Source organism: Chitinimonas arctica (assembly GCF_007431345.1).
GTDB lineage: Bacteria > Pseudomonadota > Gammaproteobacteria > Burkholderiales > Chitinimonadaceae > Chitinimonas > Chitinimonas arctica.
The window spans coordinates 2744595-2857868 of the sequence record NZ_CP041730.1; the positions used below are offsets into that span (position 1 = coordinate 2744595).

A 113274-nucleotide genomic window follows, 5' to 3' on the forward strand; every position below is an offset into this window, starting at 1 on the left:
ACGGGCAAATCAATTCATCGCTGGGGAGCATATATGAAGCAAATAAAGCAACTCGTCATTGGCCTGGTTCTGGCTGCGGCGGCCGTGGGCGTACAGGCGTCGGCCAAGTTTTCCATCACGGGGGCCAGCAACGCCAAGCCCAGCACTTTCGAACAGGGTGCCTTCGGGATCGCCGGGCTGGACCTGGCCTCGCTGGGTATGAGCCTGAGCGATCTCAAGCTGGGCGGCACGCTGTCGGTAAAGGGCGGGAGGGACGATGTCAGCTACCAATTCCTCGGCAGTGAAGCTTCGTACAATAACTTCTTCGTGCGCGGCGCCAATGTATTCAAGAATGCCACCAGCCAGGTCGGCAGCAGCTTCACCAACCTGAATGTGACCGGCGCGCTGGACTTTGCTTTCCTGTCGCAAGGCAATGCCGCACAGAAGGCCGTCAACGGCGGCATCAATGCCGGACGTATCGGTACCATCCTCAGCGGCGACAAGCGCTCGGTGCTGATTACCTTCAACGACTTCGCCGCCGACAAGGACTTCGACGACATGGCCATCCTGGCTTCGTTCGTGCCCGCGCCGGTGCCGGAACCCGTCAGCTACGTCATGCTGATGGCCGGCATGCTGACCATGGGCTTTATTGCCCGTCGTCGAATGGGCGCCAATATCCGTTAAGCAGGACGCCGCCGTACCAGCGGGTGTTCAGGGACTTTGAGCAATCAAAGTCCCTTTTGTTTTATCCACGCCCCCTATTCCGGGGCGATAGCAAGCTACTTGCCGCCGTTCCCGCGCAAAAGCCCGTAAGTCAAAGCCGATCACAATAGCCACCCGCGCCTATTGCCGCTTCCTTGGTTCGTGCTCGCCGCCATTCAGGCCGAGCACGCTTGCTGGACCAAGCTCCCTTTCCAACGGGCACGTCGGTCCAGTTCATCTTGTAAATACCCAGAAGCAAGTGGAGACCTCAGCATGGATTTATCCAGGATCTGTCGAACTCATTCCCTCGAATTGGCGTCTGCCGGATTGGATTCCAAACATCCAAAGGAATGGACCGCAGAATTTCGCCATAGACATTCCGTCGATTCGGTGAATACCAAACGACCGTTGAAACTGCTCGCCGGTAGCAGGTTGCGCCAAGTACTAGCCGACCTGAAGGGCCGCGATCCATACCAGACGAGCCTTGATCTAAGTCAGGACAAAATAGGTGAGAAAGGCGCACAGGCGCTGGCCGACACCCTACGGCACAACGCCCATGTCGCCAGGCTCTTCCTGGCGTGTAACCAGCTCGGACCAAAGAGCGCACCAGCGCTCGCCGACATCCTGCAGCACACACCCAAGCTGATCGAACTCGAACTATGGCATAACGATCTTGGCGCCGACATGTGGGGAGCGGGCGTGGGCGGGGCGTTGAAGCAAGCGTCCAGCTTGACCAGGCTAGGCGTGGGCAGCAATGGACTAGGAAGGGCCGGCGCGGTGTCCTTGGCTCGCAACTTGCAGCACAGAACCAATCTGCAAATGCTCGACCTGGATAACAACCAGATCGACAGTTCCGGTATGCAGGCGCTCGTCCCGGTTTTGGAGCGCAATCCCAGCCTGAGCTACCTCAGCCTTAACTGTAACCAGCTCGGCGATACCGGCGCGCAGGCGCTGGCGCGCGCACTACGGCGGGAAGTCGGCCCGATCTCGCTTGAACTGGGCGAAAACCAGATCGGCAGCATCGGCGCAGAAGCGCTGGCCGCGTTCGTGCAGCAGTCCGAATGCGTGACCCGACTCGACTTGGCAGACAACCGAATCGATACCCGCGGCGCACTAGCCCTGGCTGATGCCCTGCGGTTCGACCCCAGTATGGAGTCGCTCAGTCTGGCCAGAAACCCCATCGGTGAAGACGGCGTAATCGCCTTGTTCGGGGCCCTGCAGCAAAAATCCAGCCTGACCTTGCTCAACCTGGGTGGAGTACCGATCAGTGCTGTAGGCTTGGCAGCGTTAGCCTCTGCACTGAAACGCAACAGCAAACTTGCCACGCTCTATCTGGGTCCCGTCAGCGACGCCAATATGCACGAAGTATTGGAAGCCTTGCGTGGCAATCATACGCTCACTTCCCTGGATGCTTCACGCAGGGGTGAGCGGGAGTTCAGCCCGGGTCTGGAAGAACCACCGACCTTGGCTGGCGATCCCGAAATGAAGGACGACTCGACATGGTTAGCTATCAGAAAATTATTAGAGCGCAATCTTGCCTTGGCCCGGAAACGCCATATCGGTGGCTATCGGTTGAAATAAACCATGATTTCATCCGACATCCCGGATGGGGTCGCTTGTGTTAGCGACTGCCAAACGAAGGCGGAGTGAGCGTGCATAAACGTACCTTGATTTCGTCAATCTCATGCATGCCGTGTAGCGCGGTTTCGTGGTCGGTACAAACTATCAGCGCTGCTTTGAAATACCACTCGGCCGCTTGAAAATATTGCTTCGCCATTTGCTTTTGGCCCTCTTTGACCAGCCCATCGGCCACCTTGATTTTCAGTCGGGCGTTTTCAATTTCCCGTCGCACAGTGCTAAGGAAGCGCGGCGCCCCGCATGTTCGCTCCGCGCGCTTGAATTGAACACATGCCGCCATCAGGAGGCGGGTATTGGCCAATTGCCTGCCCGCCTCGAGAAAAGCCTCTGCGCGCGCGTATGCCAGTGTTTCATTGCGCGAGAGTAATGTACCGATATCGTCCAGGATGTGCTTGGCGATACGCGCGGAGCTATCAAACGATGGCCTCAAATCGAGGGCAGGCATATCTATCAGGGTTGAATTTAGCTGTAGCCCCTCGGCAAGCGCATTTGCACCATCGTCACCGATTTTATTGCTCCAAAGCCCAAGGACGGCCAAGGAAGTATTGAGCGGGAGCGCTCGGGCCAGCTTCCGCGCACCGGCATCGCCGATGGCATTATGGCTCAGGTCGATCTGAGTTAAATGTAAATTGCTTTCCAGCGCAGTCGCCAGTGCTTCCGCGCCCTTATCGCCGATTTTGTTGTGGCAACAATAAAGCGAGGTTAGATTGGTATTGCGTGACAGCCCACGGGCAAATTCTTCCATGCCATCGCTTTCAAGGCTACATGCGATTAGCGCAAGTGATGTGAGCGGCGTTCTGTATGTAAGCACCCGGGCCAAGGCCCGCAGACCGATTTCGCCGCAAGTATTATGATTTAGCGTGAGATTGACGAGCGGGCACCCGCGGATAAGCGATTCAGCCAGCGAGCTGATGCCGCTGGGACCAAATTGGTTTACAGAAAGATCGAGAACGGTCAGGCCGCGACTGTGAGGTAAGGCATTTGCCAGCGCGTGTGCACCGCGTGCACCGATCTGGTTTTCACGTAGTTCGAGTACATGGAGGGTATTGTTTTGCTGGAGCCCTTTGGCAAGCGCTTCCGCACCTTGGTTGCCAACGTTCATCCGATAGAGCGAGAGCGCGGTGAGGCCAGTTTCGGCGAGCGCATTGGCCAGTATGTGTGCGGCTTGTTGACCGCAAGTGTTGTGCGCCAGTTCAAGCGTTTGGACTTGGCGATTTTTTTTGAGCAGATCGACAAGCTCCCCGATATCGCCGGGACTGAAGTCCGCGCCCTCCAGTCTAATCGCCTCGAGCGTTCGATCGCATTTACGCAGGCGATCGTAAAATTCGCGTATGCGTTCGCTTTGCCGATCTTCCGACGTAGATTGCGCGGCATATCCGGCGCTTACGGAAAGGGGTGTGCCTGAAATCATCATTGAGACGGTTCCTGTGCCAAACGCTCCGGCTCCCTGGGCGAGACGATATCCGGCAACGCCGCCCGCTAGGGGCTATTTCAAAGTGCAGCTTGTCCAATTTATTGCCACGGCTGCAGTGGCAGCGTATTGCGATTTCACCCAAATTTTTGCTTTAACGTAAAAGAGTGGATCCAGCGTTGGGCGGACTTCATACAACTTCACACTCGCCGCATCCTTAGCGCACACGACCTTTGCATACTTGCTGCCATCTCAACGAGGAGCGAGTGATGTCTAGATCTTTATTCCTGAAGGTATTGGCCATCGGGGTGCTGGCGCTGCTGCTGCTGATCCCGCTGTCCATGGTGAGCGGCATGGTGTCGGATAGGCAGATGTTCCGCGAGCAGGCCATCAAATCGATTTCGGATGGCACGGCCGGCAGCCAATTGCTGGCCGGACCGGTCTGGGTGCTGCCCTACCGGCAACAGGTGCAAGTCACGGCCAGCGACAATTCGGGCGCCACGCATACCGCCTGGCGCGATTTCCAGGTGCGCGTGCTGCCGGATAAACTGGCCGTGGGTGGCCGCCTGCGCACCGAGATGTTGCGGCGGGGGATCTACGAGACCCAGCGCTACACCGCCGACCTGACCGTCAAGGGCCACTTCGTGCTGCCGGCCAATGCGGGTCTGGCGGCGGATGCCACGCGGCAATGGGGTCAGCCTTATTTAAGCGTGGGTGTGCAGGATGTGCGCGGCATCAAGGCCAGTCCCACCACGGAATGGGGTAAGGAAAAGGTCGGTTTTGCACCGGGTGCCAAGCTGAAAGCCCTGGGCAGCGGTATCCACGCCATGTTGCCGAACTACGATGGCAACGCCGTCACCGTGCCCTTCAGCTTCAAGCTGACACTGGATGGGATGGATGATTTGAGTTTGCTGCCGCTGGGTCGCGATACCGAGGTTTCGCTGCAATCGGATTGGCAAACACCCAGCTTCTTCGGCCGCTTCCTGCCGGAAAACCGCGATTATGGTCCACAGGGCTTTACGGCACGCTGGCGTGCGTCCTGGTTCTCCAGCAATTTGAGCGAGCATTTCGAAAACTGCGTGCAGAGCAATGAATGCGACCCGTTCCGTGGCGCCAGCATGGGCGTGCGCCTGGTCGAGCCGGTAGATGTCTACTTGCAGAGTGAACGGGCGGTGAAGTATGGCTTTCTGTTTGTCTTTCTCACCTTCTGCACCTTCTTCCTGACGGAAGTACTCAAGCGCGTCAGCATCCATCCGGTGCAGTACGGCCTGGTCGGCATGTCGCTGGCGGTGTTCTTCCTCCTGCTATTGTCCTTTGCCGAGCAGTGGTCCTTTACGCCGGCCTATTTGTTGGCGGCGACAGCCTGCGTTGCACAGAATGGCTTCTATGCCGCCCATGCCCTGGGCAGCAGATTGCGGGGCCTGGCATTTGCCGCGCTGCTGGCGGGCCTCTATGCGATGTTATTCGTCCTGCTGCGCTCGGCCGATCATGCTCTGCTGCTGGGTTCCATCCTGTTGTTCGGCCTGTTGACGGCCGCGATGGTGCTGACCCGCAAGCTGGATTGGTATGGCTTGAACAATGTGGAGGAGAAATAAATGTCAATGTACGTCCCTTGCTTGTCGGGACGGGCGGCCACGCCCACCAGCCTGCGCCGCACGATACGGGCGGCGCAGTGGTGCGGGCTGCTGCCCATGCTGGGCGGCAGCCTGATCCTGGGGGGGTGGGTCTATAGCGCCGCCAATTTCCTGCCGCTGATCGGTCTGCTCAATGTGCTGTTGGGATTCGCCCTGTTCGGCGCGGGAGCGGGCTTGATCTACGCCGCCTACTTGCGCGCCGGCAGGCGCCGGGTACCCGGCGCGGGCCTGGCGATTGTCCTGCTGATGGCCAATTTCCCGCTGGCGCTGTTGTTTGGCGGGGTGGCCGCCCAGGTGGAGGAGCAGCGTCTGCAAGCGGCGGCCTGCGTGCCGGCCGCGACTTTGCAACACGCCGAGCCGACCGGCCTGGCCGACGCGCGGAGACGGCCATGCTGAGCACTTACAGGACGTAACGGGCCAGGTCTTCGGACTGGGCCAGTTCGCCCAGGCGCTTATCGACAAAACCGGCGTCGATGCTCACCTTGCCCGCCAGCGCGCTGAAGGCCACGTCTTCCAGCAGGCGTTCCATGACCGTGTACAAGCGGCGCGCACCGATGTTTTCGGTCTTCTCGTTGACCTGGAAGGCGATCTCGGCCAAGCGGCGGATGCCGTCGGGGGTGAATTCCAGCACGACTTCCTCGGTGGCGAGCAAGGCCTGGTATTGCTTGGTCAGGCAGGCGTCGGTACCGGTGAGGATCTGTTCGAAATCGGCCACCGACAGGGAGTCGAGTTCGACCCGGATGGGGAAGCGGCCCTGCAGTTCGGGAATCAGGTCGGATGGCTTGGCCAGATGGAAGGCGCCCGAGGCGATGAACAGGATATGGTCGGTTTTCACCATGCCGTACTTGGTGCTGACCGTGGTGCCTTCCACCAGCGGTAGCAGATCGCGCTGTACGCCCTGGCGCGAGACGTCGCCGCCGTGGCCTTCGCTACGGCTGGTGACCTTGTCGATCTCGTCCAGAAAGACAATACCGTTCTGTTCCACCGCCATCAGCGCTTCGGCTTTCAGTTCTTCCTGGTTGATCAGGCGGCCGGCTTCCTCCTCGATCAGCAGCTTCATGGCTTCGGGCACCTTGAGCTTGCGGGTGCTGCGCTTTTGCTGGGCAATGCCCTGGAACATGGTCTGGATCTGGTTGCTGAGATCCTCCATGCCCGGAGGCGCGAAGATCTCGGCGCTGATGCCGCCGTCGGATACTTCGATTTCGATCTCGCGGTCGTTCAGCTTTTCCTCGCGCAGCATCTTGCGGAATTTCTGGCGGGTCTCGCCGGACTCGCCGCCTGGGCTCGACTGGCTGCCGAATTGGCTGGGGTGCGGCGGCAGCAAGGCGTCCAGCACGCGTTCCTCGGCGGCTTCTTCGGCCAAGCCGCGCACCCGTTTGGTGGCGATATCGCGGGTTTGCTTCAGCGCCATCTCGACCAGGTCGCGAATGATGCTGTCTACATCGCGGCCGACATAGCCGACTTCGGTGAACTTGGTGGCCTCCACCTTGATAAACGGGGCGTTCGAAAGCCGCGCCAGGCGGCGGGCGATCTCGGTCTTGCCCACCCCGGTCGGTCCTATCATCAGGATGTTCTTGGGGGTGATCTCGCTGCGCAGCGGCTCGCCGACCTGCTGGCGCCGCCAGCGATTGCGCAGGGCGACCGCCACCGCGCGCTTGGCCTTGTGCTGGCCGACGATATGTTTGTCCAGCTCGTGGACGATTTCCTGAGGGGTCATCTGGCTCATGTTTTGCCTTTATCGATCGGATGAGGCCGACCTTTCTGCGGAAACCCGGCGGCTTTTGGCCAACCGGGGGCTACAGTGTTTCGATCAGATGGTTCTGATTGGTGTAGATGCAGATGTCACCGGCGATTTCGAGTGATTTTTTGACAATCAGTTCAGGCGCCAGCTCGGTATGTTCGAATAAAGCGCGGGCGGCGGCCTGGGCGAATGCCCCGCCCGAGCCGATGGCGGCAATACCTTGTTCGGGTTCAAGCACGTCGCCATTGCCGGTAATGACCAGGGTGGCGGTCTTGTCCGCCACGATCAGCATGGCTTCCAGGCGCCGCAGCATGCGGTCGGTACGCCAATCCTTGGCCAATTCCACGGCGGAACGCAGCAGGTGGCCCTGGTGCTTTTCCAGCTTGGCTTCGAAACGCTCGAATAGAGTGAAGGCATCGGCGGTACCGCCGGCGAAGCCGACGATCACCTTGTCGTGATAAAGCTTGCGCACCTTGCGGGCGGTGGATTTGATCACCACATTGCCTAGGGTGACCTGGCCGTCGCCGCCCAGGGCGACCTGGTCGCCTCGGCGGACTGAAAGAATGGTGGTGCCGTCAAATTGCTGCATGGGACTTGTCCGAGGGAGTGGGATACTTCCCTGAACATGGGGGGCTTACGCTTGGATTACAAGCTCACGACGAATCGGCGGACGGTACGCCGGGACGTGCTTATTTTTTCCGGACGATGGTGGCGACTTCGGCGATGCCCATGATGCGGAACAGGGCCACGATCAGTTCATTGGCACCGATCAGGGTGACATGCTTGGACTGCGCGGTGAGCGCCACCAAGGTATTCATCAGCATGCCGGCGCTGACGAAGTCCACTCGCGGTACGCGGGAAAAATCTATCCGTACCTCGCTATGCGTATTGGCGTACTCGTGCAGCGGGGCAAAGACGGCGTCGCTGGCCGAGATGATGGCGCCTTCGAACTTGAAGGCATCCTCGTCGGGTTCCGGCGGCGGCGCTTCGGCCCGCAGCTTGGCATCGTCGGCGGCGACCTCGGCCACGGTCTTGGTCTTGGCGGTGGCATCCCAGGAGGGCGGCGACATCTCGTAGGTGATGGCGTAATCCACCGCGGTGTTCTCGAAATCCTCCTGCAAGCCCAGCAGCTGGAAGATTTCCATCAGCAGCAGCCAGTAGGGCGCTTCTTCTTCCACCCGGCGCATGACTTCGATGCGGGTTTTGAGCTTTTCGGCGAAGGCGGGCCCTCCCGTAGGCTGGAACTTGGCTTTCTTCTTCTTGAATTTGACCCAGCGGGCCACGATGGCTGCCGCGGCGGCCGATTCGATCTGATCGATCCGGCCGAAATCGACGCGGACGGCCACCCCGGTCTGGGTGTGCTTTTCCAATTGGTCGAGCAAGCCTTCGATACCGTCGGCGATAACCTTATGGGGAAACAGGAAATACGGGCCGCCGGCCTTGGCCGCCTGGGGGGCCGCCGCCGGTTTGCTGCTCGCCCCGCCGCTTTGCCAGACCGGCGCGCTGCGTTCGAACTCCACCACGAATTTCAGGGCAAGCTCGTCGAACTCGGCGCGGCGATTGCGCATTTGATAAAGGTCGAACAGCATCAGCCAGGTGTCGAAGGCATGGTGGCCTTCGGCGGTGACGATATCGCCGGCCAGGATGGAAATGGCATCGTCGATCTGGTCGTTGGCGAAGCTGACCGCCGCCTGCTCCATGGCCGGCGACAGCATATCGCTTTCGGCCACATCGATCTTGGCGGCGGATATCGTTGCCGGACCGATGGTGGTGAAGTCGAGTACCGGCAACTCGCGTTGCGCCTCGGCTGCTTCCACCGATTCCACAGCCTGCCCGCCCGGCGGGACGGCAGCCTTGGGCTGGACCAGTCGCGGTGCCTTGGGCAGCGGTTCGTCCGGCGTTACGTCTTTTTTCTTGAAGAAGGAAAACACCACAATTTTGCCCCGATAGCCCGCGCTTCTCACGCGCGGTGCGCCGATTCTACTGCCTGAGGTGGAAAATGCGCACCCCTTGTCTGCAAGGTACACACGTCAGTCTACCGCTTGGACGGTGCTGGACAAGCCCCGCGTATGCTAATTCAGAGCTGGCCGCGTACCTGGAAGCTGACCAGGGCACGTTGCCCGCCGCCGCTATCGACCAGCGCCAAGCGATGCTTGCCGGCTACGGGCCGCCAGTACCGTGCCGTCCCGGCCGGTCCAAGCCGCTGTCCGTCCAGTTGCCAAAAAAGCCCGTCGGCATTGGCGGCACGCAATTGCAGCCGTTGCCGTTCGACCGGAATATCGGGGTCGAGTGCGACGATCAATTGCTCGGCGGGGTAGACGATGGTCGGCCCCAGCCGGCTGGAAGCCAGCTCCACGCTGTCCTGGCCGGTGCCGGCCAGGAAATATTCACGCCGCGCCGCTTCGACGGCCGGCTGGTAATGGATGCTGCGCGCTTCGATGCCGGCCAGCATGGGGGGCGCGATGGCACCGTCGCCCAGCCGGGCAACGATGGCTCGCCAGGCGGGGGCCGCACCGCTGACGCCGGAAACGTCCCACATGGCCTCGCCATCGGCATTCCCCACCCAGACGGCGATGGTGTGGCGGCGGGTAAACCCGACCGCCCAGTTGTCGCGCATATCCTTGCTGGTGCCGGTCTTGACCGCCGTCCAACTGGGTGTGGCCAGGGCATTGTCCAGGCCGAAGGCCGGTGCGCGGGCGGCCCGGTCGGACAGGATATCGCCCACCAGCCAGCTGGCCGCGCTGTCCAGTACCGCCGGTCCCGCGAGGGAGTGCCGGCCGGGCGGGCTGCTCAGACGCCAGGGCGACTGGCGGCCGCCGTTGGCCAGGGTGCGATAGGCATTCGCCAGGTCGATCAGCCTGACTTCGGCGGCGCCCAGGGCCAAGCCATAGCCGTAGTGCTCGGGCGGTTGCGGCAGATTCAGCCCCAGCTGCTTCAACCGCGCGTGGAAGTCGTCCAGGCCGACCAGCAGCAAGGTGCGAACCGCCGGGATATTCAAGGAAGACGCCAGCGAGGTGCGCACGCTGACCGGTCCCCGGAAGCTGTGGTCATAATTCTGCGGAATATACTGGCCGGCCGGGGTGTCCAGCGCAACCGGACTGTCGTCCAGCAGCGAGGCCGGTGTGAGTAGCTTGCGCTCGATGGCCAGCTGATACAGGAAGGGTTTAAGCGTGGAGCCGGCCTGGCGGGGTGCGAGCACGCCGTCGACAAAGCGGGCGCCTGCACCGGCGCCCGGCGTACCCACCCATGCCAGTACCTCGCCGCTCTGGTTGTCGATCACCACCGCGGCGGCATCGCGGACATTGCGCCCCTGCAATTGCGCCAGGTTCTCCCGCAGCTGCCGGCGCACCTCGGCTTGTAGATGACCGTCCAGGCTGGTGTGCAGACGCTGTCCGGCCGATGGCTTGAGCAGGGCCGCCAGCTCCGGCGCCTCATTCGCGCCGGGTAGGCGCTGCTGTGGCGCTATCAGTACCGCCAGGGCGTGGGCCCGCAGTACCGCGCAGTCGCCGGCTGGGGTGGCGGTCGATGCGGCCAGGGCGCAGGCACGCCGGGCGGCGGTTTCCGCCCCGGTATTGGGCGACCGCAACAGGCTGGCCAGCAGTAAGGCATCGTGTTGGTCCAGGCTGGCGGGCGCCTTGCCGAACAGCAGGCGGCTGGCGGCGTCGATGCCGACCAGTTCGCCGCGAAAGGGCGCCAGATTGAGATAGGCCTCCAGGATCTGGCGCTTGGACCATGCCGTTTCGATCCGGCTGGCCGCCCACATCTGGCCGGTTTTCTGCCAGAGGCTGCGGCGGCCGTTGCGTAGGCGCAATGCGGGATCGAGCAGGCCGGCCAACTGCATGGTGATGGTGCTGGCGCCACGGACGTCACCGCTGGCGCTATCGATCGCGGCGGCGCCCAAGGCGGTCCAATCGATACCGCCATGCTCGAAAAAGTGGCGATCCTCGGCAGCCAGGACAGCCTCCACCAGGCGCGGCGATACCGCATCCAATCCCACCCATTGCAGGCGCCGCTCCTGCGGGTCTATGCGCACTGCCTGCAAGGGTTGGCCTTGGCGATCCAGCAGCAAGGCTTCGGAGGAGCGCCAAGCATGGCGGACCTGCTCTGCCGATGGGGCCGGCGCGCAGGCGGACAGCAAGGGGAGAAAAAGAATAATTGCAGCCAGGCGGAACCTGGCGGCATACCGCCAGTCGGAGGCAGTGCTGCGTGATTGTTGAGTTGTGATCATGTTGCGTTGTTTCTCCTCGATCCTGTCCCCCTGCAGGATTAACTTCATGGCGCGGACTGCAATCCGCGCCAGTTTTTTTCCAAGTACGCCGAAAACGTCAATCGACGTTCAATAACGCGCCATCTCGGGATCCACCTGTTCTGCCCAGGCGGCCACGCCACCATGCAGATTGTAGATATCGTCGAAGCCGGCACGTTCCAGAAAGGCACCCACCTGGTAGCTGCGCATGCCGTGGTGACAGATCACCACGATAGCTTGCTCGGCATCCAGCTCGCCGTGCCTGGCCGGGACCGTGTTCATCGGCAGATGGGTCGCCCCGTCGAGATGGCAGAGGGCGAATTCCCAGTCTTCGCGCACATCCAGCAACAGTGGTTTGACGGTGGAGGGATCGGCCAGCCATTGCGCCAGTTCTACAGGAGAGAGTTGTTTCATGGTGGGGGAGCGTAGTAAGAAGGGATGGGAGAATGGCTCAACCGGCAGAACCGTCCAACTCGGCCGTATACATCTCGGCCTGGCCGTCGCGCAGCAGCACGGTGCGGTTGCGGCCGGCGTGCTTGGCCTGGTATAGCGCACGGTCGGCCGCCTGCAGCATTTCGGTCGCCGCCTGTTCCACGGCATGGACGGTGTGGCGGCCTTCCAGCCCGGCGCAGCCGAAGCTCATGGTAACCGGTACATGGGTGCCTTGCCATTCCACCTGGCGCGCCTCGATCAGGCCGCGCAGCCGGTCGGCCACTTCGGCGGCCTGGTCCGCGCTGGTTTCCGGCAGCAGGATGGCGAATTCCTCGCCACCCAGCCTGCCCACGGTATCGATGGCACGTTTATGTAGGTTGAGCAAACGGGCGACCTCGACCAGGACCGCGTCGCCGGCGGCATGGCCCAGGGTATCGTTGACCAGCTTGAAGTGGTCGATATCGGCCATGATGACCGCCAGCGGGCGTTGACTGCGCTGGCTGCGGCGCGTTTCGCTGGAGAGGGCGGTTAGGAATTGGCGGCGGTTGGGAATGCCGGTCAGGGCGTCGGTGGTGGCCAGCCGGCGCATCTCGGCTTCCACCTTGAGCAGGCGGGTATGTTGTTCGCCCAGCTTGGTATAGGCGCGGGCATTGGCAACCGCCACCGCCACATAGGCGCTGAGGGTGCGGAAGATCAGCTGCTCGCGCGGGCCATAGGCGTGCTCGATGGCGGATTGAATGGTCAGCACGCCCAGCAGCTCATCGCCCACCATCAGCGGGCCAAACCAGGAAGCCAGTACGACCTGGGTGCCTGGCACATGCGACGCGCTGACTTCGCCGGGTTTGTGTTCAACCAGGATCTCGCGTTGTTCGCGTGCGCAGCGGGCCGCTTGCGAGTTCGGGTGATCGAGGGCCAGCCGCCGGTCGGGTACCGACAGACCGTTTTCGACGCCGCGCCCTACCATTTCCTTGCCGTTCGGTTCCAATACCGAGATGCCGACATAGTTGACCTGGGTCAGCCGGCCAAGATTGCTGACCAAGGTCTGCAGCACATTGCCCACGTGCAGGTTGGCGGTGATCTCGCGGCCGATGCGGCCGAGGTTCTCCAGCACCTGCATGGAGGCTTCCAATTCGCGCGCACGGGCAATCTGGGCATCCGCCAAGGTGCGTTGATACTCCGCCTCTATCCTTTGCTGCTCGGTCTTATGGCGCAATGCCAGGGCGATCAATTGGTTGGCCACCCGGCGATTCTCGGCATTGCTGGCCTTGGCGCGAGCCTGCCGATTGCAATCCAGGGCACGCGCCAGGTTGCCGACCTGCTCGTAGGCGCGTGACAGCGCTTCCAGCAGGGCGACGTTTTCGGAATGTCCGCCCATTCCGGTCACGACCTCCAGGGCGTGTTCCAGGTGGGGTAGCGGGCTACTGTCCGGTGTGGGAAAGGCTTCATCGATCTCCGCCAAGGCGCGCAGGGCGCCGACCTGCCAGAACGGCAACTGATGTTGTTCGGTCAGCGTCAGCCCGGCCAATACTTCGCGGCGGGCGGTTTCGCCGTCGCCCAGGCCGGCATGGGCGCGGCCGGCCAGGATGCGCGCATCGGCCACGATCGCGTGGGTGCCCAGTTGGGCACCGATCCGTTCGGCCGCTCCGGCATGTTGCAAGGCACGCTGAAATTGTCCGGCGGCCAACTCGGTCTGGCTCAGGTAGCAGTTGGCCATGGCCATGCTGCGCGAGTTCGGTACCGGCTTGAGCCAGCCTACCGCTTCGGCCAGCAAGGCGATGCTGCGGTCGAGTTGGCCGGCTTCGCGGGCCAGGCTGCCCAGCAAGGCCAAGGTATCGCCCAATGCCACCGGCCAGCCGCTGCTACGCGCCAGGGCCAGTGTCTGTTCCACCCAATGCAGTGCGCTTTCGCGATCGTCCAGATTGGCCAGGGCAGCGCTCAGCGTATTACCGATACGTATACGCCACAGCATCATGCCCGCGCTGGCGGCGGGGGTAATCATCTGGGCGAAGTCGATGGCGGCTTGGGCATATTCGCCGCCGTTGAATAGTCTTACCCCTTCGGCCATCCCGCGTAGTACCTGGGCGGCTACCGGCGTATGAAGCGGGTCTGGCGGTCCTGCCTGCTTGTGGGCACTCGCGGTGGGGTCGGCATAGACTTCGGCCAGTTCGCACCAGGCCGCCGCGATCGCTTGTCTGATCTCATCGTCGGCCTGCCGGTAGCAGGCAAGCGCCTGGCCGGCCCTGGCAAGATGTGCCTGGCTGTCGCCGCCGGCGTTGGCCAGCAGGGAAGCGGTCAGGTGGCAGTCGCCCATGCCGACCAGGTCTCCGGCGGATTCGAATGCCGCCTGGGCGGTGTCGATCAAGCCGGCCGCTTCGTCGAAACGGGTAAATAGCAGGGCCGCCTCGCCGCGCAGGAGGTCCAGCCGGGCCAGCAGGCAGGTGTTGTCGGCCGCGGCCCAACCCAGCCGGGCGGCTACGTCATCGGCCAGCGTCAATGCCCGGCGGGTATCGCGCTGGCGCAAATGCCAAGCCAGCGCGACCTGGTCAGCGGGCGAATGGACGCCTTCAGCGGCAAGGCTGGCTTCCAGCGTTGCGAGCACGGCATCGTCGGCGAATAATTCCATGCGCATCCTCGGTGGACATACGATGGCGACCGGTCCGTGCCGCAATCTCGATGTCGATATGTGCTGACCCTATCAAGCGCCGCAGCACTTCTTGTATTTTTTTCCGCTGCCGCAAGGGCAGGGGTCATTGCGGCCGACCTTGGGCGCCTCGCGGACGGTGGGCGGACGCTTGGGCCGCCCGACGATTCGTCGTCGTCGCTGTCTTCATCGGGCTGGAAGCATGCCCAGCGCCCGATTTCGGCCAATATATCGCGAGGATAGCCCCAGCCGTGCGCCAATTCTTCCGTGCGGCAGGTCTGCCAATCGCGCTGTAGCCGTTTGCTGGTTTCGTCGAGCTTGTTGAAACTGCTCTCCACCAGGCCGTCGTCGAACCATTCGCTGACCGCCGGCAGCAATTCGCCGGCGCCGATCTCTTCCATGGTCACGACCAGCTCGGATAGATAGTCGCTATCCGTACCCTGCTCGGGCTGCAAACCTTCGTCAACCATGCGTTCGGCTTCTCCGCCGGCTTCCTGCTCCAGCCAGGCCAGCAACTCGCTGCGAGGGTAATCGCCTTCCAGTGTGCGCAAGGCCAAGGCACGCAAGGCGGCCGAGCGGCTCCAGAAATAGACCGAACGATCCGCCGCCAATGCTTGCAGGGCTGCTTCGTCGCCCGGACAGGTCGCGGCCAGGGCACGCGGCAGCCCTTCGGTCAGGTGGTCGCCCAGCAGCTCTTCCAGCGTCTCGCCATCCAGCCTGGCGATTTGCAGCAGTGGTTGGAAGCCACGGGCATCGCGCAGGGCGGCCAGCAGATGCATGGCATACAGGTGCAGCATCCGTGCTTCGTCGGCGTCGATGCGCTTGGCGGTGTCGCCCAGGCATTCTGTCAGTTCATCGACCAGGTACGGTGCGTAGGCTTCGGGCTGGCGCAGCACCGCCAACAGGGCGAGCAGGGGAAAGGATTCGGTAAAACAGGCCAGTTCGGTCTCGATGGCGGGCCAGTCCGCGGGTAGCAGGGCTTCCTGCGAGGCGTTCAGACTGGGAAGGGGATACGTCATAAACAGGCTTTCGATGGTATGGGGGGCCGCTGTGATAGCCGCGCTACCTTCTATTGTAGCGGTCCCGCCGACAACCATGCTTATGCCTGTGCAACCCTCCGCCGGCCGGCCGCCAGGATTGCATCGATCAGGATATGGATATCCTCTTCGCGGGTGCGGTGATTGACCAGGGCGATGCGAATGGCGCGTTGGCCATTGATCAGGGTGGTGGAGGGGACGGCCACGCCGGATTCCTGCAGGTCGGCGACGATATCGGCATTGAGGCTGTCCAGATCGCCGTCCGCTTCGATAAACCGGAAGCACACCACATTGAGTGCGACCGGTGCGAGCGCCTCCAGTGCCGATTCCGCCCGGACCCGCTCAAGTAGGCGTTGGGCCAGCGTACAGGCGCGGCTGACCACTTCGCCCAGTTTGTCTGCACCGTAGACCTTCAGCGTCATCCAGACCTTCAGGGCGCGGAAGCCGCGCGACAGGTCCGGGCCGAAATCCGCCGGCCAGGGGTGGCCGGCCGCCAAGCCACGCGCCTCCCGGCGCAGATAGGCCGGCTGGGTGGCGAAACTGGCCGCATGCAGATCGCCATCGCGCACCATGATGCAGCCGGCGTCGTAAGGGACCTGGGCCCATTTATGAAAATCGAAGGCGACCGAATCCGCCTCGCCCAGCCCATCCAGCAAGGGGCGTTGGGCTGGCGACAGCATGGCCAGTGCGCCGAAGGCGGCATCGACATGGAACCAGAGCGACTCGGCCCGGCACAGCGTGGCCAGGCCGCGTAAATCGTCCACCGCGCCGGTATCCACCGTGCCGGCACTGCCGACGACCAGAAAGGGTTGCAGGCCTGCTGCGCGATCCTGTGCCAGGCGCTCGGCCAATAGCGACAGATCCATGCGATGGTTGGCGTCGCAGGGGATCAGCCGCAGGGCGGCGGTACCGAAGCCCGCCATATCCATGGCGCGTGATACGCAGTTGTGCGCTTCGGTCGAGGTGTACGCCACCAGCGCACGGCCGTCCAGCCCGTCGCGGCGAACTTCGAGGCCCAGCGCGCGGGTACGGGCGACCAGTACGGCAATCAAGTTGGCCAGCGAGGTGCCGGTCACGAGGACGCCGCTGGCGGTGGCGGGAAAGCCCAGCATTTCCGCGGACCAACGGATGACCTGGCGCTCTACCTCGATGGGTGCGTGGTCGCGGCCACCGAGATTGGCATTCAGGCCGGCCGCCAGCATTTCCGCCAGCATACCGACCGGATTGCCGCCGCCCTGCACCCAGCCCATGAAGCGCGGATGCACATTGCCGACGCCATAGGGTTGCACCAATTGGCGGAAGTCCTGGTAGGCGTCATGCAGGTCGCCGGGCGCCCGTGGCAGCGGTTCGCCGAACGCACCACGTACCTCGGCCGGCATGGGCTGCCAGACCGGCTGCTCGCGCAAACCGGCCAGGAAGTCGACCATATCGTCCAGCATACGGTGGCCCTGCTCGCGAAAGGCCTGCCAGTCGGCAGGGTCCAGACTTTCCGGCGAGGACTGGAAGACGGAATCGGTATGCGCTTGATGGGTCATGATGGTGCGAAAAGAGTGGAGACCGGGTCGGCGAGTATAAGCCCAGTCGCGACCGACCCGGCGGCGGGTATCGCCGTCATTCCTTGTGGTACACCTGCGCCCCTTGCTTGACGAACTCGATGGATTTCACCTGCATGCCTTGCGCCAACGCCGCTTCGGCGGCGATCCCCTGGGCGGCCGCATAGTCACGTACGTCCTGGGTGATCTTCATCGAGCAGAAATGCGGTCCGCACATGGAGCAGAAGTGGGCAACCTTGGCGCCTTGCTGCGGCAGGGTCTCGTCGTGATATTCGCGGGCACGGTCCGGATCCAGGCCCAGGTTGAATTGGTCTTCCCAGCGAAATTCGAAGCGCGCCTTGGACAGGGCGTTGTCGCGGATCTGCGCGCCGGGATGGCCCTTGGCCAGGTCGGCGGCATGGGCGGCGATCTTGTAGGCCATGATGCCTTCCTTGACGTCGTCCTTGTCCGGCAGGCCAAGGTGCTCCTTGGGCGTGACGTAGCAAAGCATGGCGGTACCGTACCAACCGATCTGGGCCGCACCGATGGCGCTGGTGATATGGTCGTAGCCGGGGGCGATATCGGTGGTGAGCGGTCCCAGCGTGTAGAAAGGGGCTTCATCGCACCAATCCAGCTGGAGATCCATGTTTTCCTTGATCAACTGCATGGGCACATGGCCCGGGCCTTCGATCATGGTCTGTACGTCGTGCTTCCAGGCCAGCTGGGTCAGTTCGCCCAGCGTTTTCAACTCACCCAGCTGCGCGTCGTCATTGGCGTCCCAGCCGGAACCGGGGCGCAAGCCGTCGCCCAGGCTGAACGACACGTCGTAGGCCTGCATGATTTCGCAGATTTCCTCGAAGTGGGTGTAAAGGAAGTTTTCGCGGTGATGCGCCAGGCACCACTTGGCCATGATGGAGCCGCCACGGCTGACGATGCCGGTCATGCGCTTGGCGGTCATGGGGACATAGCGCAGCAGCACGCCGGCGTGGATGGTGAAGTAATCCACACCTTGTTCGGCCTGTTCGACCAGGGTGTCGCGGAACATTTCCCAGGTCAGTTCCTCGGCTTTGCCGTCCACTTTTTCCAGGGCCTGGTAGATCGGCACCGTGCCGATCGGCACCGGCGAATTGCGCAGGATCCATTCGCGGGTCTCATGGATATGCTTGCCGGTAGACAGATCCATGATGGTATCGGCGCCCCAGCGGGTACCCCAGGTCATCTTTTCGACTTCTTCCTCGATATTCGAGCTGATGGCCGAGTTGCCGATATTGCCGTTGATCTTCACCAGGAAATTGCGGCCGATGATCATCGGCTCCGATTCCGGATGGTTGATATTGGCCGGGATGATGGCGCGGCCGCGGGCGACTTCGGCGCGTACGAACTCGGGTGTGATCTCCTGCGGAATGGCGGCGCCAAAGCTCTGGCCGGGATGCTGGCGGGTCAGCAGTTCCACCATCCGGTCGCCCAGCTTGCCGCCGGCTTGCCGTAGCGATTCGATATATTGCTGGCGTTGCAGGCTTTCGCGGATGGCGATGTATTCCATCTCCGGGGTGACGATGCCGCGGCGGGCGTAATGCATCTGGCTGACATTGGCGCCGGCGCGGGCACGCAGCGGCTGGCGGGTCAATTCGAAGCGCAGCTTGTCCAGCGACTTGTCCGCTTCGCGTTCGCGGCCGAATTGGCTGGATAGTCCGGGGAGCGTTTCCACATCGCCCCGTTCGGCGATCCATTGGGCGCGCATCGGGCTCAGGCCCTTGCGTACGTCGATCTTTACCGTCGGGTCGGTATAGGGGCCGCTGGTGTCATAGACATAGATGGGGGGGTTTTTTTCGCCGCCAAAGCTGGTAGGCGTATCCGTTTGGCTGACCTGGCGCATGGGGACGCGAAGATCGGGTCGGCTGCCGGTGATATAGACTTTTTGCGAGCTGGGGAAAGGCTGGACCGACGCTTCGTCCACGTGGGCGGTTTGCGACAGAAACTGGTTGGGCGCGTTCATCTTCATCTTACTCCATGAACGGCGCAGGGACGGGCGGGGTACGGCAGAGTCAACCGTGCGACGCTTCCCTACGCCGGTGTTAACCGGATCAGGTGCAAAGGGTCTTTCTCATCCTCGCGGCGGGCGGTGATCGGGGCGCGGTACGCGCTCCTTTATCTCCATTTGGCCGGGGAACCCCTAGCGTCTCGAGCAAGCATGACTTGCCGAAGTGCTGTGAAGCTAAGGCAAGTATGAAATAATTACAAGGATTTGATTTCTGTTGACGCTGCCGCTCACGCGGCACTTTCGTCTGCAACCTCGTCTGCAAAATTAGGATGTCCGCGATGGATTGGGAACAAGCCCGTTTTAATATGGTTGAGCAACAGATACGCCCTTGGGATGTGCTCGATCTGACCGTACTGCAGCTTCTCTCCGAAGTGAAGCGCGAGAATTTCGTCCCGGCGGCGCGCCGCGAGATGGCTTTGGTGGATATGGAAATACCGCTGGGGCCGAACACCCGGATGTGGTCGCCCAAGCTGGAAGCCCGCGCGGTCCAGGAAGTGGCGCTGACCGGCAAGGAACGCGTGCTGGAAATCGGCAGCGGTTCCGGTTATGTGGCCGCCCTGCTGGGCAAGCTGGCCTTGCATGTCTACTCGGTCGAAATCGATCCGGCCCAGGCTGAGCAGGCCCGCGCCAATCTGGCGGCCGCCGAAATACACAATGTCACGGTGGAAACCGGCGATGCGGTCATGGGCTGGAGCAAGCACGCACCGTACGACGTGATCGTGGCCAGCGGCTCCTATCCGCTTGCGCCCGAGTTTCTGTTCGAGCAATTGAGCGAAGGTGGCCGCTTGTTCGCCATCGTGGGCGAAGCGCCGGCCATGACCGGCACGCTGTTCACCAAGACCGCCGGCAAGGTAGTGGCCCGTACCATGTTTGAGACCGTGGTGGACCCGCTGCTGAATGCGCCGCAACCCGAACGTTTCGTGTTCTGATTGAAGCAGCAAAGCGCTGCAGGTATTCATTCGAATCAGCAGCGCTTGCCCTGCTCATTGGCGTCGATCAATCGTAAAAGCGCGCTTCTCCCGGTGGCCGGGTCTTGAAGCGTTTGTGCAGCCAGAAATACTGCTCGGGCGCGTGCAGGATGCGGCCTTCCAGTTCCAGGTTCATGCGGGCCGCGTCGGCAACGGGATCGTCGCTGGGGAAGTCGGGTAGTGGTGCTTCGATACGCATCACATAGCCGTTTTCCTCGCGGTAGGGAAAGCAAGGCACGACGGCGGCGCCGGTGCTTTGCGCCAGCCGCGACAGGGCGGTGATGGTGGCGGCCTGGACACCGAAAAACGGTAGGAACACGCTTTCGCGCTCGCCCAGGTCCTGGTCGGGCAGGTAATACAGCCGCCATCCCTCTTTCAACGCCCGCAAGATCGGTCGTATGCCCTCCTGGCGCGCAACCAGGCGGCCCCCAAAGCGGCCGCGCTTGGCTCGCATCAGTTCGTCCAGGCCATCGTGTTTCTGGTGGGTGAAGATGTCGATCATGGGAACGTCCACCGACAGGCGCAGGCCGCAGATTTCGAGGCCGGTGAAATGTCCCGCGAACAAGATGACCGGGCGGTCCCGCAAGGCCTCCAGATGTTCCATACCCTCCACGCGTACCAGCCGGCGCAGCTCGTCGGCATTGGCGTGCCAGCTATAGGCGTATTCCAGGAAAGCGCGGGCCATCATGCGGAAATGCCGCCGCAGCAAAGCCGCGCGCTCGGCATCGGGCATGGCCGGGAAACACAGCTTCAGGTTGATTTCGCCCACCTGGCGGCGTTCGCCGGCGAAGCGATAGAGCAGCTCGCCCAGTATGCCACCCAGCCGGCTCATCAGCCGGAACGGAATCCAGTGCAGCAACCACAGCAAACCATTCAACAGGCCGGGCATCATGCGGGCACCTGCTGGGCCGGTGGTGCGCCGGCCGGTTGCTTATAGCGGTTGTAGCTCCACAGGTATTGCGCGGGGGCCAGTCTGATCAGTGCTTCGACATTGCGGTTCAGGGTTTCGGCGTCGCGCTGCCTGTCGCCGTCGAAACTGCCCTGCATGGGGAAGATATGGACCCGGTAGCCACGGCCCCAGCTGAGCCGCTCGGCGAAGAAAAACAGCACGGCCGCATGGGTGGCGTGGGCCAGTCGAGGTAGCAAGGTCATGGTATAGGCCGGTTTGCCAAAGAAGCTGGCCCATACGCCGTCGCCGGCTCCGGGCGCCTGGTCGGGCAGGATCACGGTGGCTTCCCGCGATTTGAGCGCTTTCATCAGGATGCGCACACCGGCGGCAGTGGCGGGGGCGGTACGGCCGTTGTCACGCTCGCGTCCGGCTTGCATAAGCGGTTCCAGCCATTTGAGTTTAGGAGGCCGGTACATGGCCGTAAGCGGGTAAGGCAGCCGACTGCTGACGTAGCGGCCGGCGATATCGAAGCCGCCTAGATGAGGCGTGACGAACAAAATGGACTGCTGTGCCGCGATGGCCGCCTCGACATGCTGCCAGCCCTCGCATTGCCGTACCAGTCGGCTGACGGCATCGGCCGGTCTTCCCCACGCTAGTAATAATTCCAGGGCACCCTTGCCATGCTGGCTGATGCTGTCGGCCAGCAAGTAGGTATAATCGGGAAGATTTGCCTGGCGCAGATTGTCCGCCAGCCGCCGCCGATAGTTGCCATCCAGCAGCCAGACCAATACACCGGCGAGGCTGCCTGCGGCATGCAGGAGGAACAAGGGGCAGCGTGCCAGGAGTTTCAATAGTAGGGTCAGCATCTACGTCACAAGTTCATTCGAATCCGCCCATTTTAGCGGGTTTGACCACCCTGCCGCCTAATCGGCGGTTCAGCGACAAGAGGAAAAATCCATGCGCGAGTTTCTGTTCTCTTCCGAGTCGGTTTCGGAAGGCCATCCAGACAAAGTTGCCGATCAAATTTCGGACGCTATCCTCGACGCCGTTCTGGCGCAGGACAAGCACGCCCGTGTGGCGGCCGAGACGTTGGTGAATACCGGGCTGTGTGTGCTGGCTGGCGAGATCACCACTCACGCCAATGTCGATTACATCCAGGTGGCCCGCGAGACCATCAAGAAGATCGGTTACGACAGTTCCGAACTGGGCTTCGACTACAAGGGCTGTGCCGTCCTGGTGGCGTACGACAAGCAGTCGCCCGATATCGCCCAAGGCGTCAATGAAGGCCAGGGCATCGATCTCGACCAGGGAGCCGGCGACCAGGGTTTGATGTTCGGATATGCCTGCGACGAAACCCCCACCCTGATGCCGGCGGCGATCTACCTATCGCATCGCTTGGTTCAGCGCCAGAGCGAATTGCGCAAGGATGGCCGTCTGCCATGGCTGCGACCCGATGCCAAGAGCCAGGTAACCCTGCGCTATGACGCCGATACCGGTCGTCCAATCGGCATCGACACCATTGTGCTGTCCACCCAGCATCATCCGGACATCGATTACAAGGTGCTGCAGGAAGCGGTGATCGAGGACATCATCAAGCCGGTGCTGCCTACCGAGCTGCTCAACGGCGAGATCAAGTATCTGATCAACCCTACCGGCCGCTTTGTGATTGGTGGTCCGCAAGGCGATTGCGGCCTGACCGGCCGCAAGATCATCGTCGATACCTACGGTGGAGCGGCACCGCACGGCGGCGGCGCTTTCAGCGGCAAGGATCCGAGCAAGGTAGACCGCTCGGCCGCCTATATGGGCCGGTACATCGCCAAGAACATCGTGGCAGCCGGCATTGCACGGCAATGCCAGGTTCAGGTGGCTTACGCCATCGGTATCGCCAAACCTGTGTCCATCATGGTCGATACCTGGGATACCGGTAAGATCTCGAATGACCAGATCGTCGAACTGATCCGCCGCCATTTCGATCTGCGCCCCAAGGGTATCGTGCAGACGCTGGACCTGCTGCGGCCGATCTATAGCAAAACAGCCGCCTATGGCCATTTCGGCCGGGAAGAGCCGGAGTTCAGCTGGGAAGCTACCGACAAGGCCGAAGCGCTGCGGGCCGATGCCGGCTTGTAGTCGCGGGATGGGTAGCGGCATCTGACCCAGGTTTTTGGATGCGCGTCGGCTTTCAAGCTGGCGCGCATTCTTTAATTGGCGCCCTGAAGCGTTGGCCGCTAGACCCATTTGTAGAAATCGTTGTACTGCCTGGGCGGCTCGGCATCCAGCTTGCCCTGCGCCAGTTGTTCCATATAGTGGCGCTCATCCCGCCAGGCGCGATAAGCGGTGTTGCAGGCGTAAGTCGATACGAACAGCACGAGCGCCTCGATCCCGGAACAGGTCACGAACAGGATCCGGGTCCAGTCTTCCCAAGGCACGGTGAATGAGAAGACGGCGCATACCAGGCCTGCCGCCAACATAAGCGCAAAACCGATGGTTCGGATGACCGAGCTGCGATAGGTCAGCCGGAGTGCATCCACCAACGGCTCCTTGGCCTTGGCTTGCAATCTGGCGAGATGCGCTTCGGCCTGATCCAGCGTCATGGCAGGCCCGGGCGGGTTATCTTCCAGTTCCTCCAGCCATGCGATGGAGGGGTCCGGCGTTGCGGGATCGCTGTCCGCATGCCACGCGGGGTGGGTCGACACTTCCGGGCTGGAATGGATGGGCGTGACACGCATGATGGGTAGCCCCCTGATAATAAGATATTAATTGCTCACCCTAATCGAACACTTGGCTGGGCGCTTTCGTTTTTTGTACGTTTCTATAAGTTAACGACAATCGAAGGCGTGGTCGGTCGCTGAGGAGCTTTAAAAGTGATATGAAGGGGTTTAGCTTCGTATGTATTTATATGAGGGAGGGGCCACTCCCGCTAGCCATTGTTGGCGAGCGTGATAAGCCTTATAGGCGGATATCGCGGCGGTAAACGCGAGAATGCCGATTGTAGCGATCTCGGCGCCCCGGGTAAGGAAAGGAGCATTATTGAAATGTATCACGGTGATGGCGGTGTCCAGTCCGCTCAGTACGGTGGATGCGACAAACAAGGAAGCAAAGGCGAAACATCTTTTCTTGCTATTGGAAACGATCTTGCTTCCCCGGTGCGGCTTTATGGCTAATATTAGCTGAGTGCCCTCGGTAGGGGGCGGAGCTGGTGGTGGGGGAGCGACCGGGAAGGAGAAGGTCGGTCTTTCCAGGCCTTTTCCAGGCAGATTGTCGTTGTTGAATAGTGGTTGCTGCTCCAAGTCGATGGTTGCGAGTTCCAAGCTATTGATCGAATATTTATCTGTCCGCATTTTATAACTTTCATTTCCAAGTAGGAGTAAATATCAATTTACCAGCGTGATATATTTTAGAATTGTTGTCTTATGGATATCTCTTCCGGAAATAATCAGAAGCTATGGCATTTACTTAAATTGGCGTATCGCTACGCGGGCCGCGCGATAAGGGGCGGAGAGTGGCGCAGTCCGCCGTTTTGCCCTTATAATCGCTCGCTATCGGGGAGCGCTGCGAGACGCATCATAGTCCTAGGCCCGGTATCCAAAACCGCGCTCACCTGACCAACCCGTGCCGGGCACGGGATGCAAAGCAGGTGAGTCCGCATCCCGCACTACCCGGCCACAATGTTCAAGGGATGAACACCGTGGCTGACTTCAAAGACTATGTAATCGCCGATCTCTCGCTGGCCGCTTGGGGCCGCAAGGAAATCCGCATCGCCGAGACCGAAATGCCGGGCCTGATGGCGATCCGCGAGGAATTCGCCGCCAGCCAGCCGCTCAAGGGCGCGCGCATCACCGGCTCGCTGCATATGACCATCCAGACCGCCGTGCTGATCGAAACGCTGCAGGCGCTGGGTGCGAAGGTGCGCTGGGCTTCGTGCAATATCTTCTCGACCCAGGATCACGCCGCGGCCGCCATTGCCGCCACCGATACGCCGGTATTCGCCGTCAAGGGCGAGTCGTTGGCCGACTACTGGGAATACACCCATCGTATTTTCGAATGGGCCGACGGCGGCTATTCCAACATGATCCTGGACGATGGCGGCGATGCCACCGTGCTGCTGCACCTGGGCGCCCGCGCCGAGCAGGATCTCGGCGTGCTGGAAAAGCCGGGCAGCGAGGAGGAGACCGTCCTGTTCGCCTCCATCCGCGCCAAGCTGGCCGTTGATCCGCGCTGGTATTCGGTGCGGCTGGAAAAGATCATGGGCGTGACCGAAGAAACCACCACCGGCGTGCATCGCCTGTACCAGATGCATCAGCGTGGCGAATTGCGTTTCCCGGCCATCAATGTCAATGACTCGGTAACCAAGTCCAAGTTCGATAATCTCTATGGTTGCCGCGAATCGCTGGTGGACGGTATCAAGCGCGCCACCGATGTGATGATCGCCGGCAAGGTGGCCGTGGTGGCGGGCTATGGCGACGTGGGCAAGGGTTCCGCCCAAGCCTTGCGGGCACTGTCGGCCCAGGTGTGGGTAACCGAAGTCGACCCGATCTGCGCGCTGCAGGCCGCCATGGAAGGCTACCGCGTGGTCACCATGGACTACGCCGCGGACAAGGCCGATATCTTCGTGACGGCTACCGGCAACTACCAGATCATCACCCATGCGCATATGGCGAAGATGAAGGACCAGGCCATCGTCTGCAATATCGGGCACTTCGATAACGAGATCGAAGTCGCGTCGCTGGAAAAGTACCAGTGGGAAGAGATCAAGCCGCAGGTCGATCATGTTATCTTTCCCGACGGCAAGCGCATCATCCTGCTGGCCAAGGGCCGCCTGGTCAACCTGGGTTGCGGTACCGGCCACCCCAGCTATGTGATGTCGTCCAGCTTTGCCAACCAGACCATTGCGCAGATCGAGCTGTATACCCGTACCGCCGACTACCCGGTGGGCGTGTACACGCTGCCCAAGCATCTGGATGAGAAGGTCGCCCGCCTGCAGCTGAAGAAGCTGAATGTGCAGCTGACCGAGCTGACCGAAGCGCAAGCCGCCTATATCGGGGTATCGAAGTCCGGTCCCTACAAGCCGGACCACTACCGCTACTAAGCGTCGCCCGGGGCTGACCACCCCGGCCCTTATGCCGGTTACAGACAGCCGGCATAAGGGCTTTTTTTCATTTGCATCAGGATACCCATGCGCATACCTACACTGGATACCCCCCGCCTGCAGTTGATCGGACCCGATGAAAGCCATCTGGACGGCTATGCGGCCATGTATGGCGATGCGGAATCGATGCAGCACATCCGTGGCGGCCAGACGTTCGACCGTAGCGGCAGCTGGCTGAAGATCGCGACGCATGTCGGGCACTGGCAGTTGCGCGGATATGGTTTCTGGTCGGTGCGGGAGAAGGCCAGCGGCGAGATAGTCGGCCAGGCCGGGCTGATGTATCCGGCCGATAATCCGGCGCTGGAGATAGGCTGGCTGGTCGAACGCCGGCACTGGGGCAAGGGTTACGCCAGCGAGGCTGCGCAAGCTGCCCTGGACCACGCCTTCCAGGTGGTACGGGCGGAGCGGGTCATGGCGCAGATCGCACCGGCCAATACGGCCTCGCGGGCACTGGCGAGGAAGCTGGGGATGCGGGAGGACGTTGAACGCGCTGCCGGGGGGGACTTTGTTTATTGGGCAGAGCGCTAGATCGTACTTGCGCACCTCAATATGCATATTTTTCATTAGCTGGCGCAAATTACCCTGCTAGCATTCATGTATACCTATGAGCCAGCCGAGTCCGCCGTGAGCCAGACCTTCAGTTTCGAATTTTTCCCGCCCAAGACCGAGGAGGGGATAGCCAAGCTGCGCAACACCCGCCGCCAACTGGCCCAGCTTCATCCGTCGTTCTTTTCGGTCACCTTCGGCGCCGGCGGCACCACCCAGGAGGGAACCCTGGCCACCGTGCTGGAAATCCAGTCAGAGGGTTTCGAGGCCGCGCCCCATCTATCCTGCATCGGCGCGACCCGTAGCAATGTGGCGGGTCTGCTCAATACCTATAAGTCGCATGGCATCGATCGCATCGTCGCACTGCGCGGCGATATTCCCAGCGGCATGGTCGAGTTCGGCGAGTTCCGCTATGCCAATGAATTGGTCGAATTTATCCGTGCCGAGCATGGCGATTGGTTTCATATCGAAGTGGCGGCCTATCCGGAATACCATCCGCAGGCACGCAATGCCCAGGACGACCTGAACAATTTCGTGCGCAAGGCCAAGGCCGGCGCCGATTCGGCCATGACGCAGTACTTCTTCAATCCGGACGCCTACTTCGCCTTCGTCGATGAGGTGCGTGCCCGTGGCGTCGACATCCCCATCGTGCCCGGCATCATGCCGATCAATAATTTCACCCAGTTGGCCCGTTTTTCCGACAGCTGCGGCGCCGAGATTCCACGCTGGCTGCGCTTGAAGCTGCAAAGCTACGGCGACGACAGCGCGTCGATCAAGGCCTTGGGCCTGGATGTGATCACCGACCTGTGCCGCAAATTGCTGGACGGCGGCGCGCCCGGCCTGCATTTCTACACCCTGAATGCGGCAGGCAATGTATCGACGATCTGGCAGCGGCTGGGACTGTAGGGACGCTCTCGCAAGGGGTAAACTCGCTTTTTTATGCTACCGCCAGTCCGATCCAAGCATGCGCTTGGCCGGTTGGCGTTTATAATCGCGCGCTTATCCCTGCCAGTCTGGATTCATGCTCAAGTATCTCGGCCTTGATAGGCCTTTTTTATTGCTCGCGCGCAAGCTGCTGTTCAGCCTGGTGCGTACCCATGTCCTCTCCGAAGGCCCGCAGGCGCTCGGCCTGGATCCGACCAAACCGGTCTGCTACGTGCTGCAGCGACGCTTTCTCAGCAACATCCTGGTGCTGGAGAAGGAAGTGTGCGCCGCCGGCCTGCCTTCGCCGCTGGACGGCCTGTCTGCCGAAGGCGTGCGGGAAGATCGTGCCTTTTTCTTTACCAGCCGGCGCGAAGCCTGGTTCGGCCGCAGCAGCGCGAGCGGCTATTCGCCGCGCCTGGTCCGCCTGACCCAGGCGGTGCGCAGCCGACCCGAATTCGATGTGCAGCTGGTGCCGGTGAATATCCTGTGGGGGCGCACGCCGGATAAGGAAAGCTCGATCTGGAAACTGCTGTTTTCCGAGAGTTGGGCGCCGCGCGGCTCCTTGCGGCAGCTGTTCACCATCATGCTGCATGGTCGCCAGACCCTGGTGCGCTTCGGCCAGCCGCTGTCCTTGCGTGAACTGACTGCGGACGCGGAAGACGAAGAACGCGCCTTGCGCAAGGTGGCGCGCGTCTGCCGCGTGCATTTCAGACAGCAGCGCGAAATGGCCATCGGCCCCGATCTGTCGCATCGACGCACCCAGGTCGAGGGCATACTCGAAACCGAGTCGGTCAAGGCCGCCATCGAGGCCTTGGCGGCGGAGCAGGGAGGCGGCGCCAGCGCCAGCGCCTTGCTCAAGGCACAGGAAAAGGCCCGGCACTACGCCTGGGAAATCGCCGCCGACTACAGTTATCCGGTGGTGCGGGTACTGCACCGCTTCCTGACCTGGGTGTGGACGCGTCTGTACGACGGCGTGGAGGTCGGCAACTTCGATACCGTCACCGGCGTTGCGCAGGATCACGAAATCGTCTACGTGCCCTGCCACCGCAGCCATATCGATTATCTGTTGCTCAGCTATATCGTGTTCCAACACGGCCTGATGATTCCGCATATCGCGGCCGGTGCGAACCTGAACCTGCCGGTGGTGGGCGGTATCCTGCGGCGCGGCGGCGCATTCTTCCTGCGTCGTTCCTTCAAGGGTAATCCACTCTACGGCGCGGTCTTCAACGAATACCTGCATATGGTGATTGCGCGTGGCAATCCCATCGAGTATTTCGTCGAAGGCGGCCGCAGCCGGACCGGTCGATTATTGCAGCCGCGCCCCGGCATGCTGGCCATGACCGTACAGAGTTATCTACGCGATTCCAGCCGTCCCATCGTGTTCCTGCCGGTCTACGTCGGCTACGAGAAATTGTTCGAAGGCCGCAGCTATGTCGGCGAGCTGATGGGTAAGCCCAAGCAGAAGGAATCGTTGTTCAACCTGATTCTCAGCTTGCGCGAGATGAAGAAGAATTTCGGCAAGGTGCACGTCAATTTCGGCGAACCGATCAAGCTTGCCGATGTGCTGGCCGAGGCGCATCCGGATTGGCGCGGCGAGCCGCCATTGGAAGAAAGCCGACCGGCCTGGTTCACCCAATCCATCCGTCGCCTGGGCCAGCATATCGCCGACGGTATCAATAGCGCGGCGGTGGCCAATCCGGTCAACCTGATCAGCCTGGCCTTGCTGGCCACGCCGCGCCATGCCATGGACGAGGAGCAGTTGAGCGCGCAGCTGGATGGTTACCGCAAATTATTGACGGCTGTGCCTTATGCCGACCGTGCCCAGCTGACGGCGATGGATGGCCGCGCCATCATCGAACATTGCGAGCGCCTCAAATTGGTGCAGCGTCATCCGCATGCCCTTGGCGACGTGTTGCACTTCTATCCCGACGATGCGGTGCTGTGCAGCTATATGCGCAATAACGTGCTGCATTGCGTGGCCTTGCCGGCGCTGATCGCCTGCCTGTTCTCGCGCAATGCCAGCCTGAGCCGCGAGCAGTTGAGCGGGCTGACCCGGACCGTCTATCCCTTCCTGCGCGCCGAATTGTTTCTGCGCTGGCAGCCGGAGGAATTGGATGAGGCGCTGGATGCCTATCTGGCGGCCTTGGTCGAGATGGGTTGGCTAGGGGCCAGTGCTGGGCGTGAAGGCATTTATAACGCCCCGAATATGAATAGCGACGAGTACGCCCAGCTGGCGCTGCTGGGCCAGGCGGTCAGACCTACCCTGGTGCGCTATTTCATTTCGCTGTCGGTATTGACCCAGCAAGGCAGCGGCGTGGTCGGCGCGGACGAGCTGGAGGCGCTCTGCCATCTGCTGGCCCAGCGCTTGAGCCTGTTGCGGGAATTCAATGCGCCGGAATTCTTCGACAGGGCGATTTTCCGTACCTTTATCGGCACGCTTAAACAAGCGGGCCTGGCGGTGGAGGACGAGGCCGGCAAGCTGGCCTTCAATGGCCCCTTGCGGGCCGCCGCATCGGAATCGCGCTATGTATTGCCGCCGGATGTGCGGCAAAGCGTGCTGCACCTGACCCGGCTGGACCGGGCCACGGTGGAGCAGGCGCTGGCCCGCCTGGCCAGCAAAGGGAGTGCCTAGCGCCAGGGGGCGAATGCCCCCGGCCTAGTGCCACCATTCCGTCGAATCGACGGAAACGCGTTTAGAACTTCTCGTCCGGCCGCAGGTAGCGCCACTGCCCCAGCGGCAGGTCGGAGAGGGGGATGCGGCCGATGCGGATGCGCTTGAGGCCCACCACCTTGAGGCCGACCAGTTCGCACATGCGGCGGATCTGGCGCTTCTTGCCCTCGCGCAGTACGAAGCGCAGCTGGTCTTCGTTTTGCCAGCTGACCTTGGCCGGTTTCAGTGCCTGCCCATCCAGGCTCAGGCCGTGGTTCAGCAAGGCCATGCCCTCGTTGGACAGCATGCCTTCCACCCGCACCAGGTATTCCTTTTCGATCTTGCTGTCGTCGCCGATCAGGGTCTTGGCGACGCGGCCATCCTGGGTCAGCACCAGCATGCCGGTGGAGTCGATATCCAGCCGGCCGGCGGGCGCCAGGCCGTTCAGGTGGCGGCGGGTGAACTCGATACCGGAGCGGTCGCCGGCATAGCGGTTCTCGGCGGTGAACAGATTGGCCGCCGGTTTGTAACCCCCTTCCGCCTGGCCCGAAACAAAGCCGATCGGCTTGTTCATCAGGATGGTGACCCGAAGGTTTTGCGTCATGGTGGCCATGCGGTCCAGCTCGATGTGCTGGTCGGGCGATACCCGGCTACCCAGCACATCCACCACCACGCCATCGACCTTGACCAAGCCTTGCTCGATATATTCGTCGGCCTCGCGACGCGAGCACAGGCCGAGTTCGGCCATGCGCTTGGAGAGGCGTAGGGTATCTTGGGGGGCGTCGCTCATTTTGGCGTTCCTGCACGAAAACGCCATTTTAACTCGCTACGCCCCGGACGGGATGACCGCGCTAAAATCGCGTCCATGACTACACCAGACGAACTTGATCATCAACGCCGCTTCGGCGGCATCGCCCGGCTCTATGGTGCGGCCGGGCTGGCCCGTTTCGAAGCCGCCCATGTCTGCATTATCGGCATAGGCGGCGTCGGTTCCTGGGCGGCCGAAGCCATCGCCCGCAGCGCGGTGGGGCGGATCACCCTGATCGATCTCGACCATATCGCGCCCTCCAACGTCAATCGGCAGCTACCGGCGCTGGACGGCAATTTCGGCAAGGCCAAGGTAGCGGCCATGCGTGAACGCATCCTTGCCATCAATCCGCGCGCGGAGGTCACGGAGATCGACGATTTCCTGACCGACGAGAACATGGCCAGCCTGATTGCGCCCAAGCGGTTCGATTACGTTATCGACTGTATCGACCAGATGCGGGTCAAGGTGGCATTGGTGGTGCACTGCAAGCGGAACAAGATTCCGCTGATGGTCTCCGGCGGCGCCGGCGGCCGTATCGATGCCAGCCGGGTAACCCTCGCCGATATTGCCCAGACCAGCGGTGATGCGCTATTGGCCAAGATCCGCGCGGAACTGCGGCGCAAGCATGGCTTTGCCCGTGAGGGGAAGAAATTCGGTGTCGAAGCGGTCTATTCGACGGAACCGATTACCCGTCCCGACAGTCTGTGCGAGACAGGCTCGGCAGGTGCGAGCGGCCTCAATTGCGCCGGTTACGGCTCGGCGGTAACGGTCACCGCCAGCTTCGGCATGGCGGCGGCGGGGCGGGTGCTGGCTAATCTGGCCAAGCGGGAACAGGTCTGATGAGGTGCGGCGCTTGACCGACGCCCGGCGCTCGACGCCCGGCGCATTTCCACCATCATGCTATGATCAGGGCAGTTCCCGCGCTAAGCCAACGTCATTAAAATCATCCCTTGTTCATCGAAGCAAAGCTAAAGTCTCGCGTATGAAGCCGTCCTCCCTTCTGTTGATCCTGTTCGCCTTGCCGGTCACGGCCGATATCTACAAGCACGTCGATGAGGAAGGCCGGATCACCTATTCCAATATCCCCAGCAAGGGCGCGAAGAAGCTCGATATGGGGCCGATTCCGCTGTCGGTGCCGGGCACGCGCGTCTATTCCGGTGGCCACGGCGGCGGCAAGTCCTCCAGCCAGCCGACGCCCGCCAGCTTTCCCCGCGTGGATACCGCCACCCAGCGTAACCGCGACCAGACCAAGTTGCAGATCCTCAACGACGAGCTGGGCAACGAACAGAAGCTGCTGGAAGAATCGCGCAAGCGCCTGGCCGCCGCGCCGACCGATGCCAAGCAGCGCGACAATGCGCTGATGCATGAGAAGAATATCGAGACGCTGCGGAAGGAAATTTCGCGGGTGCAGTGAGTTGCAACCCCGTGACGAAGGATTTGATTAATCTGCCGCAATGTTCACCTGCGAAGAGGGACAAGGATGGCCAGCAAGAGTAATGAGACTGAGGCAAGCCTATCGTTCGGGGAGCGTGGGGACCCACCCGCGAAACAGGATGTCCCGCATGAAGAGCAGGTCACCATGGCCCTTCCAAAGTTCGGGCTTGCGCCTTTGTCCGAAGCTGAACTTAATTCCCGCGTGCAGTCTGCAATCGCCCACCTGCGGATGAAGGGATTTCAGGCCGCAACGGATGCCGACTTTCAGCGGCTATTTCCAACATAAAATGCGCTTGAACGTTAGGCGCCAAGCGGCCTGAGGATATGGCTGCCAATGCTAAGGTAACAAAGCCCTCCAAGCCTCTCTCCTAGCCCGCTAGGGTGAAGCTCAAACTGGGGGGGCTACTTATTTGTGCAGTTCAGAATTGAAGTGTCTTGCTATTTGATTGCCGCCGTTGCCATCAGGGTGGGCCTTTCCTCCCGAAAGGTGCGACGGGGAATATAGCTTTTGTTGACATTCATGCAGTGTTGCTTCATTGCAGCGGCGTGACGATATTCACCGATGCGACTGAAGTGACGCTCTACTCGGCCAGAATTAGCTACTGCCGCTAGGTGCTAAGATGGATTCCCTTGGAATGCTGCCAATGGCATGTAAAAAACCGATAGTAAATTCGCTTTATCAGAAGCGCCTGATGATTTCATATTATTAATAAGCCCTGGTTTCATAAAAATAGAAAAATTCTGGGGTGGCTATGATTAAACTATTCGTTTGGACTTGTGATGCTTTCATAGGAGGTTCTCCTGCCGATCATGTCTGGATAACTAACTATGACGTTGCCCTTCATCGGTATCCTACCTTGGAAGATGTAGCAGAAGCTGGCCGTTTCAACTGGGTATGTTGGGGCGACTACCGAGTACAAGGTACGCAATTTGCGTCGGTCAATGCTTCGATCGCAATTGCAAGCTGCATTTGTCTGCCTAATGCTAGTTCTAGGCAGGATCCACGAGCCCGAGGAACAGTTTTTAGCTATGGGTTGCATGGGGTTTGCCACCAACTTGCCAATCAAATTCTATGGTCTAGCAACGGTAGGGTTGGTCCGTCGGTCACATCCCCGTTGACGGTGAAAGGTGTTCGTGGGTATGGTTTGACGGAGTTCGCTTACGGAACATATGGGTTCAATAGTAGGGCGTGGGTGCGACGCAGGGATCATTGTGCCTCCCTGGGTGCAGCTGGATCGGTGTGGCATGCGACATCAGGAGGGGCAGCGATAATGGGCTCGACAACGGAAGCCGACGGTTTTGAGCGTGAAGCTAGAGCATTTCTCGGCTCAACCAATCAGAACCAACTCGTGAGCCTGCTTCGGATACGAAGCCATTATCAGGCAGCCTTGCGGGCGTGTGCGCTTCAGGAGAGTGTGACGGCTGAAGTGATAAATGCAGTTCATATCAAGTATTGCGGCCAGGCGTTGCAACTGCTTGGTCCAGAGCTCTTCGAACAACTTTTCGACGTGCCCGCCGATGTTAAGGCTAAGTTGGTTGATCCTGAGATCTTTGCTCGCCAAAAGCTGGCGGCATGACCAATCAGGGTACTTTGCTTGGTACCGAGGCTCATGCTTTGGCAGGCTGAGTAAAACGAATTAAAGCGATTGATGGCTGTTACGAGGGCCCGCGACACCACATTGGCTCTTTGCCTTTCTCTCCTCCCACGCCATAGACCAAGACGGGTGCGCGACCCGCTACTACTCCCAAGGCAACGGGCAATGCGTCGCTCGTTGCCATAGCCGGATTCCTGCCCCTTTCGTTATGCACTATTATGGTGCGCTCATGCGCCAAAAGCAGGCTGGCTTTCTACTCTAGCCGGCTTTCCCCGGCACAAGTACTTGATTGCACAATCCTGGCCCGCTCCTTGCTATGGCATTTGCTAGCCCAGGCCCAGCAGCGTTGCGCCATATTTGAGCCAGGCCAGCCACCGTTCCTCGAACCTTTCATTGTGACCGCCATGTCTCTATCCGCCTTTGCCGGCCTAGATCTGTTGGAAACCGCGGTCATCGTGCTCGATACCGGGCAGGCTGTGCGGCATCTGAATACCGCGGCGGAAGCGCTGTTCGAGCTGTCGGCGCGCGAGACGGTGGGGCGGCCGCTGTCGGCGTGCTTTTCCGAACCGACCGAAATCCTGGCGGCCCTGGCGGCTGCCGAGAAGCAGAACGCCAGCGTGACCGAGCACGATGTAGCGTTGGCACTGCGTCTGGGCAATACCATCCATGTCGGTTTCACGGTCAGGGAAATCGAGGCGCCGGCATTGACCGTGCTGGAATTCCGCCAGACCGACCAGCAACGCAAGATCGCCAACGAAGAGCGGTTGGCTGCTCAGCAGCAGGCCAACCGCCAACTGATCCGCAATCTGGCGCACGAGATCAAGAACCCGCTGGGCGGCATACGCGGTGCGGCGCAATTGCTGAAAAAAGAGCTGCCGGACCCGGCACTGAAGGAATACACCCAGGTGATCGTCGATGAGGCGGACAGGCTGCAAAGCCTGCTGGACCGCCTGCTGACGCCGCATAGCCTGCCGCAGCTGGGCGAGCTGAATATCCATGAAGTGCTGGAACGGGTGCGCAGCGTCCTGCTGGCCGAGTATCCCAATGGCCTGGCGGTCCGGCGCGACTACGACACCAGCGCGCCGGACCTGTACGGCGACAAGGAGCAACTGATCCAGGCGGTACTGAATATCGTCCGCAATGCGGCTCAGGCCATGCATGGCGCCGGGCAGATCGTGCTGAAGACCAGGGTGGCCCGGCAGGTCACGCTCAATCGCCGGCGCTTTCCGCTGGGCTTGATGCTGGAAATCACCGATAACGGTCCCGGCATCCCCGACCATATCCGCGATACGGTGTTCTATCCCCTGGTCTCGGCCCGCCCTGGCGGTACCGGCATCGGCCTGCATCTGGCGCATACCTTTGTCCAGCAGCACAACGGCACGATAGATTTCATCAGCCAGGCTGGCCGGACCAGCTTCACCATCACGCTGCCGCTCAATGGCTGGACGCCGCTGGACGGCGGCAAATAAACGACAAGCGACCATGAAACCTGTCTGGATCATTGATGACGACCGTTCCATCCGCTGGGTATTCGAAAAGGCATTGGGCCGCGAGGACATAAATTTCCGAGCCTTTGCTTCCGCCGCCGAGGCGGTCGAGGCGCTGAAGCGCGAAACGCCCATCGTCGTGGTGAGCGATATCCGCATGCCGGGCGAATCGGGGCTGGACCTGCTGGCCTTGCTGAAGACGCGCTATCCGCGCCTGCCGGTCATCATCATGACCGCGCATTCCGACCTGGAAAGCGCGGTGGCGGCATTCCAGGGCGGGGCCTTCGAGTACCTGCCCAAGCCATTCGACGTGGATCACGCTGTCGACCTGATCAGGCGCGCCATGGAGGAGAGCCTGAAGCAGGAGGTGGTGGAAGCGCCGCAAGAGGCCGCACCGGAAATCCTCGGCCAGGCACCGGCCATGCAAGAGGTGTTCCGCGCCATCGGCCGGCTTAGCCAGAGTGCCGCCACGGTGTTGATTACCGGTGAATCGGGGTCCGGCAAGGAATTGGTCGCCCGGGCGCTGCACCGCCATAGCCCCCGTGCCGACAAGCCTTTCGTGGCCATCAATACCGCCGCCATTCCCAAGGATTTGCTCGAATCCGAGTTGTTCGGGCATGAGCGGGGCTCGTTCACCGGCGCACAGAGTCAACGCACCGGCCGCTTTGAGCAGGCCGAGGGCGGCACGCTGTTTCTCGATGAAATCGGCGATATGCCGCCCGAGCTGCAAACCCGGCTATTGCGGGTGCTGTCGGACGGATTTTTCTACCGGGTGGGGGGACACGCGCCCATCAAGGCCAATGTCCGGGTGATTGCCGCGACCCACCAGGCATTGGAAGCGCGGGTCAAGGCGAACCTGTTTCGCGAAGACCTGTTTCACCGGCTGAATGTAATCCGCTTACGCTTGCCTGCCTTGCAGGAGCGGCGCGAGGATATTCCCTTGCTGGCACGGCATTTTCTTGCCCGATCGGCACGCGAACTGGGCAGCGAGGTCAAACGGCTGAGCGAAGACGCGATGCGTTTGCTGGCGGGATTCGCGTTTCCCGGCAATGTCCGCCAGCTGGAGAATCTCTGCCACTGGATCACGGTGATGGCGCCCGGCCAGACCGTTGGACCAGCCGACCTGCCGCCGGAATTGAAGGAGCAGGACAGCGCGGGCGACAGCCGCGGCGATTGGGCCACCTTGCTGGCGCAGGAAGCCGATAGACGGCTGCGCAACGGCGAACGCGGCTTTATCGAGGCACTGACCCAGCAGTTCGAACGGACCCTGATCCTACGGGCCCTGGCCGCAACCGGGGGCAAGCGCATCGAGGCGGCCGAGCGATTGGGCCTGGGCCGCAATACCCTGACCCGCAAGATCCAGGAGTTGAACCTGGAGCGGGAGATCGGCGGGGAGTGAGTAAAACCGTCGTGCTCCGGTTTGCTTATCCCATCAGCCTGTCTTTTCCGAACTTCTGCTCCAGCAGTTGGCTATGTGCCAGCAACTGGTTCAAGTCGCCGGAAAATACCTCGGCTTGCAAGCCATCCATACCATCGGCCAACAAATGTAGTTGCTCCAGCAGCAGTTGGTGCGGGGTCTTGCCATTGGCGGTGGTGGCCACCCTGGCATAGACCGGCGGCAGGCGCAAATAGGTTTCGATCGTTTGGGGCAGGTGGCGCAGCAAGGTCTGCTTGAGTTGCACGCGGCTGGCCGGATCGACATCGCCGGCCTGTTCCAGGGCCTTGATACGCGGCAACAGTTCCGCCGCCTTGTCCAGGATGGTTTGCAGCGGTTTTTGCGCGTCCGGCGGCAGCTTGGCCAGTCGATTTTCGCGTAGCCAGATCAGCGCTTCGTCACTACTCAGCTGTGCCGGTAGACCGGTCAATTCGCCCGGCGACAGGGCGTAGCCGCCCAAGGCGCCGGCGGCATACGCGGCCAGCGTCACCAGCCCCAGCATCCAGCCGGGCAAGGCCAGCAGGCCCAGCAGATAAGCCACCAGCAGCGCCAGCGCCAGCAAGGCACCGCCGATATTGGCGTTCGACAGCAAATACTTCACGCGCGCGCTCCCCCGCTCACTGGTAGGTCCGGATCTTCTTCAGCACCTGGACCAAGGGGGTAGTGCGTGCATCGAAAGTCTGGCCGCCCGTCATCTTGGCAAGCTGCTGCATTTCCGCCGCATCCGCATCGCCGAAAATAATGGGAAAGATGGGTACGCGGGTATTGCTGCTGACTTGCACCTGGCCGGCGAAATCTTCGAAATCCCTGCCTTCGGTGTTCTTGCCGTCGGTCAGCAGGATGATGGCGACGTTGCGGCGTTCCTGCTTCTTTTCCGCCAGCGCTTGCGGATAAATGCCGGCTAGCGTGTCGTAGATGGCGGTGCCGCCATCGGCATCGATCTGCCCGACCGCCGCGGCAACTTGCTGCAGTAGCTGCGCATTGGCCTTGCTATCCTCGCCCAGCACGAATTCCTGCAGCGGGTCCGGTCCTGAAGAAAATGGCGCCAGGGTCAATTTCTCGCGTGCCCGCAGCGTGGCGAAGCGACCCGAGGCGGTACCGTCGCTGCCGGTCAGCGCGATAATCGCCTGGCGGGCGGCCTGGATGCGATCGCCGCGCATGGAGCCGGAGTGGTCGTAGATCAGGTAGGTACTGATCGGTTTGGCGTACTCGTCGAGAAAGCCGCGCAGAATGGCATCCACCACGGCTTGCGAGGCGGGGAAGGGCAGTTCGTTGACCACCTGGTCGTCGTCCGAGCCGGCAAGCGGCGCGCGGCGGGTCTGCTCGGCAATGCGCTTTTGCGTATCGGGCTGGCGCAGCCAGGCCACCAGCTTCTGGTATAGCGGCGCCTGCTGTGATTTTTTCAGCAGGATCAGCGGATAGTCGGCGGTGATCACCCCCTCGCGCGGCACGATGACGGTCAACGGCAGTCCGCGCGCCGCCATGCCGCGTATCACCGATTCATAGTTGACCATGCCGTCGGCTAGCTCGGGGCTGGCCAGCCAGCGGTCCGCCAGGTCGCCGCTGGAGCCGGAGCTGAGGCTCTGCCCCTTGAACAGGGCGGTCAGCTTCCGGGTGGGCACATCCTCGACCCGTAGCGCGTCACCCTTGCCGGACAGTTCGGCGGCCAGGCCCACCAGGGCGACGAAGCCGGTATTCGAGCCGGTGGGATTGGTCATGGCAAACCGGAATTTGCCGGCCTCGCTGGCGGCGATCACTTCGCGCCAGCCCACCTGGCCCGAGCTCCAGCCCAGCCGCGTGGCTGCCTCGGGCTTCAGACCCAGCACCACGCGCGAGTACATGGTCTTTTCCGACTGGACGATCTGCTGTTTCACGGCCGGCACCAATTGCAGGTATTTGCCGTGCGAAACCCAGGCTGCATCATGGTTCGTGCCGCCCTGCAGGGTATCCACCGCATCCAGTGTGCCGCTGTACTCCAGCTTGATATTGACCTGGTTGGCCTGGCCGAATTCCTTCAGCAAGGGCTCCATATCCTTCAGCTCCGAGCCCGCCAGGATGCGAAAGGTCGGCAAATCGTTCTGCTCGGCCGCTGGGTCGCGGCCGCAGGCACCAAGCAGGAGGGCCAAGCCCAGGGCGAGGAAGGGGACGATACGCATGGGTGCTTTCCGGATTACGCTCAAGGTTCGATGAAAGCGGCGTTTACAGCGCGATGCCTTTTTCCGGCGCTTGCTGTTGCTCGGCCTTCAGGCCCAGCCGCGCCTGGGCGTTCTCGATCTGGCTGCGCAGCATTTTGTTGTTTTCCGCCATGGTGCCCAGCGCCTGGCTGCGGTAGCTGTCCATCGCATCCATGGCCTTGAAGGTCTGATCGAACATATTCTGCAGGGTCTGGATACCCACGGCCGGGTCTTGCGAAAAGCGCGTCACCATTTCGACATGGCTGTTGAGCGCTACACCGGTCTGCGCGATCAGATTCTCGATGGTTTGCTTGCTGGCCTGGGCCATTTCCATCGCTTTCATCTGCTTGTCGGTGGCGCGGGCCAGGGTCACCGCCACGGTCAGGGCCGCCCGACCCAGGGTAGCCATGCGGTCGCAGGCATTCATCACCTCGCGGCCGGTCTTCTTCAACTCGCGCATCACGGCATAGCCATTGATGGAGAGCGCCTGGGTCGCTTGAATATCCTGCAGGTTCTGGCGCGTGTAGTAGAGCACTTCCTGCTCGAGGGACTTGGCCCGCTCCGGATCGGAGACGGCGATCTGAGCGATCTCGCTGACCAAGCGGCTATCGAGCGAGCGTATGAAATAGGCGGCCGCTTCCAGCTTCTCCATGGCGCCCCACAATTGCTGCATGGAGACGTTGAGCGAAGCGATATCGGACTGGATCTCGTCCTTGGCCTCGATCAATTGCTCGGTCAGCTTGTCGATCTGATCGCCGGCCGACTGGTATTTGCGCAGGTAGTTGCTCAGCTTGTTGCCGAACGGCAGGGGGATGCCGAGAAACTTGCGGGCGCTGAATAGCTCGCCCTGGCGGGCGGGATTGAGCTCGTCGAACAGATTGCGTAGTTCAAGCAAGGATTTCGCCGCCGGGTCGTTCTCGATGCCGACCAGGTTCTGCTGGGTAAACTTGTTCGATAGGGCGGTGGCATCGCTGATTTCCTTGCGGCCCACCGAAAAGGCCTTATCGATCTGCTGGTGGAATTCCTCCGACTTGGGATTGCCGGCCAGCAGCCTGCCCACGAAGTCTTCCAACTGTTCCTTCACCCGCCCTTCGACTTCCGGCGACAGGGGGACCGCACCGGCGGTCTGCTCGGGTGCGACCGGGCTGATCAGTTCGGGCGGTTCCAGCTTGATGGGCGTGACGGACTGGGTGGTTTGGGTCTGCGTGGTCATGGCCGCTGCGCTCTTAAAAGGAGAGGGACTGGAAAATCGTTTCGGTGCGACTGTTCAATATATTCAAACTTCGGCCGGGCCGCCCTACTGCAATTGATCGGTAATGGTCTTTTGCATGGCATCCAGCAGGTGGGTGGCGGGGATGTCGCCCAATTCCAGCAGTTCCGGCGCCGGCAGCTTGAGCTGGGCCATGGCCTGCTCGAACAGCTTGGCATCGTTGCTGCGGAAGCCATATTCCGCCGCGATCGTCTGCAGCACCGGGTTGGTGGATAGTTGTTCGCCCAGGCGTTTGCCCGCTGCGCTGCGTGCCACCAGCACATGCTTGAGCATCAGGCCCGGACGGGGTAGAGCATGACATGCTTGTCGCGCAGCTTGCCTTGGCGGGTGGCTTCGACAAACTGCGATTCATAGATCAGCACCAGTGGCGCCTTGCCCATGCCCTGGCCGATATAGTCTTCGAAGGGGCCGGCCAGGGTGCTTTCCTGGAAGCCCTGGCGCGTGATCAAGGGGCTCAGTTCGCTGGCCAGGCCGATGGCGGCTTCCTGCGTGGTAGGCACTTCGTGCTTGTGCTTCATCCAGGCCAGCAGGGCGATATACAACAGGCCGGTATTGGATTTGCGAATGTCGGGGGTGTTGACCAACAGGCCCTTGTTGACCGCATAGACGGTATTGTCCCGCAGCTCGTTCCAGCGGGTGCCGGCCAGCATCAGCGGCAAGGCCTTGTCCAACAGGAATTCACCGCTGGCTGCATCCAGCAGGCCGTTTTGCTGGAACACCGGCAGCAGCGGCTTCCAGCTGGCAATGGCCAGCGGGCTGGCGAACACCGGGTGGGTGCTGACCGCACCCTTGCCGTTCAGTGCCTGGACAAAATCATTGGCGGCATTGGCCCCGGCCGGCCAGACCGCGTCGAAGTCGCCGGCGCGGGCGGCGTCGTCCTTGAAATTGCCGCTCTTGCTCAATTCCGGGCAAAGCCCTTGCTTGGCCAATTCGGCGCTGACCCGGGGGTCTTGCAGGAAGGCGAACTTGGCCGAACCGGTCAACAGCTTGACCGGTTCGCAGGCCGGTGTGCCGAAGGCGATGGCATTGTCGCCGGCCGCCGTGGGCTGGCGTGATTTCCAGATGGCCCCGACCACGGCGGCGGCCAGGAGCAGCGACAGACCCAGCGCGAGCGACCTTCTTTGCATATATTGTTTCCCCTGCCTCGAACGCGGGCAATGATGTTCTTATTCGCTGCTTACGCGCCTCGATGGCGGCGCATAGGCAGTAGATCGTGTCGCGCTCGCTTTCGTCAAGGCTTGCCGCCATGTTGGTCCCCAAGTTGTTGCCTGGCGGTCGGACCGGCTTGGGAGGGACAATGCATAGTATGGTAGCAATATGAATTTTGTTCATGTTGTTGATGGCGCCGCGTGAGCGGGATTGCGTCCGGTGCATGCTAAAATCAGCCTCTTTCCCCCGTATATTCAAGCGCTTCCATGATATCTCGCCGCGACGCCCTGACCGCCCTCCTGCAGCAACGTATTCTTATCCTGGATGGGGGCATGGGAACCATGGTGCAAGAGCACCAATTGGGCGAGGCCGACTACCGTGGTGAGCGCTTCGCCGATTGGCCCAGCGACCTGAAGGGCAATAATGACCTGCTGGTGCTGACCCAGCCGGCCATCGTCGGCGGGATCCACCAGCAATATCTGGATGCCGGTGCCGATATCATCGAGACCAATAGCTTCAACGCCACCAGTATCGCCATGGCCGATTACGATATGGAGGCGCTGGTCTATGAGCTGAATTTCGAAGCGGCCAGGGTGGTCAAGGAATTGTGCCTGGCGCAGACCGCCCGGACGCCGGCCAAGCCGCGCTTCTGCGCCGGCGTGCTGGGGCCGACCAACCGGACCTGCTCGATCAGCCCCGACGTCAACGACCCGGGCTATCGCAACGTCTCTTTCGATACCCTGGTGGAAAGCTATACCGAGGCCATCGCCGGACTGGTGGCCGGCGGTGCCGATCTGCTCTTGATCGAGACCATCTTCGACACGCTGAACGCCAAGGCGGCCGTGTTCGCCGTACATCGTTACTTCGACGATCATCCGCAGCAGGAACGGCTGCCCATGATGATTTCCGGCACCATTACCGACCAATCCGGCCGCACGCTCACCGGCCAGACCACCGAGGCTTTCTACAACTCGCTGCGCCATGCCGATGCCATCAGCTACGGCCTCAACTGCGCGCTCGGCCCCGACCTGCTACGTCCCTATGTGGAGGAGATCGCCCGGGTGGCGGAAGGCTTTGTGTCGGTCCATGCCAATGCAGGGCTGCCCAACGCCTTTGGCGGTTACGATCTGTCGCCGGAAATGATGGCGGAGAATGTGCGCGAGTGGGGTGAGAGCGGCCTGGTCAATATTGTCGGCGGCTGCTGCGGCACCACCCCGGCGCATATCGCCGCCATGGCCGGCGCGCTGGCCGGGCTGGCGCCGCGCGCGCTGCCGAAAATCGAGGCCAAGACCCGCCTGGCCGGCCTGGAACCGTTCAATATCGGCGATGGCGATCTATTCGTGAACGTCGGCGAGCGCACCAATGTGACCGGCTCCAAGGCATTTGCCCGGCTGATTCTCAACGGCGACTATCCGGCCGCTCTGGAGGTGGCCCGCCAGCAGGTGGTGGCCGGCGCGCAGGTGATCGATATCAATATGGACGAAGGCATGCTGGATGCCGAGAAAGCCATGGTCACCTTTCTCAATCTGATCGCCTCCGAGCCCGATATCTCGCGGGTGCCGGTGATGATCGATTCGTCCAAGTGGAGCGTGATCGAAGCGGGCCTGAAATGCGTGCAGGGCAAGCCCATCGTCAATTCCATCTCGATGAAGGAAGGCGTGCCCGAGTTTGTCCGCCATGCACGCCTCTGCCGGCGCTATGGCGCGGCGGTGATCGTGATGGCCTTCGACGAGACCGGCCAGGCCGATACCTTTGCCCGCAAGATCGAGATCTGCGGCAAGAGCTATCGCATCCTGGTGGATGAAGTGGGCTTCGACCCGGCCGATATCATCTTCGATCCGAATATCTTCGCCGTCGCCACCGGTATCGAAGAGCACGCCCGCTACGGCCTCGACTTTATCGAGGCTACCGACTGGATCAAGCAGCAACTGCCCCACGCCAAGATCTCCGGCGGGGTGTCCAATGTCTCGTTCAGTTTCCGCGGCAACAACAAGGTGCGCGAAGCCATCCATGCGGTTTTCCTCTACCACGCGATCGGGCGGGGCATGAGCATGGGCATCGTCAATGCCGGCGCGCTGGAGATCTACGAGGAGGTCGATCCCCTGCTGCGCGATGCCATCGAGGATGTGGTGCTGGATCGGCCGCCTCGCGATGGCGGCGATGCCACCGAGAACCTGATCGCCCTGGCGGAGCGCTTCAAGGGCGATGCCAATGTGCAGAAGGGCGAGGACCTCAGCTGGCGGACCGCGCCGCTGCAGGAGCGGATCACCCATGCGCTGGTCAAGGGCATCACCAATTTCATCGTCGAGGATACCGAGGAAGCGCGGCTGAGCCTGCCCCGTCCCATCAATGTGATCGAGGGGCCGCTGATGAACGGCATGAACCATGTCGGCGATCTGTTCGGGTCCGGCAAGATGTTCCTGCCGCAAGTGGTGAAGTCGGCGCGGGTGATGAAGGCGGCGGTGGCTTATCTGGAGCCGTTTATCGAAGAAGAGAAGATCCGCCTGGGCACGGTGGATTCCTCCGCCAAGGGCCGCATTGTCATGGCGACGGTGAAGGGCGATGTACACGATATCGGCAAAAATATCGTCGGGGTGGTCTTGCGCTGCAATAACTACGAAGTGATCGACCTGGGGGTGATGGTGCCGTGCCAGAAGATCCTCGACAAGGCGCGTGAGGTGGAGGCCGATATGATCGGCCTGTCCGGCTTGATCACGCCTTCCCTGGAGGAAATGGCCCACGTCGCCAAGGAAATGCAGCGGCAGGGCTTCACCATGCCTTTGCTGATCGGCGGCGCGACCACTTCCAAGGTACATACGGCGGTCAAGATCGCCGTCAACTATCCGCAGCCGGTGGTCTACGTACCCGACGCCTCCCGTGCGGTCGGCGTCTGCTCCAATTTGCTGAGCGAGGAGCTGCGCGCCCCTTACGTGGCCAAACTGGCCGACGAATACGACAATATCCGCACCATTCACGCCAACAAGGGCAAGCAGGATCTGCTCAAACTGGCCGAAGCACGGGCCAACCGTTTTGTCTTCGACTGGGCCGGCTATACCCCGCCGGTGCCGAGACGTACCGGCCTGATCCGCTTCGAGAACTACCCCCTGGCCGAGATCGCCGACTATATCGACTGGAGCCCCTTCTTCAACGCCTGGGAGCTGGCGGGCAAATTCCCGCGCATCCTCGACGACGAGATCGTGGGCGAATCCGCGCGCGCCTTGTTCGCCGATGGCCAGCAGATGCTGGCACGCATGATCGAAGGCAACTGGGTGGCGGCCAATGGAGTGATCGGCTTGTTCCCGGCCAATGCCGTTGGCGACGATATCGAGCTGTACCAGCCGGACAGCGGCGAAAAGCTGATGAGCATGCATTGCCTGCGGCAGCAGAACCGCAAGGCGGCCGGCAAGACCAACTGGTGCCTGAGCGACTTCGTCGCACCGCGCGAAAGCGGCAAGAGCGATTATGTCGGCTTATTCGCGGTCACCGCCGGGCTGGATATCGATCCGCATGTGCAGCGCTTCGAAGCCGCCAATGACGATTACAGCGCCATCATGGTCAAGGCGCTGGCCGACCGCCTGGCCGAAGCCTTCGCCGAGTTGATGCATGCGCGGGTCCGGCGCGAGTTCTGGGGCTATGCGGCGGACGAGCAGCTCAGCGTGGACGACTTGACCGAGGAGCGCTACGCCGGTATTCGCCCCGCGCCCGGCTACCCCGCCTGCCCGGACCACACCACCAAGACCGATATGTTCCGCGTGCTGGATGCCGAGCGCATCGGCATGCAGCTGACCGAAGGCTATGCCATGCTGCCGACCGCCGCCGTCAGCGGCCTGTATTTCAGCCACCCGCAAGCGCAGTATTTCGCCCTGGGCAAGCTGGACAAGGATCAGCTGGAAGACTACGCCGCCCGGCGAGGCGTCACGGTGGAGCAGGCCGAGCGGGATCTGGCGCCGAACCTGGCCTACAACCCCTGAAAAGCGTGAGGGCGGGCGAGACGGAGCGGAGTTACTCCGGTTTCGCCAGGATCTCGACGCGCGAGCCGACCAGGCCGTCCAGCTTCAGGCGCTGGCCATACTTGAGGGTGGCGGTGAATGGGATGTCCCTGCTTTCTTCACCGATGACCGTACCCGTTTCTGGGATGGCCAACGTCCTGCTCATTTCCAGCGAACCCCCGAGGCCGCCTCGGTCTCGGTCTGCTCGCGCCCCATGGACGTATGCAGCACGCCGCTCAGCGTGATGCCATCCGCCAATACCTCGGTGATACGTACTTCCAGTCCTGTCTTTACCGCCGCGTGGCGGCAGCCGAAAGGCTGTTTTTCGCACAGCGTGGCATAGGTCAACGGGTAGCGAATCGACGCCGGTTTGGCCATGGGCTTGGAAACGGTGATGCTGCCCCTTTTTTGCAGCGACTGGCTGCCGCCGCCTTCGTTGCGGATGGGGCTGTAGAATTCGATTTCGGCCACGCTGCGGCTTGGCTTGGCGGAAACGGGCGAAGCAGCGGGAGCTGGCGGGGTGGCGCAGCCGGCCGACAGCAGCAATAAGGGAATGGCGAAGTACTTCAAGCGGAAACTCCCGACAGTGGATAGCGCGGGCAGTGTAAGGACTAACCGCCCGCCGCGTCTATTCCGCCTTGCCGCCTTATAACTTTGGAATCCTGATACGGCTGATCATCAGCGAGCCGGAGAGGGCGAACATCAATACCAGCGGGTGGAACTGGAATCCGCCGATATAGACCACGCCGAACCAGATCTGCATACCCAAGGCGCCTTGCCAGACGGCGATGGCCAACACCGCTACCAGCAGCAGGGAGGTCGGGATGGGGGTTCCTTCGAAGTATTTGACCTTGTCGCCACCTTCCGCGAGCTTTTCCGCGGTGACGTTATAGCGCGCCAGCCGCGACACGCCGCTGGCGACGAAGAACAGCAGCACGATGCGGTCGAACAATCCTTGCATGCCACAGCCGTAGGCGATCACTGCCGGTGCGACACCGAAGGAGATGACGTCCGCCAACGAGTCCAGCTCGCGGCCCATCGCCGAACTCTGTTGCCGCCAGCGGGCGATCCTGCCGTCCAGCACGTCGAACAACAAGGCAAAGGGGATCAGGCCGCAGGCGAAATAGAGATGCACGACTTCGGCGGTCTGCAGGTAGGTCATCACGGCGAACAGGGAGCCTACCCCGCAGAATGCATTCGACAGCGTGAACCAGTCTGCCAGATGGAATTCGCGAATCATCGAAAATGGTTTGGGTTTATTCATGGTGGCATCCGTTGGCGGTCTGCTGCGCATGGTAATGGAAAGCGCGCGAGGTGTGCCAGGCGGGGAGCAAGGCTTTACACGGGTTGGGTAGCTACTGCGGAATCATGAGCGCAGAAAAGCTTCGCCGCCGTCATGATGGCGGCGAACAAGTGGGGCGCCGCTTGCTAACCTTGCTTGAGCTTGGCCAGGATGGTGGCGGGGTCTTCGCTTTGGGCCAGGACCAGGCGAATACGATTGAATGCCGTGGCGGCCTGGTCAGGATATTTGCCGAAAGAGATCAGGCTGCTATGCGGCCAACCGGCGGCGGCCAGGACATTCCGGCGGAACTGGGCACTCTCTCCCTCGCCGCTCACCAGCTGCAGCAAGGCGCGCTCAATCAGTACGTGGGGAAAGGGATCGCGGGAGAGGGTGCTGAAATGCTGGGCTTGGACTTCGGCGAATTCCATGGCGGGCACTCTAACTTGGGTGAGTCACTTACCCATGTAAGCCCACGGACGGCAGTTTCGCCAACTCTGATTGGAATGGACGGAGAAAAGCCGATGGCGGAAATCCGGCATCGGCTTCTTTTCTTGCCGGCTTGCGCCGACGGTTAGGTAGTGCGCAAACGAGCGTCAGCGAGGCTCCCTCGCGGCGGCGAGGGCGGGGGGAGTAGGACTAAATCAAGCGAGGGACGGTTCATATGCCAATGACCGTGAACGCCCGGCTTCGCCGGGTGGTGAGCTGCGGGTTGATTGCGCGCAATATTTCAGTGTGTCCAGACGGAGAAAAGCCGATGGCGGAAATCCGGTATCGGCTTCTTTTCTTGCCGGCTTGCGCCGGCGATTAATGGGTCGTGGCCCGCGTACCTGGCAGGTAGGCATTGCCGTTATAACGGGCACTACCCTGGCCGAGGCGCGACTGGAACCAGACCTGGAACTGGCGACCTACTTGTTCGACCGCGAGAACCTCGAAGCGAATGGCTTCGCCGTGATTTTCCTGGACGAACTGATCGCCGACTTTGAGCTCTTGAACTTTCATTTGTGCTTCCTATTTTTTGTTTTTAGTAGCGGACCGGTGCGTTGCCGGGCTGCTGCAGCTGATTGGGCCAGTGAGGCCGGACGCCGATAGAGGGCGGGCCGGAGATTTGGTTCACTGGCGCGACAAGGCTGCGCGACGGCTGTATCGACCGGGGCAAGCCATGCTCGCCGAAGAAGGTGGATACCAACGCACAACAACAGGGCCAAGGGATAGCGTAACCAATACGCCGCCACATGGCCAAGTATTTGCGCCGCCGGCATGACGACCGTGGTCTGTCATGCGGTAAATAAAACCAGAACGAGGGTCAAATTGTGCCGCCTGTTTGTTACAGGCACGCTTCGTTTTGGTACGAAGCCAGCATTGCAGAAAAGCGAAGCGGGCACGTATGGGTGCCATTCGACAACAAGCTTCGGGCATCAGGATAGGCGGTTCCGCATAATGCGAAACGGCTGCCTAAGGGACGGTGCTTGAGAACTGCAAGGGAGGCAAATCAGGTAGGGAGAACCCAACCGAAGCCGCAATGTATCACAACCATTCCCTGTTTGACTAGCGTAAGTATTTGTTTCTTATTACCACATTGTCGGGAGCTGGCCAGGAGGAGGCTGCTTGGTCAAGGCCGGCTTCCCTTGGCAAGGCGGGAAAGCTGCCTCCTCAGGAGGGCAAACAGGCGGGCCGTGTCGGCGGGGACGGGAGTCGATCCGGCGTGGATGCACAGCGAAGATGGCACGCTGCGTGCAGGTGTTCCCCGGCAGGACGATTCGGCGGGGCAAGATGGGGCCCGGACGCACATCCGGCTCGGTCAACCATGGCCGATGCAAGTGTTCGATTGTTACCACAATGGGGTGGGTCGAAGCCTGGGAAAATGGTGCGCAATCCCTCGGAAAGCCTGATGTAGCAAAGCTACATCGGGGTGGGGCGGCCTTAAGGACGGCAGGGGCCGTCCGACTCGCCCGGCAGGATTTCCGGCTGGCAAAGCATTTGCAGATCGGCCAGCAAATCGTCGCCGGCAATGACCTTTTGAATAAGCTGGGCCATGCGCAAACCACTTTCCTGCTGGGTGGGCTGCACCACCGAGGTCATCTTGAGGGTAAGCAAGGTGTCGGGCGGAATGCCGTCATAGACGATTACCGATAGATCGCGACCGATGGCGATGCCACGGTCCAACATGGCGCGAACCGCGCCGACACCGGCCAGATTGTTGTCGATGATGACGGCGCTGGGGAGCGCGGGCTGGTCCAGCAGCCTGGACATGGCGGTATAACCGCTGCGGCGGGCCAGGCCGGCCGGTAGCAGCCATTGCGCTTCGGGCGCCAGGCCGGCCATACGCATACCCTGTAGAAAGCCGGCATGCCGTTGAAAGGCAAAATTGTAGTCCAGCGAGGCATGGATATAGGCGATGCGGCGGTGGCCGAGCGCCACCAGCCGCTCCACCGCCAAGACGCTGCCAGCCTCGTTGTCGAAGTCGAACCACGGATAATCGTTGCACTGGGCGCTGCGGCCATAGGCCAGGAAAGGCACGCCGGTCTGGCGCAGGTAGTCGATGCGCTCGTCGTGGCGCAGGGTGCGCGCCACGATGAAGCCATCCACCCGGCGGCCGTGTACCAGCCGATCATAGGTATCCAGTTCGCCCTTGTGCGTGGCCGAGGCCAGCAACAAATCGATCTTGGCCGGCGCCAGTCCTTCGGTAATACCCGACACCACCTCCAGGAAGCGCGGATCGGCGACATCGCCGGCCTCCAGAGGGTAGACGATACCGATGGCGTTGGCCTTGCCCCGCGCCAGGCTGCGGGCGACCGGGTTGGGTTGATAGCCGAGGGTTTGGGCCGCCTCGATGACCCGTTGCCGGGTTTTGAGGCTGACATCGGAATAGCCGTTGAGCGCGCGGCTGACCGTGGTCATCGAAAGATTCAGATGGAGGGAGAGCGCTTTCAGATCCATGGTAGGGCTCGCATAGGTTGCAACCCTCAATTTACTAGGGAATCTTCGGACAAGTCACTAACGAGCGTAGGGTGCGTGGTTGTTGCCCCTTTAGGGGCTTACAACCACGGCCTACTCCTTGCGGGTACGAGGGCGGGGCCGCCCGGGTAAGGGGGAGTCGGATTAAATCGAGCGAGGGGCGGTTGAAATGCTGCTGGCCGTGAACTCCCGGGTTCCCCGGGTGCTGAACCGATCGCTCCGCATGTCGCAATGGAAATAGTTGACCAACAAAAAAAGCGACGCGGAGTCTGCTGGTTTTAATCAGCCGACCTGCCGCGCCGGAGAGGAGTGATCATTGCAATGGCATCGCGCGCCATTGGGAAAACGGGGTTGCCGACTTGCGCAAGCTCGCTTGGAGCGCACAAGTCGCGTTTTGTTCTTGTCCGCTCCGGAAATTTTTTTGCCGTGAGCGGAATGGGTGTAGGGCCGGCGTTCGACTTTGCAGTGGACGGCACGGCCATAAACCAACCAGTTCTGATAGTAATCCAAAGCGGTTTGGTAGGTAAACTACAAATTATTCGAGCTGGCGGTTTCTTTATTGCCCTGGCTCGGCGCACCAGGCCGCTACCTGCTCCGCCAGCCACTGAGGCGCGTCCAGCGCCACATCGTGCCCCGCCGTCGGATGCCGGCGCAGCGGCCAATGGGCGGCTGCGGCCAGCGCCGTGGTGCAGGCGCAATCCACCAGGCGATCCTGCCGGCTGCACAGCAGTAAGGTCGGTTGGCGGGGCCAGTTTTCAGGGGGGCGATAGCGAGCGGCGGCCGTCAACTGGCGTAGCAGATTGGCGCCGGAGACAGGGCACTCGGACTGCCAGCGTTGCCAGTCGGCCAGCACGGCGGCGCGGCGTTCGGCGTGATTGCCGCACAGGCGCAGGATGGATTGCTCGCGCTGGGCGGGGCGCTGGCTCAGCAGGCCAAGCAAGGCAGGGTAATTTTGCCAGCGCAGCCGGCGCCAGAATGGGGCGATGCCGGCCAGGCTGGTATTGATCAGGACCAGGCGGGACACTTCGGCGGGGTGGCGCGCGGCCCAATCGAGCGCCACCATGCCGCCCAGCGAGAGCGCCAGGAGATTGACCGGACCTTGGGCCAGAATGGGATGCAATGCTTGGCGAACCCCATCGCATTGCCCTTGGATGGTGGTGGCACTGACCGACCGCCAATGGCGCCCGTTCCCCGCCAGGTCGGGACAATGGACGGGCGCGTTGCCCAACGCCTCCGCCAGGTAGGCGGGAAAGTCCCCCCAGTGCCGCGCTTCGCGGCCCAGCCCGCGCAGCAATACCCACGGAGTCGGATTGGGGACTTCAGGTGCCATTGCGGTACCACAGGTTCATGGCTTCCATCCGGTGGCGCGGCCCGCGTTGGCTGCCGGCCAGCCAGCGGTCGCCGCTCCCCGCCAGGCGGGTCAGAAAGTCCATGAAGGCCAGGTGGGTGCGCATGGCACGCTGCTGGCGGTGTGGCGCCAGCGGATTGAAGGCGCCCAGGCGCGACAGCAGCTGGCGAGGGTTCTTGCGCACCCAGTTCCACGATCCCATTTCCAGCGTCAGCGGCAGGAACAGCCCCTTGGCTTGCCGGCGCGACTGAAGATACAGATAGTCCCACAGGTCGCCATGGGTCAGATATTGATGGCTCTGTGGCTCGAATACGTAGCGGTGGTGGGGATAGGCTTGATCGAACAGGCACTTGAGCGTGTAGATCTCACCCACTACCTCGATGGGCCGCTGGCTGCCGGCGAGGGGGAACCAGATGCGGTCGCGCATTCCGAATCCCGAATGGCAATCCAGCGCCAAGGCCAGCGGGCGGCTGAGCATTTCTTCCGTCACCACCTGGCACAAGGCTGCGCTTTCGGCTTGCATGGGCTGGTCCACCGGCCCGCGATACCAGGGCAGAGCGGCGCTCAGGCGATGGCCGCCCAGTAGCCAAGCCACCGGATCGGTGGCGTCCAGCGGCGCATTTCGCATCAGATCGATGCCCGCAGGATTGGCCCGCCTATGCAGCAGCATGCCGCCTGGGTTGACCAGGGGCATGAAGAGCAAGCGCATATGATCCAGCTGGTATTCCAGCGTGCTATCCCAGCGTAGGCGCATCAGCAGATTGTGCATAAAGGCCAGCAATACCTGGGTGCCGATGCGCTCCAGGCCATGCACCCCGCCGAAAAAGCCGACAATGGGCGCGTCCGCATCCTGGCTGCCCAGGCTGAGTGCCAGCACCGGTAGCATGGTCTTGCCGACTCGGACTTCCGTCACCGTGCGGGCTTGCAGCCGGCCTTCGCCCAGCTTGACCAGACGTTCAAGCGCGATCAGTTCGGCGAGAGGCGGGCGAGGCATGGCGACGGAGTGTGAGATGAGTGTGCAGGCAGCATAGTCAGCGCAGGGGGGCGCCGGCGTGACCGTTTCATGACAAGGAGCGGCGGCTGCCGCGATATGCGCAAAAAATGTCAAATGCCAGTCAATAGACTGCAGGCCATGGAGGATGGAAATGAAGCACAGCACCTTGAATCGGTACGCGGAACAGATCGGTAAGGTGCTCGATTACCTCGGTCGGCACCGGGATATGGAACCCGATCTCTACCAGCTGGCGGATATCGCCAATCTTTCGCCCTATCATTTCCACCGCGTCTACCGCGGCTTGATGGGCGAGACGGTGGCCGAGACCTTGCGTACCTTTCGACTGCATTTGGCGGCCGACAATCTGCGCCGAACCGGTAAAACCCTGCCGCAAGTCGCCACGCAGGCCGGCTACGGCTCGGTGCCGGCTTTCAGCCGGGCCTTCCAGCTGCGCTACGGGCTGCCGCCCGGCCAGTATCGTCTCCATCGCTCCGCCCCTCCACTCACCCAGCAGGAGATTGCGATGTACCCCATCACCCTTGAAAACATTGCCGCCATTCCTACCGTGGCGCTTGCTCACCGCGGGCCTTACCTGGAAATCGGCCTGGCCTTCGACAAACTGATGCTGCAGGCGCAAGCCCAGGGCTGGTTCTCGCCGGAAGCGCGTTTTATCGGGATCTACCATGACGATCCCGAGCAGGTGGCCGCGCCGGAGTTGCGCTCGCAAGCCGCGCTGTCGGTCGGGACCGAGCAGAACGTCAAGGCGCCCTTCGAGAAAATCACCATCCCCGCCGGTCCTTGCGCGGTGCTGGATTACACCGGCCCCTACGCCGAGATGCATACCGCCTACCAGTGGCTGTTTGCCGTCTGGCTACCGCAAAGTGGCCGGCAGCCGGCTGATTTCCCGGTGTTCGAAGAGTATCTGAACGATCCCAAGACTACGCCGCCGACCGAGTTGAAGACCCTGATCTACCTACCCTTGGCGGCATAGGGGTAGGTTGGGGGCGGGCCGGAGCTGCTTCCGGCCCGCTTCGTATAATGACTCGCACTGATTTTCCGTACTTCTTCTCAGCTAGTGCGCAGCTTGGCCCTTCTGCGGCCAACCCCTATTGACGCGATTTTCCTCGATATTTTCGAAGCGGATCACACCTTGCCGACGTTGCATCGCAGCAGCGCAAACGGTCGTGATCCGCGCTCGCTTTGGTCTGCGCTTTACCTTATCCCATCTTGCTTCGCCGAATGAACGCCACGGCTGCCATGGCCGGAAATGGCTATGCCATTGTGCATTGCAGCAGCTATTTTCGGCATGCGTGCGGCATATATACCGATATATCCCTTTAGCTTCAGCCGGTTGCGGATATGCCACAGGAGCAGAGTAATAACTCTAAAAATTTCCAACTTGTTCTATGCTGACGGCTCGCTCAAGCGCTCGCTCGACCTTTTGGGTTGGCAGCAGTCTTAAGCGAAGGAGATGGAAGCACCCAAAAGAAGTGCCCATGCGCCAATGCCCAACCTACTGCTTTCCATAATTCATCCAGATTTTTTGTGTTTGGAACGAACGCCGGAACGGTATTCGGGCGGGCTCATCTGATCCGCCGTCACCGCCGATTGCGCTGCGTGTACCAATCGGTTGGTCGACAAAACCGCCAATGCCCAAGAAGGAAGAAAAAACGCATGTCCCAATACCTTTTGATAGGCGCAACCGCCCTATGCGCTTCACTGGCCTACGCTGCAGATGTCGGAGATAAGCCAGATCCCAAGCTGGGCCATTATCTTTCGCCATATGGCCCGGCTTCGGCGACCGAGGTCCGCAAGATGGCGGCCAGGAAGCCGCTGAATCGCCCGCAGGCCATGGCACTTGGCAGCAGCAATACCTACACCTATTTGCGTTGCTACTACGGCACCGGTACGCCGACCAAGCCCACCGGCAACTATGTGTGGGGGCTGGAGCCCACCTCGGGCGACTACTACCGGATCAATGGTTCGTGGTGGTCGGGCGGCGTGTTCGACTGGAAGAATATGTTTTACAGCGATGTCAGCCAGGACGCGCTCAAGGCAGCCTGCCAGGACACCTTGGCCAAGAAGGGCATCAACAAGCCGGTGGTGATGTACGCGGCTGCCGACAATGCGCTGTCGTTCAACTACACAGTCTGGAGCAACGACGGCGCCATGCAGGGCAACCGTATCAATCGCATCGTGGCCTTCGGCGATAGCCTGTCCGATACCCACAATATGTACAACGCCTCGCAATGGCTGCTGCCCAACCGCAATAGCTGGATGCTGGGTCGTTTCAGCAACGGCTACAACTGGGTCGAATACCTGTCGGACAAGCTGCATCTGCCGCTCTACAACTGGGCAGTGGGCGGCGCCGGGGTCAATACCGAGAAGTTCGTCATCTCCGGGGTAACCGACCAGGTCCAGTCGTGGAAGCAATATATGCAGCGCGCGGCCAATTATCGGCCGGAAAACACCTTGTTCACGGTGATGGTAGGCGGCAACGATTTCGTCAATTACAACCGCTCGGTTGACCAGGTGATCGCTGGGGAAAAGGTCGCCCTGCAAAATATGCTCAATGCCGGCGCCCGCAATATCCTGTTGCTGAAGTTGCCCGACGTGTCGCGCGCCCCGGTATTCAAGTACCGCACCGAGGCGGACCGCAACGCCACGCACGGACGGGTGCTCGACTTCAATAACCGCTTGGCCGAACTGGCCTCCAGCCTGGAAGCGCAATATGGCGGCAGTGCGAAGATTCGCGTGTTCGATACCTACGGGCTGTTCAATAGCGTGATCAGCAATCCTTCGCAGTATGGCGTCACCAATACCGCGGATTCCTGTCTCAATATCGGGTCGGATTCCAGTCTCGCCTACCTGAGCGCGCAAACACCGCGTTCCGGCTGCACGAACCCGGATACCTATCTATTCTGGGACGCCCTGCATCCGACTACCCACACCCACAAGGTGTTGGCCGAAAAGGTGGGTGCATTCGTCAATAGCAATTTCACCTTGATCCCGTAAGTTAGCCCGCCCCGCCATCCCGGTAAGTGCCGGGATGGCAGGTGCGCTTGCCGGAAACTAGTCAGCTGCCGTCAGCCGCCAGAGCGAAGTGATTTCGGCGGCCCTGGCGAGATGGAGCGGGTCCTTCTCGTCGCTGGCGCGCGGGTGGCGTGGGCGTATATCGAGGCGGTCCTTCACCCGCAGCCCAGCCGCTTCGATCGCGGACAGCAGTTCGGCACGCGTGCGCAGACCCAGATGTTCGGCCAGGTCGGACAGGATCAGCCAGCCTTCCCCGCCGGGCGTAAGGTGAGCTGCCAGGCCATTCAGGAAGCCGAGCAGCATGCGGCTGTCGGGGTCGTACACGGCATATTCGATCGGTGAACTGGGCCGGGCCGGCACCCAGGGCGGATTGCATACCACCAAGGGTGCGCGTCCCGCCGGAAAAAGATCGGCATTCAACAGGTCCACCCGAGAGATCAAACCCAATCGTGTCAGATTGTCTCGTGCGCATGCCAGGGCACGCTCATCCTGGTCGGTCGCGACGATGCGTTTGACGCCGCGCTTTGCCAAGACCCCAGCCAGTACCCCGCTGCCGGTGCCGATATCGAAAGCCAACTCCAGCGAGGGGAGGGGGGCTTGCGCCACCAGGCCGATGTACTCGCCTCGATTCGGCGAGAACACACCGTGGTGAGGATGGATGCGACCGCCCAGTTCCGGAATATCCACACCCTTCTTGCGCCATTCATGCGCGCCGATCAGGCCCTGCAGTTCGCGCAGCGAGACGACCGAGTCCGCTTCGGCCGGTCCGTAGGCCTCCAGGCAAGCCTGTTTCGCATCCGGCGCACGGCGCAGCGGGATGCTGTAGTCGGCGGCCAGCGGCACCAGCAGCATGGCCAAGGTGCGGGCGCGATGCGCCTGTGCTTGCCGGTGCAGATGGAATGCCTCGGCCGGCAGGTCGGACGTTTTGCGCGGTTTGCGGTCGATACGCCGGGCCATCGCTTGCAGCAACTGGCGGGCATTGTGGAAATCGCCTTGCCACAGCAAGGCAGTCCCTTCGCAGGCTAGCCGGAATGCCTGGTCGGCCGTCAGGCGATCATCGGCCAGCCAAACCTTGCCGGGCGGCGCCATGCCATTCTCGGCGCGCCAACGGGCGCTATGGGCTTCGTCGGCCTGGGTCCAGAACAAAAGAGGGTGGTCGCTCATGCCTGCTTTCGGCAAGAAGGAAGGGCGAGGGGAAGGGCCATGGCAAGCGTGCATCCTGAACGTATAAGCCGCGATTATATCCGCGGCATACCGATCTCCGGCGCAAACCTACGGGCTAATGCGGTCTTTCAGGGCGGGGCGCCGCGGCCCGCACCAAAGAATTCCCGCAGCAAAAACGCTTCCAATCCTTCGTTGTCTTCCAGGCGTGCGGATAGGACCACGGTCCGGCCCAGCCTTTGCGATTCCCAATTGAAATCGCCCTTATAGTATTTGCGGATCAGCGCGATCATTCTTTGCACGATAGCGCGTTCCACATCGCCACCCGGGCCGGCATCCACGTCGATCAATTCGCGCTGGGTATTGCTGTAGTTGCCGCTCCAGCCACGGAAGGAGAACTGGGCGGTTCGATATCCCTTGCTCAAGATCTGGAATACGCCATTCGTGCCCGGTGGCTGTAGATTGCGACGTATATTGGCCATGCGGATCTCGTCCGCGCTGGGCCGGGCTTCGTCGGCCGGGTCGGCGCCAATGCGCTCCGTGGCGCGACGACGCTCCCGATTGGCGTTGACCTGGGCCATCATATCGCCGCTTGCCGTTTCGACCGGTGGCTTGGCTTGTTCCGGCTGCAATAGCGCGCTGATGTCCTCGATGGGGACGATGGTGTCAGTTGGTTTGAGCGGTTTGGTGATGGCGGGACGAGGCGTAGGTGTTCGTGCGGCCTGCTTGCTCACCGGAGTTGTTGGCGCCGGTGTCTCTGCTGGTTCCGCCGCTTTTTCCCCTTCCTGGGGCAGTGGATTCAATTGCAGGTAGATGGGATGCGGTTCGGTCTGGGCGGCTTGTTCGCCGGTCGGCATCTTGTGTTTGACCAGCAACAGAAACAACAAGCTGTGCAGCAAGAGCGTTACGCCCAATGCCCAAGCGGTTCGGCGTTGGATGGACAGTGTCGGCCCGCTGTCCCGCCACTGCGGTGCTCGCCAGGCGGGTAGGCGTGACGCGGCCTTGGCGCCAGCCAGGACCTGCATATTTGCCATGACCGCAGCTGTTTCCCGTTTCACTGACTTTTCCGTATGGGTTGAATGGGCGAACGAGCGATACGCGATTTCGCCCGGCCTGGTTGACCGGTAACGGACCGCTGAAGTGGGAAGAGGTTTCATGCGGTAACAGATTGTTACCCGGTGTATTTCCGGCCTGCGCGTCTTTTCGTCAGCGGGCGCAACTGGCATTCCATAAATCGATGGCACCCTTGCGACTATCGGCCTGGCGGCTGATCTCCGTGCAATTGCCGTTCTCGCCCATGTGCGAGCATTCCACCCAAAAGCGATTCGAGCCGGCCTTCATCAATTTGCCGGGCGCGCCACAGCGTTTGCAGGGCTTGGGTCGAAGAGCGGGTGGCGCTGAGTTCATCTGCGGTGTTTCCGGGCAAAAAAGTAAGACCCGCAATATTACGCCACTGGAGCCCGGCGTGAAGACGTTTCAGGCATGGCTATGTTCCAGCAGCAAACGCTCCACCTGTGCCAGACGGGCTCGATCCAATGGCTCATCGGCTCCGCGCGCGCCTTGGCGTTCATCGTTTTCGGAACGTACGCTGAGGCGTATCAGGCTGCCTTCCTCGTAGAAGGCCAGGGTAGGGTTGTCTATCGACGCCGATTCAACCCGGTAGTCGATGCCCAGATTCAGGCAGCGGATTTCCAGGGCCTTGGCATCGTCGGTATACACCACCAGGTTGATATCCGAATGCGGACCGGCCAGTCCGCTCAATACCGAACCGATCAGGTAGGGCTTGAATTCGATAAACAGACGCATGACCACCGTGGCTTTACGCCGCAACTCGGACAACACGTCCGCATGCTGGGGGTTGAAAAGCTGGCGATACTCGCGCAAGGCACTCTCGATCTCATCGTTGCCCGGCAGGTTCTTGCCTTCCGGCAAGCCCAAGCGCTTGGCGGCCTTGCGTTTGGCGGTGGCGAAGTCGTCGATATGCTCTTCCGCCATCAGCCGAGCGGCCAGATGAATGATCTGTTCCCGTGCGCCACGCGGGGAGCGGTCCCTATCCTTGTTATGCATACATCTCTCCTTGGATGGCACTTGCCCGACCAAGCTTGCTTCTACTCCAGGGAAGCATTGAATAGCGGATTGTGGTTGGCTGGCAAATACTGGGGGGTGAACTTGGCTCTGCCCCTCATCAGCCTATCGTATAGGTAGTTGCAATTTCATAACAAGCGCCAGTTCATTTGCACGGGAATCGAACCGATTTGGAAGCGCTGGTGTATTTGTCGTACACCAGCCGCCCTAAACAAAATAATAGGTCTTGCGCTGCCTTCTCGCCGAATACCCGATCCGGGCAGCGACCGTTACACTGGCTGATATGACTGCCCCGCCCGATACCCAGGCCGATCTGCATTGGCTACTGACCTCGCCCTCGCTACTGGCGCCGGCGGCGCTACCGCCCGGTGTGCTGGATGGTGACGCCGCCGTCGGGCAGGACTGGTGGCGGCAACTGTCCGCGGATTTGCCGGCGGCCTTGGCATCGAATCACCCGTTTCGGCTGGGGCGGCATGCCGAAGCGCTGATGCGGACCGCGTTCGAAAGGCTGCCCGGACATCGCCTGATCGCCAGCCAGTTGCCGGTGCGGGATCACGGCATCAGCCTGGGCGAGTATGATTTTCTGCTGGCGCAAGCCGCAGGCATGCCGGCGTTGCATATCGAGCTGGCGGTGAAGTTCTATATCGCACTACCCGTGGGCGAGCGGATGGTTTACGTGGGGCCGGGGCTGCGCGATGGGCTGGATTTGAAGTTGGCGCGCTTGTTCGATCACCAGCTGAAACTATCCAATTCTCCCGCCGGCCGGGCTGCCTTGCCGGTGGGGCTGGTCGTGCAGCCCATGAGCTGGTTGCGCGGCCGTATGCTTTATCGCGATGACTTGCATCCGCCTTGGGAGGGGCTGGCGCCTGACCATCTGCGCGGCTGGTGGCGCTGCTTCGGCGAGGCGGTGCCGCAGACCAGGGCGGATAGCCGCTGGCGCAGTCTACCGAAGCCGCATTGGCTGGCCGCCGCACAGGGCGGTGAGCACGCGCTGCCGCTGGCGGCATGGTTGGATCAGGCCGCCCGCCATTTCGCGGAAAGCAATTGGCCGCTGATGGTGGCTGAATACGCGCCACCCGAGGCGGGCGGACAGGAATTGGCGCGCGGCATGCTTTTGCATGCCGACTGGCCGGACCAAGCCATGCTGAAGACGCTGATGGCCCGCATCGATGCCTTGGCGCTCGATCGTTTGGCGGAGCCTCAGACAATGTTAGGCCCTTAGTTGCATCTAGCCTAAAATCGCGCCCTTCGCAAAACAGGCATCCCATGAATACTGGTACGCAACCACCTGCTTTCGTCGCCATTATCGGCGCCGGTCCCGCCGGTTTGATGGCGGCGGAAGTGCTCGCCCAGGCTGGCGCAAGGGTCGCGGTATATGACGCCATGCCCTCGGTCGGGCGCAAGTTTCTATTGGCCGGTGTGGGCGGAATGAACATCACCCATTCCGAAGCGCTGGAACCCTTTTTGAGCCGCTACGGCGAACGGCGGGATGCCATCGCCCCCTTGCTGGCGGCATTTTCCCCCACCGAATTGCGCGAGTGGATCCACGGCCTGGGCATCGCCACCTTTGTAGGGAGTTCCGGCCGGGTCTTTCCCACCGATATGAAGGCGGCCCCCTTATTGCGCGCCTGGCTACAGCGCTTGCGCGGGGCGGGTGTGCAATTGCATGTACGCCACCGCTGGCTGGGCTGGGATGCGGATGGTGCCTTGCGTTTTGCCAGCGAAGCGGGGGAGCAGGCGGTGAAAGCCGACGCCGTGGTATTGGCGCTGGGCGGCGCCAGCTGGCCCCGGCTAGGGTCGGACGGCAGCTGGCTGCCCCTGCTGGCGGAGCGGGGTGTATCCATTGCACCCTTGCAGGCGGCCAATTGCGGCTTTGAAGTGAATTGGAGCGCGCATCTCTGCGAGAAATTCGCCGGCTCGCCATTGAAGAACGTGGTGCTGTCCTTTACTGATGCGGCGGGCGAATTGCATCGCAAACAAGGCGAGTTCGTGGTGAGCGAGGCCGGGGTGGAGGGCAGCCTGATCTATGCTTTTTCCGCCCGCTTGCGCCAAGCCATCGCTCAGGCAGGATCGGCCACCATCCACGTCGATCTGACACCGGGCAAGGACACGGCCCGCCTGATCGGGGAACTGGACCATCCGCGCGGCTCGCGCTCGATGTCCAGCCATCTGCAGAGCCGGGTGGGCCTGGGCGGCGTCAAGGCCGCGTTGTTGTGGGAATGCGTAAGCAAGGACGATTTCGCCGACCCGGCCAGACTGGCGGCGGCCATCAAGGCCCTGCCCATTCAACTGCAGGCGGCGCGTCCGGTGGCCGAAGCGATCAGTACCGCCGGCGGGGTACGTTTCGAAGCGTTGACCGACGGGTTGATGCTGTCCGCCCTGCCCGGCGTATTCTGCGCCGGAGAAATGCTGGACTGGGAAGCGCCCACGGGCGGCTATCTGCTGACCGCCTGTTTCGCCAGCGGGCGCAAGGCCGGCCAGGGTGTGCTGGCCTGGTTGGGCAACGACAATACTTAAGCTGAACGAGCATACATGCGCCAAGCAGTCGATCTGAAGAAAGCCTATCGCCTTCTGAACCACGGTCCCACCGTGTTGGTTTCCAGTGCTCATGGCGAGCGCCGCAATGTGATGGCGGCTGCCTGGTCCATGCCCCTGGATTTTGACCCGCCCAAGATCACGGTGGTCATCGATAAGCACACCTTGACCCGCGAATTGGTGGATGCGTCGGGCGAGTTCGCGCTGAATATTCCGGGGCGCGGGCTGGCGGCTGCCACGGTGGAGGTAGGCAGCCGTTCCGGCCGAGACGGCGACAAGTTCGCCCAGCTGGGCCTGGCAACCTTCGCGGCGGAGCGGATTGCCGCGCCGCTGTTGGAAGGCTGCCTGGCTTGGCTGGAATGCAAAGTCATCGTCGAGCCGGACAACCAGCAGCGCTACGATCTATTTATCGCCGAGGTGGTGGCCGCCTGGGCCGACCCGCTCGACTTCGACGCAGGCCATTGGCAGCAGCACCCCGGCCGCGAACGCTCGATCCATTACATCGCCGGCGGCGCGTTTTTCGAAACGGGCGATGCGTTTCAGGTTGGCGACGAGATTCCCGCGCGGACATAGTCCAGCATGGCTTGGTCGATTCCGGTGCCGTGCAGCAGTTCAGGCGCTTCCTGCATGGCTAGTCGTAGCTTTTGCCTTGTCGCGGCATCGTCGCCGGCAAAAGGCCGGCTGAGCTGGTTCCAGCGATCGGCCAATTCGCGGGCCGAAGGACTGTCCGCCGCTGCCCCGCTGGCCATCAGACCGCGAACCTGGCTGATCAGCGGCGGCCATTCGACGGCGTTCTGGCCGTAATGCTGGCGCATCCTGGCCATCTCGGTTTCGTCCAGATAGCGGGCATAGATGGATAGGCGGAATTGACTGGCCGCCCGGCCGATATAGGCCATCATGTCCGGATCGATGCCGGTCTGCTGGTGTACCGAAGGCTCCTGCCGATACATGGCATCGAGTTTGGGGCCAAGGCGGGATTGCCGCCTATGAATTGCTGCAGCATTTCCATCCAGCGTTTGGCCAGCACCTGTACCGCCGGGTCGTCCGGCGTTACGCCGACGTTCATCAGCTGCCTTGCCCGCGCCACCAGCGCCGGCCACTCCTGCTCGGCCTGGCGGGCGTCCTCGTCATAGCGATCGCGAAGTTCGCGCTGCTCTTGCGGGGTGAAGTATTTGTCGTGCATGGTCATCTGCTCCAAGGTCGTTAACCACTCGGAGAGATCGGGTCCGCTTTGACCGGTTGCAGCCTGGTGCTGCAATGCATCCCGCAGGCGTGCCAGCCGTTCGCGCAGGATGGCGTTTTCCGCCATCTGCCGGTCCAAGGCCTGCATTTGCCGCTCGATCAGCAGCGGTAAGGCGGCGCCCTCGCTCTCGATGAAGTTTCCGATTTCGGCCAGGCTCAAACCCAGCTGGCGCAAAGCCTGGATCTGATGCAGGCGCGCCACGTCAGCATGGCTGTAGAGCCGGTAGCCGGCATCGGAACGGACAGAGGGAGTGAGCAGGCCGACCGCGTCGTAGTGATGCAGAGCGCGTACCGTGATACCGGTACGCCGCGCCAGTTCGCCTATTTTCAGTCGCATCCGCTTTCCTCCTTCCTGACCACACCTTGAGCCCTTACCTTACGTCAGGGTCAAGCGCGAGGGAAGAAAGGGGCCCATTACACCCGCAGCAATACCATCTTCAAGGGATGCTTACCGTCATGGCTGGGGAAGTCGGCGTCCGGGACGATCCATTCCACCGACTGGACCGGGCGGCCCGCCTTGGCGGCACTTCGTTGCAACTGGTCCAGCCAGGCTTCGCCATCCACTTCCGCCACATTGTTGCAGCAGATCAGGGCGCCACCCGGCGCGGTGGCCAGCAGCGCCGGCTTGAACAGGGCGGAATAGTCGTTGACCAGGTCCACCACGCCGAACAGGCTCTTGGCATAGCGGGGCGGGTCGAGGAAGACCAGGTCGAACTGCTGCGCTTCCAGCTTGGGGAAGGGAGGCATACGTTTGCCACGGACCATCTGCGCCTGGCCGATGCCGGACAACTGTCGCACGGCCGGGAAGACGTCGCTATGGACAAAGCGCGGACGGGTGGCGAGCGTGTTGAGGCGGGCGCTTTCCTTGCCCACCGCCAGCGCCGTTTCGGCGAAGTCCACATTGATGACGTGACGGGCGCCGGCCTTGGCGGCCGCAATGCCGACACCGCAGGTATAGGCGAACAGATTGAGCACCGACTTGCCGGCGGCTTCCTGCATCACCCGGCGGCGACCGGCCCGCAGATCGAGAAACAGCCAAGGGTCCTGGCCGGCGTGGCGGGCCTGGATGCGATAGTTCACCCCCAGTTCCTGCATTTCGCGCGGCAGCATGGCGGCTTCCAGCTTGGCCTCGTCCAGCGGATTGCAGATGCGCGAATTGCCGGCGCTGCGATCGTTGTAGACCACGGTCAGGCCGGGCTGCACGCCGGCGTAAAAGGATTCGATGGCATCGAGTTCGGCCGGCGACAGCGCGGTATGAAAGCTTTGCACCAGCAGCAGGTCGCCGTAGCGATCGATGGTCAGGCCCGAGGCGCCTTCGACGCTACCATGGAACAGGCGATAGGCATTGGTTTGTTCGGCCTGCAGTTGCGCCAGCAAAGCGCTACGCGCCTCGAAGGCCTGTTGCAGCAAAGGAATAAGGGTAGCGGACATCAAGGCTCCAGAAAGCGGGGAATAGCGATCACCCCTTCGGGGCCACTAGGTTTATAGGTGAAGGCGACATTTTACCCTAGAGGACGATACAGCGCGTTCTAGTCGCCTTCGGCCTGACGACCCGTGAGGACGCTGCTCAATAATGCGGAGGAATCTCCTGCTCCGCCCCTTGTTTACCGCCATCCTGCGACCGGTTCTGCTCTTGCAGGCGGCGCACCTCCTGCACCAGCCACGCCATTTGCTGCTGCTGAAGCGCAACTACCCGATTCAGCTCGTCGAGCAGGTCGTCCTGCAGCGCGAACTTGATTTCCAGTTCGGTGATACGGTCTTCCATCTCATTTCTCCTAAGAAGGCGCTGCCATGGTACGTATGTTCAGAAAATCTCGAAGTTTAGGGGGCGGAGCTTAACCATTTCCCTCCAGCCGCGTAGCATTCCAGGTCTTATTGCTGCAAAGATCCCGCCATGACCGAGAAGTACGACATCCGCCCCGGCCAGTCCGTCGAGCTGCTGAAAGCGTTGCATATCCTGACCCGCGACGGCCAGCTCAACCAGGACAGCCGCCGCAAGCTCAAGCAGGTCTACCATCTGTTCAATTTTATCGAGCCTTTGCTGGAGACCGCCTTGGGCCAGCATGCCGATATCCGATTGGTCGATCACGGCGCGGGCAAGTCCTACCTGGGCTTTATCCTCTATGATTTGTTTTTCAAGAATCGGGCACCGGCCGGCCATATCTACGGCATCGAGACCCGAGACGAGCTGGTCCGTCGTTCGCGTGACCTGGCCGAACAGGCAGGGTTCCCCGGCATGTCGTTTCTTAATTTGTCCGTTGCGGATTCGATAACTTCGGACGAATTGCCAGAGCGGATCGATATCGTAACTGCGCTGCACGCCTGCAATACCGCCACCGACGATGCCATCCGTTTCGCCCTGGGCCGGCAGGCGCGCGCCATCGTGCTGGTGCCCTGTTGCCAGGCGGAGGTGGCTGCCGTATTGCGCAAGAACAAGGGGCGCATGCTGAGCAATCCCTTGACCGAGATCTGGCGCCACCCCATCCATACCCGCGAATTCGGCAGTCAGCTGACCAATGTGCTGCGCTGCCTGCAACTGGAGGCGCATGGCTACCAGCTGACCGTGACGGAGCTGGTGGGGTGGGAGCACTCGATGAAGAACGAGTTGATCATCGCCCAGTACAAGGACCTGCCGCGCCGCAAGCCGGCCGAGCGTTTGCGGTCCTTGCTGGCGGAGCTGGGCTTGGAAGAGATGGAGGAGCGTTTTTTTTGCGCGGCGTGAGTCTTTTGCCCCGAGCTTGAACAACTTGTCGCATCCGCTCGGCAGGGCAGGGGCCGGCGCATTAGAATGACGACCTCTCGTCCCGAACGGAAATCGTCATGCCCGCCTTCCCAGCTTCCCTTTCCGGCAATCCGCTGTTGCAAGACTGGCAGACGCCCTACGGCCTGCCTCCGTTCGCGCAAGTGCGCGCCGAGCATTTCGAGCCCGCTTTCGAGATCGCCCTGGCGGCCCACCTGGCCGAAATCGATACCATCGCCGACCAGGCCGAACCCCCTTCGTTCGACAACACGCTGGTGGCCTTCGATAAGTCAGGCAGGCTGCGCAAGCGGATCGACCTGTTGTTCGACAATCTCTGCTTGAGCGAGACCTCGCCGGCCTTGCAAGCCGTCGAACTACTCATGGCGCCCCGTCTTGCTGCCCATGGCAATGCCATTCGTATGCATGCCGGCATGTTCGGACGAATCGATGCGCTATATCGCGATCGGGCTGGTCTGGGTTTAGAGAAAGATCAGTTGCGCCTATTGGAGCGAGTGCACCTGGACTTCGTCCGGGCCGGCGCCAAATTGCCGGCCGAAGCGAAGGCGCGCTATGGCGAATTGATGGAACAGCTGGCCGGTCTCTCCACCAGCTTCCACCAGAATGTATTGGCCGACGAGGCGGCCTTCGTGCTGCCCTTGCACGGCGAAGCCGACCTGGCCGGCTTGCCCGATTTCGTGCTGGCGGCGGCGCAAGGCGCGGCCGCCGAGCGTGGCTTGCCGGCCGGCAGCCATGTCATCACCCTGTCGCCTTCCCTGGCCGAACCTTTCCTGACGTTCTCCAGCCGGCGCGATCTGCGCGAGCTGGTCTGGCGGGCGCGGCAAGCGCGCGGCGCGCAAGCCGGCGAGCACGACAATCGCCCGCTGGTGGCGCGTATCGTTGCGCTACGGCAGGAGCAGGCGCAGCTGCATGGCTATGCCAGCTATGCCGACTATGAACTGGTGGACCGCATGGCCGGGACGCCGGCGGCGGTGCAAGCCTTGCTGAGCCAGGCCTGGGAGCCGGCCAAGGCGCGTGCCGAGGTGGATCGTACCGCGCTGACCGAAATGGCCCGGTCGCTGGGACAGCCAACCCCTATCGCAGCTTGGGACTGGCGCTACCTGGCCGAGCAGGTGCGTATTCAACGCTATGACCTGGACGATGCCGAGCTCAAGCCCTACTTCGCGCTGGAGAATATGATCGCCGCAATGTTCGATTGTGCCCAGCGGCTCTTCGGTGTCCACTTCGTTGAACAGCAAGGCATCGCCCTTCACCATCCGGACGCCCGGCTATGGGAAGTGCGCGACCGCGACGAACAGTTGGTCGGCCTGTTTATCGGCGATAACTTCGCCCGCGCCAGCAAACGCAGCGGCGCATGGATGCATGTATTCCGTAGCCAGTCCGGCATCGATGGCGGCACCTTGCCCATCGTGATCAACAACAATAATTTCGCCAAGGCCGATACCCCGCTATTGAGCTTTGACGATGTGCGCACCTTGTTCCACGAATTCGGCCATGGCCTGCATGGCTTGCTGTCGCAAGTCCGCTACGAGCACCTGGCCGGTACCGAAGTGCTGCGCGACTATGTCGAACTGCCTTCGCAGATTTTCGAAAACTGGGCGGAAGAAGAGCAGGTATTGCAGCGCCATGCCCGCCACTTCCGCGCCGGCGAGCCGATATCGACAGCCACCTTGGCCAAGTTGAAGCAGGCCAGCCAATTCAACCAGGCCTGGGCGACTGTCCAGTACACCGGTCCGGCCTTGATCGATATGGCTTTGCATTCCTTGCCCAACGGTACGCCGGTCGATATCGCCGCCTTCGAGGCGGAGCAGTGCGAAAAACTGGGCGTGCCGGCCGATATCGGCCAGCGCCACTATCTTTCCCACTTCGGCCATCTGTTCGCCAGCGCACATTATGCCGCCGGTTATTACGTCTATATGTGGGCCGAGGTGCTGGATGCGGATGGCTACGACGCCTTTATCGAAGCCGGCGACCCTTTCGACCCGGCCACGGCCCAGCGCCTGCTGCGCCATGTCTACAGCGCCGGCAACACCGAGGACCCGGCAGCGGCCTACCGTGCATTCCGCGGCCGCGATCCCAAGGTGGAGCCGATGCTGGCCAAACGTGGATTGATTAGCCGATGACCCCCGAGCAATATGCCCAGGCGCAGCTGGAACGCTATAACGCGCACGATTTGACGGGTTTTCTCGCGCTGTATGGCGAGGATATCGAGGTCTATGACTTCCCGAGCGAGCTGCGTATGCGCGGCAAGGCTGCAATCCGCGAACGCTACGAACGCATCCTGTTCCCCGGTTCGACCGTGCATGCACGGGTGGACCAGCGCATCGTGGTGGGCAATCGGGTTATCGACCACGAGATCGTCACGGGCCATCCGCTGGTAGGCGATTGCGCGCTGGTGGTGATCTATGAGGTCGGTGCGACGGGTATCGAAAAGATGTGGACCATGCGCGAAGGATAGGGCACCGTGCCTCGGTGATCCGTTCACCGGGGCACGGCCGTTCCGATTCTATTCTCCGACCACTTTCAGCTTTTCGCCTTCAACCAATACGGTATCCGTGCCGTTCGACAGCCATAGCTGTCCGTCCTGCACGGTGGCCTGCAGCTGCATGCCTCGACTATTGAGGGCTGCCAGCTTGGCCAGCGTGTCGGCATCGATGCCGATCACATTGAGGTTATCCAGGCGGCCCAGCTTGGATTCGATCCCTTTCCACCAGACATTGCCGGCGCGGCCGTTGTAGGTATAGACCCAGACCTGGTCGGCCCGGCCGCAGGCCTGGCGCATACGCCGCTCATCGGGCTCGCCCAGATCTATCCATAGCTCGATTTCGTCGGAATAATTCTTTTGCCACAAGGCCGGCTCGTCGTCCCCGGCGATATCGCGGGTAAAGGCCAGCCGCTCGCTGGCGTGCAGCACGAAGACGGCCAGGCGCAGCATCAGCCGCTCTATCGTTTCCGAGGGATGCTGGGCCAGGGTGAGGCTATGGTTTGCGTAGTAGCCGCGGTCCATGTCGCTGATCGACAGGTCGGCCTTATGAATGGTGGCTTTGAGTGCCATGGTGTGGATATGCCTGAAAAAGTCAGGCGCGAGTTTAGCCGCTGCCTGAGGTGGCGGGTGGTGAAACCCAGGGATTTTTTGCCGGACAAGCTACTCGAAGGCTTGCCCGGACGAGGCCCATCAACGCCCGCGTGCTTTGCCACGCAGTATCGGTTGCTTGGCCGGCTTCGGCGGACGCGGTGCCGCTGTGCCGGGGCCGCCACCGCCACGGGCATTGCCGCGCGGCGCCTGCTGGGCCCGCTCGGCTGCGGTGGGATGGGGCACCAGGCAGTGGGCTGCGCCGCCGATCAGGTCGGGGCGCCCCATCTGGACCAGGGCCTCGCGCAGGATCGGCCAGTGCTTGGGGTCGTGATAGCGCAGGAAGGCTTTGTGCAGCTTGCGCCGGTAGGCATCGCGCACATTGTCGACGATCTCCGAGTTGCGTCCTACCTTACGCAGCGGGTTGCGGCGGGTGTGCCACATGGTGGTGGCCATCGCCATGGGCGTCGGGGTAAAGGCCTGCACCTGGTCGGGGCGGAAGTTGTTTTTCTTCAGCCAGATCGCCAGGTTCAGCATGTCCTCGTCGGCGGTGCCGGGGTGGGCCGCGATGAAATAGGGGATCAGATACTGTTGCTTGCCGGCCTGTTTGCTAAAGCGGTCGAATAGTTCGCGGAAGCGTTCGAAAGCATCCACGCCCGGCTTCATCATCTTGCTGAGCACGTTTTCCTCGGTGTGCTCGGGCGCGATCTTCAGGTAGCCGCTGACATGGTGGGTGACCAGTTCCTTGATGTATTCCGGCGAACGCACCGCAATATCGTAGCGCAGGCCGGAGCCGATCGAGATCTTCTTGACCCCGGGAATGGCGCGGGCCTTGCGGTAGAGCTGAACCAGCGGCGTATGGTCGGTATTGAGGTTTTCGCAGATGCCCGGGTAGACGCAGCTCAGCCGGCGGCACGACGATTCGATCTTGGGATCCTTGCAGGCCAGCCGGTACATATTGGCGGTCGGGCCGCCCAGGTCGGTGATATGGCCCTTGAAACCCTTGGTCTTGTCGCGGATCTCTTCGATCTCGTTAAGGATGGAGGCTTCCGAACGGCTCTGGATGATGCGGCCTTCGTGCTCGGTGATGGAGCAGAAGGTACAGCCGCCGAAGCAGCCGCGCATGATATTGATGGAAAAGCGGATCATCTCCCAGGCCGGAATATGCACACTGCCATAGCTGGGATGGGGGTTGCGGGCATAGCGCAAGCCATAGATATGGTCCATTTCCGCCGTGCTCAGCGGAATGGGCGGCGGATTGATCCAGACTTCGCGTTCGCCGTGGCGCTGCACCAGGGCGCGCGCATTGCCGGGATTGGACTCCAGGTGCAGGACGCGGCTGGCGTGGGCATACAGGACCGGATCATTGGCGACCTGCTCATAGGCAGGCAGGCGCACCACCGTCTTCATGCGCGCCTCCAGCCGGGCAGCCAGGCGCTCGGCCTTGCTGACCAGGCGGATGGGCTTGGGCGCATCGGCCGGCGCAGTTGCGCAAGCCGATCCACTGGACGCGGCGCCGCTCTTCTCCGCTTCCATGGCGTAGGGGTCGCCATGTGGCTCGACCCGGCCGGGTGTATCGACGCTGGACGAATCCTCCAGCTGCCAGCCCGGGTCGGGTAGCCAGCCGGCCGGCGCCAGAAAGGCGGTGCCGCGGATATCATGCATGTCGCGCAGCCGCTCGCCCATCGAGGCGCGCTGGGCCACTTCCACCAAGGCCCGCTCGGCATTGCCGAACAGCAGGATATCGGCCTTGGCGTAGACCAGGGCCGATTGCCTGACCTTGTCGCTCCAGTAGTCGTACTGGGCGATCCGGCGCAGGCTGGCTTCGATGCCGCCTATCATGATCTGCACGCCGGGATAGGCTTCGCGGCAACGCTGCGAGTAGATGGTGACGGCCCGGTCCGGTCGCTTGCCGGCCAGGCCGCCTGCGGTGTAGGCATCATCCGAACGCGGCTTCTTGTCTGCCGTGTAATGGTTGATCATGGAATCCATATTGCCGGCGGTCACCCCGAAGAACAGGCGGGGGCGGCCCAGGGCGGCGAAGTCCACGGCCGAATCGGGCCGAGGCTGGGCGATGATGCCGACCCGAAAACCCTGTGCTTCCAACAGTCGCCCGACCAGGGCCATGCCGAAACTGGGATGGTCCAGGTAGGCGTCGCCCGTCACCAGGATGATGTCGCACTCGTCCCACTCCAGCTCCAGCATTTCTTGCCGGTTCATCGGCAGGAAGGGGGCGATCTGGCCCCGCGTGCCCCAATGAGGCTTGTACTGGTTCAGCGGCGTGAGGGTAGCGAGTGCGGACATGGCGAAATCGAGGTGTGGCGCAATCGACCATTGTCGCAGATTTGCCCCTTGCTGGATGAAATATCTTTGTTTTCATCGACATAGCCACCATTTCCGATTTCGGATGGCTGTCGAGTCCGCTTCCCTATGCTAATGTTGCGCGCCGCCATTTAGAAGTCGACGCCACATGACCATGCTTTACCACAACCCGCGCTGCAGTAAATCGCGCGAGACCCTTGCCCTGCTGGAACAACGGGGCGTGCAAGCCACCGTTGTCCATTACCTCGAAACGCCGCCCGATGCTTCGACCCTGCGACGCCTGCTGGAGCTGCTGGGTTTCGACGATCCACGCCAATTGATGCGCCGCCAGGAAGCCGAATATGCCGCACTGGGCCTGGACGATCCCGGCTTGACGCATTCCCGGTTGGTGGCGGCCATGGTGGCCCATCCCCACTTGATCGAGCGCCCCATCGTGGTGCGGGGCGAGCGAGCCGTGCTGGGGCGCCCGCCGGAAAACATCCATGCCTTATTCCCTACGCCAAGCTGAAATGCCTATCGAGAACACCTCGCCATGACCAATCCCGCCCTTTCGCTGGCCGCGGCCCGCTCCCTCCACTTGGCCGCGCAGGGCTTGCTGGCGCCCTCCCGCCGCAAGGCCGGCAAGGCCGATGTGCTGGCGTGCATACGCCGCATGGCTTTGTTGCAGATCGATACCATCCACGTGGTGGCGCGCAGCCCCTACCTGGTGCTGTGGAGCCGCTTGGGCCAATACGATCCGGCTTGGCTGGAAGCGCTGTTGGCCGAAGGCAAGCTGTTCGAATATTGGGCGCACGAGGCCTGCTTCGTGCCGACCGAGGACTACGGCTTGTTACGCCATCGCATGCTGGATTTGACCGGCATGGGCTGGAAGTTTTCGCTGCAATGGTTGCAAAAGCATGGCGCCGAGATCGAAGCGCTGGTGCAGCGGATTCGCGAGCAGGGACCGGTCCGCTCGGCCGATTTCGAGCGCGCGGGCGGTGGCAAGGGTAGCGGCTGGTGGGATTGGAAGCCGGAAAAGCGCCACCTCGAAGTGCTGTTTACCAGTGGTCGCCTGATGGTGGCCGAGCGACGCAATTTTCAGCGTGTCTATGATCTGGCGGAACGGGTACTCGCGCGGGGTTTCGCCGATGGCTGGCGCGATGAGCGTGATCTGCCCACGCCAGAAGCCGCTCGGCTGGAAATGATACGGCGCAGTTGCCAGGCGCTGGGCGTGGTCAAGGCGGGTTGGATCGCCGATTACTACCGCCTCAAGGGCGGCAAGTACGAGCAGCCGCTGCATGCCCTGGCGGATAGCGGCGAACTGATCCCGGTCCGGCTGGAATCGGCAAGCCATGATGCCTTTGTCCACCGCGATCTGGCGCCACTGCTGGATAAGGCCGTTGCCGGCGAGCTGCAATCGACCGTGACCACGCTGCTGTCGCCTTTCGATCCGGTGGTATGGGACCGCAAGCGGGCCGCCGAGCTGTTCGATTTCGACTACCGCATCGAATGCTATACCCCGGCCGAAAAGCGAAAGTATGGTTACTTTGTATTACCCATACTTTCTCGCGGTAAATTGGTTGGCCGCGTCGATGCCAAGGCCCATCGCAAGCTGGGGGTGTTCGAGTTGAAGGCGCTCTACCTGGAACCGGGCATACGTGCCAGCCAGCGCCTGATAGGCGATATCGGCGCCGCCGTGCAGCGCTGTGCCGACTGGCATGGCACCCCGCATATCGAAGTGCGCAACGCCCCTTTTGTCCTGCCGACGCGGGATGCCCCTTGATAAGATTTCAGCGAGCTTTGCATGGCAAATGACAATATCGACCTGGCCCAGGCCGGCCAGTGGTTGGCCGAGCATAAGGTGAACTATCTGCTGGCCCAGTTCGTGGATATCCACGGTGCGGCCAAGACCAAGATCGTACCGGCCCGCCACCTGGAGTTGATTACCACCACGGGCGCGGGATTTTCCGGCTATGCCATCTGGGGTACCGGTATCGCCCGTAATGGCGGCGACTATTATGCCCGCGCCGACCTGAGCACCCTGGCGCCGGTTCCCTGGCTGCCCGGCTATGCCAGGGTGGTGGGCGATGGCCATGTGCACGGCCGGCCGCATCCGCTTTGTTCGCGGGTTTTGCTGAAAACCCAATTGCAGCGTTTGGCCGAACGGGGCTGGCGCTTGAATACCGGGCTTGAGCCGGAATTCACCCTGCTCAAGCGCGACGGCAGCGGCGACTACCGGCCGGCGGACGAGTTGGATGTGCTGGACAAGGCCAGTTACGACTACAAGGGTATGTCGCGACCGGCCAACCGGCAGTTCCTGGAGCAGGTCACGGAAGCCATGGCGGCGGTGGGCGCCGATGTCTACCAGATCGACCATGAGGATGCGACCGGCCAGTATGAAATCAACTATGTCTACGCCGATGCGCTGACCAGCGCCGACCGTTATATCTATTTCAAGATGGCGGCCAGCCATGCCGCCGAGCAATTGGGCATGCTGTGCAGCTTTATGCCCAAGCCTTTTGCCGACCGCGCCGGCAGCGGCCTGCATTTCCACCTGTCGCTGGCCGATGCCGAGGGCCGCAATCTATTCGAGGATGCGGCGGATCCGAACGGCTATGCGCTGAGCGAAATGGGCTACCACTTCCTGGCCGGCATCCTGCACCACGCACCCGCCTTGACCGCCATCTGCGCGCCGACGGTCAATAGCTACAAACGGCTGGTGGTGGGGAATTCACTATCCGGTGCGACCTGGGCGCCGGCCTATATCGCTTATGGCGATAACCGCACGGTGCTGGCCCGTTGTCCCGGCGGCCGTATCGAATGGCGATTGGCCGATGCCGGCGCCAATCCCTATCTGGTATCGGCCGCCCTGGTCGCGGCGGGCCTGGATGGCATCGAGCGCAAGTTGCATCCCGGCAACAAGGTCGATGACGACCTCTATGAGTATCAGCCGGCCCAGCTGACCGCCGCCGGCATCGAGCATGTGCCGCAGCATCTGGGCGAGGCGGTCGATGCGCTGCTGGCCGACCCGGTCCTGGGCGAAGCGCTGGGGAAAGACTTCGTGGCCGAGTTCGCCCGGCTCAAACGTTTGGAATGGGTCGAGTATCTACGCCATGTCTCGGATTGGGAACGCAAGCGCTATGCTGATTTCTTCTGAGGAGGCGCGAACCGGTCTATCGCTTGGATTCATCTAGCCGTCATCGCGGCTCCGCAGAATTGGCACGCCCTGGCAGGCGAGAACCATTCAAAAAAAAGGAGCAGCATCGATGAAGTACCAGGTTTCCATGGCGATGGCCTTTACGCTGGCCGGCAGTCTTGCCGTCCAGGCCGCCTGTCCCGATTACCAGACGCCGCAGCAGGCACCGGCCGCACCGCAACCGGCCAAGAAGTCCTTCCGCCATTTCGGCAGCAAGCTCCTGTCCGGGCTGTATGCGCCCTGGCATATGGTGCACGACAGTATGGTGGCGGCCGGCCAGTCCGCCACCCTGGTCGGCAAGTTCGACTACGACGCGCTTCTGCACAAGGACCTGGAAGACGAACGTGTCCACGTCTATCTATTCGGCAGCAATATGCGCGAGTGGGAATACCTGGGCAGCCAATTGACCGATTCGGACGGCAAGATCTCCCTACCGTTGGGGCCGCGTCCGATCGGTGAATACCGGGTCCGCATGGTGGTGGAGGGCGACGGATCGGCGGTCGAAGGCTTTCTCAGCGTGGTCGAGCGTGGCCGCGACACTATCCTGTTCGATATAGACGGGACGCTGACCATCAATGACTTCGAAGCCTATGCCGATTACGCCGGTCTCAAGACCGCCGCGGCTTTCTACTATGCGCCGCAGATGGTGCAAGCCTATCAACAGAAGGGTTACCAGATCATCTATCTGACCGCCCGGCCATACTGGGTCACGCGCGATGCACGCGAGTGGTTCGGCAAGCAGCACCTGCTGGCCTGGCACTATCGCAGCAATCCCTATGCGGACGGCCCTATCCCTCCCAATACCGAACAGCACAAGACCGACTACGTGCGGTACCTGCGCGATACGGTGGGATTGAACATCGTCAGGGCCTACGGCAACGCCCTTACCGATATCGCCGCCTATGGCAACGGCGGCATCGCCAAGGCGGATACCTGGATCATCGGCCAGCATGCCGGCAAGAGCGGCACCCAGGCGATAGGCAGCGATTACGCCTGGCATTTCAGCAGTGTGGTGGCATCTACGCCACCGGCCGCCTGCCAGCGCTAGTCCAGGGAACGAGGACGGTCCGGCGCAGCGGGCCGTTCTTTTTCGCCGGTACTGCCCAACAATTTGTCTAGCAACTGCCGCAACTGCTCGATCTCCGGCAAGGAAAGCCCCAAGGCTGCGACCAAGGCCGGCGGGATGGCGGTGGCGCGTTCGCGCAATTGTTGGCCTGCCTCGCTGAGGCAAACCCGCAGTTCGCGTTCGTTCTCGGCGCGGCGTTCGCGCCGCAACAGCCCATTCTGTTCCAGCCGCTTCAGTAGTGGCGTCAGCGTGCCGGAATCCAGCCGCAGGCGCTCGCCTATATTCTTGACGGTCACCGCGTCATGTTCCCATAGCACCAGCATCACCAGGTATTGCGGATAAGTCAGGCCCAATTCGGCCAGCAAGGGCTGGTAGCAGCGGGTGACATTGCGCGAGGCGGCGTAGAGACGGAAGCAGAGCTGCGCATCGAGCTTCAGCCAGTCCATTTCCTGCGGGTCATTGTTCATGGGTGAGACGTTCATAAAAAGCCGGCGGGTTGCTTGCGATGCTTATTCTACGCGGCATGCCCTGGCATGCGATTGAAAATACCGTCCCGCCGGCATGCCGGGCGGAACGGTATTTCCGGACGATCAGGCTTCTGCGACCGATACTTTTACGTCCACATTGCCGCGGGTGGCATGCGAGTACGGGCAGATATCGCGGTGGGCGACTTCGGCCAATTGCTCGGCGACGGCACGGTCGATGCCAGGCAGGGACAGGACCAGTTCGGCGGTAATGCCGAAACCGCCTGCCGCACGGGGACCCACGCCGACCTTGGCGGTGACCGAGGCATGCTCGATCTTGACACCTTGTTGACGGGCCACGAAACGCACGGCGCCTTCGAAACAGGCGGCATAGCCAGCGGCAAACAGCTGTTCCGGATTGGTGGCCGCGCCGCCGGGGCCGCCCATTTCACGGGGCAGGGCCAGCTTGGCTTGCAGTACGCCATCGGAGGATTCGATCTGGCCTTCACGTCCGCCGGTGGCGGTGGCTTGAGCGGTGTAGAGAACTTGTACGGACATGGTTGCTTCCTTTAGCGGGGGAGAGAGAGTGAGTCGGGTGAAACGAAATATAGCCAACAAACAGATTGTGTGCAAACTATTTGTTAAAAATTGTTCGCCGCCAGGCAGAGAAGGGTCAGGATTCAGTCCGGATTCAGCCAGGTTTTTGCACACTGCTTTCCACGGCAGCAAACGCTGCGCCCGAACGGAGTCAGAATCATGCGTAAGTCCATTTCCCTTTTCCTGCTGGCGGCCGCCTTGGGCAGTAGCGCGGCCTTGGCCGATTCTTCCCGCATCATCGTGGGTGGCGCACTGGGTGGCGCGGCCGGTTCCGCCATCGGCTACCATATCGATGGCCGCGATGGCGCGATCGTGGGCGCTGCCTTGGGCGGGGCGCTGGGCGCCGCGGCAAGCAGCCGTCATGAATACCGCCGCGATGTGGTGGTCGAAAGCCGGCCGGTCTATTACCGTGAGCGATATCGTGAGCCGGTCTACTATCAACCGGTGCAGGAGCGTTATGTCTATGTGCAGCCCCGCTCGGTCGACCGGGTGATCTATGTCGAGCCGCGCCATCACGGCTGGCAGCATCGCCACCACCGGCATCATGGCCACCATGGCCATCGCGGCCGCTGAAACGAATTCCCGCGCGACTTGCTTTATCATGCGAAACGGCCCCATCCGGGGCCGTTTCCTTTGATATCGCATGAGCCGCTATGCCACCTTCGATCAAAACCCTGCCATTGGAACGTCTGCTGCAATCGCAAGGATTCGGCAGCCGCAAGGAGGCGCGCGGGCTGATCGAGGCGGGCAGGGTGCGGGTGGATGGTTTGCCCTGTCGCCGGCCCGAGCAAGCTTTCGATGCCGCTGGCTTGGTGCTGGAAGTGGATGGCACAGCCTGGCCGTGGCGGGAGCAGCTCTATCTGGCGCTGCACAAGCCGGCCGGTTTTGAATGTTCGCGCACCCCACAGCACCACGCCTCGGTGTTCAGCCTGCTGCCGGCACACTTCGTGGCCCGTGGCGTACAAGCGGTAGGGCGGCTGGATGCGGATACCACCGGTCTGTTGCTATTGACCGACGACGGCGCCTTCAACCATGGGCTGGCCTCGCCCAAGCGGCATATACCGAAAACCTACCGGGTGACGGCCAAGCATGCGCTGACGGATGAGTTACTGGCCAGATTGCTGGCCGGCGTGCAACTGCATGACGAACCGGCGCCGTTGGCCGCCCTCGCTTGCCGCCGCTTGGACGAAACCGTGTTGGAGATCACCATCGACCAGGGTAAGTACCATCAAGTGAAACGCATGGTGGCGGCGGCCGGCAACCGGGTCGAGGCTTTGCATCGGACCGGCATGGGGGAAGTGCAGCTGGGAGCAGGCTGCCTGGCCGGCTTGGCCGAGGGGCAGTGGTGCGAGTTGGATCAGACGGCCTTGGCGCTGTTGCGGCCGGTGCGCTGATCCGCCACTTAGCGGCTGTTCTTCAAGCGGCAGCCGCCACGACCATGATTTCTTCATCCAATACCCGGACCACGCTGCCGGCGTAGACCTTGCGGGTCTTGCGGCTCTCGGGCTCGCCATCCACTTCGACCAGGCCGTCGGCCACCATCATCTTGGCGGCGCCGCCGGAATGGGCGATGGCGAGGAATTTCAGTAGATTATGCAGCTCGATGTACTCGCCGCGCAGTTCGAAGGTGTGCTGATTCATGCTGTCTTGCCCTTGTTGTCGAGTACGGCCGCGAGGCGCTTGGCGAACACGCCCATCATGCGCGCGGCTTGGATATCGCCGCGTGCTTGTGCGACCGCGATGCCCTGTTGATAGATGTCCCATGCTTGCGCCGGCTGGCCTGCTTCGGCCAACGCTTTGCCCAGCCCCTGCCAGGCGGCCGAATAGTCCGGATCGCGCGCCAGCGCATCGCGATAGAAGTCGGCGGCCCGCTCGGCCTGGCCCGCCTTGAGATAGGCATTGCCCAATGAAAACCGGAGCAAGGGGCCGTCGCGCGGGCCATCCAGCAGCTTTTCCAGTTGTTCTATCATGGATGGCTTGCTTGCCACTTGATGATGGCTTCACGGATGGCCGGCAGGGCGGCCTGGGTGGCTTTTTCGCCTTCCAGGATGGATAAGTGCTTCTGGTCGAAATCGGTCGCGCCGATTTTGCCGATTCTCGGCCGAATGACCACTTCCGCCCGCGCCAACTCCTGTTCTCCCAGCTTCTGCCCCATGATGACCACCGTCTGGTTGAGGATGCCGAACATACCCGCAGCCGGCTTGCCGTTTTGCGCCTTGCTGGAGATATCGACGGCGATCACGATGTCGGCACCCAGTTCACGCGCGGCATCGACCGGTACCGGGCTGACCACGCCGCCATCCACATAACGCTTGGCCGAGATCAGCACCGGTTGGAAAACGCCGGGGATGCTGCACGAGGCACGTACCGCCTGGCCGGTATTGCCGCGCCGGAACACGATGCGCTGGCCGGTATCCAGCTCGGTGGCGACGGCGGCAAAGGGCTTGGGCATTCTCTCGATAGGTCGATTCTTGACCTGCTCGTTGACGTAGTCCTGCAGTTTTTCCCCCTTCACCAGGCCGGTGCCGCCAAAGCTGAAGTCGCGCATCTGCGCCTCGTCCAGCCCGAACGAGCGCTCTTGCAGGGCGAAGCCATCCATGCCGCTGGCGTAAAGGGCGCCGACCAGGCTACCGGCGCTGGTGCCGGCTACCGCCACCGGCGCCAGACCCTGGGCCTCCAGTGCCTTGAGCACCCCGATATGGGCAAAGCCCTTGGCGGCTCCGCCACCCAGGGCAATGCCGATGCGGGGAACGCGTAGCGGCTTGGGTGGCGTGAACTCGCCGGCATGTGGCGAGGCCTCGGCGAGCGGGGGCGATGCCGGCGGCTTGGCGCAGGCGACCAGCAATAGGGGGAGAGCCAGCAGCAGGGAACGACGTTGCATAGAGATCAATCAAGAAAAGAGGCACCGGCGAGGGTGCGAGGTTCGGGTCATTCGATTCCGGATGGAACCACTTTCAGTACTTCTTCCAGCGTGGTCTGCCCGGCGGCGATCTTCTGGGCGCCGGCCAGTTTGAGCGGCTTGAGGCCATCCTTGATGGCCTGGTCCTTCAGCGCGCCCGGATGGGCCTCGGTGGCGATCAGGCGGCGCAGCTCCTGGCTCATGGATAGCATCTCGTACAGACCGATCCGGCCCAGGTAGCCGGTGTTGCGGCATTCCAGGCAACCGACCGCCTTGCAGGCGGTTTTCGGCACGGGGGCCTTCCATGGCGCGACCAGTGCGTTCCATTCCGCCTCCATGGGCGCGCCCGGCTGTTTGCAGTGCGGGCAGAGGGTGCGCACCAGCCGCTGGGCCATGACGCCCACCAGGGTGGAACTGACCAGATAGGGCGGTACGCCCAGCTCCATCAAGCGTGTCACCGCGCTGGGCGCATCGTTGGTGTGCAGGGTGGACAACACCAGGTGACCGGTCAGGGCGGCCTGGATAGCCATATCGGCGGTTTCGCGGTCGCGGATTTCACCGATCATGATGATGTCCGGGTCCTGCCGCAACAGGGTGCGCACGCATTCGGCAAAAGTCAGGTCGATCTGCGGTTGCACCTGCAATTGGTTGAACGAAGTTTCTATCATCTCGATCGGGTCTTCGACGGTACAGACGTTGACCTCCTCGGTGGCCAGCTGTTTGAGCGTGGTGTACAGCGTGGTGGTCTTGCCGGAACCGGTGGGTCCCGTTACCAGCACGATACCGTGCGGCTGGCGCACATAGCCCTGCCAGTTGGCCTGGTCTTCCGGGCCGAAGCCCAGCGAGGCGAAATCCTTGACCAGGATGGCCGGGTCGAAGATACGCATCACCAGCTTTTCGCCAAAGGCGGTAGGCATGGTCGAAAGCCGCAGCTCGATTTCGCGGCCATCCGGCGACTTGGTCTTGACCCGTCCGTCCTGGGGCCGGCGTTTCTCCGCCAGGTCCATGCGGCCAAGTACCTTGATGCGCGATATCAGCGCATTCATCACCGAGGGCGGCACCTGGTAAACGGCGTGCAACAGCCCATCGATGCGGAAGCGCACATGGCCCGCATCGCGGCGCGGCTCCAGGTGGATATCGGAAGCGCGCTGCGCGAAGGCGTACTGGAACAGCCAGTCGACCAGGGCGACGATATGGTGATCATTGGCATCGACATTGCCGGTGCGTCCAAGTTGCACCAGCTGCTCGAAACTGGCCAGGCTGGACTGCGGACCGCTTTGCGCCACCGCCTGCTTGACGAAGCGCGACAGATTGTAGAATTCGGGCAGGTAACGGTTGATCTCTTCCGGATTGGCCAGCACGCGTTTGATGCTGCGCTTGAGAATCCGGGCCAACTCGTCCTCCCATTCGCGGACGAAGGGTTCCGCGGTGGCCAGGGTGACCGAGCCCATATCGACCGACACCGGCAGGATGGCGTAGCGGCTGGCGTAGCCATGGCTGACCACGCCGGCAACACTGGCGACGTCGATCTTCAGGGGGTCGATATGCAGCCAGGGCAGGTCGATTTTGTTGCCCAGCCAGTTTCCCAGCCATTCCACGTCCATGCGCTCGCCGGTCTTCAGGCTCTGCCAACCCTGCGGCGCGATCGAGACAAAAGGATGGGTCTTGCCGTGCGCGGATGTCCGGGCCGGTATCAGGAAGGCGCTGGCGGTGTCGGACGGGACGTGGCCCTCCTCCGCCAAGGCTTCTACGATGGCCTTGATGGACAGGCGGTGATCGCCATGGCCGCGTATGGGGAGAAATTTTTTCATTTTTTTTAAAGCGATTTTCGCGGAATGGCGGTATTTAAGCCGTTTTCCGGCAAATTGTCGCGAACACCCGCCCTGCGGTGCCCGTAAACCCCGTTGCTACGGTGGCACGGCCGTCGGAAAACCACCTGCGCGGTACGAATGACATAAAATTACGTCATGACCAATATGATCCGTGCCGATATGCTCCTCACCGAGCGTGGCCTTGCCTCCTCCCGTACCGCCGCCCAGCAGCAGATTGCCGCCGGTCGGGTTTTTCAACTCGACGCCGGCCGCCGTAGCCCCGTCAGCAAGGCCAGCCAGAAACTGCTGGCCGATACACCCCTGGAAGTGGAGCCCGACCCCGCCGACCGTTACGTCTCGCGCGGCGGCCTCAAGCTGGCCGGTGCGCTGGCGCACTGTGGCCTCGCCGTCGAGGGCTGGCGCTGCCTGGACGTGGGCATTTCCACCGGTGGGTTTACCGACTGCCTGTTGCAGGCCGGGGCTGCCTCGGTGGTGGGCGTGGATGTCGGTCATGGCCAATTGCATCCGCGTCTGGCGGCCGATACGAGGGTCACCCAGTTCGAGCGGGCCAATGCCCGTGCGCTGGATGCCGACACCATGCTGGCAGCCAATGGCAAGGAGGGCTATGACCTGCTGGTGGCGGACCTGTCCTTTATTTCGCTCACCCTGGTGCTGCCCACGGTGGTACCCCTGATTCGGCCGGGCGGTCGCTTGCTTTGCCTGGTGAAGCCGCAATTCGAAGTGGGCCGGGACCATATCGGCCGGGGCGGCATTGTGCGCGATCCCGTCTTGTATGCGGCGGTGCGCGAGAAGCTGGAGACGGCGGTAGGCGAACTGGGGCTGACGGTTTTGGACTGGCTCGACAGCCCGATCACCGGCGGCGACGGCAATCGCGAGTTTTTCCTGCTGGCCAGCGCACCGGCCACCGTAGTCATTGAAAAATAAGCAGAACTAATAATCTGGATGGACAGTCACATCAGTAGTATCCTCTAATTAACTGGCAAGTTTGCCAGGCTGAGATTCGAACCGGCTTATTCGCCGGGCAGGCTATGCTTGTAGTAGCGCGTCGTTGCCGAAGGAACGGGTAGAGGTCGGCGGCGAAAAGCGTGGGAATGCCAAAACAGTTCGTGCCAACGAGCACGGGCAAGGGATTCACGGGCGTAGCCAAGCCCCGCGTCACTGCAGGCGCGAGATCGGAGGACTGTGTCATGACGGCCAGGAAAGTGCTCTACCTCGAGGACAATCCCCTCGATATCACCTTGACCCAGAATGCCTTGCAGCGGGTGGGTGTCGAGCTGGAGATCCATATCGCCAACAATGGCGAGGATTACCGGGCCGCCCTGGGTCGGGAGGGCTACGACCTGGTGATCTCCGATAGCAGCGTGCCAGGTTGCGAGGGACACGAAGCTCTCTGGCTGGCGCAACGTATCCAGCCCGGTGTCCCCTTCCTGTATTTCAGCGGCCATGCCGACGAACTCCACGCCGAAGCCAGCCTGGAAGCAGGGGCGGTGGATTACATCGACAAGCACGATCTCTGGCGGCTCAAGCACACGGTACGCAAGCTGTTCGACCGTCCGCCGGCAGACGCCGGCGCCGACGGGCTTTATCTGCATAGCCGTCGCCAGATGCGCCTGGTGCAGGCGGTGCAGGCGCTATCGACCGCACGCCGGCTGGAAGACGTGATGGCCGTAGTGAGCACCGTCGCGCGCGAACTGGTGCTGGCCGATGGCGCGACCTTTGTCTTACGCGAAGGCGATCAATGCCTGTATGCCGACGAGGATGCGCTGGGCCCGCTATGGAAAGGCCAACGTTTCCCCATGGGCAACTGCATCAGCGGCTGGGTCATGCTCAATGGCCGGCAGGCCGTGATACCCGATATCTATGCCGATGATCGGATTCCTCGCGAACTCTACCGCGCCACCTTCGTAAAAAGCCTGGTCATGACGCCGGTCAGCCATGGCGAGACGGTTGCCGCGATCGGCACCTACTGGGCGCAAGCCCATTTGCCGGATGCCGAGGAAACCGCCTTGCTGCAAACCCTGGCGGATACGGTGGCGATGGCGTTGGAAAATGTCCGCTACCTGCGCGAGCTGGAGCAGAAGGCGCAGGACCGGACCACCGGCCTTTCCGCCATCCAGCAAGAGTTGGAAGCGTATAGCTATGCGGTCTCGCACGATCTGCGGGCACCCTTGCGGACGATCAACGGTTTCAGCAATATCTTGTTGGAAGAGCATCTGGCCAAGCTGCCAGAAGAGGGACGCCATTACCTGCTGCGCATCTGCGCCGAGGCGGCCCGCATGAACGAGCAGATCGATGACCTGCTCAAGCTATTCAAGTTGTCCGGCCATCTGGTGCGGCGGGAACGTACCGATCTGGCCCTGCTGGCCAGCCAGGTGGTGGTCCGGCTGCGTAGCCGCGACCCCAAACGCAAGGCCGCCGTCAACATTGCCAGCACGCTGCCGATCAATGCCGACAAGGCGCTGGTGTTCAGCTTGCTGGAGCAATTGATAGGCAATGCCTGGAAATTCTCCGGCCGGCAGGTGCATGGGCAGATCGAGATCGGCATGCAACCCGCAGCGGACGGTGGGGAAGTATTCTTTGTCCGTGACAACGGCATCGGCTTCGATGCGACGCGTGTCGACAAGCTGTTCGTCCCCTTCCAGCGCTTCCATCGGGAATCCGATTTCCCCGGTACCGGCATCGGCCTGGCGATCGCCCAGCGTATCGTGCACCGCCATGGCGGGCGGATCTGGGCCGAATCGGAACCGAACCGGGGCAGCTGTTTTTATTTCACCCTGCCGGAAACTAACTGAGCGAAGCGCGGTCAGCGCTAAAGCGGCTCAGGCGCTCCGCTCACTATGTCCTAGCGCCTTGTCCGGCGCGATCACGTCGCGCACCCGCTGTTTGAGTTCGGCGGCGTCCGGGAAGCCTTGGTCGGCTTTGCGCTCCCAGACCGTCACGCCGTTCGCCAGTACCTCGAAAACGCCGCCCGTTCCAGGTTGCAAGGCGACTTCGCCAATATCCTGCTCGAAGGTGGACAGCAATTCCTGCGCCAGCCAGGCGGCACGCAGTAGCCAGCGGCATTGCGTGCAATAGCGGATTTCGATACGGGCTTTGCCCATGTTGCTTTCTCCATAGATGCAAGGAATCGATCATGCCGGTGCCCAAGCGCGCGATCGGTTCCGCGACTGCTTGACGACTTTTCATGTTAAAACCCAAGGACCCGCACAGAATAGCTCGCCTATGACCCAGACTGCTTCGCTCGAAACAGCCCTGCAGCTTATCGTTGCAGCCGGCAAGACCGCTACGGCGGGACCATTGGCCGGCTTGGTGGCCGCCATTCGCCCTCGTCGTGCCGACGACCACGATCATCCCGTCAATACCCTGCGGTCACTGGCATTTCTGCTCAATCAACGGCAGGACTACCGGCGCAGCCTGCGCGAATATCTATTGGAGCTGATCGGCACCCGCCGGCAGCTGCACCTGTACACCGATACCGGCATTCTTTCCAACGAAGGCTTGTGGAGCGCCTTTGTGCGCAGGCTGGGCGAAAAGCTGCTGCCGGCCGAGTATCGCGACGATTATCTCAAGGATGTGCTGGGCAAGATATTTTCCCGCCATGATGATTATCTGTGGGTGCAGGCCGTCCCGGATACGGTCTGGCTGGAAGTTTGGCGCGCCATGCGCTTCGACGAGGGCAGCCACGGCGGCGACGCACGCAATACCCGGCTGGAACTGATCGAAGCCGCCCAGGTGTTGTCCTTCCGGATATCGGCCATCGGGCTGGAGCCGGAGCTGGTTCGCAACCATCCTGCCATCGAGCAGTTCGAATCGCCTTTCCTGACCCAGAATGTCGCCTTGCGCGACTATCTGGAATGCTACAAGGCACGCTTGATCGACGCGTCCGCGCTGCACGAGGACGACAGCCATGTGCGTATCCTGCTGGGCCAGTGCGAAGTGATCATCACCAAGCTGCGCAAGACCGCCGCGCAGGAAGGCGTGAGCATCAGCCTGACCTATCTGATGGTAAGGCTGCAGCAGCATATCGCCCGCCTCTGGCTGGTACTCGATCTATTGGCGCCCGAGCAGGGCAGCCGGGTGCCTATTCTGGCCGTGCAGTTCTGCAAGCAATTGGTGGAGGCCGACAACCGCAAGACCAGCCTGCGCGATCTGTTCTCCAACAATACCGATCTGCTGGCCTTGCAGATCACCGAGCACGCGGGCCGTACCGGCGAGCATTACATTGCCGGCAACCGCGCCGAATGGAAGTCCATGGCACGCTCGGCCATGGGGGCCGGCCTGATCGTCGGTTTCATGGCCATCCTCAAGATTCTCACCGCCAAGCTCAAGCTGGCGCCGCTGATCGAGGCTTTTGCCTTCAGCATGAATTATTCGCTGGGCTTTATGCTGGTGCATATCCTGCACTTCACCATCGCCACCAAGCAGCCCGCCATGACGGCGGCCCGGATCGCCGCCAGCATCGAACAGCATGGCATTAAAGGCGAGGACCGGCTGGATACCTTGGCCGGCCTGATCGAAGCGGTGGCGCGTACCCAGTTCATCGCCATTCTCGGCAATGTCGCCTTGGCCATTCCCACCTCCTTCGCCATCGCGCTGGCGGTAAAGTATGGTCTGGGCGAAGTCTGGGTCACGCCGGAAAAAGCCCACCATCTGCTGCACGATATCGATCCTTTCCACAGCCTGGCCCTGCCGCATGCGGCCATCGCCGGCTGCTGCCTGTTCCTGGCGGGACTGATCTCCGGCTATTACGACAACAAGGCGGTCTACAACCGCATCCCTGAACGGCTGATGCAACTGGGCTGGCCACGCCGGCTGTTTGGCGAAGCGCGCTGGCAGCGGGCCTGCCGCTATATCGAAAACAATCTGGGCGCCCTGGCCGGTAATTTCTTCTTCGGCATCATGCTGGGCTCGATGGGCACGGTGGGCTATCTGCTGGGCTTGCCGCTGGATATCCGCCATATCACCTTCTCGTCGGCCTTCCTGGCCTACTCGGCGGTAGCGCTGGACTTCCAGTTGGGCTGGGAGGTGTGGACCCTGTCCATCGTCGGGATCGTATTGATCGGCCTGACCAACCTGGCCGTCAGCTTCGGCCTGGCCCTGTTCGTGGCCATGCGCTCGCGGCGGATTCGCTTTGTGGATGGCTGGGCGTTGACGCGGCGGTTGCTGAGGCGCTTTGTCCGTGCGCCGCAGCGGTTCTTTATTCCGCCGAAGGATCAGGCGGCAAACGGGGGGACATAGGCGAGCCGGACAACACGGATACGCAGCGTGTACGATGTGGTTCGCTTAGTGAGTTAAGCCGGGTGCGGAATGGTGTAGGTCTTTAGTTTGACGGCGCCATCTTCGGCTTCGCTTACCTCAAGTGCGGTATTGATCAAGTCATTCAAACCCGCCAGCTCACTCAGCACGATTCCAAATAGGTCGTGTTGACGAGCCAAATCCATCACTTGCGCCGAGTTCAAGCAGATCAAGCCCGCGTGGATCGGCTGCTTGGCATGGAGCCCGCCGGGGTGTCCTGAACTGCCTCGGAAATCGATCGAGTTATTAGTAACAAAGGTGAAGTCATTCGCCACTACATGTTCGATCAATCTCCAGTCCTTCGTTCCAGCCAAGCCGCGATAACGGATACAGGTTGACTCAAGATAGCCAGCGTCAATAGCACGCTGCACCAGCTCGGGCGAGAGGCACTCGTCTATAAGTAGCTTGAATGTCACGCCCGAGCAGTCCTTACGATTCGCTCGGTACGTAGTTGTAGCTCAGGATAGGCCTCGGCAAGATTCCTAGGCCGCCCTCGGCGAGGGTGAACTTGCATATAGGTGCGTGCTGCTGCTAGATGAGCTTTCGTAAGAAATGGATACGAGGTGCACAAGCGATCCAGAGCAATGCCCTTGTCGAGAGATGCCAGCACAATGTCGACTGGAACGCGAGAGCCTGCAAAGACGGGGACGCCGCCCAAGATTTCAGGGTCTGTAACTACCAGTGCATCTGCCTGGTCGACTTCTTTCATGCGTGCAAGTGTTTTGGCGATGAATGGGGCCACATCAATCTCCACGGAAGATTGCGTTACTTTCCAGCTCATTTCGGCAGGCAAAAAAATCAGCGTGTAGACATCGTTCTTGCAACATAGACGTTCGACACGGTCGGTCAGTTCCGCGAGTACTAGCCGCCGGGCTGCGGGCAAAAGCGTATCCTCGGTGCCAAAGTAGAACCTGGCAAAAGCAGCCGATAGTCTAGTGAACAGGCGACGACCACGCTCGTGTTGCTCGAAAAGTTTGGCTGGCACGATCTGGTCATCGACCATGCGATTGACCTGCCGATCTGAAAGTTCAGCGAGGTACGCGGCTTCTGCAGTGGGAACGAAAACTGGCCGATTTGACATGATGATATCCATCCGAGTGTTCGGAAGAATAGTATGCCGAAAAGCCTATTAAACGTACAGCGTGTGGAAAACCAACTGGAAGCAGCCAGCCTACTACCCACTCCTATCGCAGGTAGAGCATCATGCTCCCTAAACGGAAAGCCCCCTCGCGTGTGGAGGGGGCTTCGGAAAGTGGGCTACCTGGAGTTGGCGTATTTGAGAATACGCTTACGATCATGATGGCATTATCGCAACTACTACCCAGGTGGTGATGAGCGCTTAGGCCTCTGCCATCACTGCACGAAAAGCATAGCAAGAGTGTTATTTGTGCACAATTCGTAAACCGCGCTTGTTGAACAGGTGTGCTCCCCCCGACCTCACCGATGCGACCGTATAAGGAGCGCGCCCCTACCCCGCAAACGCCGGATCATCCCGTCGCAACTGCGCTTCGATCAGCGCATAGACCTTATCCCGCAGAGCCGGCAAATCGGCCTCGGTAAGCCCCGTGGTGGGGATGGGCGGCAGCCAGCGGAAGATCACCCGGCCTGGCCGCAGCATCAGCGTATTGGGCGATTGCACGCCGCGCATATTGAGCTGGACGAAGGGCTGGATGGGCGCCTGGGCGGCGATGGCGAAGCGGAACGGGCCGTCGCGGAAGGGTTGCAGCGGGGTGGCGCCGCGATTGCGGGTGCCTTCCGGGAAGATGAACACCGGCCAGCCGCGGCCCAGTGCGGCGCTCAGGATGGCGATACTGCGTTGGCGGCTTTCCGGCGAATCGCGCGTGACCAGCACGGCAAAGCTCTTGATGATAAAACCCAGCAGCGGAATGCGGGCGAACTCCTGCTTGGCCAGGACCTTGACGGGCTGGGCACAGGCGATGGCGCAGACCGGCATATCCAGCACATTGCAGTGATTGCCGATGATGACCGGTGCCGGTTGCCAGGCTGCCTGGCCCTCGATGCGTACCCGGATGCCGGTCAGCAGCGACCAGACGCGCATGGAGACGCGGTTGACCGCATACATCACGGTCAGGCGGCGACGTTCATCGAGCAGGAAGGCCGGGAGGTAGAAGGGGACAACGGCGGCGAGGCCGAGCGTGAACATCAGCCCGACATAAATGCTGTAAATCGCCTGGATAATGCGCATGGCGGGTAACTCAATCTGGGTGAAAACGCCCATTCAACCTCACCGACGAGGCGCCCTCGCAAAGAAGAGGGTGGGGGGAGGAAGCAAAATCGCGGTGGGCATTCTGGGGCATTTGGACGTGCGTATCAAACCTTGCCGTCCAGACCCAGCTGCAAGTGCAGTTCGCACACGCCGGCCGGGACCGGCTCGCAGAAGTGGAAGCCCTGCATTTTTTCCACGCCCAGCCCTTGCAGAAAACGGGCGGCCTCCAGGGTTTCCACGCCCTCCACCACCACGTCCAGGCCAAGCGCGTGCGACATCTGCACGATGGCCTGCATGATGCGGCGGCCCGACTCATTGTTGAGCCGTGCGGTGAAACTGAGGTCGACCTTGAGGATGTCGATGGGCATATCGTGCAGCTGCGACAAGGACGAGTAGCCGGTGCCGAAGTCATCGATGGCGATCCGGAAACCCGATTCATGCAGCTGCTTCAAATGGCGCGACTGCCTGGCGTGGTCGGTCAGGGCCAGGCTTTCGGTAATCTCCACCACCACATCGTGCGGACGCAGGCCGTATTCCTCGACCATGCTGATCAGATTGCGGACGAAGCGAGGAGAAAACAGCAGGTTGCGCGAGACATTGAGAGCCAGCGGTTGCTTGAAACCCCGGGCGCGCCAACCACGCAACTTGGTGAGCGCCTGCACGATGATCTGTTCGGACAGCTCGCTGATCAGGCCGAGTTTTTCCGCCATGGGGATAAACAGCTGTGGCGTGATCCAGCCGGCCGTATCGTCGTGCCAGCGGGCCAGGGCCTCGATGGACGTCACTTCACCGCTGCGGGCATTGACGATGGGTTGGTAGAACACCTGCAGTTCGTTGTTGAGGATGGCGTGGTTGAGGCGGGTCTGCACCGCCATATGTTCGCGGCCTATGCTCTTGAGATGGACGATGTCGCCGTAGAACTGCACATTGTTCCGGCCCATCGCCTTGGCGTGGTACATGGTGCTGTCGGCGGCGCGCAGCAGGGCTTCGGCATTGTCGGCATTGTCGGGGAAGACCGCCATGCCGATGGAAATGGTCGGGCGGGTTTCTATCCCTTCCAGGACCACGCCTTGGCGGGCGATTTCACGCAGCCGTTCGGCCACCTGGCTGAGCGTGACCAGATCGGGCAGGTCAGGCAGCATCACGATGAACTCATCGCCGCCCCAGCGGGCAAGCACGTCTTCTTCGCGCAGGACCGAACGGATCTGCCGCGCCAGCGTCGCCAGGACCTGGTCGCCGGCCTGGTGGCCGAAGGCGTCATTGATCTGCTTGAAATGGTCCAGGTCGATAAAGCCCAGCGCAACCCGCGTGCTATGGCGCTTGGCGCGCGACAGGGCCTGGTTGAGCAGATCGTCCAGCAAGACCCGGTTGGGCAAGCCGGTGAGGCTATCGTAGAGCGCTAGCTGGCGGATATGCGCTTCGCTCAGGTGGGCCGTGGTGACATCGCGCAGCACGCCGCGCAGGCCGTGCGGCTGGCCATCGGCGCCCCAGTTCGGCAGCAGCCGGGCTTCCAGCCAGAGCGGCTCGGCGCCTTGGCGCAGCAGCCGAAAGCGGGCCGAGACCGGTTCGCCCGCGCGCAGTACTTCGGCGAAGGCGCGCAGCAGGACGTCGTGGTCTTCCTCGTGGACAAAATTGGTCAGCGGCTGGGCCAGATCGAGCCGGCCGGCGTTCGGCCAGACCCGCAGGGTGGCCCAGGCTGCCGATAGCCGGGTGAGGTGGCCGGTCGGAGTCAGCTCGATCACGGCTTCTTCCAGCTGGTCCAGGGTTTCTACCATGGCCCGCCGGCGGGCTTCTTCGCGCATCAGTTCGGAAACGTCGCGGATCAGCGCCACGGCATTGCGGCGGCGGCCATCTTCGCTGGGCACTGCTTGCAACCGGCCGATGCAGTAGATCGCGCCTTCCAGGCGGGGCAGGGTGAATTCGAACTGTTCCCGCGCTTCGCTGGCCAGGGCCTGCGGCAACGCCTGCCCCAGGGCCCAGGCCATATCCTGCGGAAACGCCAGGTCCAGCGGCAGGCCGACCAGGCTGGCGCTCGGCAGGGCGGGATGGTGCGACCAGACGTTCACCACGATACCGGCGGAGTCCAGCTCGAACACCATATCCTCGGTGGCGCCCACCAGCGTGGACAGCCGTAGCGCGTTGACGCCCATGCGCTGTTCGGCTTGTTGGCGTACCAAGGCCAAGGCCAGGTAATTGGCCAGGGTGGCCAGGAATCGCGGTTCGCCGGAGATTCGCCGCCGCGGCGCATCCAGATAGGCCAGGGCGAGGAAGCCGATCAACTCGCCGGCATCCAGCAGGGGGACGCACAGCAGATGCTGCACGCCGACCGGGCCGAGCATGACCTGGGTGGCGGGCAACAATTCGCTGACGCGCCGTTCCAGCATCAGGCCGGCGGACAGGGTCTCGTGCAGGTCGCGGTAAAGGCGGTAATCGAGGCGGGCCAGCGATTCGGCGGCATGGCCGGGTAGTTTGATCGAGCCGCGCCAGGCACCGATATAGTCGGCGCGCAGGCTGCCGGCACCATGCCGGTAGAGCGCGGCCGCATCGGCCTCGGCGGCGCAGCCGATGGCGGCAAGCGCGCGTTCGAGGGCGTCGCGGCTGGCGTCCGTGATCAGTTGGCCAGCCGCATCCAGCGCTTCAAGATAGTCGCGGGTGGTGTTGCCTAGTGGTGCGGTGGTGTCGTCGAGGTCGCGACGGGCATTCATGATTGGGCTCTCCTGCCCGGTGCGGGGCAAGCGAACATCTTACTCTCGAAATGACGACAACATGTGATGGGCAAAATGCCAAAACGGCTGGATCAAGCGGTAACAAGGGCTCGGCGCCATGGCGCGAGCCCCTTGCCGCTTACTCGGCCGCTTCCGCCGCCTCGGCTTGCGCGGCCAGTTGGTCCGGCGTCATCACCACCTCGGCATGGCCGCATTCCTTCTGCGGACAAACTTTTTCCAGTCCGCGACGCTTGGTGGTCTTGAGTGTCATGACCGGCCATTTGCACTTGGGGCAGCTTTCCGCGATGGGCGGGTTCCAGGTGGCGTAGGTGCATTTCGGATAAGTATTGCAACTGTAGAACAGTTTGCCGTAGCGCGACTTGCGTTCGATCAGCATGCCGGCATTGCAGCTGGGGCAGCTGACGCCCGTGTCCTTCGGCTTCTCCAGCGGCTCGATATGCTTGCACTTCGGGTAGTTGGCGCAGCCGATGAACTTACCGTAGCGGCCGGTCTTGACGATCAATTGGCCACCGTCGTTCGGACAGACGCGGTCATCGATGACCTGCACCACTTCTTCCGCCTTTTGCTCGGCGGTTTCATTCATATCGCGGGTGTAATCGCACTCGGGATAGCCGGTGCAGCCGACAAAGCGGCCGCGCTTGCCCAGCCGCACGGTGAGTTGCTTGCTGCACTTGGGACAGGCTTCGTCCAGCGCCTCGTGGGTGACTTCGCTGCGCTTGAGCGACTTCTTTTCTTCCACCTGGGCCGAAAAACCGGTCCAGAACTCTTCCATCACCGGGATCCAGTCACGCTCGCCGTTCGAGATCTCGTCCAGCTTGTCTTCCAGCTTGGAGGTGAACTGGTAATCGACGTATTGGGCAAAATGGTCGGTCAGGAACTTGTTGACCACCTCGCCGGTATCGGTCGGCAGGAAGCGTTTTTTATCGAGATTGACGTACTCGCGGTCCTTCAGCGTCTTGATGATGGAGGCGTAGGTGGAAGGGCGGCCGATCCCGAATTCTTCCAGGGCCTTGACCAGCGAGGCTTCCGAGAAGCGCGGCGGCGGCTGGGTGAAATGCTGCTCGCCGAACAGCTTGTCCACCGGTACCGATTCGCCCGCTTCCAGCACGGGCAGCTTGGCGCTGTCTTCATCCTCGGCGTCGTCCACGTCTTCTTCGTAGACGGCCAGGAAGCCCGCGAAGACCAGCACTTGGCCGCTGGCGCGGAACACCGCTTCGCCGACCGTGATATCGATGCCGGTGGTATCGAAGCGGGCCGGCGCCATCTGCGAGGCCAGGGTGCGCTTCCAGATCATTTCGTACAGCTTGAACTGCTCGGCGCTCAGGTAGGACTTGACCGAGGCGGGCGTGCGCAGGATGGAAGTGGGGCGGATCGCCTCGTGCGCTTCCTGGGCGTTCTTGGATTTGTTCTTGTAAGTCACCGGGTTGGCCGGCAGCGATTCGGCATCGAAATTCGCGCCGATATAGTCGCGGATCTCGGCTACGGCCTCCGCGGCCAGCGCTACCGAGTCGGTACGCATATAGGTGATCAAGCCGGCGGTGCCGTCGCTCAGGGCGATACCTTCGTACAGCTGCTGCGCGGTACGCATGGTGCGGTCGGTGGTCATGCCCAGCTTGCGCACGGCTTCCTGCTGCATGGTCGACGTGGTGAAGGGGGCTGTCGGGTTGCGTGTCTTGCGCTTCTTTTCGACATTGGCCACGGTCGCCGGCTTGCCTTCCAGGGCAGCCAGGATCTCGGCTTGGGTGGCCTCGTCGGGCACATCGAATTGTTCCAGCCTCTTGCCGCGCCACTCATTGAGCTTGGCGCCGAACTTGGTCTTGCCCTTATGGCTGTCCAGATGGACGGACCAGTATTCCTGGCTGACAAAGGCCCGGATCTCAAGCTCGCGCTCGCAGATCAAGCGTAAGGCCGGGCTCTGTACCCGGCCCGCGGACAGGCCGGACCGGACCTTGCGCCACAACAGCGGCGAAAGATTGAAGCCGACCAGATAGTCAAGCGCGCTGCGCGCCTGCTGGGCATTGACCAGGTGGTTGTCCACATCGCGCGGATTGGCCACGGCGGCCAGCACCGCCGACTCGGTGATTTCGTGGAATACCACCCGCTTGACCAGCTTGTTGGTCAAGGCCTTCTTGCCGTGGAGGATTTCCAGCAAGTGCCAGGAGATCGCTTCGCCTTCGCGGTCCGGGTCGGTTGCCAGGAAGACGTTCTTGGCCGCCTTGGCCGCGCTGACGATGGCGTCCACATGCTTGGCGTTCTTGGCGATCACTTGGTACTTCATGGCAAAGCCATTGTCGACCTCGACCGAGCCATCCTTGCGAATCAGACCCCGCACATGACCGTAGGAGGCCAGGATTTCGAAATCGCTGCCCAGGTATTTTTTCAGTGTTTTCGCCTTGGAGGGCGATTCTACGATCAACAGATTGTCTGCCATGCGGGCTCCGCTAGCGGCGATGATTGGAGTGCGCGCAGCCCGACTTGCGAGGCGGGCTGCGTTGCGATGTTAGGGGTAATTTAGGTGTGCGGACAGGATTTTCCAATGCCGTCCGCAGCAAGCAGCGCGGGCAGCTTAGTGCATTTGCCCGTCGGATTCCGCGAACAGAAGCTCTTCGATCAGCAGATTCGCCAGATCGTCGCCCTGCCGCCACAACACCATCAGCGCAACGCGCTTGACGGCTTCCTCGTCGATGGATTGAGCGTTGCTCTGCATCAGGCGGTCTATCAGCATTTCGCGCTGGCCCGTGCCGAGTGCCCCCGAACTCGACAAGTAATGAAAGAAAGCCTGTGCCTCGGGTTGCAGGCGGTTGGCTTCCCTGGGGTGCAGCAAACGCGGCAATACCGCCTCGCGCGCATCCAGCAAGGCGTAGGGCGCATTGTCCAATTCGTCGAACTCGTTCAGCCAGGCGAGCGCCTCGCCGATCTCGTCCTCGTCGAAGCCTGCCGCCGAAAGTTGCTTGGCCAGCGTGCCGCGATCAGGACAGTTCTCAAGCGAGAAATACTGTTCGAAGAGAAAGGCGAGGACATCGAACATCGAGCGGGAAACCTTTGGTGTAGCGGTGAACGATAAGTAATCAAACCAGGCGCTGATAGCGACCGCCGGGCAATTTGGCGACCTGTCCCATCATCTCTAGCGACAACAGCATCGCGTAGACCTGCTCGGGCGTCAAGCCGGCCCGCGCGGTCAGGGTGTCGATATCGAGCGGGTCGTGCCCCAAGGCCGCCAGCAGGCTGGCTTGCGCGGTATCGGGCAAGTTTGCCTGCGCGGCGCATCGGGCAGGGCTTGTGACTGTCGGCGACTCGCCCAGTTCCTCCAGAATGTCGACGGCCTGCTCCACCAGCTTGGCGCCCTGCTTGAGCAATTGGTGGCAGCCCTTGGCCAGCGGAGAGTGGATGGAGCCCGGTATCGCGAACACTTCACGGCCCTGTTCGGCCGCTTCTCGGGCAGTGATGAGGGAGCCGCTCTGCAAGGCCGCTTCCACCACCAGCACGCCGCGTGCCAGGCCGGAAATCAGGCGGTTGCGGCGGGGGAAGTTGCCGGGGCGGCCGGGGGTGCCCAGCGGAAATTCCGAGAGCATCAGTCCTTCCGCCGCGATACGGTGCGCCAGCGCATGGTTGCTGGCCGGGTAGACGATATCCAGGCCGGTGCCCACCACTGCGATGGTGGCCCCGCGACCGGCCAGGCCGCCGCGATGGGCGGCCGTGTCGATGCCCAGGGCCAGGCCGGAAACGATGCACCAGCCGCGTTGCGACAGGTCGCGGGCGAAGGCCTCGGCATTGCGCAGGCCTTGCGGCGTTGCGTTGCGGCTACCCACCACGGCGAGGATCGACCTGTTCAATAGCGCCGTATGGCCCTTTGCGTATAGCAAGGGTGGTGGGTCGGCAATCTGCAGCAGCTGCGCGGGATAGTCGGTATCGGCCAAGGTAAGCAGGTGGTTGCCCGGCTGTGCCAGCCAAGCGTGTGCGTGCGCCAGCATGGAAGCCGGAGGGCCTTGCTCGAGGGCGTGGGTAAGCTTGGGCGGGAGATGCCGCGCGAGGGCGGCGGTACTGGCGGACAAGATCCGGTCGGGCGAGCCGAAGGCGGTCAGCAGGCGAATCGCGTGGCTGGGACCTATCCCCGGAGTCAGGACGAGTCTCAGCCAGGCTTCGCTGTCGGAGTCGGGCAAGGCGGCCTCCTTTGGACGGGGCGTGGCAAATTCCACCACCCCCGCACGGATACTTACGGCCTGCCTTGCCTTGTTGCTCCCTGCTTACGGTTTGCGGACGATGTCCAGCAGGTTGATAGGTACGGTGCTGTCCAGCAACAGGCCATAGGACAGCTTGGGGAAGACGCGATAGATGTAAACATTGCCGGATTTTTCCGGCAGGGTCATCTTGCCCTTGTCCGCGCTGGTCTCCACGCGGATCTGGCGTGGCGCCTTGTAGGACAGCAATACATGTCCCGGGTGCAGCCCATCGCGCTCGCCCTTGTTGATGGCGACGGTGGTATAGGGGCCTGCATCGTTCACGCCACCGTAGATCGAGATGACCTTGCCGCTGACATCGGCATCCGGCACATGCGGGATATAATTGGCGTATTCACGGCGCGGGCGCTGGATCAGCCGATCGCCGATGGCGACTTCCTGAACCACGCGGCTCACCTGCAGGGTGCTGACGTCGGCAACCTGCTTGACGATGGCATCGCCGACATACTGCACTTCGTAGCCCAGCAGTTCCTTGGTATCCGGATCGCGCAATTCCTTGCCGCCGTGGAAAATCTGCCATTGATCGCCTGAATTGCCGGTAATGCCGGTGGCGTAAGCCTTGTCGCCGGTGGACATGGTGACATGGTCGTCCGGACCGAGGGCGATGCGCGGGGCCAGTTTGAAGGCTTGCTCATCGATGATCAGCGGCTTGGCCAGATAGGGCTCGATGGCGCTGGCAGGGATGGCTGGCGCGGCTTGCGGATCGAACTGGGTGATGCGGATGCGTGGATCCAGCTTCATCTTGCTGCGGCGACCGTCGTTCTTTTCATTGCCCAGTAGCCGCAGGCGGGGATTGCCGTTGACCATGTCGAGCACGATCACGTCACCGGGATAGATCCAGTGGGGGTTCTTGATTTCGTCCTTGTTCATATTCCAGATCTGTGGCCATTTCCACGGATCTTTCAGGAACTTCCCGGAAATGTCCCACAACGTATCGCCTTTGACGACGACGTAGCGGTCCGGGGCGTTCTCCTGCATGCGGAGTTCGTCTGCCGAAGCTGGCAAAAGCGCCGCCAGCGTTATAATGGCGGCAGGAACGAGACGGGAAATGAGTTTGGCGCGTAAAGGTGAAACAGACTGGCGCATGGTTTGGCTTCCTTGTTTGGCCGGGCCTTGGCTAAGTGTTTTATGCTGGAGGCATGTAAACCAATTACTCAAATTCTGCATCTAAATACTTAGGCTAGCAAGAAAATATGGCGATTCTGAATATCCTGCATTATCCCGACGAGCGCTTGCATAAAGTTGCGCGGCCGGTTGAAAAAGTCGGCGACGATATCCGCAAGCTGATCGACGATATGGCCGAGACCATGTACCAAGCGCCCGGCATCGGCTTGGCGGCCACCCAGGTGGACGTGCATAAGCGCGTTATCGTGGTCGATATCAGCGAGGACAAGACCGGTTTATTGGGCCTGGTCAATCCGCGTATTGTTGCATCGGACGGCAAGGCGATGTTCGAAGAGGGCTGCCTGTCGGTGCCCGGCATCTACGAGGAAGTCGAACGCGCCGAACATATCGTGCTCGAAGCGCTTGATCGCGACGGCAAGGCGGTGCGCATCGAAGCGACCGGGCTACTGGCGATCTGCATACAGCATGAGATGGACCATCTCGACGGCAAGGTCTTCGTCGAAAAGCTGTCGCGCTTGAAGCAGACGCGCATTCTGTCGCGGCTGAAGAAAAACCAGCGCAAGACCTTGTGACGGGTTTGGGGGCGCCGATAGGCGCCCCGCTCGTTTAGCCCTCCCCAACGCCGGATAGGCAGACCCGATGAAACTGATTTACGCAGGCACGCCCGATTTTTCGGCCGCAGCCCTTCAAGCCCTGATCGATGCCGGCCATGAGATCGTACTGGTATTGACCCAGCCGGACCGTCCGGCCGGGCGCGGCATGAAGTTGTTGGCCTCGCCGGTCAAGCAGCTGGCCGAGCGTCACGGCATCCCCGTCTACCAGCCGGAAAAATTGCGCAGCGCCGAACAGCAGGCGCCGCTGGCGGCGCTGGCGGCCGACGTGATGGTGGTCGCCGCCTATGGCCTGATCCTGCCCCAGGCGGTGCTGGATATGCCGCGCCTCGGCTGCCTCAATATCCACGCCTCGCTATTGCCGCGCTGGCGCGGCGCGGCGCCGATCCAGCGGGCGATCCAGCTGGGCGACGAGGAGACCGGCATCACCATCATGCAGATGGACGCCGGCCTCGATACCGGCGCGATGCTGAGCCGCCATATCGTGCCGATCGCAGCGGACGATACCAGCCGCAGTCTGCACGACAAGCTGGCCTTGGCCGGTGCCGGCGCCATCGTGGCGGCGTTGGCCGATTTGCCTACCCTGCAGGCAGGCGCAACACCGCAGCCCGCCGAAGGCGTGAACTATGCTGAGAAGATCCGCAAGGATGAGGCCGCCATTGACTGGAGCATGCCGGCGCGGGATATCGCCAGGCGTATACGGGCATTCGATCCTTTCCCCGGTTGTACCGCGCGGCATGGCGATGAGCTGATCAAGTGCTGGGCCGGCGTGGCGGTTGACGGACAGGCCGGCGCCAAGCCGGGCAGCGTGCTGGCCGTCGACGACGGCGTGCTGGTGGCGACCGGGCAAGGTGCGGTCCGTTTGAGCGAGCTGCAGCGACCGGGCGGCAAGCGCCTGGCTGCGCGGGAGTTCCTGGCCGGCGGCAAACTGGCGGTGGGCGACGTATTGAAATGAAACAGATCGGCCGGCGCGGCGTATCGTGCCGGCGGTCCGCCCGGTAGTCGGGGCGGCCTGGAAATTCCACTTCGGCAGGGCAAGCCGCCCTGTCTCACCGCAAGACCTCATAATATGTTCCTGACTCAAAGCTTGGCCGGCGAGGCCGTCGCCGCAGTGCTGGCCGGCCGCAATCTCACCGATACCATGGGCCGCCAGCGGCATGCCCACCCCGAACTGGAGCCGCGCCAGCGCGCAGCCATCCAGGATGTGACCTACAGCACCCTGCGGCGCTATGGCGAAATCGATTTCATCCTGACCAAGCTGCTGAACCGGCCGGATACCGATCCGGCCGTGCGTGCCCTGTTGGCGGTCGCTATCTACCAATTGGCCTGGGACCGTGCCGCGCCCTATGCGGTGGTCGATCACGCCGTGAATGTCGCCAGCCAATTGAACGGCGGCTTCGCCAAGGGCATGGTGAACGGCCTGCTCCGTAATTTCCTGCGCCACAAGGATGCCTTGCTGGCCGAGGCAGCGCAGGACGGCAAGGCACGCTGGAATCATCCGACCTGGTGGGTGACCGCCATGCGCGAAGCCTATCCGGCCGCCTGGAAGGCAGTGTTGCACGCCAATAACCAGCATCCGCCGATGAGCTTGCGGGTCAATGTCCGCAAAACCGGGCGCGACGACTATCTGGCGCAGTTGCAAGCGGCCGGTATGTCGGGCGAGGCGTTTGGCACGGTGGGTATCCGCTTGCAGCAGCCGGTGCCGGTAGACAAATTGCCGGGCTTCTTCGACGGCTACTGTTCGGTGCAGGATATCGGCGCGCAATGGGCCGCGCCCTTGCTCGACGTCGCCGACGGCATGCGGGTATTGGATGCTTGCTGCGCCCCCGGCGGCAAGACCGGCCATCTGCTGGAACTGGCCGAGCTTGAACTGACGGCCCTGGACCTGGACAGGGGTCGGCTCAAGCGCGTCGGCGACAATCTGGCGCGCTTGGGTCTGCAAGCCGATCTGCGGGTGGGCGACGCCAGCCAGCCGGCCGGCTGGTGGGACGGCCAAGCATTCGACCGCATCCTCGCCGATGTCCCTTGCTCCGCCAGCGGCGTGGCGCGTCGCCATCCCGACATCAAATGGTTGCGCCGACCCGACGATTTCGCGCAATTTGCCACGCAACAGAGTGCAATGCTGGCCGCGCTGTGGGGCTGCCTCAAAGCGGGTGGTAGACTGCTTTACGTTACCTGTTCGGTGTTCCCGCAGGAAAACCAACAACATGTTGCCGAGTTTCTACGGCGTCATCCCGATGCTCGGCAACTTCCCTTACCGGCGGCCTTGCCTGTAAACGGTCAATTGCTGCCAAACGATCAACACGATGGCTTTTTTTACGCGCTGCTTGCCAAGGATTGAACCACGCTGCCTGCTTGTCTGGCTGTGCGCGGCGATCTGCTGCCTACCGCTCTGGGCGGGTGGCGGCATCCAGCTGGAGTCGGCCGCCGGGGTGGAGCATGAGGGTAAGTTCAGCCTGGATGCGCGTTTTTTGGTGACACTCGATGCCATCCAGGAAAACGCCTTGCTGGCCGGCGTGCCACTGACTTTCTCGGTCGAGTTCACCTTGACCCGGCCGCGCTGGTACTGGGCCTGGCGGCGGGTGGCCGATTGGTTCGACCCCACCGCGCGGATCGAGTACAAACTTTCCTATCACGCGCTGACCCGCAGCTACCGCGTGAGCGTGGGCACCCTTTATCAGAGCTTCGATACCCTGGATGGCGCCCTGCACAGCCTGGGCGTGATTCGCGATTGGTCCGTGGCTGAACGCGGGGCCGTCTCGCGGCGGCTGGACAGCCGCTTTGCCGGTGAGCTGCAGATGCGGCTGGACACCAGCAAACTGCCCAAGCCCCTGCAGCTGAGCCTGTTGGGCGAAGCCGACTGGAAGCTGGAATCCGACCCCCTGCTGGTCGAGTTCGTCGAAGCGAAATAAGAGCCTGGCCATGCCATTGCGCAATACCCTGATCCTGATCGGCTCGCTGGCCGTCATCCTGTTGTTCATGTTGGCGACCTCGATCGGCAATTCCACCGTGTTCGGCCGTTATTACCATCCCTTGCTGGCGCTGAACGTGCTGGTGGTGGCGGGGCTGGTCGTGCTGGTGGGAGCCCGTCTGATGCGTTTGCGCAAACAGGTGCGGGCCAGGCAGTTCGGCTCCCGGCTGGCCTGGCGGCTCACCCTGATGTTCGGCATGGTGGCCATCCTGCCGGGCGCGCTGGTCTACACCCTGTCGGTGCAGTTCCTGACCAAGTCCATCGAAACCTGGTTCGACGTGAAGGTGGATACCGCCCTGGACAGCGGTTTGAACCTGGGCAACCAGATGCTCAATTACTCGCTGGACGACCTGATGCGCAAGGCGCAGTTGATGGCCGGCGAGCTGTCCAGCGGCGAAATGGACGAAGCGCACCGTACCCTGACCCGGCTGCGCGAAGCCACCGGGGTGCAGGAGGCCAGCCTGTTCGACGGGCGCGGCCGCGTGCTGGACCACGTGGGCGACACCTATGCCAACCTGGTGCCGCTGGTGCCGGAGCGCGCGGTGCTGAAGCGGGCGCTGGAGCAAAAGCCGTATCGGCAACTGGAGACCACCCCCAATTACGGCCTCAGCCTGCGCGTCATCGTGCCGGTCAACCCCAATTACGCCAGCCAGTCCGGTTTTGGCGGCGAGATACGCATCCTGCAGCTGATCCAGCCGGTGCCCAAGCAATTGGCCAGCGATGCCGAAAAAGTGGAGGAGATGCGCAATGCCTACAAGCTGCTGTCGCTGTCGCGCGCCGGGCTCAAGCAGAGCTACAGCCTGACGCTGACGCTGGCGCTGCTGCTGGCGCTGTTGACCGCGGTGGTGCTGGGTATGTACCTGTCCGAGAAGCTGGCGGCCCCGCTGACCGTGCTGGCGGCCGGTACGCGGGCCGTGGCGCAAGGCGACTTTTCACAGGTGCAGCCGGTGGTCAGCCAGGATGAGTTGGGCACCCTGACCCATAGCTTCAACCGCATGACGCGGCAGTTGTCCGATGCACGCGACCAGGTCGAGCTGAAGCAGCAGGAAACCGCGGCGGCCAAAGCCTATCTGGAGACGGTGCTGGGCAGCCTGACGGCGGGGGTGCTGACCTTCGACGAGCAATGGCGCCTGCGCGCCGGCAACCTGAGCGCCGGCAATATCCTGCATGCCGATATCGATAAGCTGGACGAGCGGCGGCTGGATGACTGCCTGCTCGAGTACCCGCACCTGAGCGGCTTCGCCATCGGCGTGCAGCAAGCCTTCGAGGCCGGCACCGAGGACTGGCAGCGCCAGCTCGAGGTGGGCTTCGATGGCAGTACCCGCATGTTGCTGGTACATGGCGCGCGCCTGCGTGGCGAGGTCGATCAGGCTTCGGGCGCCGTGGTGGTGTTCGATGACGTGACCGACCTGCTGCGTGCCCAGCGCGATGCCGCCTGGGGCGAAGTGGCCAAGCGCCTGGCCCACGAGATACGCAATCCGCTTACCCCCATCCAGTTGGCGGCCGAGCGCTTGGCCCACAAGCTGGCCGACAAGCTTGACGATGCCAGCCGCGAGATCCTGACCCGTTCGACCAATACCATCGTGGCGCAGGTCGGTGCGCTCAAGCGGATGGTCGACGAGTTCCGCGAGTATGCCCGCCAACCCTCGGCCGAACTGGCGCCGGTGAACCTCGCCAAGCTGCTGGACGAGATCATGGTGCTCTACGAAACCGCGCCGATCGAGCGCGAACACGTGGGCGACGGAGAGCTGGTGGTGATGGCGGACATCACGCAATTGCGCCAGGTTGTACACAATTTGTTGAAAAATGCACAGGAGGCAGTCAGTGGCGATATATTCGGCCGCATCAGGCTGCGCACCGAAAGACGCGAGAAAGCGGTACGATTGTCGGTTGAAGACAACGGAACCGGTTTCAGTGAGGCGATTTTGCAACGGGTTTTCGAGCCTTATGCAACGACCAAGCAGAAGGGCACGGGCTTGGGATTGGCGGTGGTGAAGAAAATCATCGACGAACACCATGGCCAGATCGTCGCTTTCAATGTCGAACCGCACGGTGGTTGCGTGCGGATCGACTTGCCGGCTGTAGTAACAATCAATGCTGATAACAGCCTGAACTCAGGGGAGAACGCGCGTGGGGAGTAACGATATCCTGATCGTCGACGACGAGATTGGTATCCGCGAATTACTGTCGGAGATCCTGCAAGACGAAGGCTACCGCGTGGTGGTAGCCGAAAATGCCGCCCAGGCGCGCCAATTCCGCAACAAGGGGCGCCCGTCGCTGGTCCTGCTGGATATCTGGATGCCGGATACCGATGGCGTGACGCTGCTGAAGGAATGGGGCAGCAATGGTCAGCTGACCATGCCGGTGGTAATGATGTCGGGCCATGCCACCATCGATACCGCGGTCGAAGCGACCCGCATCGGGGCCTTCGATTTTCTGGAAAAGCCCATCGGGCTGCAGAAGCTGCTGGCTACGGTCAAGCGGGCGCTCAAGCACGGCGAGGTGCAACCCAAGGTGGCCGAGAATTCGCTGGCCGGCCTGGGCAAGAGTCCGCTGATCCTGATACTGAAGAAGCAGCTGGACCAATCGCAGAACCTGGCCTTTCCGCTGCTGCTGACCGGCGAGCCGGGCAGCGGCTTTGTGGCCTGCGCCCGCTACCTGAGCCCCTCCACGGCGCCGTTCGTGGCGCCGGACAGCCAGGATGCCCTGATCGACTCGGGTGCGGACCTGGTGGCCCGGGCCGCCAACGGTTCGCTGTTCCTGCGCGATATCGGCCATTACGAGCGCAAGGCGCAGAGCGCCCTGGTCTCGCTGTTGCCGAAGCTGGATAAGCACAATGTGCGGCTTATCTGTGCCACCAGCCGCAGCCTGCCGGAACTGATCGACCGCTTCGATCCGGCGCTGTTCACCTATCTGTCGCAGATCGTGGTGCCCTTGCCGGCCCTGCGCGAGCACCGCGACGATATCCCCGAGCTGGCGGAGCACATCCTCGCCAGCGTGGTGGAATCGAGCAAGACCAGCCCGCGGCGGTTCGCCTCCTCCGCGCTGAACGCCTTGCGCCAGCATGATTGGCCGGGTAATCACGAGCAGCTGCACAATATCGTCAAGAGCCTGGCGCTGACTTCGACCGAGGTCGAGATCGATGCCGCGCCGGTCAATCGCGTCTTGTCGCAGTTTTCGCCCCCCAGGGCGCAAGCCGTGACGGTCAGTGGACCGCAGTTCAATTTCGACCAACCCCTGCGCGATGCCCGCGACGAATTCGAACGGGCGTATTTCGATCACCATATCGGCCTGGAAGGCGGCAATATGAGCCGCGTGGCCGATAAGGTGGGCTTGGAGCGCACCCACTTGTACCGCAAGCTCAAGCAACTGGGTGTGCAGGTAATCAAGCGGCCCAGGGTGTAGCGAAAGCCCCACCCAGCGCGGTACGCGAAATGTGGTTCAACGCCCGGCCCTGCCGGGCGTTTTTGCGTGTGCCATGCGCCATCCCGGACTGGCGCGGCTAGCCGGAAGGAGGGTGGAATTTTTTGGCGCCTGCCAAGATGCCATGATTTAACCAGTATCTCATATATGCCGTTGGCATTGTTGCCTGAGTGGGCAATCTTTTTCCGAAAGCACTGTTCCTGCCGTCCTGGCACATGCCCCACCTTCCCGTCCCCATGCGATTTCCAGCCATTCCGACCTTAGCGAACTGGTCCGCAACCTACCCTGGCATTTCTGGCAACTTGTATGGCGGTAACAGTTGTGTTGCATGGACAACCCATTCACCTACCGTTCGTCGGCTGATGACATGCGCATTTTGACCTACCCCATTTCCTTGTCTACTACCCAGTAGGTCTATTACACGAAAGGCACTCGAACGGTCGTGCACCGATTCGGGGTCGTGCAGCTGGTGTTTTCTCGCCCGGCAGCTCAGTTTTCCCAGCAAATTTGCTATGCCGCACCGTAATTTGAACGTTATTCACTGACGCGACGATTCTGGAGCGGTCGCTTGCTCAAGCAGGCAAGTCAAATCGAATGTCATAAAGCCACGGCTTCGGCTTGGATCGGACAAGTCCGCATCGCGGTGTCGGCGAGGTGTTCCCGCCAGCACCCGCTGCGGTGGAACTGAACGCTGGTTCCTCTACTTTTCGGCACTTTCCGGTAGTGGCGACACGCAACGTAACGTCACATCTATCAGTGTGGCGTGCGGGGAGGCAACTTGCCGGCTATCGACGGCAAGCATTGCCAGATTGGGGAAATGGGTCCCCTTGGTAGTCACTTGGAACAGAGGAAAAACAACAATGAAGCACGCATTTCACGCAGCAGCACGTCCAGCCCTTCTGTCCGTTCTGGTAATGGGCGCTATCAGCGCCATGGCGGCGGAGCGGGTGAACCTGGAGGGGTTTTCGGCCAAAGCTGCGACGGTAAGCGGTGGTACGCTACAAAATATGCTGGGCCTGGCAAACGATGAACTGAAGCCTTTGCGTAGCCAGTCGTACGCCAACGGCAAGGTCGTTACCCGGTATCGGCAATACCATCAAGGCGTACCAGTTTGGGGAGTAGGGGTCGTCGAGCAGCGTAATCCAGGCGAGGCACAGCCGCTGCTGTCGGGTGCCATGTTGAGGGGCGTGAGCATCGATATGCCTAGCGCCAAGCCAGCCTTCTCGTCTTCGGTCGTGTTGGCCCAAGCCAAATCCCTGGCCAAGGCAGGCGCAACCGAGAACGACACAGCCTCGCTGTTCGTCAAGCTCGACAACGGTGTCGCCCGACTGGTCTATGTCGTCTCGTTCATGGTCAATGATGCGAAGGCACCGTCCAGGCCGCATTTCCTGATCGATGCCAACACCGGTGTCGTGATCAAGCGCTGGGAAGGCCTGGCGCACCGCGATGCCACCGGCCCTGGCGGCAACACCAAGACCGGCCAGTATGAATATGGCACCACCTATGGTCCGCTGGTGGTGAACGACAATTGCCAGATGAACAGCGGCAACGTCATCACCGTCAATCTCAACCACGGCACCAGTGGTTCTTCCGCCTATCAGTTCACTTGCCCACGTAATACGGTCAAGGCCATCAACGGTGCGTTCTCGCCCCTGAACGATGCGCATTACTTCGGTAATGTCGTGTTCAATATGTACAAGGACTGGTTCAACCTGCGTCCTATCTCCCAGACCCTGTACATGAAGGTGCACTACAGCAGCGGTTATGAAAACGCCTTCTGGGACGGTAGCGCCATGAGCTTCGGTGACGGCGCCAGCACCTTCTATCCGCTGGTATCGCTCGACGTGTCGGCTCACGAGGTCAGCCACGGCTTTACCGAGCAAAACTCCGGACTGGAATATTCCGGCATGTCCGGCGGGATGAACGAAGCCTTCTCCGATATGGCCGGTGAGGCCGCCGAGTACTACATGAAGAACGGCACCAACGACTTCCAGGTCGGCGCCGAAATCTTCAAGTCCTCCGGCGCACTGCGCTATATGGACAATCCACCGCGCGATGGCCGTTCGATCGGCAACGCTTCGGACTACTACGATGGATTGGACGTGCACTATTCCAGCGGCGTCTTCAATAAGGCGTTCTACACCCTGGCCAAGAAGACCGGCTGGAACACCCGCAAGGCATTCGAGGTGATGGTGGATGCCAACCGTCTGCACTGGCAAGAGAACAGCACCTTCGACGAAGGTGCCTGTGGTGTGGAAAAGGCCGCGGTGGCACGCGGCTACACCAAGGCTGACGTGACTTCGGCGTTCAGCGCGGTGGGCGTGCATTGCGAAGACCAGCCGCCACTTCCAACCAATGAACTGAAGAAGGGTGTGCCGGTCACGGGCTTGGCTGCCGCCAAGAACGCGAAGCTGAACTACACCATGGCGGTGCCGGCCGGCGCCCGGAACCTGACCTTCACCATGTCCGGCGGTACGGGCGATGCCGATATCTACATCAAGTTCGGTTCGGCACCGACCCTCACTTCCTACGACTACCGTCCTTACAAGTACGGCAATAACGAAAAGGTCACCATCTCGACCGGACGTACCGGTACTTACTACGTGATGATCAACGGCTACTCCGCGTTCAGCGGCGTGACCCTGGTCGGCAACTATCAGCAGTAAGCCTCCCGCTGTCTGCCCCGCTCCATTCGGAGCGGGGCTTTTCCTTGCCCAGTCGATTGCCACGCCGCGTCGCTGTACGTGGCCTAAGGAGTATTTCATGCAACGCAGAATCATCCCTCTGCTGCTGGCCGGACTTTGTCTCGGCAGCCAGGCCGATCCGCTCAATGGCTCAAAAAAGGTCTGGATCACGGTCGGCGACGCCGCTTTTACCCAATTACAGAAGCTGGCTCCCAAAACTGTCGCTAAAGACAGCCGCGCCATGACCGCCAGCGCCGGGATCGGCAGGCAGGCAGGTCTGGAGCGTGTCCACCTGGTCCAAGTGGACGAGTCGCAATTGCACGATCTGTCGCATGCGGTCCACCATGAACTCAACCGCTGCGGCGGCTTTGCCTTCCATACGAGCGAAGCGGCGGGCCGCAAGGCGCTGTTGCAGCAGGTGGTGCCCGCCCCGCTGGCCAGCCGCCCCAGCTACACCATCGATAATCAAAGCGTCGTCAATCCCTTGCTGCCGCAGCTGCAGGACAGCCAGATCGCCAGCACCATCATCGATCTGTCTGCCTTCACCAACCGGTATTACACCAGCGCCCATGGCGTCAATTCGTCCAATTGGATCAAGCAGCGCTGGACCCAACTGGCGACTGGCCGTCCGGACGTCACGGTGGAGCAATACAGCCATAGCTGGGCGCAGAAATCGGTCATCCTCACCATCAAGGGGACCGACAATGCCAGCGAGGTGGTGGTCATCGGCGGCCATCAGGATTCCATCAACGGCAGCGACCGCAGCGAAAACGCCCGCGCCCCCGGGGCGGACGACGATGCGTCCGGTATCGCCAGCATGACCGAGGCGATCCGGGTGATGCTGAACAGCGGCTACAAACCGCGTCGTACCATCAAGTTCATGGCCTATGCCGCCGAGGAAGTGGGTTTGCGCGGTTCGGACGATATCGCCCGCAGGTTCAAGGCGGATAACGTCAATGTGGTTGGCGTGGTGCAGTTGGACATGACCAACTACAAGGGCTCGGATGCCGATATCTATATCTATACCGATTACACCGACAGCTCGCAGAATAATTTCCTGGTCAGCTTGATCAATACCTATCTGCCCACCTTGCGGGTAGGCTACGACCGCTGCGGCTACGCTTGCTCCGACCACGCCTCGTGGAGTTCGCAGGGCTTCTTCGCATCCATGCCGTTTGAATCGGCCATGAACGATTCGAACCCCCGTATCCACACTACCGGCGATACCTATGCCAACTCCGGCAGCCAGGCCCTGCATGCGCTCAAGTTCGCCCGCATGGCCGTGGCCTTCGCGGTGGAACTGGGTAGCGATGGACCCTCCATCCCACCGCCGGGCGAAAAGGTGGAGAACTTCACCGGTAGCGTGACCCGTAACCAGAAGCTGAACTATGGCCCATTCAAGGTAGCAGCCGGTGGCGGCTTCGTGGCCGAGATGACCGGTACGGGCGATGCCGATCTGTACGTGCGCAAGGGTTCGGCGCCTACCACCAGCAGTTATGATTGCCGTCCCTACAAGAGCGGCAGCAACGAGACCTGCAGCCTTGTCGTCAACCCTGCCGGCGATGTATACGTCATGGTGAATGGCTATACCAGCGGGACCTCCACCTACAACCTGAAGGTGACCTATCGGGCGCAGCCGTAGCTTGGTGACGCGCTGAACAAATGTGAAGGCTGAACGCTTGGATAATCACCCGGCGAAGCCGGGTGTTCATGGTCCGTGATAAATCAACGATCCCTCGCTGTTTTATTCCACTCCCCCCGCCCTCGCACCCGTAAAGAGTAGGCCGTGGTTGTATGCCCCTAAAGGGGCAACAACCACGCACCCGCCGCGAGGGGGCCTCGCTAACGCTCGTTTGGTGATTTGTTCAGGGGTTTCCAAGCAGCCTTCCCGCCTGATACTGGCGGGAAGGCATCTCCGCGTCACGCGCTCTCTTCCAGCCCGCGCTGCAACCGCTGAATCTGCTGGCGAGCGGGTGCGAAAGCCTGTAGCAGCGACTGCAATAGCGCTTCGGCACGGGCGGAATTGTCGCCGCCGAAATTGCAGACATAGACGTCCAGCGTTACACCGCCGCGCTCCGGCCAGGTATGGATGGCCAGGTGCGATTCGGCCAGCAGTACCACGCCGGTCATGCCGCCAGGACCAATTGGACCGTCGGGAAACCGGTGCCAGCAATCGGCAACCGCTTGCAGGCCGCAGGCGGCGACCCGGTCATGGCAAAGCCGGGTCAACAGGGCGACGTCCACCAACAGGGCATCGGCGGCGCAGTCATACAGGTCGGCGGTCAGATGCAGGCCGTTCATGTGCTTGTTCCTTTATCGCCCAGCAGCCAGCGGGCGGCCCGAATTCCCCAGTAATGCGCTTCCTCCGCCAATGAAAAGCCGCTTAGATCGGCATGTGCCAGCATGACGCGGGGCTGTGGCTGGCGCAATGGCAGCAGGTGGCCGTCCAGCAGGCCCACGGTAGGGCGGGCCATGGCATGGCCCCAGCGGCAAACGTCCAGGCGCGTGGTCAGGTCGAGGATATCCGGGTGGGCACGGGACAGGTCGGCCAAGATCGACTGGGCCCATTGCTCGCGCGTACGGGTCCGCAGCAGCTGCCGCCCGGCGGCGGGGCTGGCTTCGCTCAGCGGTCGGTAGTAGGTGAGCACGCTGCCTTTGCCATGCAGGGCCAGCGATTGATGGTTGGCCACCACATAGCCCAGGCCCTGGCCCTGGTACAAGACATTGTCCCAGCTGAGCGGGGCTTGTTCATGCACTTGCGCCGGCACGTCCTGCACGCTCAGATTGGCCACCAGCCACGGTGCATAGCTGAAGCGCGCGGCGGCGGCGCGCCATTGCGGCGGCAGATCCGGCCAGATATGCGGAAGAAAACCCACCGGGCCGGCCCACACCAGCCGCGCGGCGCGGTAACGCACGCTACGTTGCTCCCGGGCCAGGTAGACATCCACATCCACGCCGGTCTTGTCGGCGGCAATGCGCCAGACCATGGCATTAGCGCGCAGCCAGGGCGCCAAGCGTGCCGCCAACCGCCGGCTCAGCCAGCCGTTGCCTTCCGGCCAGGTCAGCACGGTATCGCTATCGGCATTGCTGGCCAGACCATGTCGGCCGGCAAAATAGTGGATGCCGGCCCAGGCTGATGCTTGACTGTAATCGGTGCCGTAATCGTCGCGGCAGGCGTAGTTCACCCACCAATGCAGCGAGGGGGCATCGAAACCTTCCCGCCGCAACCAATCGCGCATGGTCACACTATCCAAGGCGCGATCCCGCTCGCCACCCCGGGCGCTCGGCACGGTGAACTGGGCCTTGCCGGCGTGATCGCGCGCCGCACCCAATTCGCTCATACGGTCGATAAAGCGTTGCTGCTGGGCCCGCTCGCTGGCGCCGATGCCGAAATGCGGTAGCAGGCCGTCCTGCCACACGCCGTTGATAAACAATCGCTCCTGCGGATTGAAGCAGAGATGGCGTTCTTCATACTCGGGCCTGGCGGCGAATGGGTCGCCGCGCAAGACACCGAATTCGGCCAGCATCTGGCGAAGTTCCGGCGCATCCGTGCCGGGCAAGGGCAGGTAATGGGCTCCCCAGGGATAAGCCGTCAACGCATTGCGGCCGCTGAGGCAGTTGCCGCCCGCTTCGTTTTCCAGCTCCAGTACGGCAAAGTCCTGCTGGCCGTTGCGTGCCAGCCACCATCCGCAGGCAAGCCCAGCCATGCCGGCACCGACGATCAGCGCATCGACCCGGCGGGTCTCGCTCGGCGGCGGGAAGGCGCCGCCATCGCGCAAGCGGTGGCCCAGGGTCATATTCGGCCCGATCAGTTCTCCTGGCGGCAGCGGCGGCGGGCGCTTGCCGGCGCAGCCGGCCAGGCCGGCCGCCGCGCCTGCGGCCAGGAAGTCGCGACGCTTCATCGCTGCACCTGCTTCCATTCCTGCTCAAAGGTACGCACCAGCAATTGATTGTTCAGGCGATTCACCTCGGCGGGCACACGCGCCATATCGGGCGGGAAGTTGAACAGCGTCGGCAAGGCGGTGGCATCGATAAAGCGTAGCCCCGCCGGCAGGCGCGTGGGCAGGGTATAAGGCTCCCGCCCGGCCAGGATAAAGCCCCATTCGCCGAAACTGGGAACCAGGGCATGGTAGGGCTGGCTGCCGAGGCCGACGCTTTCGATCGTTTGCACCACGGTCCAATAGGCATGGCGGGCATACATGGGCGAGGTGGCCTGCACCACCATCCTGCCCCGCACATTGAGGGCGCGTTCCACCAGGCGGTAGAAGGTATTGGTGTAGAGCTTGCCGACGGCGTAGTTGGTCGGGTCGGGGAAATCCACCACGATAAAGTCGAAAGCATCCTGCTGGCGATCCAGCCATTGGAAGGCATCGGTATTGATGATATGGACGCGCGGGGAATCGAGGGCGCCGCCGTTGAGCTTGCGCAGGGCGGGATGCGTCTTGAACAGGTTCGGCATGGCCGGGTCCAGCTCGACCAGGGTGACCGACTCGATTTGGGGGTATTTGAGGATTTCCCGTATCGCCAACCCGTCGCCGCCGCCCAGCACGAGCACCCGCTTGGCCCAGGGCAGGCTGGCCAGGCCGGGGTGGACCAGGGCTTCGTGGTAGCGGTACTCGTCGCGCGAGCTGAATTGCAGGTTGCCATTGAGGAACAGGCGCAGCTCGCTTTTCCAGCGCGTCAATACGATGCGCTGGTAGGGAGTGGTTTCGGCCAGCACGATATTGTCTTCATAGAGCGCCTGCTCAGCCACGCCGGAGAGCTGCTCCGAGCCGGCGAAGCCAAGCGCCACCAGCAACATCGCCAGCCCGCCTTGCATGCCCAGGCTACGGCGATTGGGCAGTTCGTGCCGGAACAGCCAAAGTGTCCAGATCGCCACCCCGATATTCATCAGTCCGAACAATAGCGCGGTTCGCACCATGCCCAGCTTGGGCGCCAGCCACAGGGGAAACAGCAGCGATACCGCCAGCGCGCCGATGTAGTCGACGCTGAGCACTTGCGACACCAGTTCCTTGAAGGGCAGGCGGGGTTCCAGCAGGCGCATGACCAGCGGAATCTCCAGGCCGACCAGGATGCCGATCAGGCCGACCAGCAGGTAAAGCAGAAACAGGAAGGGTCCGCTCAGCCAGGCGAACGCCCAGAACAGCATGGCGGCGGAAAAACCGCCCAGCAGGCCAACGGCCAGCTCGATCTTGATAAAGTTGCTGGTCAGGTCGCGCTGTATCAGCTTGGATAGCCACGAGCCTATGCCCATGGCGAATAGATAGACCCCGATAACGGTGGAGAACTGGGTGACGGAGTCGCCGATCAAATAGCTCGACAGGGCGGCAGCCACCAGCTCGTAAGCCAGGCCGCAGGCGGCGACGACAAAAATGGAAAACAGCAGAGCGTAGGGCATGGGCAGCCGGAAGTGCCAGCAAGGGGACGGTTGCGGTGGATGCCCGCGTCAAAGCGGGCGAGGAATGCGGGGGTGGGCTCGTCTGGTACCGGTGAGCCTCATCCTCGGATCGACGACCAGCGGGCTAGTGGATTGCCGAGGCTACGATAATGGCCACACCCAAACACATGGCGCCGACTACGGTGGCCAGCGCTTGGTTGCGTTCTTCGACCAGGTTTTTCCACAGATCGTAGGGCGTCAGCTTGTCGATGATGATAAAGGACAGCCAGAACACCGCTATGCCCAGCAGGGAATAGACCAGCGAGGCCAAAATGTAGTCGAGTTTCAGTAGGTCCATGCCTAGCTCCGGTTATTGATGATATCGCGCTGCTTGGTTGCGGAGGTCCATCACTTCGTCGTCTCTCGCACTCACCGATTGGAGGGTGCGCTATACAAACTCCGTTTTCTCTTTTGCTCGGCAAGCCCGGCGGCCAGCAGGGTTATAGCGAACAGACCAATCAGCAACAGCCAGAAATTGCCCCAGAAGGGCGCATCGCGCACCAGCATGATGTGATCGGTCAGTCCCTCCGGCTTCGCCTCGGTTTTCGCCTCGATCTGCAGCATATATTCGCCCGGCGGGACTTCCGCCAGCAGGGCATCGTCGCGCTGGCTGCCTTCGCTCCATCTGCCATCGTAATCCGTGCCGCTGTAATAGCTCAATTCCCGGGCCAAGTGAATGGTGTCGCCATTGCTGCGGTTGATCAACGCCAGGTCGGTGAAGAGCCAGCGGTCTTGCAGCGGGGCCGACTGCCGGATTTCCAGGTTGCCGCTACCTTCGATGCGGATGGGTGGGGTCTCCAGGCTGCCTTCGGCCGAATTGGGCGGAATGATCAGGAAACCTTCCCATACCTTGCGCTCGGCCGCCCGTCCGCTACTGATTATTTGCAGCGTCAAGGCCAGCAGGCAAAAGTAAACGAATGCCTGCAAGTATTTCCGGCTGTCCATGCCTGGTTCCGCTTATTTATGGTACAGCCTGGCCGCGCCGGGGCCGCCGCGATCGCGGCTTTCGCCGGTCGCACTGAATAGCGGATGGCCATTGAACTGGCCATAACCATATAGCGCGGTGGCCAGGCTGGCGGCGATCAGATAGATACGGAAGAACATCAGTCGTCGTCTCCCCCGCTGACTAGCGGGTAATCGCTCTCGGCCCAGCGCCGGATCTCGAATCTCTGGCTGCGCCACCAGGCCAGCAGGGGCACGATGGACAGTCCAAACAACAATAGCCAGAAATTGCTCCAGATGGGGACGTCGCGCACCAGCATGATGTGGGCGGTCAGGTCCTCCGGCTTGGCCTCGGTTTCGGCGTCGACTTGCAGCACATAATCGCCCGCCGGTACCTCCGCCAGCAAGGCGTCGTCGCCCTGGCTGCCTTCGGTCCAACTGCCATCGCTATCCACGCCACTGTAATAGCTCAATTCCCGGCCCAGGCGGATGGTGTCGCCATTGCTTCGGTTGATCAAAGCCAGGTCGGTGTAGAGCCAGCGGTTTTGCAGCGGGGCCGACTGCCGTATTTCCAGGTTGCCGGTACGCTCGATGCGGATGGGCGGGGTGTCCAGGCTGCCTTCCGTCGCATTGGCCGGGATGGATAGATCGCCTTCCCATATCTTGCGCTGGGCAGCCACGCTGCTGAAGATCAGCTGCAGTACCACCGCCAGCAGGCAAAAAGCGCCAAAGGCCAGCCAATACCGACCGTGGCTAGTCGGACTGGGTTGGTTTGCCGCCACACCGACCGCGGCTGGCAATGGCTTGGCCGGCTTGAAGGCCTCGCTCACTTCCGTGCCGGGGAGGTATTCGGACAGGGTCCAGCTCAACTCCTTTTTGCTGAACTCGGCCGACAGCAGGTAAGGCGGCGAGATAAAGTCATGCACCTGCACGCTCTCACCGACTGCGACCCGCCAGGTAAATTCGCCCAGCACTTGGCAGACCTCGGCCTGGCACTTCTGGAAGTGTTTGTACTTGCGATTCAGGAATTCGACGCTGGACCGTGCTCCCCAAGTTGCAGTGGGTTGGCGGCTGACCGGCTTGGCCAGGTTCCAGTGGCCCTGTGATTCGACCAGCCAGGCATAGCCGGCATCCGGCGCGTGCAGCAGGTACTCGTTCCAGTAGTAGCTAAGGCTGTCGATAACCGTGACGCGCTTCAGATAGCCGATGACGGTATAACTACGGCCGCGCAGCTTGCCCTGGCTGCCCATGGGCAGGGAGGGCTGGTCCAATATGC

The 113274-nt window shown here is 61.9% G+C and carries 100 protein-coding genes, 2 pseudogenes and 2 riboswitches (1 of these 104 cut by a window edge); of the genes and pseudogenes, 41 read left to right on the forward strand and 61 right to left on the reverse strand.

Annotation, left to right across the window (positions count from 1 at the left end; genetic code table 11):
- Positions 1-33: 33 nt before the first annotated feature.
- Together FNU76_RS12415 and FNU76_RS12420 are read left to right on the forward strand one after the other, a co-directional pair.
- Entirely contained in the window at positions 34-663 is a 630-nt protein-coding gene (locus FNU76_RS12415; protein ID WP_179958096.1) for a PEP-CTERM sorting domain-containing protein, read from the forward strand.
- Between the two features lie 291 nt (positions 664-954).
- Complete coding sequence (locus FNU76_RS12420) at positions 955-2262, forward strand: leucine-rich repeat domain-containing protein (RefSeq protein ID WP_144278494.1); 1308 nt, start codon at positions 955-957, stop codon at positions 2260-2262.
- Positions 2263-2302: 40 nt separating this feature from the next.
- On the opposite strand, the gene FNU76_RS12425 is transcribed toward FNU76_RS12420, so the two are convergent.
- Positions 2303-3733, reverse strand: coding sequence for a leucine-rich repeat domain-containing protein (locus tag FNU76_RS12425; protein WP_144278495.1), 1431 nt, complete (start codon positions 3731-3733; stop codon positions 2303-2305).
- Positions 3734-3999: 266 nt separating this feature from the next.
- Between FNU76_RS12425 and creD the strand changes: the two genes are divergently transcribed.
- Both creD and FNU76_RS12435 read left to right on the forward strand, forming a co-directional pair.
- Positions 4000-5325: a cell envelope integrity protein CreD gene (creD, locus tag FNU76_RS12430; RefSeq protein WP_144278496.1), complete on the forward strand. Its 1326-nt coding sequence runs from the start codon at positions 4000-4002 to the stop codon at positions 5323-5325.
- A complete protein-coding gene (locus tag FNU76_RS12435; protein ID WP_144278497.1) occupies positions 5326-5760 on the forward strand; it encodes a hypothetical protein in 435 nt (144 codons plus the stop codon).
- A 4-nt stretch (positions 5761-5764) separates the two neighbouring features.
- On the opposite strand, the gene hslU is transcribed toward FNU76_RS12435, so the two are convergent.
- The 10 genes and pseudogenes from hslU to thiC all read right to left on the reverse strand — a co-directional run bounded on the left by hslU (position 5765) and on the right by thiC (position 18989).
- Entirely contained in the window at positions 5765-7090 is a 1326-nt protein-coding gene (gene hslU, locus FNU76_RS12440; RefSeq protein ID WP_144278498.1) for an ATP-dependent protease ATPase subunit HslU, read from the reverse strand.
- A gap of 70 nt (positions 7091-7160) precedes the next feature.
- Positions 7161-7694, reverse strand: a complete 534-nt coding sequence (hslV, locus tag FNU76_RS12445) for an ATP-dependent protease subunit HslV (RefSeq protein ID WP_144278499.1) — start codon at positions 7692-7694, stop codon at positions 7161-7163.
- Between the two features lie 100 nt (positions 7695-7794).
- A complete protein-coding gene (locus FNU76_RS12450) occupies positions 7795-9036 on the reverse strand; it encodes an STAS domain-containing protein (protein WP_144278500.1) in 1242 nt (413 codons plus the stop codon).
- Between the two features lie 146 nt (positions 9037-9182).
- The gene (gene pbpC, locus FNU76_RS12455) at positions 9183-11333 is read right to left on the reverse strand and encodes a penicillin-binding protein 1C (protein WP_144278501.1); all 2151 of its coding nucleotides are present in this window, start codon (positions 11331-11333) and stop codon (positions 9183-9185) included.
- 108 nt (positions 11334-11441) lie between these two features.
- Positions 11442-11765, reverse strand: coding sequence for a rhodanese-like domain-containing protein (locus FNU76_RS12460; protein ID WP_144278502.1), 324 nt, complete (start codon positions 11763-11765; stop codon positions 11442-11444).
- Between the two features lie 37 nt (positions 11766-11802).
- Positions 11803-14406 carry a sensor domain-containing diguanylate cyclase gene (locus tag FNU76_RS12465; protein ID WP_179958097.1) on the reverse strand — a complete coding sequence of 868 codons (2604 nt, stop codon included), beginning with the start codon at positions 14404-14406 and terminating at the stop codon, positions 11803-11805.
- A gap of 72 nt (positions 14407-14478) precedes the next feature.
- Positions 14479-14574 (reverse strand): annotated as a pseudogene (locus FNU76_RS24105) (SEC-C metal-binding domain-containing protein); the annotation flags it as partial.
- 56 nt (positions 14575-14630) lie between these two features.
- Positions 14631-15521 (reverse strand): annotated as a pseudogene (locus FNU76_RS24570) (DUF1186 domain-containing protein); the annotation flags it as partial.
- A gap of 2 nt (positions 15522-15523) precedes the next feature.
- Positions 15524-16996 (reverse strand): pyridoxal phosphate-dependent decarboxylase family protein, encoded by a 1473-nt coding sequence (locus FNU76_RS12475; protein ID WP_144278505.1) that lies wholly within the window; start codon positions 16994-16996, stop codon positions 15524-15526.
- A gap of 76 nt (positions 16997-17072) precedes the next feature.
- Positions 17073-18989, reverse strand: a complete 1917-nt coding sequence (gene thiC / locus FNU76_RS12480) for a phosphomethylpyrimidine synthase ThiC (protein WP_144278506.1) — start codon at positions 18987-18989, stop codon at positions 17073-17075.
- Between the two features lie 48 nt (positions 18990-19037).
- A riboswitch (TPP riboswitch) is annotated at positions 19038-19178 on the reverse strand.
- A 134-nt stretch (positions 19179-19312) separates the two neighbouring features.
- Between thiC and FNU76_RS12485 the strand changes: the two genes are divergently transcribed.
- Positions 19313-19963: a protein-L-isoaspartate O-methyltransferase family protein gene (locus FNU76_RS12485; protein WP_144278507.1), complete on the forward strand. Its 651-nt coding sequence runs from the start codon at positions 19313-19315 to the stop codon at positions 19961-19963.
- Positions 19964-20030: 67 nt separating this feature from the next.
- On the opposite strand, the gene FNU76_RS12490 is transcribed toward FNU76_RS12485, so the two are convergent.
- Together FNU76_RS12490 and FNU76_RS12495 are read right to left on the reverse strand one after the other, a co-directional pair.
- On the reverse strand, positions 20031-20894 hold the full coding sequence (locus FNU76_RS12490) for a lysophospholipid acyltransferase family protein (protein ID WP_223878999.1): 864 nt from the start codon (positions 20892-20894) through the stop codon (positions 20031-20033).
- Positions 20891-21757, reverse strand: a complete 867-nt coding sequence (locus FNU76_RS12495; protein ID WP_144278508.1) for a lysophospholipid acyltransferase family protein — start codon at positions 21755-21757, stop codon at positions 20891-20893. The genes FNU76_RS12490 and FNU76_RS12495 overlap by 4 nt, the downstream gene beginning before the upstream one ends.
- A 91-nt stretch (positions 21758-21848) precedes the next feature.
- Between FNU76_RS12495 and metK the strand changes: the two genes are divergently transcribed.
- A complete protein-coding gene (gene metK / locus FNU76_RS12500) occupies positions 21849-23018 on the forward strand; it encodes a methionine adenosyltransferase (protein ID WP_144278509.1) in 1170 nt (389 codons plus the stop codon).
- A gap of 98 nt (positions 23019-23116) precedes the next feature.
- Here metK and FNU76_RS12505 read toward each other — a convergent pair whose 3' ends face one another.
- Together FNU76_RS12505 and FNU76_RS12510 are read right to left on the reverse strand one after the other, a co-directional pair.
- Positions 23117-23617, reverse strand: a complete 501-nt coding sequence (locus tag FNU76_RS12505) for a hypothetical protein (protein ID WP_144278510.1) — start codon at positions 23615-23617, stop codon at positions 23117-23119.
- 150 nt (positions 23618-23767) lie between these two features.
- The gene (locus FNU76_RS12510; RefSeq protein ID WP_144278511.1) at positions 23768-24199 is read right to left on the reverse strand and encodes a hypothetical protein; all 432 of its coding nucleotides are present in this window, start codon (positions 24197-24199) and stop codon (positions 23768-23770) included.
- Between the two features lie 228 nt (positions 24200-24427).
- Positions 24428-24494, forward strand: a riboswitch (S-adenosyl-L-homocysteine riboswitch).
- A gap of 73 nt (positions 24495-24567) precedes the next feature.
- On the opposite strand from FNU76_RS12510, the gene ahcY reads away from it, so the two are divergent.
- The 4 genes from ahcY (at position 24568) to plsB (ending at position 30139) form a co-directional block, all read left to right on the forward strand.
- On the forward strand, positions 24568-25977 hold the full coding sequence (gene ahcY, locus FNU76_RS12515) for an adenosylhomocysteinase (protein WP_144280663.1): 1410 nt from the start codon (positions 24568-24570) through the stop codon (positions 25975-25977).
- A gap of 87 nt (positions 25978-26064) precedes the next feature.
- A complete protein-coding gene (locus FNU76_RS12520; RefSeq protein WP_144278512.1) occupies positions 26065-26565 on the forward strand; it encodes a GNAT family N-acetyltransferase in 501 nt (166 codons plus the stop codon).
- A gap of 66 nt (positions 26566-26631) precedes the next feature.
- Positions 26632-27489 (forward strand): methylenetetrahydrofolate reductase [NAD(P)H], encoded by an 858-nt coding sequence (gene metF / locus FNU76_RS12525; RefSeq protein ID WP_144278513.1) that lies wholly within the window; start codon positions 26632-26634, stop codon positions 27487-27489.
- Positions 27490-27604: 115 nt separating this feature from the next.
- The gene (gene plsB / locus FNU76_RS12530; RefSeq protein ID WP_144278514.1) at positions 27605-30139 is read left to right on the forward strand and encodes a glycerol-3-phosphate 1-O-acyltransferase PlsB; all 2535 of its coding nucleotides are present in this window, start codon (positions 27605-27607) and stop codon (positions 30137-30139) included.
- Between the two features lie 61 nt (positions 30140-30200).
- Here plsB and FNU76_RS12535 read toward each other — a convergent pair whose 3' ends face one another.
- The gene (locus FNU76_RS12535) at positions 30201-30947 is read right to left on the reverse strand and encodes a pseudouridine synthase (RefSeq protein WP_223879000.1); all 747 of its coding nucleotides are present in this window, start codon (positions 30945-30947) and stop codon (positions 30201-30203) included.
- 75 nt (positions 30948-31022) lie between these two features.
- On the opposite strand from FNU76_RS12535, the gene FNU76_RS12540 reads away from it, so the two are divergent.
- The 5 genes from FNU76_RS12540 to ntrC all read left to right on the forward strand — a co-directional run bounded on the left by FNU76_RS12540 (position 31023) and on the right by ntrC (position 36880).
- Positions 31023-31805 carry a tRNA threonylcarbamoyladenosine dehydratase gene (locus tag FNU76_RS12540; RefSeq protein WP_144278515.1) on the forward strand — a complete coding sequence of 261 codons (783 nt, stop codon included), beginning with the start codon at positions 31023-31025 and terminating at the stop codon, positions 31803-31805.
- Positions 31806-31947: 142 nt separating this feature from the next.
- Positions 31948-32379 carry a DUF4124 domain-containing protein gene (locus tag FNU76_RS12545; protein ID WP_144278516.1) on the forward strand — a complete coding sequence of 144 codons (432 nt, stop codon included), beginning with the start codon at positions 31948-31950 and terminating at the stop codon, positions 32377-32379.
- 1291 nt (positions 32380-33670) lie between these two features.
- Positions 33671-33976, forward strand: a complete 306-nt coding sequence (locus FNU76_RS12550) for a hypothetical protein (RefSeq protein WP_144278517.1) — start codon at positions 33671-33673, stop codon at positions 33974-33976.
- A gap of 422 nt (positions 33977-34398) precedes the next feature.
- A complete protein-coding gene (gene glnL / locus FNU76_RS12555; protein ID WP_144278518.1) occupies positions 34399-35463 on the forward strand; it encodes a nitrogen regulation protein NR(II) in 1065 nt (354 codons plus the stop codon).
- Between the two features lie 13 nt (positions 35464-35476).
- Complete coding sequence (ntrC, locus tag FNU76_RS12560; protein WP_144278519.1) at positions 35477-36880, forward strand: nitrogen regulation protein NR(I); 1404 nt, start codon at positions 35477-35479, stop codon at positions 36878-36880.
- 25 nt (positions 36881-36905) lie between these two features.
- Here the strand turns inward: ntrC and FNU76_RS12565 are convergent, their stop codons facing one another.
- The 5 genes from FNU76_RS12565 to FNU76_RS12585 all read right to left on the reverse strand — a co-directional run bounded on the left by FNU76_RS12565 (position 36906) and on the right by FNU76_RS12585 (position 41487).
- Entirely contained in the window at positions 36906-37517 is a 612-nt protein-coding gene (locus tag FNU76_RS12565; RefSeq protein WP_144278520.1) for a hypothetical protein, read from the reverse strand.
- 16 nt (positions 37518-37533) lie between these two features.
- Positions 37534-39072: a VWA domain-containing protein gene (locus FNU76_RS12570; RefSeq protein ID WP_144278521.1), complete on the reverse strand. Its 1539-nt coding sequence runs from the start codon at positions 39070-39072 to the stop codon at positions 37534-37536.
- A 43-nt stretch (positions 39073-39115) separates the two neighbouring features.
- Positions 39116-40303 carry a toxic anion resistance protein gene (locus FNU76_RS12575; RefSeq protein WP_144278522.1) on the reverse strand — a complete coding sequence of 396 codons (1188 nt, stop codon included), beginning with the start codon at positions 40301-40303 and terminating at the stop codon, positions 39116-39118.
- Positions 40304-40387: 84 nt separating this feature from the next.
- Positions 40388-40615, reverse strand: coding sequence for a hypothetical protein (locus FNU76_RS12580; protein WP_223879001.1), 228 nt, complete (start codon positions 40613-40615; stop codon positions 40388-40390).
- 17 nt (positions 40616-40632) lie between these two features.
- Positions 40633-41487 carry a hypothetical protein gene (locus FNU76_RS12585; RefSeq protein ID WP_144278524.1) on the reverse strand — a complete coding sequence of 285 codons (855 nt, stop codon included), beginning with the start codon at positions 41485-41487 and terminating at the stop codon, positions 40633-40635.
- 288 nt (positions 41488-41775) lie between these two features.
- Between FNU76_RS12585 and metH the strand changes: the two genes are divergently transcribed.
- The gene (metH, locus tag FNU76_RS12590; protein ID WP_144278525.1) at positions 41776-45480 is read left to right on the forward strand and encodes a methionine synthase; all 3705 of its coding nucleotides are present in this window, start codon (positions 41776-41778) and stop codon (positions 45478-45480) included.
- 31 nt (positions 45481-45511) lie between these two features.
- Here metH and FNU76_RS24110 read toward each other — a convergent pair whose 3' ends face one another.
- The 8 genes from FNU76_RS24110 to FNU76_RS12625 form a co-directional block, all read right to left on the reverse strand.
- Positions 45512-45664: a hypothetical protein gene (locus FNU76_RS24110; protein ID WP_179958098.1), complete on the reverse strand. Its 153-nt coding sequence runs from the start codon at positions 45662-45664 to the stop codon at positions 45512-45514.
- On the reverse strand, positions 45661-46068 hold the full coding sequence (locus FNU76_RS12595) for a hypothetical protein (RefSeq protein ID WP_144278526.1): 408 nt from the start codon (positions 46066-46068) through the stop codon (positions 45661-45663). The genes FNU76_RS24110 and FNU76_RS12595 overlap by 4 nt, the downstream gene beginning before the upstream one ends.
- 76 nt (positions 46069-46144) lie before the next feature.
- On the reverse strand, positions 46145-46762 hold the full coding sequence (locus tag FNU76_RS12600) for a CDP-alcohol phosphatidyltransferase family protein (protein WP_144278527.1): 618 nt from the start codon (positions 46760-46762) through the stop codon (positions 46145-46147).
- A gap of 164 nt (positions 46763-46926) precedes the next feature.
- Positions 46927-47208, reverse strand: coding sequence for a hypothetical protein (locus FNU76_RS12605; RefSeq protein ID WP_144278528.1), 282 nt, complete (start codon positions 47206-47208; stop codon positions 46927-46929).
- Between the two features lie 376 nt (positions 47209-47584).
- Positions 47585-47779, reverse strand: a complete 195-nt coding sequence (locus FNU76_RS12610) for a hypothetical protein (RefSeq protein WP_144278529.1) — start codon at positions 47777-47779, stop codon at positions 47585-47587.
- Between the two features lie 921 nt (positions 47780-48700).
- Complete coding sequence (locus FNU76_RS12615) at positions 48701-49717, reverse strand: substrate-binding domain-containing protein (protein ID WP_144278530.1); 1017 nt, start codon at positions 49715-49717, stop codon at positions 48701-48703.
- A 574-nt stretch (positions 49718-50291) separates the two neighbouring features.
- Positions 50292-51065, reverse strand: coding sequence for an alpha/beta fold hydrolase (locus FNU76_RS12620; protein ID WP_144278531.1), 774 nt, complete (start codon positions 51063-51065; stop codon positions 50292-50294).
- On the reverse strand, positions 51055-52077 hold the full coding sequence (locus tag FNU76_RS12625) for a M14 family zinc carboxypeptidase (RefSeq protein ID WP_144278532.1): 1023 nt from the start codon (positions 52075-52077) through the stop codon (positions 51055-51057). The genes FNU76_RS12620 and FNU76_RS12625 overlap by 11 nt, the downstream gene beginning before the upstream one ends.
- A gap of 151 nt (positions 52078-52228) precedes the next feature.
- Between FNU76_RS12625 and FNU76_RS12630 the strand changes: the two genes are divergently transcribed.
- Complete coding sequence (locus FNU76_RS12630; protein ID WP_144278533.1) at positions 52229-53068, forward strand: AraC family transcriptional regulator; 840 nt, start codon at positions 52229-52231, stop codon at positions 53066-53068.
- A 683-nt stretch (positions 53069-53751) separates the two neighbouring features.
- Positions 53752-55092, forward strand: coding sequence for an SGNH/GDSL hydrolase family protein (locus FNU76_RS12635; protein WP_144278534.1), 1341 nt, complete (start codon positions 53752-53754; stop codon positions 55090-55092).
- Positions 55093-55149: 57 nt separating this feature from the next.
- Here the strand turns inward: FNU76_RS12635 and FNU76_RS12640 are convergent, their stop codons facing one another.
- The 4 genes from FNU76_RS12640 to FNU76_RS12655 form a co-directional block, all read right to left on the reverse strand.
- Positions 55150-56274, reverse strand: coding sequence for a methyltransferase (locus FNU76_RS12640; RefSeq protein ID WP_144278535.1), 1125 nt, complete (start codon positions 56272-56274; stop codon positions 55150-55152).
- Between the two features lie 128 nt (positions 56275-56402).
- Positions 56403-57329: a hypothetical protein gene (locus tag FNU76_RS12645; RefSeq protein WP_223879002.1), complete on the reverse strand. Its 927-nt coding sequence runs from the start codon at positions 57327-57329 to the stop codon at positions 56403-56405.
- Positions 57330-57477: 148 nt separating this feature from the next.
- Entirely contained in the window at positions 57478-57678 is a 201-nt protein-coding gene (locus tag FNU76_RS12650) for a Lar family restriction alleviation protein (RefSeq protein WP_144278537.1), read from the reverse strand.
- Between the two features lie 69 nt (positions 57679-57747).
- On the reverse strand, positions 57748-58338 hold the full coding sequence (locus FNU76_RS12655) for a nucleotidyltransferase domain-containing protein (protein ID WP_144278538.1): 591 nt from the start codon (positions 58336-58338) through the stop codon (positions 57748-57750).
- 301 nt (positions 58339-58639) lie between these two features.
- Between FNU76_RS12655 and FNU76_RS12660 the strand changes: the two genes are divergently transcribed.
- From FNU76_RS12660 to FNU76_RS12670, 3 genes are read left to right on the forward strand one after another with little or no spacing between them, the layout of a single operon-like run.
- A complete protein-coding gene (locus FNU76_RS12660; RefSeq protein WP_144278539.1) occupies positions 58640-59578 on the forward strand; it encodes a DUF1853 family protein in 939 nt (312 codons plus the stop codon).
- 44 nt (positions 59579-59622) lie between these two features.
- A complete protein-coding gene (locus FNU76_RS12665) occupies positions 59623-60873 on the forward strand; it encodes a TIGR03862 family flavoprotein (protein ID WP_144278540.1) in 1251 nt (416 codons plus the stop codon).
- Positions 60874-60888: 15 nt separating this feature from the next.
- Positions 60889-61464, forward strand: a complete 576-nt coding sequence (locus FNU76_RS12670) for a flavin reductase family protein (protein ID WP_144278541.1) — start codon at positions 60889-60891, stop codon at positions 61462-61464.
- Here FNU76_RS12670 and FNU76_RS12675 read toward each other — a convergent pair.
- From FNU76_RS12675 to FNU76_RS12690, 4 genes are all read right to left on the reverse strand, one after another.
- A complete protein-coding gene (locus tag FNU76_RS12675) occupies positions 61431-61790 on the reverse strand; it encodes a hypothetical protein (RefSeq protein WP_179958099.1) in 360 nt (119 codons plus the stop codon). The two genes, FNU76_RS12670 and FNU76_RS12675, sit on opposite strands and share 34 nt — an antisense overlap.
- A complete protein-coding gene (locus FNU76_RS12680) occupies positions 61787-62470 on the reverse strand; it encodes a MerR family transcriptional regulator (RefSeq protein WP_144278543.1) in 684 nt (227 codons plus the stop codon). The genes FNU76_RS12675 and FNU76_RS12680 overlap by 4 nt, the downstream gene beginning before the upstream one ends.
- A gap of 77 nt (positions 62471-62547) precedes the next feature.
- Positions 62548-63564: a class I SAM-dependent rRNA methyltransferase gene (locus tag FNU76_RS12685; protein WP_144278544.1), complete on the reverse strand. Its 1017-nt coding sequence runs from the start codon at positions 63562-63564 to the stop codon at positions 62548-62550.
- 136 nt (positions 63565-63700) lie between these two features.
- Positions 63701-63898, reverse strand: coding sequence for a SlyX family protein (locus FNU76_RS12690; RefSeq protein WP_144278545.1), 198 nt, complete (start codon positions 63896-63898; stop codon positions 63701-63703).
- 129 nt (positions 63899-64027) lie between these two features.
- On the opposite strand from FNU76_RS12690, the gene FNU76_RS12695 reads away from it, so the two are divergent.
- From FNU76_RS12695 to FNU76_RS12705, 3 genes are all read left to right on the forward strand, one after another.
- Complete coding sequence (locus FNU76_RS12695; RefSeq protein ID WP_144278546.1) at positions 64028-64855, forward strand: class I SAM-dependent methyltransferase; 828 nt, start codon at positions 64028-64030, stop codon at positions 64853-64855.
- 98 nt (positions 64856-64953) lie between these two features.
- Positions 64954-67014 (forward strand): M3 family metallopeptidase, encoded by a 2061-nt coding sequence (locus FNU76_RS12700; RefSeq protein WP_144278547.1) that lies wholly within the window; start codon positions 64954-64956, stop codon positions 67012-67014.
- Entirely contained in the window at positions 67011-67349 is a 339-nt protein-coding gene (locus FNU76_RS12705; protein WP_144278548.1) for a nuclear transport factor 2 family protein, read from the forward strand. The genes FNU76_RS12700 and FNU76_RS12705 overlap by 4 nt, the downstream gene beginning before the upstream one ends.
- Positions 67350-67397: 48 nt before the next feature.
- Here FNU76_RS12705 and FNU76_RS12710 read toward each other — a convergent pair whose 3' ends face one another.
- Complete coding sequence (locus FNU76_RS12710; RefSeq protein ID WP_144278549.1) at positions 67398-67946, reverse strand: YaeQ family protein; 549 nt, start codon at positions 67944-67946, stop codon at positions 67398-67400.
- A gap of 120 nt (positions 67947-68066) precedes the next feature.
- Positions 68067-70268, reverse strand: coding sequence for a YgiQ family radical SAM protein (locus FNU76_RS12715; protein ID WP_144278550.1), 2202 nt, complete (start codon positions 70266-70268; stop codon positions 68067-68069).
- A gap of 166 nt (positions 70269-70434) precedes the next feature.
- Between FNU76_RS12715 and arsC the strand changes: the two genes are divergently transcribed.
- The 4 genes from arsC to FNU76_RS12735 all read left to right on the forward strand — a co-directional run bounded on the left by arsC (position 70435) and on the right by FNU76_RS12735 (position 74509).
- Entirely contained in the window at positions 70435-70794 is a 360-nt protein-coding gene (gene arsC / locus FNU76_RS12720) for an arsenate reductase (glutaredoxin) (RefSeq protein ID WP_144278551.1), read from the forward strand.
- A 24-nt stretch (positions 70795-70818) separates the two neighbouring features.
- Positions 70819-72048 (forward strand): winged helix-turn-helix domain-containing protein, encoded by a 1230-nt coding sequence (locus FNU76_RS12725; RefSeq protein ID WP_144278552.1) that lies wholly within the window; start codon positions 70819-70821, stop codon positions 72046-72048.
- A 21-nt stretch (positions 72049-72069) separates the two neighbouring features.
- On the forward strand, positions 72070-73422 hold the full coding sequence (gene glnT / locus FNU76_RS12730) for a type III glutamate--ammonia ligase (RefSeq protein WP_144278553.1): 1353 nt from the start codon (positions 72070-72072) through the stop codon (positions 73420-73422).
- A 109-nt stretch (positions 73423-73531) separates the two neighbouring features.
- Positions 73532-74509 (forward strand): lipin/Ned1/Smp2 family protein, encoded by a 978-nt coding sequence (locus FNU76_RS12735; RefSeq protein ID WP_179958100.1) that lies wholly within the window; start codon positions 73532-73534, stop codon positions 74507-74509.
- Here FNU76_RS12735 and FNU76_RS12740 read toward each other — a convergent pair.
- Both FNU76_RS12740 and FNU76_RS12745 read right to left on the reverse strand, forming a co-directional pair.
- Positions 74506-74994 (reverse strand): MarR family winged helix-turn-helix transcriptional regulator, encoded by a 489-nt coding sequence (locus FNU76_RS12740; protein ID WP_144278554.1) that lies wholly within the window; start codon positions 74992-74994, stop codon positions 74506-74508. The genes FNU76_RS12735 and FNU76_RS12740 overlap by 4 nt on opposite strands.
- A 123-nt stretch (positions 74995-75117) precedes the next feature.
- The gene (locus FNU76_RS12745) at positions 75118-75549 is read right to left on the reverse strand and encodes an organic hydroperoxide resistance protein (RefSeq protein WP_144278555.1); all 432 of its coding nucleotides are present in this window, start codon (positions 75547-75549) and stop codon (positions 75118-75120) included.
- Between the two features lie 198 nt (positions 75550-75747).
- Between FNU76_RS12745 and FNU76_RS12750 the strand changes: the two genes are divergently transcribed.
- Both FNU76_RS12750 and FNU76_RS12755 read left to right on the forward strand, forming a co-directional pair.
- A complete protein-coding gene (locus FNU76_RS12750; RefSeq protein ID WP_144278556.1) occupies positions 75748-76161 on the forward strand; it encodes a YMGG-like glycine zipper-containing protein in 414 nt (137 codons plus the stop codon).
- A gap of 80 nt (positions 76162-76241) precedes the next feature.
- Positions 76242-76982: a pseudouridine synthase gene (locus FNU76_RS12755; protein ID WP_308418548.1), complete on the forward strand. Its 741-nt coding sequence runs from the start codon at positions 76242-76244 to the stop codon at positions 76980-76982.
- A 22-nt stretch (positions 76983-77004) separates the two neighbouring features.
- Here the strand turns inward: FNU76_RS12755 and FNU76_RS12760 are convergent, their stop codons facing one another.
- From FNU76_RS12760 to tfpB, 4 genes are read right to left on the reverse strand one after another with little or no spacing between them, the layout of a single operon-like run.
- On the reverse strand, positions 77005-77229 hold the full coding sequence (locus tag FNU76_RS12760) for an RNA-binding S4 domain-containing protein (RefSeq protein ID WP_144278557.1): 225 nt from the start codon (positions 77227-77229) through the stop codon (positions 77005-77007).
- Positions 77226-77558: a tetratricopeptide repeat protein gene (locus FNU76_RS12765; RefSeq protein ID WP_144278558.1), complete on the reverse strand. Its 333-nt coding sequence runs from the start codon at positions 77556-77558 to the stop codon at positions 77226-77228. The genes FNU76_RS12760 and FNU76_RS12765 overlap by 4 nt, the downstream gene beginning before the upstream one ends.
- Positions 77555-78469: a patatin-like phospholipase family protein gene (locus FNU76_RS12770; protein ID WP_179958101.1), complete on the reverse strand. Its 915-nt coding sequence runs from the start codon at positions 78467-78469 to the stop codon at positions 77555-77557. Before FNU76_RS12770 ends, FNU76_RS12765 begins: the two co-directional genes overlap by 4 nt.
- 47 nt (positions 78470-78516) lie before the next feature.
- The gene (tfpB, locus tag FNU76_RS12775) at positions 78517-80298 is read right to left on the reverse strand and encodes a type IV pilus assembly ATPase TfpB (RefSeq protein WP_144278559.1); all 1782 of its coding nucleotides are present in this window, start codon (positions 80296-80298) and stop codon (positions 78517-78519) included.
- A 156-nt stretch (positions 80299-80454) separates the two neighbouring features.
- Between tfpB and FNU76_RS12780 the strand changes: the two genes are divergently transcribed.
- Both FNU76_RS12780 and FNU76_RS12785 read left to right on the forward strand, forming a co-directional pair.
- Positions 80455-81243, forward strand: coding sequence for a TlyA family RNA methyltransferase (locus FNU76_RS12780; protein ID WP_223879003.1), 789 nt, complete (start codon positions 80455-80457; stop codon positions 81241-81243).
- A 263-nt stretch (positions 81244-81506) separates the two neighbouring features.
- A complete protein-coding gene (locus FNU76_RS12785) occupies positions 81507-83111 on the forward strand; it encodes an ATP-binding protein (protein WP_179958102.1) in 1605 nt (534 codons plus the stop codon).
- Positions 83112-83138: 27 nt separating this feature from the next.
- On the opposite strand, the gene FNU76_RS12790 is transcribed toward FNU76_RS12785, so the two are convergent.
- Positions 83139-83420 carry an Rdx family protein gene (locus tag FNU76_RS12790; protein ID WP_144278561.1) on the reverse strand — a complete coding sequence of 94 codons (282 nt, stop codon included), beginning with the start codon at positions 83418-83420 and terminating at the stop codon, positions 83139-83141.
- Positions 83421-83541: 121 nt separating this feature from the next.
- On the opposite strand from FNU76_RS12790, the gene FNU76_RS12795 reads away from it, so the two are divergent.
- A complete protein-coding gene (locus FNU76_RS12795) occupies positions 83542-85557 on the forward strand; it encodes a site-specific recombinase (RefSeq protein ID WP_144278562.1) in 2016 nt (671 codons plus the stop codon).
- Between the two features lie 53 nt (positions 85558-85610).
- On the opposite strand, the gene FNU76_RS12800 is transcribed toward FNU76_RS12795, so the two are convergent.
- The 8 genes from FNU76_RS12800 to FNU76_RS12835 form a co-directional block, all read right to left on the reverse strand.
- Positions 85611-86030 (reverse strand): DUF5615 family PIN-like protein, encoded by a 420-nt coding sequence (locus FNU76_RS12800; protein WP_144278563.1) that lies wholly within the window; start codon positions 86028-86030, stop codon positions 85611-85613.
- Positions 86027-86707: a DUF433 domain-containing protein gene (locus tag FNU76_RS12805; protein ID WP_223879004.1), complete on the reverse strand. Its 681-nt coding sequence runs from the start codon at positions 86705-86707 to the stop codon at positions 86027-86029. Before FNU76_RS12805 ends, FNU76_RS12800 begins: the two co-directional genes overlap by 4 nt.
- A 375-nt stretch (positions 86708-87082) precedes the next feature.
- Positions 87083-87853, reverse strand: coding sequence for a lysophospholipid acyltransferase family protein (locus FNU76_RS12810; protein WP_144278564.1), 771 nt, complete (start codon positions 87851-87853; stop codon positions 87083-87085).
- 92 nt (positions 87854-87945) lie between these two features.
- The gene (locus FNU76_RS12815; RefSeq protein WP_144278565.1) at positions 87946-90546 is read right to left on the reverse strand and encodes a bifunctional diguanylate cyclase/phosphodiesterase; all 2601 of its coding nucleotides are present in this window, start codon (positions 90544-90546) and stop codon (positions 87946-87948) included.
- A 139-nt stretch (positions 90547-90685) separates the two neighbouring features.
- Positions 90686-92998 carry a type I DNA topoisomerase gene (gene topA, locus FNU76_RS12820; RefSeq protein WP_144278566.1) on the reverse strand — a complete coding sequence of 771 codons (2313 nt, stop codon included), beginning with the start codon at positions 92996-92998 and terminating at the stop codon, positions 90686-90688.
- 135 nt (positions 92999-93133) lie between these two features.
- Positions 93134-93595 carry a Smg family protein gene (locus FNU76_RS12825; protein WP_144278567.1) on the reverse strand — a complete coding sequence of 154 codons (462 nt, stop codon included), beginning with the start codon at positions 93593-93595 and terminating at the stop codon, positions 93134-93136.
- A 40-nt stretch (positions 93596-93635) separates the two neighbouring features.
- Positions 93636-94727 (reverse strand): DNA-processing protein DprA, encoded by a 1092-nt coding sequence (gene dprA / locus FNU76_RS12830; protein ID WP_223879005.1) that lies wholly within the window; start codon positions 94725-94727, stop codon positions 93636-93638.
- Positions 94728-94811: 84 nt separating this feature from the next.
- Positions 94812-95783, reverse strand: coding sequence for a LysM peptidoglycan-binding domain-containing protein (locus FNU76_RS12835; protein ID WP_223879006.1), 972 nt, complete (start codon positions 95781-95783; stop codon positions 94812-94814).
- A 215-nt stretch (positions 95784-95998) separates the two neighbouring features.
- Between FNU76_RS12835 and def the strand changes: the two genes are divergently transcribed.
- The 8 genes from def (at position 95999) to FNU76_RS25040 (ending at position 107261) form a co-directional block, all read left to right on the forward strand.
- On the forward strand, positions 95999-96502 hold the full coding sequence (gene def, locus FNU76_RS12840) for a peptide deformylase (RefSeq protein ID WP_144278569.1): 504 nt from the start codon (positions 95999-96001) through the stop codon (positions 96500-96502).
- A gap of 67 nt (positions 96503-96569) precedes the next feature.
- Positions 96570-97496: a methionyl-tRNA formyltransferase gene (gene fmt / locus FNU76_RS12845; protein ID WP_144278570.1), complete on the forward strand. Its 927-nt coding sequence runs from the start codon at positions 96570-96572 to the stop codon at positions 97494-97496.
- 114 nt (positions 97497-97610) lie between these two features.
- Positions 97611-98882, forward strand: a complete 1272-nt coding sequence (gene rsmB, locus FNU76_RS12850; RefSeq protein WP_144278571.1) for a 16S rRNA (cytosine(967)-C(5))-methyltransferase RsmB — start codon at positions 97611-97613, stop codon at positions 98880-98882.
- Positions 98848-99453, forward strand: coding sequence for a DUF4390 domain-containing protein (locus FNU76_RS12855; RefSeq protein ID WP_144278572.1), 606 nt, complete (start codon positions 98848-98850; stop codon positions 99451-99453). The genes rsmB and FNU76_RS12855 overlap by 35 nt, the downstream gene beginning before the upstream one ends.
- Positions 99454-99463: 10 nt before the next feature.
- The gene (locus tag FNU76_RS12860; RefSeq protein WP_144278573.1) at positions 99464-101653 is read left to right on the forward strand and encodes a sensor histidine kinase; all 2190 of its coding nucleotides are present in this window, start codon (positions 99464-99466) and stop codon (positions 101651-101653) included.
- Positions 101643-102917, forward strand: coding sequence for a sigma-54-dependent transcriptional regulator (locus tag FNU76_RS25035; protein WP_144278574.1), 1275 nt, complete (start codon positions 101643-101645; stop codon positions 102915-102917). The genes FNU76_RS12860 and FNU76_RS25035 overlap by 11 nt, the downstream gene beginning before the upstream one ends.
- An 878-nt stretch (positions 102918-103795) precedes the next feature.
- Positions 103796-105601 (forward strand): M4 family metallopeptidase, encoded by a 1806-nt coding sequence (locus tag FNU76_RS12870; protein ID WP_179958103.1) that lies wholly within the window; start codon positions 103796-103798, stop codon positions 105599-105601.
- A gap of 97 nt (positions 105602-105698) precedes the next feature.
- On the forward strand, positions 105699-107261 hold the full coding sequence (locus tag FNU76_RS25040; protein ID WP_144278575.1) for a M28 family metallopeptidase: 1563 nt from the start codon (positions 105699-105701) through the stop codon (positions 107259-107261).
- Positions 107262-107539: 278 nt separating this feature from the next.
- On the opposite strand, the gene speD is transcribed toward FNU76_RS25040, so the two are convergent.
- The 7 genes from speD to FNU76_RS12905 form a co-directional block, all read right to left on the reverse strand.
- Positions 107540-107920, reverse strand: coding sequence for an adenosylmethionine decarboxylase (gene speD / locus FNU76_RS12880; protein WP_144278576.1), 381 nt, complete (start codon positions 107918-107920; stop codon positions 107540-107542).
- Entirely contained in the window at positions 107917-109521 is a 1605-nt protein-coding gene (locus tag FNU76_RS12885) for an NAD(P)-binding protein (protein WP_144278577.1), read from the reverse strand. Before FNU76_RS12885 ends, speD begins: the two co-directional genes overlap by 4 nt.
- Positions 109518-111017: a polyamine aminopropyltransferase gene (locus FNU76_RS12890; RefSeq protein WP_144278578.1), complete on the reverse strand. Its 1500-nt coding sequence runs from the start codon at positions 111015-111017 to the stop codon at positions 109518-109520. The genes FNU76_RS12885 and FNU76_RS12890 overlap by 4 nt, the downstream gene beginning before the upstream one ends.
- A gap of 124 nt (positions 111018-111141) precedes the next feature.
- Complete coding sequence (locus FNU76_RS12895) at positions 111142-111354, reverse strand: DUF350 domain-containing protein (protein WP_144278579.1); 213 nt, start codon at positions 111352-111354, stop codon at positions 111142-111144.
- 71 nt (positions 111355-111425) lie between these two features.
- A complete protein-coding gene (locus tag FNU76_RS12900; protein ID WP_144278580.1) occupies positions 111426-112001 on the reverse strand; it encodes a hypothetical protein in 576 nt (191 codons plus the stop codon).
- Between the two features lie 12 nt (positions 112002-112013).
- Positions 112014-112160 carry a hypothetical protein gene (locus FNU76_RS24115; protein ID WP_179958104.1) on the reverse strand — a complete coding sequence of 49 codons (147 nt, stop codon included), beginning with the start codon at positions 112158-112160 and terminating at the stop codon, positions 112014-112016.
- On the reverse strand, positions 112160-113274 hold the 3' portion of the coding sequence (locus FNU76_RS12905) for a DUF4178 domain-containing protein (protein ID WP_223879007.1). 715 nt of this gene lie beyond the right edge of the window; the window shows 1115 of its 1830 coding nt (coding positions 716-1830); its start codon lies off the right edge, out of view; its stop codon occupies positions 112160-112162. Before FNU76_RS12905 ends, FNU76_RS24115 begins: the two co-directional genes overlap by 1 nt.

Excerpts from the sequence above, each read along its gene's own strand:
- FNU76_RS12575 (WP_144278522.1), bottom strand. The coding sequence starts at position 40,303 with ATGACCACGCAGACCCAAACCACCCAGTCCGTCACGCCCATCAAGCTG.
- FNU76_RS12420 (WP_144278494.1), top strand. The coding sequence starts at position 955 with ATGGATTTATCCAGGATCTGTCGAACTCATTCCCTCGAATTGGCGTCT.
- FNU76_RS12505 (WP_144278510.1), bottom strand. The coding sequence starts at position 23,617 with ATGCGTGTCACGCCCATCCATTCCAGCCCGGAAGTGTCGACCCACCCC.
- FNU76_RS12570 (WP_144278521.1), bottom strand. The coding sequence starts at position 39,072 with ATGCGTATCGTCCCCTTCCTCGCCCTGGGCTTGGCCCTCCTGCTTGGT.
- FNU76_RS12765 (WP_144278558.1), bottom strand. The coding sequence starts at position 77,558 with ATGATAGAACAACTGGAAAAGCTGCTGGATGGCCCGCGCGACGGCCCC.
- FNU76_RS12760 (WP_144278557.1), bottom strand. The coding sequence starts at position 77,229 with ATGAATCAGCACACCTTCGAACTGCGCGGCGAGTACATCGAGCTGCAT.
- hslV (WP_144278499.1), bottom strand. The coding sequence starts at position 7,694 with ATGCAGCAATTTGACGGCACCACCATTCTTTCAGTCCGCCGAGGCGAC.
- tfpB (WP_144278559.1), bottom strand. The coding sequence starts at position 80,298 with ATGAAAAAATTTCTCCCCATACGCGGCCATGGCGATCACCGCCTGTCC.
- FNU76_RS12465 (WP_179958097.1), bottom strand. The coding sequence starts at position 14,406 with ATGGAATTATTCGCCGACGATGCCGTGCTCGCAACGCTGGAAGCCAGC.
- FNU76_RS12520 (WP_144278512.1), top strand. The coding sequence starts at position 26,065 with ATGCGCATACCTACACTGGATACCCCCCGCCTGCAGTTGATCGGACCC.
- FNU76_RS12885 (WP_144278577.1), bottom strand. The coding sequence starts at position 109,521 with ATGAAGCGTCGCGACTTCCTGGCCGCAGGCGCGGCGGCCGGCCTGGCC.
- FNU76_RS12660 (WP_144278539.1), top strand. The coding sequence starts at position 58,640 with ATGACTGCCCCGCCCGATACCCAGGCCGATCTGCATTGGCTACTGACC.
- pbpC (WP_144278501.1), bottom strand. The coding sequence starts at position 11,333 with ATGATCACAACTCAACAATCACGCAGCACTGCCTCCGACTGGCGGTAT.
- FNU76_RS12700 (WP_144278547.1), top strand. The coding sequence starts at position 64,954 with ATGCCCGCCTTCCCAGCTTCCCTTTCCGGCAATCCGCTGTTGCAAGAC.
- FNU76_RS12745 (WP_144278555.1), bottom strand. The coding sequence starts at position 75,549 with ATGTCCGTACAAGTTCTCTACACCGCTCAAGCCACCGCCACCGGCGGA.
- FNU76_RS12705 (WP_144278548.1), top strand. The coding sequence starts at position 67,011 with ATGACCCCCGAGCAATATGCCCAGGCGCAGCTGGAACGCTATAACGCG.
- FNU76_RS12655 (WP_144278538.1), bottom strand. The coding sequence starts at position 58,338 with ATGCATAACAAGGATAGGGACCGCTCCCCGCGTGGCGCACGGGAACAG.
- FNU76_RS12890 (WP_144278578.1), bottom strand. The coding sequence starts at position 111,017 with ATGCCCTACGCTCTGCTGTTTTCCATTTTTGTCGTCGCCGCCTGCGGC.
- FNU76_RS12785 (WP_179958102.1), top strand. The coding sequence starts at position 81,507 with ATGACGGCCAGGAAAGTGCTCTACCTCGAGGACAATCCCCTCGATATC.
- FNU76_RS12900 (WP_144278580.1), bottom strand. The coding sequence starts at position 112,001 with ATGGACAGCCGGAAATACTTGCAGGCATTCGTTTACTTTTGCCTGCTG.
- FNU76_RS12680 (WP_144278543.1), bottom strand. The coding sequence starts at position 62,470 with ATGCGACTGAAAATAGGCGAACTGGCGCGGCGTACCGGTATCACGGTA.
- FNU76_RS12770 (WP_179958101.1), bottom strand. The coding sequence starts at position 78,469 with ATGCAACGTCGTTCCCTGCTGCTGGCTCTCCCCCTATTGCTGGTCGCC.
- FNU76_RS12495 (WP_144278508.1), bottom strand. The coding sequence starts at position 21,757 with ATGCTGACCCTACTATTGAAACTCCTGGCACGCTGCCCCTTGTTCCTC.
- FNU76_RS12630 (WP_144278533.1), top strand. The coding sequence starts at position 52,229 with ATGAAGCACAGCACCTTGAATCGGTACGCGGAACAGATCGGTAAGGTG.
- FNU76_RS12755 (WP_308418548.1), top strand. The coding sequence starts at position 76,242 with ATGCCACCTTCGATCAAAACCCTGCCATTGGAACGTCTGCTGCAATCG.
- FNU76_RS12855 (WP_144278572.1), top strand. The coding sequence starts at position 98,848 with ATGGCTTTTTTTACGCGCTGCTTGCCAAGGATTGAACCACGCTGCCTG.
- FNU76_RS12670 (WP_144278541.1), top strand. The coding sequence starts at position 60,889 with ATGCGCCAAGCAGTCGATCTGAAGAAAGCCTATCGCCTTCTGAACCAC.
- fmt (WP_144278570.1), top strand. The coding sequence starts at position 96,570 with ATGAAACTGATTTACGCAGGCACGCCCGATTTTTCGGCCGCAGCCCTT.
- speD (WP_144278576.1), bottom strand. The coding sequence starts at position 107,920 with ATGAACGGCCTGCATCTGACCGCCGACCTGTATGACTGCGCCGCCGAT.
- FNU76_RS12415 (WP_179958096.1), top strand. The coding sequence starts at position 34 with ATGAAGCAAATAAAGCAACTCGTCATTGGCCTGGTTCTGGCTGCGGCG.
- FNU76_RS12610 (WP_144278529.1), bottom strand. The coding sequence starts at position 47,779 with ATGAAAGTTCAAGAGCTCAAAGTCGGCGATCAGTTCGTCCAGGAAAAT.
- FNU76_RS12685 (WP_144278544.1), bottom strand. The coding sequence starts at position 63,564 with ATGTCCGCTACCCTTATTCCTTTGCTGCAACAGGCCTTCGAGGCGCGT.
- FNU76_RS12715 (WP_144278550.1), bottom strand. The coding sequence starts at position 70,268 with ATGTCCGCACTCGCTACCCTCACGCCGCTGAACCAGTACAAGCCTCAT.
- FNU76_RS12615 (WP_144278530.1), bottom strand. The coding sequence starts at position 49,717 with ATGGATCTGAAAGCGCTCTCCCTCCATCTGAATCTTTCGATGACCACG.
- FNU76_RS12740 (WP_144278554.1), bottom strand. The coding sequence starts at position 74,994 with ATGAACAATGACCCGCAGGAAATGGACTGGCTGAAGCTCGATGCGCAG.
- ahcY (WP_144280663.1), top strand. The coding sequence starts at position 24,568 with ATGAACACCGTGGCTGACTTCAAAGACTATGTAATCGCCGATCTCTCG.
- FNU76_RS12665 (WP_144278540.1), top strand. The coding sequence starts at position 59,623 with ATGAATACTGGTACGCAACCACCTGCTTTCGTCGCCATTATCGGCGCC.
- arsC (WP_144278551.1), top strand. The coding sequence starts at position 70,435 with ATGACCATGCTTTACCACAACCCGCGCTGCAGTAAATCGCGCGAGACC.
- glnL (WP_144278518.1), top strand. The coding sequence starts at position 34,399 with ATGTCTCTATCCGCCTTTGCCGGCCTAGATCTGTTGGAAACCGCGGTC.
- FNU76_RS12780 (WP_223879003.1), top strand. The coding sequence starts at position 80,455 with ATGACCAATATGATCCGTGCCGATATGCTCCTCACCGAGCGTGGCCTT.
- FNU76_RS12475 (WP_144278505.1), bottom strand. The coding sequence starts at position 16,996 with ATGACCCATCAAGCGCATACCGATTCCGTCTTCCAGTCCTCGCCGGAA.
- FNU76_RS12870 (WP_179958103.1), top strand. The coding sequence starts at position 103,796 with ATGAAGCACGCATTTCACGCAGCAGCACGTCCAGCCCTTCTGTCCGTT.
- FNU76_RS12795 (WP_144278562.1), top strand. The coding sequence starts at position 83,542 with ATGACCCAGACTGCTTCGCTCGAAACAGCCCTGCAGCTTATCGTTGCA.
- FNU76_RS12650 (WP_144278537.1), bottom strand. The coding sequence starts at position 57,678 with ATGAACTCAGCGCCACCCGCTCTTCGACCCAAGCCCTGCAAACGCTGT.
- metH (WP_144278525.1), top strand. The coding sequence starts at position 41,776 with ATGATATCTCGCCGCGACGCCCTGACCGCCCTCCTGCAGCAACGTATT.
- FNU76_RS24110 (WP_179958098.1), bottom strand. The coding sequence starts at position 45,664 with ATGAGCAGGACGTTGGCCATCCCAGAAACGGGTACGGTCATCGGTGAA.
- FNU76_RS12825 (WP_144278567.1), bottom strand. The coding sequence starts at position 93,595 with ATGTTCGATGTCCTCGCCTTTCTCTTCGAACAGTATTTCTCGCTTGAG.
- FNU76_RS12810 (WP_144278564.1), bottom strand. The coding sequence starts at position 87,853 with ATGGGCGTTTTCACCCAGATTGAGTTACCCGCCATGCGCATTATCCAG.
- FNU76_RS12895 (WP_144278579.1), bottom strand. The coding sequence starts at position 111,354 with ATGGACCTACTGAAACTCGACTACATTTTGGCCTCGCTGGTCTATTCC.
- hslU (WP_144278498.1), bottom strand. The coding sequence starts at position 7,090 with ATGAGCCAGATGACCCCTCAGGAAATCGTCCACGAGCTGGACAAACAT.
- creD (WP_144278496.1), top strand. The coding sequence starts at position 4,000 with ATGTCTAGATCTTTATTCCTGAAGGTATTGGCCATCGGGGTGCTGGCG.
- FNU76_RS12435 (WP_144278497.1), top strand. The coding sequence starts at position 5,326 with ATGTCAATGTACGTCCCTTGCTTGTCGGGACGGGCGGCCACGCCCACC.
- metF (WP_144278513.1), top strand. The coding sequence starts at position 26,632 with ATGTATACCTATGAGCCAGCCGAGTCCGCCGTGAGCCAGACCTTCAGT.
- FNU76_RS12620 (WP_144278531.1), bottom strand. The coding sequence starts at position 51,065 with ATGGCACCTGAAGTCCCCAATCCGACTCCGTGGGTATTGCTGCGCGGG.
- FNU76_RS12860 (WP_144278573.1), top strand. The coding sequence starts at position 99,464 with ATGCCATTGCGCAATACCCTGATCCTGATCGGCTCGCTGGCCGTCATC.
- FNU76_RS12735 (WP_179958100.1), top strand. The coding sequence starts at position 73,532 with ATGAAGTACCAGGTTTCCATGGCGATGGCCTTTACGCTGGCCGGCAGT.
- FNU76_RS12535 (WP_223879000.1), bottom strand. The coding sequence starts at position 30,947 with ATGAGCGACGCCCCCCAAGATACCCTACGCCTCTCCAAGCGCATGGCC.
- FNU76_RS12490 (WP_223878999.1), bottom strand. The coding sequence starts at position 20,894 with ATGATGCCCGGCCTGTTGAATGGTTTGCTGTGGTTGCTGCACTGGATT.
- glnT (WP_144278553.1), top strand. The coding sequence starts at position 72,070 with ATGGCAAATGACAATATCGACCTGGCCCAGGCCGGCCAGTGGTTGGCC.
- FNU76_RS12460 (WP_144278502.1), bottom strand. The coding sequence starts at position 11,765 with ATGAAACAACTCTCTCCTGTAGAACTGGCGCAATGGCTGGCCGATCCC.
- ntrC (WP_144278519.1), top strand. The coding sequence starts at position 35,477 with ATGAAACCTGTCTGGATCATTGATGACGACCGTTCCATCCGCTGGGTA.
- FNU76_RS12550 (WP_144278517.1), top strand. The coding sequence starts at position 33,671 with ATGGGCTCGACAACGGAAGCCGACGGTTTTGAGCGTGAAGCTAGAGCA.
- FNU76_RS12625 (WP_144278532.1), bottom strand. The coding sequence starts at position 52,077 with ATGCCTCGCCCGCCTCTCGCCGAACTGATCGCGCTTGAACGTCTGGTC.
- FNU76_RS12585 (WP_144278524.1), bottom strand. The coding sequence starts at position 41,487 with ATGCAAAGAAGGTCGCTCGCGCTGGGTCTGTCGCTGCTCCTGGCCGCC.
- FNU76_RS24115 (WP_179958104.1), bottom strand. The coding sequence starts at position 112,160 with ATGTTCTTCCGTATCTATCTGATCGCCGCCAGCCTGGCCACCGCGCTA.
- FNU76_RS25040 (WP_144278575.1), top strand. The coding sequence starts at position 105,699 with ATGCAACGCAGAATCATCCCTCTGCTGCTGGCCGGACTTTGTCTCGGC.
- FNU76_RS12805 (WP_223879004.1), bottom strand. The coding sequence starts at position 86,707 with ATGGATATCATCATGTCAAATCGGCCAGTTTTCGTTCCCACTGCAGAA.
- FNU76_RS12695 (WP_144278546.1), top strand. The coding sequence starts at position 64,028 with ATGACCGAGAAGTACGACATCCGCCCCGGCCAGTCCGTCGAGCTGCTG.
- FNU76_RS12425 (WP_144278495.1), bottom strand. The coding sequence starts at position 3,733 with ATGATGATTTCAGGCACACCCCTTTCCGTAAGCGCCGGATATGCCGCG.
- FNU76_RS12750 (WP_144278556.1), top strand. The coding sequence starts at position 75,748 with ATGCGTAAGTCCATTTCCCTTTTCCTGCTGGCGGCCGCCTTGGGCAGT.
- FNU76_RS12690 (WP_144278545.1), bottom strand. The coding sequence starts at position 63,898 with ATGGAAGACCGTATCACCGAACTGGAAATCAAGTTCGCGCTGCAGGAC.
- FNU76_RS12605 (WP_144278528.1), bottom strand. The coding sequence starts at position 47,208 with ATGGAATTCGCCGAAGTCCAAGCCCAGCATTTCAGCACCCTCTCCCGC.
- FNU76_RS12675 (WP_179958099.1), bottom strand. The coding sequence starts at position 61,790 with ATGATGGCCTATATCGGCCGGGCGGCCAGTCAATTCCGCCTATCCATC.
- FNU76_RS12815 (WP_144278565.1), bottom strand. The coding sequence starts at position 90,546 with ATGAATGCCCGTCGCGACCTCGACGACACCACCGCACCACTAGGCAAC.
- def (WP_144278569.1), top strand. The coding sequence starts at position 95,999 with ATGGCGATTCTGAATATCCTGCATTATCCCGACGAGCGCTTGCATAAA.
- thiC (WP_144278506.1), bottom strand. The coding sequence starts at position 18,989 with ATGAACGCGCCCAACCAGTTTCTGTCGCAAACCGCCCACGTGGACGAA.
- FNU76_RS12485 (WP_144278507.1), top strand. The coding sequence starts at position 19,313 with ATGGATTGGGAACAAGCCCGTTTTAATATGGTTGAGCAACAGATACGC.
- FNU76_RS12640 (WP_144278535.1), bottom strand. The coding sequence starts at position 56,274 with ATGAGCGACCACCCTCTTTTGTTCTGGACCCAGGCCGACGAAGCCCAT.
- FNU76_RS12710 (WP_144278549.1), bottom strand. The coding sequence starts at position 67,946 with ATGGCACTCAAAGCCACCATTCATAAGGCCGACCTGTCGATCAGCGAC.
- FNU76_RS12540 (WP_144278515.1), top strand. The coding sequence starts at position 31,023 with ATGACTACACCAGACGAACTTGATCATCAACGCCGCTTCGGCGGCATC.
- FNU76_RS12545 (WP_144278516.1), top strand. The coding sequence starts at position 31,948 with ATGAAGCCGTCCTCCCTTCTGTTGATCCTGTTCGCCTTGCCGGTCACG.
- plsB (WP_144278514.1), top strand. The coding sequence starts at position 27,605 with ATGCTCAAGTATCTCGGCCTTGATAGGCCTTTTTTATTGCTCGCGCGC.
- FNU76_RS12600 (WP_144278527.1), bottom strand. The coding sequence starts at position 46,762 with ATGAATAAACCCAAACCATTTTCGATGATTCGCGAATTCCATCTGGCA.
- rsmB (WP_144278571.1), top strand. The coding sequence starts at position 97,611 with ATGTTCCTGACTCAAAGCTTGGCCGGCGAGGCCGTCGCCGCAGTGCTG.
- metK (WP_144278509.1), top strand. The coding sequence starts at position 21,849 with ATGCGCGAGTTTCTGTTCTCTTCCGAGTCGGTTTCGGAAGGCCATCCA.
- FNU76_RS12835 (WP_223879006.1), bottom strand. The coding sequence starts at position 95,783 with ATGCAGGAGAACGCCCCGGACCGCTACGTCGTCGTCAAAGGCGATACG.
- FNU76_RS12635 (WP_144278534.1), top strand. The coding sequence starts at position 53,752 with ATGTCCCAATACCTTTTGATAGGCGCAACCGCCCTATGCGCTTCACTG.
- topA (WP_144278566.1), bottom strand. The coding sequence starts at position 92,998 with ATGGCAGACAATCTGTTGATCGTAGAATCGCCCTCCAAGGCGAAAACA.
- FNU76_RS12790 (WP_144278561.1), bottom strand. The coding sequence starts at position 83,420 with ATGGGCAAAGCCCGTATCGAAATCCGCTATTGCACGCAATGCCGCTGG.
- FNU76_RS12725 (WP_144278552.1), top strand. The coding sequence starts at position 70,819 with ATGACCAATCCCGCCCTTTCGCTGGCCGCGGCCCGCTCCCTCCACTTG.